The following is a 114700-nucleotide window of genomic DNA, read 5'->3' as shown; positions in this document are numbered from 1 at the left end:
TTGAAGCGCTGGAATTCCTCGAAGGGCGACAGATAAGGATTTTTGTAATTGAGGTGGAGGACGAAGCCGACAGCCACCTGGTTGTCCTCCAGATGATAGAGGAACGAACCGCCGCCGGTCTTCATGTCGAGCGGCCAGCCGAAGGAATGCTGCACCAGACCGGGCCGATGGTTCTCCGGCTTGACCTGCCAGAGTTCCTTGAGGCCGATGCCGTATTTGCCCGGCTCGCGGCCATCGGAGAGTTTGTATCTGGCGATCAACTGCTTGGCGAGCGAACCGCGCGCGCCCTCGCCGATCAGCACGTACTTGCCCATCAGCGCCATGCCCGGCGCGAAGCCCGGACCATGCGTGCCGTCCTTCTCGACGCCCATGTCTCCGGTAACGACGCCGGTGACGGCACCTTCTTCATTGTAGAGCAGGCCGGTCGCGGCAAAGCCCGGATAGATCTCGACGCCAAGCGTTTCGGCCTTGCCGGCCAGCCAACGGCAGACGTTCCCCAGCGAGACGATATAGTTGCCGTGGTTGTTCATCAGCGGCGGCATGAGAATGTTGGGCAGGCGGAACGAGCCGGCGGGGCCGAGCACAAGGAAATGGTCCGCCGTGACCGGCGTCTTGAAGGGATGACCATCCTCCTCGCGCCAGCCGGGCAACAGCCGGTCGATGCCGATCGGATCGACGACGGCACCCGATAGGATATGGGCGCCGACCTCGCCGCCCTTTTCCAGCACGACGACCGAGAGCTCGGGATTGACCTGCTTGAGGCGGATGGCCGCGGCAAGGCCGGCCGGTCCGGCACCGACGATGACCACGTCGAATTCCATGCTTTCGCGTTCGATATCGCTCATCAACCCCTCCGCACTGGCTTGCCGCCGTTGGCGTATCTTGCTGGCTCCTGCGCTGCATAGCGCATCAATTGGCGACAGGAAACCGGCGCATACGTGACAATGCGGATTTGGCCAAAAAGTCGCGCATTCCGCGGCAGGCAAGCCGCTTCCGCGCGGCGCGACCCGCCAAACTTGCGTTTTTTATTGTTCGACGGCTTGCTTATCGGCCATACTTCCCGCCATGCGCATTCCCGGGCCAGGCGGCTTCTCTTCGACGCGCTTTCCATCAACGCCCGGCCGGGCCTGCCGGGCGATTACTTTGGCCCTTCTGGCTTTGGCGCCGGGTCATGCCTTCGCCGATGAAGTGAAGGTCTGGTCGACAGGCGCGTACTCATTCTCCGACGAGCTTGGTGGTTTCCGCATCACCGGGGCCTCCGGCATCGGAACCAAGGACGATCCGCTTGTCATCACCGAAGAACTGCATTCGGCGACACCCGTGACGCTGACCATCCGCACCACAAAGCCGATCCAGACATTCGGCAAGGCGGGTGAGTTCGCCAACGGCATCATGTATATGCGCATAGACGTGCTCAACAACAGCGGCCAGGGCTGGATTGAATTCCAGTTCGAGCTGCAGGAAATGCTGGACCAGCCAAGCGTGTTCGGAGACGGGCTTTCGTTCGACCAGCGCAACAAGACACCTGACAATATCTGGTCGAGCAATTTCGCCGATTTCGATCGCGAGTTCGAACCCTATGATCGGCTGCTGTTCAAAAACGGCAAGGTCGATCCGCTGAAGACCGCCCGCTTCGAATTCCTGATGACCGACTACACGCCGCGTTGGACCTTCTATCTCGTGCAGGATCCACGCATACCCACCGGCTAGACCGCGACGTCTCCTTGGCAGCGCGATTGGCTGCCGCCACAGCCTTCCCGAGGTTGCAAATTGGCGCCGCCCGGACGATGGTGCGGCCATGACTGCCGCCTCTCCCAACCATCCGGTCGATTTCGCCGATCTGCTCGCCTTCTATGCCAGCGCGGGTGTTGACGAGGCTTTGGAGGATGCGCCGGTAAACCGGTTCACGGAGGCCGCGCCGAAGCCGGCGGAGCGCATGCCGACGGCGACGCCACGCGAAAGCAGCGCACCAGCGCAGCCGCCCGTGGCTCCGCCGCGGCTCGATGGGCGCGCCGTGCCGGATGCTCCGGCCCCGCGCCCGTCGACCTCGGCCGTGCCCGACGAGGCGCAGGCGGTGCTGGCACGCCAACTGGCGACCGCGGCGGTATCCCTGGACGAGCTGCGCCAGCACATGGCCGCTTTCGAGGGCTGCAATCTCAAGGCCACCGCCAAGAACCTGGTATTCGCCGACGGCAACCCGCAAGCCGCTGTCATGCTGGTCGGTGAAGCCCCCGGCCGTGACGAGGACATTGAAGGATTGCCCTTCGTCGGCCGCTCGGGCCGCCTGCTCGACCGCATGCTGGCCGCGATCGGCCTCGACCGCGGCTCGGTCTACATAGCCAATGTCATTCCCTGGCGGCCGCCTGGCAACCGCACGCCGACGCCGCACGAGACCGAGATCTGCCGGCCGTTCATCGAGCGTCAGATCGAGCTGGTCAATCCCAAGGTGCTGATCAATCTCGGCGGTCCGTCGGCCAAGACCTTGCTCAACACCTCGGAAGGTATCCTGCGGCTGCGCGGCACCTGGCGCGTCCACACCACGGCGTCCGGCATTGCCATTCCGGCCATGCCGACATTGCACCCGGCCTATCTCTTGCGGACGCCCGCACACAAGAAGCTCGCGTGGCGGGATTTTCTGGAGGTAAAGGCGAAGCTGCGGGCGCTCTCCTAGCGATGACCTCGCAGGTAATTGAAATGCTTTGGCCCGCGGCTTAACCATTCTCCCATGACAACGCCTCAAACCTCCGCCGGCAGTCTCATCCGCGAATGGCGCACGCGCCGCCGCATGAGCCAGCTCGACCTCGCCATGGAAGCCGAAATTTCGCAACGGCATCTCTCTTTCGTCGAAAGCGGTCGCGCCGCACCCTCGCGCGACATGGTGCTGCATCTGGCCGAGCAGCTTGCGATCCCACTGCGGCAACGCAATCAATTGCTGCTGGCCGCGGGCTTCGCGCCGAGCTTCAGCGAACGGCCGCTCACCGATAGGACGCTGGCACCCGCGATGGCGGCGGTCGAGATGGTGCTCAAGGGGCATGAGCCGTTTCCGGCATTGGCGGTGGACCGGCATTGGAACCTGGTTAAGGCCAACGCGGCGATCGGGCCATTCCTGGCCGATGTTTCCGAGCCCTCATTGCTCCAGCCACCCGTCAATGTGCTGCGGCTCAGCCTGCACCCGGGTGGTGTCGCGCCGCGTATCGTGAATCTCCAGGAATGGCGCATCCACCTCCTCGAACGGCTGAAGCATCAGAACGATGCCGCCGGCGACCCGGAGCTGATCGCATTGGAGCAAGAGCTTCGCGGCTACCCCTCCGGCCTGAAGAGCAGCCGGCCGGCGCCGGTCGAGCCGAATGCCATCGTGCACCCGCTCAGGCTTGCCCATGGCGACACGGTGCTTTCCTTCATCAGCACCATTACCGTGTTCGGCACACCACTGGATGTCACGCTTTCGGAACTGGCGATCGAGTCGTTCTTCCCGGCCGACGAACAGACAAGAGCGGTGCTGGTGCGGTTGGCGAAAGAGCGGACGGAACGGTCGTGATCATCCCTGCGGCAGGGCCGCCTTGCGGGTGCGGGTGCGTTCCAGACCCAGTTGCCGTTCGCGCCAGATGATGAAGATGCCGGCTGCCACCACGATCACACCACCGACCAGCGTGCCGGACGAGGTCACGTCGCCGAAAACGAAATAGCCGACGACGACGCCAAGGATCATCGAGGTGTATTCGAAAGGCGCCACGACCGAGGCCTCGGCATGGCGATAGGCCGCGGTCATCAGAATCTGGCCGAGGCCGCCACAAAAGCCGGCCATGATGAGCAGTGCTGCTTGCGCCGGCGTCAGCGATTGCCAGCCGAAGGGCAGCGTCAGCAGCGAGAGCACGCTCGCCGTCGACGAGAACCACAGCACGATGGTGGCCGTCTTCTCTGTCTGCACGAGATTGCGCACGAGCAACATGGCGACAGCCGAGATTGCCGCGGCCGCCAGCGCGGCCATGACGCCCAGGACCTCCTGGTCGTCGAGCCCTTGATCCGAATTGAGCAGCGTCAGTTCCGGCCAGGAAATGATGAGCACGCCGATGAGGCCGATCGCGACGGCACTCCAGCGATAAACACGGATCGTCTCGCCAAGGAACACCGAGGAGAACACCACGACCAGCAGCGGCTGTGCATAGTTCAGGGTGATCGCCTCCGGCAACGGCAACCTGGTGAGCGCGAAAAAGCCGAGCCCCATGGCACCGACGCCGACGACGCCACGCGCGACGTGATTGAAGGGACGTTTCGTGACGAACGCCGTGGCCAGATGTCCCTTCAATGCCAGGAAGGCAATGATCGGAAAGATGGCGAAGAAGGAACGGAAGAAGACGATCTGCCCGGCAGGCACGTCGCCCGCCGCTTTGATACAGGTTTGCATGCCGACAAAAACCGCCACGGAGACGATCTTCAGCACGATGCCCCTGAGCGTACCGTGGCCGCCGGTGGTTTCTGGTTGCGCCTCCGCCCCGGATGTCACTTTGGCAATGCGTCTCTGCCCGTCGCCGATGGCACGTTGCGGGTCTCGAAATGGCAGAACGGGAAATTATCGGGGCGCCGAACGAAAGCGCCCATCCCGAATTTCGGTGTGACGGCGGTCATGACTGCCCTCGCGATGATGAAAGGAAGGCCTGAATTAGGCTCTGCCGCAGTTTTGTCGAGGGTGTGTTTCGTGTAAAGAGCGCGGACTTTGAATTTTTTGGACCAGCCAAAACATGTCCGGTCCCCGGAAAAGACAGGAAAAGCCAGGGAATGCGCACCGACACAGGCCAGGTCTTCAAACTCGAGGACTATCGCCCCAGCGACTACCTCATTCCGGAAACCAAGCTTGACTTCCGTCTTTCGCCACAGGCCACCGTCGTCACCGCGATACTGACCGTGGAGCGCCGCGAGGGCATATCCACGTCGGCTCCGCTGGTGCTCGACGGCGATGGGTTGACGCTCAAGCGCGTCGAGATCGACGGCAAGACGGTGAGACCGGCTGATCTGCTGGCGAGCCCGGACCAACTGACCCTGCTCAAGCCGCCGGCGGCACGTCGTTTCCAACTGCTGATCGAAACCGAACTGGCGCCGGCCAGCAATGAGGCTCTTATGGGCCTTTACCGTTCGAACAACGTTTACTGCACGCAGTGCGAGGCGGAGGGCTTTCGCCGCATCACCTACTTCCTGGATCGCCCCGATATCCTGTCCGTCTACACGGTGCGGATCGAGGCGCGGCGCGACGAGGCGCCGCTGCTCCTGTCCAACGGCAATCCGGTCGAGAACGGCGATCTCGCCGATGGCTGGCACTACGCCAACTGGCACGACCCCTTCCCCAAGCCGTCCTACCTGTTCGCGCTGGTGGCCGGGAACCTTGGCCAGGTCGCCGACAGTTTCGTGACCATGTCCGGCCGCAAGGTCGAGCTCGGCATCTATGTCGAGCCCGGCAAGGAGGCGCTCGCCGGCTACGCGATGGACGCGCTGAAGCGGTCCATGCGATGGGACGAGGAGGCGTTTGGCCGCGAGTACGACCTCGACGTCTTCAACATCGTCGCCGTGTCGGACTTCAACATGGGCGCGATGGAGAACAAGGGCCTCAACATCTTCAACGACAAATACGTGCTGGCCGACCAGGAGACGGCGACGGACGCCGATTTCGCCAATATAGAGGCGATCATCGCGCATGAGTATTTCCACAATTGGACAGGCAATAGAATTACTTGCCGCGACTGGTTCCAGCTTTGCCTGAAGGAAGGGCTGACGGTCTTCCGCGATCATGAATTCTCCGCCGACCAGCGCTCGCGCGCGGTCAAGCGCATCGCCGAAGTGCGCACGCTGCGTTCCCACCAGTTTCCCGAGGACCAGGGACCGCTGGCGCACCCGGTGCGGCCGCGCCGCTACCGCGAGATCAACAATTTCTATACGGCGACGGTCTACGAAAAAGGCTCCGAAGTGGTGCGCATGATCCGCACCATTCTCGGGGCCGAGGTCTTTCGCGCCGGCATGGACCTCTATTTCGAACGCCACGACGGCGAAGCCGCGACCATCGAGGACTTCATCAAAGTGTTCGAGGAGGCGTCCAGCCGCGACCTTTCGCAATTCGCGCTCTGGTATCACCAGGCCGGCACGCCCAACCTGACGGTGAGTTCGACGCACAATCCGGCTGCACAGGAATTCACGCTCGAGATCGAGCAGTCAGTGCCGCCGACACCGTCGGAAAGCCGCAAGCGGCTGATGCATATCCCGCTCGCCTTCGGCCTGATCGGCGCCGGCGGCAAGCCGGTGGAGTATCACCGCGTCGAGGGTGCCGGCGTCGAGGGCGGTGTCATCCATATCCGCAAGCGCCGTCACATGGTGCGTTTTTCCGGCGTTGCCGAACGACCGGCGGTGTCGCTCAACCGCGGCTTTTCGGCGCCGGTGACGCTGTCGGTCGAGCAGAAGGCCGCCGACCAGTTCTTCCTCGCCCGCCATGACAGCGATGCCTTCTCGCGCTGGCAGGCCTTCAACACGCTGCTCACCGATGCGCTGATCGCTGCCTTCCGCCAGATCCTCGGCGGCAAACAGCCGGACTTCGCCCCACGGCTGACCGAGCTTGCCGGCATCATCGCCAGCGACGAGACACTCGAGCCGGCCTATCGGGCCCTTGCCCTGGCGCTGCCTGGCGACGCCGACATCGCGCGTGACATCGGCAAGAACATCGATCCCGACGCTATCCATACCGCCCGCCAGGCGCTTGCGCTGGCGATCGGCACGGCCAATGGCGAGGCATTTTCCGGCCTCTACGATAGCCTTGCCGACAAGAGCGCCTTCAGCCCCGACGCGGCGAGCGCGGGACGACGCGCCTTGCGCAACATTCTGCTGGATTATCTCTCGCTGCTGCCTGGTGGAGCGGCATTGGCGGCCGGGCATTTCCAGTCCGCGACCAACATGACCGACCGCGCGGCCGCATTGGCCGTGCTTGCGCATCGTCACCACGGATCGCCAGAGGCGAAAAAGGCGCTGGCGGCTTTCGAAAAGACATATGCATCCGACCCGCTGGTCATGGACAAATGGTTCCAGATCCAGGCCAGCGTGCCGGGGCCGCAGGCTGTCGAGACGGTTCGCGCCCTGACCGCTCATCCGGGGTTTTCGATGGGCAACCCAAACCGGGTGCGCTCGCTGATCGGCACATTCTCCAGCGCCAACCAGACCGGCTTCCATCGCCCCGACGGCGAAGGCTACCGTTTCTTAACCCAGACGGTGCTCGAGGTCGAAAAGCGCAACCCGCAAGTGGCAGCAAGGCTGGCGACGGCGCTCAGATCCTGGCGTTCGCTCGAACCGGGCCGGCAAGCCAGGGCCAGGGAAGCACTGGTTTCGATCGCCAATACCGAAAACCTGTCGGCGGACCTGCGCGATATTGTCGAGCGCACGCTGGCATAGGCGTCCCCTGCCTTGTCCCGTACGAGAGAAGGCCAAGCCGCCTCACCTCCAAAGTCCGTTATTTTAGTCGATTTTTAATCTTTTTTCGCCGGAGCACTGGACAAGGCGAATCACCTTTGATTCTTTAATGGCGATTCGGAAGTGCGGTGTTGCCGGATCACCAGCACATAGAAATGCGGCATACTGGAAATCGGGGAGTGCCATTTATGGCGAAGGCGGACGCGTGGGGCGCGCCCGGAGGGATGGCTTTTGCGCGTCGCGAGACGCGCAGCGACGGCCTTGCCGGGAATACGCGGCTCATCGCCGAACCAGCCTACAAGCGTCTTCTGGCGGCTGAACCGCTTTTGCGCCGGTCGATACCAGCCCTCATCGTCATCTTCCTCCTCGTCATCGCGGCGCTGCGCGTGCTCTCGCTCATGAACGAGCGCGACGACATCGAGCGCGATGCCAAGGCGATCCTGACGCTGGGCGCCGCGCAGCTCGCCAGCTCGCTCGCCACGACATCGGACGCGCTGCCGGGCGCCACCCAGGACCTGCTGGAGACCACCAGCCGCCAAGGCGCGATGGGCCGCAGCCATGTGCTCGTCATCACCGACAGTGCCTTCAGGATCACCGCGGTGACACCACGTTCCGTGCCCTGGCAAGGCCATTCGCTCGACGGCCTCGTCCAGGGCGGCCAACCCCTGTTCATGTTCGGCGATCGCGCCGGTGTCATGGAGGTCAACATCGGCGGTGAGGACTGGTATGCGGCAGTCAGCCTGTCCAAGGACAGGAAGGGAGCCGCCGCGGCGCTGGTGCCGCAGGAAGCGGTCTTCGACACGTGGCGCAAGACCGTCTCGCTCAACGTCACCCTGTTCGTGCTGACGGCCGGAGTGCTGATCATCATCCTCTATGCCTATTTCGGACAGGCGGCGCGCGCGCAGGCTGCCGACCGCATCTATCTCGAAGCGCATCAGCGTATCGACATGGCGCTGGTTCGCGGCCGCTGCGGCCTGTGGGACTGGGACATGGTGCGCGGCAAGATGTACTGGTCGCGCTCGATGTACGACATGCTCGGCTACGAACCCTGCGAGACGATGCTGTCGTTCGGCGAGGTCGACGAGATCATCCATCCCGAGGACGGCGACCTGTTCGAGCTCGCCAACAGGATCGTGGCGCGCGAGATCGATCACATCGACCAGGTGTTCCGGATGCGGCATGCCGATGGCCAGTGGGTGTGGATGCGCGCCCGGGCCCAAGTCATGGATCCGGAAGCGCCGGAGATCCAGCTGATCGGCATCGCGGTCGACGTCACCGAGCAACGACATCTGGCGCTGCGCTCCGAAGCGGCCGATCTTCGCCTCCGGACCGCGATCGAAAATATCAATGAATCCTTCGTGTTGTGGGATTCGGCTCAGAACCTGATCATGTGCAATTCCAAATACCAGCAGGACAACGGGCTCTCGGATCGCGACGTGATGCCAGGTGTGACGCGCGCATCCCTGGAAGAGCGGATGCTGGCCTTTGCTTCGGAGCGCCGGCTTGCCAACACAAATGGTCCGCAGGGCGGCGCCACGTTCGAGCGGCAGCTGTCCGACGGCCGCTGGCTGCAGGTCAACGAACTCAGGACCAGGGACGGCGGCATCGTCTCGGTCGGATCCGACATCACCCAGATCAAGCTGCATCAGGAAAAGCTGGTCGACAGCGAGCGCCGGCTGATGGCGACGATCCATGATCTCAGCCTCGCACGGCGGGCCGAAGAGGAACGGTCGCGCGAACTGGTCGACCTCAACCGCAAATACATGAAGGAAACCGAGCGCGCCGAAGCGGCGAACCGGGCCAAATCCGAATTCCTGGCCAACATGTCGCATGAACTGCGCACGCCGCTCAACGCCATCATCGGCTTCTCCGAACTGATGGAACAAAGGCTGTTCGGCCCGCTGGGGTCGGAGCGCTACGAGGAGTACGCCACCGACATCAACAGCAGCGGCAAATACCTGCTCGGCGTCATCAACGACATTCTCGATATGTCCAAGATCGAGGCCGGCCAGTTCTCGCTGGACCAGGAACAGATCGACCTCGGTCCGTTGATCAGCGAAACCGTGCGTGTCGTGTCGCTGCAGGCGGCGCAGAAGGCGATCACCGTGGAAACGCGTATCGCCGACGCGCTAACGCTGTTCGCCGATCGCCGGGCGATCAAGCAGATCGTCATCAACCTCCTGTCCAACGCGGTGAAATTCACCGGCCAGGGCGGCCACATATCGGTCAGGGCCCGCAACACCTCAGGCGCGCTGGTACTGACGATCGAGGACAATGGCTGCGGTATCCCGAAGGAAGCGCTTGGCAAGCTTGGGCGCCCCTTCGAGCAGGTGCAGAACCAGTTTTCCAAGAACCATGCCGGCTCCGGACTTGGCCTTGCCATTTCCCGCTCGCTGGCCGAGTTGCAAGGCGGCGCACTGAAGATCCGCTCCACCGAAGGCGTCGGCACGATCGTGTCGGTGCGCATTCCGGTGAAGAAGGCTCCGCCTGCGGTCAAGGCCGCGGCCTGAGCGGCAGGCTCCGGCTGACGGCCCGGAGCCTGCGTCAGCCAGCCTCACTGCATGCCGTTTTCGTCGTCGCCGCCTCCTTGACGATGACGGCCAAAGCGCCCGCTCTTCGGCAGCTCGCGGTTCTCGATCTTTCCGTCATTGTTCTTGTCGAGTATCGCGAAAAGCTTCTTTTCGCGGCCGCTGATGTCATCTGATGTCAGCGTGCCGTCGCCCTTGCTGTCGTAACGGGCGATGATGCGCCTTGCCATACGTTCGAAGCGCGCCTTCTCCAGTGCGTCGGCGAGTTGAGCGACAGTCAGTTTGCCGCCATTGTCAGCCACGAGCTTCTTGAGCCGCGCGTCCATGACATCGGAGAACTGGTCGAAGGTGATGGTGCCATCATTGTCCTTCATCGCCTTGTCGAGCCGCATCATGGTGCGCTCACGCATGTTTGCGCTGTCGATATTCTCGGCATAGGCGCCGCCGCCGACGGCTCCGGCCAGGGCGATGAACGCAATTGCGAGCTTGGTTGTCTTTCTCATGGTTTTCTCCTGTTGCATCGTCACCCCCGATGCGGCCGAACGCTCGTTGATCACGAAGCCCCGGCACGAAGCAAAAGGTCGAAATCCTTCCTGACCTTTTGCGACGTCTCCTTGAGGTGTGCCTCCAGCACACCGAAATCCGGCAGGTCGGTGACCGCCAGAAGCAGATCCGAAAGCCCCGGCGGAACGTCGTCACGTTCGAAGGGTCCGGTAAGGCACAGCCGCGTCATCTGGGTCAGCGCCAGATAGAGGGCGTAGGCATCGCCAAGGTCCTGCCTGATCCCGGCATTGGCGAAACGTGGCGTCAGGCGAGACAGGATCTCGGCCGTACCGGTGGCGCGCGGCCCGGCCTCGACCTGCGCGGTGATGACAGCCACCTGGGCGATGAATTCCAGATCGATCAGACCACCCGGGATCAGCTTGATGTCCCAGAGGTCGCGGGGCGCCTTTTCCTGCTCGATCATGGCACGCATGTCCGACGCCTCCGCCCTCACCTTCGCCGCATCGCGCGGCTGGCTGAGCAACGCGGCAACTTCCGCCTCGACCTCGCCGCACAGGCTGGGGTCACCAGCAATCGGCCGCGCCCGCGACAGGGCCATGTGCTCCCAGGTCCAAGCCTCCTGGCGCTGGTATTTCTTGAAGGCATCGATGTGGGTGGCGACCGGTCCCTTGTTGCCGGACGGCCGCAAACGCAGGTCGAGCTCGTAGAGCACCCCTTCCGCCGTCGGCGCCGATACAGCCGATATCAGCCGCTGCGTCATGCGGGTGTAGTAATGCGAAGGCGCCAGCGGCTTTTCACCGTCGGAGTCCTCGGCATCCGTATCGTGGTCGTAAAGCAGAATAAGATCGACATCCGATCCGGCGGTCAATTCGCGGCTGCCGAGCTTGCCCATTCCGAGCAGCGAAACCACGCCACCGGCAATCGTGCCGTGGCGCACCGCGAATTCTGCGGTCACCGCTTGCAACGCAGCCCCGATGGTCAGGTCCGCCAGATCGGAGAAGGCGCGGCCGGCGCGGGCCGGATCGATCGAACCCGCGAGCAGCCGCACACCGATCAGGAATTTCTGCTCGGAAGCAAATATGCGCAGCCGGTCGAGCACGTCCTCATAGGCCCTGTCGCCTTCGAGGAAGGCCGACAGCCGCGCCGAGAGATAGCCGCGGTCGGGAAGCTCGGTCAGCAATGCCGGGTCGAGCAGGCCGTCGAAGACATGCGGCCGGCGAGTGATGATCGCCGCCAGCCGGGGTGCTCCGCCCATGATCGTCGCCATCAGCCTGAGCAGTGCGGGGTTCGACTGCAACAACGAGAACAGCTGGATGCCGGCCGGCAGGCCAGCGAGGAATTCGTCGAAACGGACCAGCGCCTCATCGGCCCGGCGCGTTTGGCCAAAGGCCTTGAGCAGTGCCGGTGTCAGTTCCGTCAGCCGCTCGCGCGCCTCCGCCGACCGGGTGACGCGATAGCGCCCGAAATGCCAGCCGCGGATGACACGGCAGATATCGCTTGGCCTCTGAAAACCGAGGCCGTGCAAGGTCCGCAGCGTGTCCGGGTCGTCGACGTCACCGGTGAAGACCAGGTTGCCGATGCCGGCCGAAAGCTCGGGCGCGGTTTCGAACAGCGCGGCATAGTGGCGCTCGACCTGCTGCAGCGAGGCGCGGAACGCCCCGGCAAACACGACCGCGTCGGCAAAGCCCAGCATGCGGGCGATGCGCTCCAGCCCTTCATCGTCTTCCGGCAGCGTGTGCGTCTGCTCGTCGGCCACCATCTGTATGGCGTGTTCGACGCGACGCAGGAACCAGTACTGGCGCGCGAGCGCGTCACGCGCATCTGATGTGATCCAGCCCCGAGCCGCGAGCTGACCGAGCATCGGCACGGTTTCGCGGCCGCGCAGCTCCGGGAAGCGGCCGCCGGCGATGAGCTGCTGGGTCTGGACGAAGAACTCGATCTCGCGGATGCCGCCGCGCCCTAGCTTGACGTTGTGCCCTTTCACGGCGATCTCGCCATGACCCTTATGGGCATGGATCTGGCGCTTGATCGAATGGACGTCGGCAATAGCCGCATAGTCCATGTATTTGCGCCAGATATAGGGCTGGAGCTCCTTGAGAAAGGCATCGCCCGCCGCGAGATCGCCGGCGACCGGGCGCGCCTTGATCATCGCGGCACGCTCCCAGTTCTGGCCGCGCGCCTCGTAATAGCGTAGCGCGGCTTCAACGGGGATCGCGAGCGGCGTCGAGCCGGGATCCGGACGCAGCCGCAGATCGGTGCGGAAGACATAGCCGTGCTCGGTGCGATCCTGCAGGATGCGCACCAGCCGCCGCGTCAGGCGTGAAAACAGGTCGGTGGCGTCGAGTGGATCGACCACGGCGGGCGCTTCCGGATCGAAGAACACGACGAGGTCGATGTCGGAGGAGAAATTCAGCTCATGCGCGCCGAGCTTGCCCATGCCGAGCAGGATCCAGCCCGATTGATGCGACGGACTGTCGAGGTCGGGCAGTTTGAGCTTGCCCTGGCCATGCGCGTCACGCAGCAGGAAATCGACGGCCGCACGGGTGCAGGCGTCGGCGAGATCGCTCAACCGCCTTACAGTCAGCGAGGTTTCAGCCTCGCCCGAAAGATCGGCGAGTGCGATCAGGAAATGCGCCTCGGCCTTATGCCGGCGCAGTTCCATCATCAGGCCGGATTCCGAGACCATTTCCGCCAGCGGCGCCTGGTCGATCGCGGCGGTGATCGCCTTCAGGCGGGTCTCGACCGGCAGGTCGAAGAGGCCGTCCAGGATTTGCGGCCGGCGGCGCGCCGTATCGCGCAGGAACGGCGAAAGGTCGAAGACGGCGGCCAGGAAATCCTGCGCCGTCCCCTTGCCGGCCAGGAATTTGGCTGCCCGTGTCAGCCCTTCTTCGCGCGCTGCGTCCGCGATTTCGGACAGTTCCTGCCGTGCCCGGCTCTCGTCGAGCGGAACAAGGGGGGTTTCCAGGCTTAGCAACCAGTCTGTCTTGCTCCGCTTGGCAACGGCCGCCATTAGTGGTCCTCCCGCGCGGGGAAACTCATGACCACGGATAGTCCCGGATTGCCAGGCAACAGGTCAAGCCGGCCGTAATGGAATGTCATGACCGCCTTGGCGAGACTGAGGCCAAGGCCGGAACCAGGCTGCGAACGGCTCTTCTCCAGCCGCACGAACCGTTCGGTCGCCCGGGCGCGATCGGCTTCGTCGGGAATGCCCTGGCCGTTGTCGGCGACGGAAAGCCTGATCTCGCCATGCGTGCGTTCGAGCGCCACACGGACCGCCGGCTTGGATGTGGAATCGGTTGAGTACTTGATCGCATTGTCGACGATGTTGGAAAGCGCCTGGCCGATCAGTTCGCGGTTGCCGTCAATGACAAAAGCACCGTTCACCTCGGCGTCCAGCGCAACGCCAGCCTCCTCGGCCACGGGCTCGTAGAGTTCGACCACATCACGCACGGCCGCCCCCAGATCGACGCGGTTGGTGTGCTCGGAAGAATACCCAGCCTCCAGCCGGGAGATCATCAGGATGGCGTTGAAGGTTTTTATCAGCTGGTCGGACTCGGCGATGGTGCCTTCCAGCGCCTGCCGATAGTCCGATGTTTTCTGCTTGCCGGAAAGCGTCGCTTCGGCCCGGTTGCGCAGCCGGGTCAGCGGCGTCTTCAGGTCATGCGCGATGTTGTCGGATACCTGCTTCAGGCCTTCGTTGAGCGTGGAGATCCTGGCCAGCATGACGTTGAGATTTTCCGATAGCCGGTCGAACTCGTCACCGGCGCCGGTCACCGGCAACCGGCCACTGAGATCACCGCCCATAATGCGCCGGCTTGCCTTGGAAACCCCGTCGATACGCTTCAATGCCGCGCGGCCAACAAAGAACCAGATCAGGATGCCGCCCACCCCCATCATGCCGAGCGCCAGCACCAGCGAACGGCGGATGACGGCACGGAACCGCTCCGGTTCGCCGAGATCGCGGCCGACCAGCATGATCATCTGGTTCGGCAGCCGCAGCACCAGGGCAATGGCGTTGTGACCCTTTTCGCCTTCGGCCTGCGGCGGCGCATTATCGCCAGTCGAAGGAGGCGTCGCCTGGTCCGACGTTCCGCTGCGCAGGCGATCAAGCTCACCCTCGCCGAAGCGCTTGTAGGAGAACGGCTCGGTCGTCCAGCCCTCGGTGTCGATCACCCCAGGTTCAAGACTCTGCACATTGCCTGTCAGGATCTGGCCGTTGGCATCGGCGATCAGATAGAGGTTGGCGCCGGGCTGGCGCGAGCGGGCCTCGACCACGCGGACCAATACCGGCAGACCTCCGCGCTGATAGGCGCGGGCAAGGCCGAGCACTTCGTCGTTGATGGTCTCCTGCGTCTGCGCCGTCAGCATGCGCGCCGAGAGCGAAGTCATATAGAGGACGAGCAGCACCGCGCAGAGTGCAAAGAGCAGGAGATACAGCGCCGAAAGCCGTGCGGCCGTCGTCTTCATGATGGCGGGCACGGAAAGCGCCATGCTGCCGCCTAGCCGCCCTTCAGCATGTAGCCGGCGCCACGAACCGTATGCAGGATGGGCTTGTCGAAACCCTTTTCGATCTTGCCGCGCAGCCGCGAGACGTGGACATCGATGACATTGGTCTGCGGATCGAAATGATAATCCCAGACATTTTCGAGCAGCATGGTGCGCGTCACCACCTGGCCGGCATGGCGCATAAGATATTCGAGCAAACGGAATTCGCGTGGCTGCAGCGTGATCTCGCGCGCCGCCCGGCGGACGGAATGCGACAGCCTGTCGAGTTCAAGGTCGCCAACCCGGTAGACGGTCTCGGCCTCCTTGGCGCTGGCGCGTCGATTCAGCACCTCGACGCGAGCCAGAAGTTCGGAAAAGGCATAGGGCTTGGTGAGATAGTCGTCGCCGCCGGCGCGCAGGCCAGTGACCCGGTCATCGACCTCGCCCAGTGCCGACAGGATCAGCACCGGCGTCGTGTTGCCCCTGGAGCGGAGAGCGGCAATGACCGACAGGCCGTCGCGGCGCGGCATCATCCGATCGATGACCATCACGTCATAATCACCCGCATCGGCAAGCGCGAAGCCGGTCTCGCCGTCACCCGCGACATGCGCGGTATGACCCGCTTCCGTGAAGGCTTTCTGCAGATAATCCGCAGCCTCGCGATCGTCTTCTATGACGAGAATCTTCATAGGGCCGTTATACGCGATTTCGCTGGAAGGTTGAGTAGCCGGCATCTGCATTTTAGCCTTTGCCAAAGCACATCGCGATCAAGAGGATCGAGAGCGCGCGCGATAAAATCTTTGTTCCGTGGCGTCGTTACGCCGGACATGCCGGTTCCCGGTCATGTCGTTACCCGCAACCACCGAACCAGTCGGCTTCGGGCATGGGGCGTGATGGGCCGTCATATGCGGGCGCGGCAGCGGGCGATGGGAAGCCCGCTGCCGCTGAAGAAGAGCGCGATGACTGACTAACGGGCTCTCCTTCTTGCTTTCCCATGCGGCGACTCGGGGGTGTTGAAACCGCCGCATTGGAAAAGTCGTCTCAGCCCTTGGCCACCGGCAGCGCGACGAAGCGGTTGTTGTCGTCGCGGGAGATCTGCATCAGCACCGACTTGCGTCCGGACTTGACCGCATCGGCCATGGCCTTGGTGACGTCTTCGGTGCCGTTGACCTCCGCCGAGTTGACCGCGGTGATGACGTCGCCCGGCTGGATGCCGCGATCGGCGGCGGCGCTGTCGGGGTCGACATCGGTCACCACCAGACCCTTGCCGTTTTCGGACTTGGTGACGGTGAGGCCGAGATCGGCCAGCGTGTCCGGTTTTGCCGGAGCGGCGGGTTGCTGCTGCTGGTCGCCCGACGCCTGCTTGTCGCTGGCGGGCAGCTTGCCGAGATCGACCTTGACAGTCTGGCCCTTGCCGTCACGCCACACGGTGACGTCAACCGACTTGCCCGGCGAATAGGCGCCGATCAGGCGGGCCAGTTCCTTCGGCGAGGCAACGTCCTTGCCATCGACCTGGGTGATGACATCACCTGCGGTAATGCCGGCCTTCTTGCCGGGGCCATCATCCTGGGCGCTCGAAACCAGGGCGCCATTGTTGGACTTCAGACCGAGCGATTCGGCGATGTCGGAGGTGACCGGCTGGATTTCGACACCGAGCCAGCCGCGCTGGACCGCGCCATTCTTCATCAGGTCTCCGACGACCTGCTTGGCGGTCGAGGCAGGAATGTCGAAGGCGATGCCGACGCTGCCGCCCGAGGGCGAGAAGATGGCGGTGTTGATGCCGACCACCTGGCCGTTGAGATTGAAGGTCGGGCCGCCCGAATTGCCGCGGTTGACCGAGGCATCGATCTGGAGGAAATCGTCATAGGGGCCGGCGCCGATATCGCGGCCGCGCGCCGAGACGATGCCGGCGGTAACGGTGCCGCCGAGGCCGAACGGGTTGCCGACAGCCACGACCCAGTCGCCGACGCGAACCTTGGAATCGTCGGCGAAGTCGACATAGGTGAACTTGCCGCCGCCGTCGACCTTGAGCACGGCGAGGTCGGTGCGCGGATCGGTGCCGACCAGCTTGGCGTCGAGTTCCTTGCCGTCATTGGTCACCACGGTGAAGGCGGTGCCTTCTTCGACGACGTGGTTGTTGGTGACGAGATAACCGTCTTCAGAAATGAAGAAGCCGGAGCCCTGCGCCACCGGGCGCGGCTGATCGTTGTTGCGGTCGCGGTGGCCGAAGCGGCGGTGACCTTCGTCGTTCTGACCACCCTGGTCCTGGTCACCAAAGCCGCGGAATTCCTTGAAGAAGCGGCGCAGCTGCGGATTGTTGGGAAGATTGTCGAAACCGCCCTGATCGTCGGAACCGTCATCGGCTGTCGGTTGCAGCTTGGCCTTGACCTTGACGCTGACCACGGCCGGCGAAACGCGCTCCACGACATCGGCGAAGCTCGGGACTTGCGGAGCCTCGACACGCACGGCGTCAGCCAGAACGGGGCTGGTTCCACTGGTCAGCGCGCCAAAGCCGATCGCGCCGGCGACAGCGACGGACGCGACGGCAGCGAGAAGACGCTTGCGGGTGAGGGAATATGAATTGGGGGCAATATTCATGGATCTCTTATCCTCTTTCAAACGGACGCGCCTTGATCGGCATCCTCAAGAAACGAGAATTTAGAGCGGCGCACATTACGACGCCATTTCCGGCACATGAAACTTTGGTAATGTTAGCGGGCGACTGGGCTGTCAGTCGCGGTGCAGGATCGCGTCCAATGTCGCCTGCTCGTCGGCTGACAGGGATTTCGTCGCCAGCGTCCGGCGCGAGCGCGCGCTTAGAGCGATAAATACGCCTCCCACCAGCAGCAACAGAACCGGCGTGCCCCACAGCAACGCGTTGCGCAGGTCGAAGCGCGGCTTCAGCAGCACGAACTCGCCGTAGCGGGAAACGACATAATCCATCACCTGCTGGTCGGTATCGCCGGCGACGAGGCGCTGGCGCACCAGGATACGCAGGTCGCGAGCAAGGTCGGCGTCGGATTCGTCGATCGACTGATTCTGGCAGACCATGCAGCGCAAGCCTTCCGACAGCGCCCGGGCCCGCGCCTCGAGGGCCGGATCGGCCAGCATCTCGTCGGGCTTCACCGCCAGCGCCGTGCCGGCAAGAAACAGCGCCAGCAGCAGGACAATCGATGTCAGTGAAAACCTCGCCCTCATGGCAGGCCCGCCGGCGCCACCGCCTGCTTGCGACGGCGCGATGGCGCGCCGACACGCAGGCGTCTGTCCATCAGCGACATAGCCGCACCCGCCATCATCACTAGGCCGCCGCCCCAGATCAGCGTCACCAGCGGCTTCCACCACAGACGCACCACGACCGAGCCGTCTTTGCCCTCGTCGCCGAGCGAAAGGTAGAGCTGGGAGAGGCCGATGGTCTTGATGCCGGACTCCGTCGTCGTCATCTGTCGCACGGGATAGAAACGCTTGGCGGAGTTGATTTCGCCGATTGGGCTGCCGCTGACGCCGATCAGCTCGAAACGGCCGCGATCCTCGCTGTAGTTCGGTCCCTGCGCGGGATAGAGCCCGACCAAACGCACCGTGCGGCCGGAGATTTCGACGATTTCACCGGCATGCATCGACAGTATCTTCTCCGTGCCGAAGCAGAGCGTGCCGACGATGCCGAGCACGGTCAGGCCGAGGCCAAGATGCGCGAAAGCGGTCCCGAAGACCGACCGCGGCAAACCAACCAGGCGCCTGACCATGATCGGCGCGGAGGCATTGCCTAACCCCGCCTTGACGGCGAGGTCGGTCAGCGCGCCAAGGATCAGCCAGACGGCAAGGCCGACGCCAAGCGCGGCAAGCACCGAAGCGCCGTCGATGAACAAGGCGGTGACCAGCGTTGCCAGAAGGGCGGCCGCAAACGCCACCATCAGACGCTGCGCGACGCCAAAGACATCGCCGCGCTTCCAGGCCAGCAGCGGCCCAAAGGGAACTATCACCAGCAGCGGCACCATGAGCGGGGCGAAGGTAAGATTGAAGAACGGCGCCCCGACCGAAATCTTGTCGGCCGAAAAAGCCTCGACCGCCAGCGGATAGAGCGTGCCGACCAGCACGGTGGCGGTCGCCGTGGTCAGGAACAGATTGTTGAGGACGAGAGCCCCTTCGCGCGAAATCGGATGGAACAGGCCGCCTGCCGTCAATTTCGAGGCGCGCAGCGCAAACAGTGCCAGCGAGCCACCGATGAACAACGTCAGGATGCACAGGATGAAGACGCCGCGCGTCGGATCGGTGGCAAAGGCGTGGACGGAAGTCAGGACGCCCGAACGCACCAGGAAGGTGCCAAGCAGCGACAGCGAGAAGGTCAAAATGGCAAGCAGCAGCGTCCAGATCTTCAACGCCGAGCGCTTTTCCATGACGATGGCCGAATGCAGCAGCGCGGTGCCCGCCAGCCACGGCATGAAGGAAGCGTTCTCGACCGGATCCCAGAACCAGAAACCGCCCCAGCCGAGTTCGTAATAGGCCCAGTACGATCCCATCGCGATGCCGCCGGTCAGGAACATCCAGGCGACCAGTGTCCACGGCCGCACCCAGCGCGCCCAGGAGGCATCGATGCGCCCCTCGATAAGGGCCGCGACCGAGAAGGAAAAGCAGATCGAGAACCCGACATAGCCGAGATAAAGCAGCGGCGGATGAATGGCGAGGCCAAGGTCCTGCAGGATCGGGTTGAGATCGCGGCCTTCGATGGGCGCCGGATTGAGCCGGATGAAAGGATTGGACGTCGCCAGGATGAACAGGAAAAAGGTAGCGCCAATTGCGCCCTGCACCGCAAGCACGTTGGCGCGCAGCGTCGCCGGCAGGTTGGAGCCGAAAGCGGCGACAAGCGCGCCGAAGAAGGTCAGGATCAGCACCCAGAGCAGCATCGAGCCCTCATGGTTGCCCCAGGTTCCGGTGATCTTGTAGATCAGCGGCTGCAGCGAATGCGAGTTCTCCCAGACGGTCGCCAGCGAGAAATCGGAGCTTGCATAAGCGCTCGCAAGTGCGGCGAAGGACAGCGCCGTCAGGGCAAAACCGGTCACCGCGACCGGACCGCCGACTGCCATCAGGCGCTGGTTGTTCAGCCGCGCGCCAAACAGCGGCACGACGGTCTGCACCAGCGAAAGCGCGAACGCCAGAACCAGGGCGAAATGTCCGGTTTCAACCATTCCCGCTACTCACGCTTGCTCTCCCGCCAGAGTTATTCACTCTTGCTCTCCTGCCAGACACCCTTGGCCTTCAACCCGTCGGCAACTTCCTTGGGCATGTAGCGCTCATCATGCTTGGCCAACACGCTGTCGGCGACAAAGACACCGTCGGTGCCGAAGGTGCCCTCGGTGATGACGCCCTGCTCTTCGCGGAAAAGATCGGGCAGGATGCCGGTATAGGTCACCTTGATCGATTTGTGGGTGTCGGTGACCGAAAAGGCAACGGTCGCGCCCTTGCCGCGCTGGATAGTGCCTTTTTCGACCAAACCGCCGAGCCTGATGCGCTGGCCGGGCTCCACACTGGCCGTGGTCAGGTCGGCCGGCATGTAGAAATAGGACGCTTTCTGGCCAAGCGCGTAGAAGGTCAGGCCGGTGGCGGCGGCGAGGAAAGCCAAGCCACCCACAATCACCGACAATCGTTTCTGCTTGCGCGTCATGTCAAGTTCTACTCCGTCGCCGTCAAGCCGAGCGAGGCGGCAAAGGCGGTGAATTTCCTGGCTTCGTCACTGTCGGCCCCAAAGACCGCAATGGCGCGGCCCAGCGCATCGCGTGCCTGATCGGTCTTGCCCAGCACGACATAGGAACGAACCAGCCGCATCCATCCTTCCGGGTCGCGCGGATTTTGACGAAGTTTGTCGTCGAGGCCGGCAACCATGGTGTTGATCATGGCTTCCCTGTCCTGCGGCGACATGGAGGATGCCGCGTCGACATCGGCGGCATCGGGGCCTTTCGCGGCTGCGCCGGAAGCGACTTCGGGGCCGCCGGATTTGGCCAATGCCTGTTCGACGGCGCCGCGCCATGGCGAATCCGGCGGCAGCGTACCAAGCATCGCCTGCCAGGCCGCGGCCGCTTCCTTGCCGCGGCCCTCCTGCGCCAACGCCATGGCCAGATAGAAGCTGGCTTTCGCATTGGCCGGGTCAAGCTTCAAGGCCGCCTCGAAGGCATCCTGGGCATCGGCCGAAACAATACCGCCCGCGGCACCGGCGATCGCCTCGCCGAGGCCGGCCCGGCGGACGGCGCTGTCGCCGTCGAGGCGTATGGCGTTGCGGTAGGCCGCCGCGGCGTCGGCAAAGCGCTGCATGCGCAGATAGACCGGCGCCAGCACGTCCCAGCCTCTGCCATCGGAAGGATTGGCTGCAAGATGGGCTTCGGCGCGCGCTACCAGCTCATCGACCGAACTGTCGGCGGGGTTCTTGGCCAGCCGGTCGCTGAGCGGCTGCGACGGCAAGTCAGGCGAGCCGATCTGGCTGTAGAGCCCCCAACTGACCAACGGCACCGCAAGCACGGCGACGGTCGCGACAAGTCGTACCGTGACCGATACCGACCTGCCGGACGTCTTGCCGGCCGGATCAGCATTGCCGAGACGAAGGATGCGGCGGGCGATCTCGGCGCGCGCCTCGGCCGCTTCAGCGGGCCCGATCAGGCCGCGTGCGGCGTCGCGGTCGAGTTCGGCCAATTGATCGCGATAGACTTCCAGATCGTGATCGCCGCTCGATGGCGCGCCCTTGGAGGCTCCGGCCAGCGGCAAAAGCACCGCCAGGCTGGCGCCCAGCGTGAGAATTGCGGCTATGACCCAGAACAGCATGGTTCTTCCAATAAAGGCAGAGCCCTGCCCTGCCAACACAGGCATCCTGCGACGCTTTGACGGCAGGCACGACGAATGTCCTTGATCGACATCAACTGGCCGGATCGCAACCGGACCCGGTTGGCTAGGTCAATGGCGTCCAACTGCCGTCGGCATTGCGGCAGGCCGTTCCGTGCGCCGTGACACTGGCGCTGCCTGTGAATACCGTCTGCGTGTACTGGCGGCAATCCTGCGAACCAACGCGGTAAGGCTGGGCTGGAACCACCTCGCCATGGCGCGACGCCTGATCGCCCTTCCACGCCACCTTCTGGCCGCTCGTCGTATATTCAAGCGCCTTGTATTCGGCCTCGAGCGCGCTGCGCTTTTCGGTATCGCTCAGGCCATTGCCGATCGACCCGCCAATGAGACCACCGCCCATGGCGGAAATGATCGATTTGGTGACGACCTTGCCGCTGGCCGGAGGCGTCGAAGCCGGTGTCGCCGCCACGGTCGGGCCCTTGCCGCTCAAGGTGGTGCAGCCCGATACGGCCAGCAAGGCGGAAACAAGCGCGACGCGAATCTTCATGCCAACAACCGGTATTCCTGAGTTGGAGCCTGCCATGGATGCGCGGGGAGCATCATCTGAGAAGTGGGCGTGGCCATAGTGTTGATATTTGCCGGAAATTTGGCCGCCGCCGGCCAGTCCGAGGTCAATCGATATGCCGCCATAGCATGGGCCGCCCGTCGGTGTCGATTGGCCTGGGGAAACGTCACTGAAGGCTCCGCAATCGCACCACTGCCTTTAATCCACCCATGCCGGACCGTTCCAGCACCAGCCCGCCTCCATATTCGTTGACGAGGTCGGCGACGATGGCGAGGCCCAGACCCGTTCCAGGCTTTGTCTCGTCCAGGCGGCGTCCACGCTTCATGGCTTCGCGCGCCTTGTCTTCGGGAATGCCAGGGCCGTCGTCGTCGATGCTGATCTCGAACAGGTTGTCACCGCTGCTGGCCAAGGGCGCAACCGTAACCGACACCGCGCTCTTTGCCCACTTCATCGCATTTTCGAGAAGGTTGCCAAGCAGTTCCTCAAGGTCCTCGCGTTCGCCGGCAAAGATGAGCTCGGCCGCGGGCAACGACAGCGACAGACTGGTCTGCGGGTTGAGCTTCTGTAAAACGCGCACCATGCGCTGCACCAGCGGTGCCACCGGCGTGCGGTAGACGACGCTGTCGCGCTGCGCCGCGACGCGGGCGCGCTGCAAATAGTGGTCGATCTGCTTTTGCATGGAGGCGGCCTGCTCGGCGATCAACTGTCCCTTGGCGCCACCAAGCGCCCGGCCCTCGTTGAGCAGAACGGCAAGCGGTGTCTTCAGCGAATGGGCGAGATTGCCGACCTGCGTCCGCGAGCGCTCGACAATGCGTTTGTTGTTTTCAATCAACGCGTTGGTTTCGTTGGCTAATGGTTCGATCTCGGCCGGAAAGCGGCCGTCGAGCCTCTGCGCGGTGCCCTCGCGCACCATGGCAAGTGCGTTCCGGACCCTGCGCAGCGGCTGCAGCCCGAGCAGGATGGCGATGGCGTTGATGGCGATCATGCCGATGCCGAACAGGCTGAGATAGGTCAGCAAGCGGCGCTGGAAGGTCCCTATTTCCTGCTCCAGTTCGGTCTTGTTGCCCATGACGCGGAAGCGCGCGGCGCGGTTCTTGGCATCGAGAACGAATTCGCTCTCGAACACGACCAGTTCCTCGCCATTAATGCCTTGCGCGGCATAGCTGCGCTGGAAATTGGCGTTGAAGGGAACATCCGCCACGTCGGGCGACGGGATGGTCCGGGTCATGGACGAAGAATGAAGATCGCCATGCACGCCTTCCGAGGCGGGCTCGACGGACCAGTACCAGCCCGAATTCGGTTCCGAGAAACGGAGATCGCCAAGATCGGGGGAACCGGTCAGCGCACCGCTGTCGGAAATGCCGATGGAGCCGATCAGGTTGAACAAATGCGCCGACAGCAAACTGTCGAAGCCTCGCTCGCTGGCCTGGCGGTAGAGCGTGGTGATCAGGGTGAAGATGACGACCAGGGTCAGGATCGCCCACACGGTGGAGAACGCGATGACGCGGAACGTCAGCGAACGCGGCCAAGCGCGCAGCGAAAGCCGTCTGCCCACGGTTGAGTTGGTAGCGAGCGGTTCCGCCTTACGCCTCCGGCTCACGCATGCGGTAGCCCATACCGCGCACGGTTTCGATCATGTCGATGCCCATCTTCTTGCGCAGCCGCCCGACAAAGACCTCGATTGTGTTGGAATCGCGATCGAAATCCTGGTCGTAGAGATGCTCGACCAGTTCGGTGCGCGAAACGACCTCGCCCATGTGGTGCATCAGATAGGCAAGCAGCCGGAATTCGTGCGAGGTCAATTTCAGCGGCACGCCGGCGACATCGGCCTTCGAAGCCTTGGTGTCGAGACGCAGCGGCCCACAGGTCAGTTCCGACGAGGCGTGGCCGGCGGCGCGGCGGATCAGGGCCCTGACCCGCGCCAGCACCTCCTCGATGTGGAACGGCTTGGTGACGTAATCGTCGGCACCGGCATCGATGCCGGACACCTTGTCGCTCCAGCGGTCACGCGCGGTCAGGATCAGCACCGGCATCTTGCGGCCGCCGCGACGCCAACGCTCGACCACGCTGATGCCGTCCATCTGCGGCAGGCCGATGTCGAGGACGACGGCATCGTAAGGCTCGGTGTCGCCGAGGAAATGGCCTTCCTCGCCGTCGAAGGCACGGTCGACGACATAGCCGGCATCGACCAGCGCATCCGAAATCTGCCGGTTGAGATCCTTGTCATCCTCGACAACGAGTACGCGCATGCGGGGACCAATGCCTGTTGAGGTTTCAGATATAGGCCGATTCCGCCGGCCTGGGAAACGGAGCCCTGTAGGAAGGGAAGACTGCGTCAGTTCTGTGGAACGACGATTTCGGAGCGGCGCGGACGCTGCCCGTCTTTGCCGGGCACGAGCACGACGATGACGCAGACCGGCTGGCCGCCACGCGTCGACGCCGAGGCCTTGGCGAGTGTTCCGCCATTCTGCTCGGCGACCTGCTGACCGATCGCATAGCAGTCGGATGCGGCCAGGACGATCAGGCTGGGCTGGTCGGGCCCGATCACCGGTATCGCCATTGCCTGCGACGCAAACAGCCCGGCGGTACTAAGCGCCAGGGTCGCGGTTCGGAAATGGGAGCGAAACGTTTTCATGACCGGCGTTGTAACGCATCGGTGCTGAACGTGAAATGAACGGTGAACGGCCCTGAAACCATGCTCGCCACACCCCTGCAACGCGAGACAGACAATCTGGATTTCACCGCCCCACCAGTGAAACCCGCGAGAGCCCAGTTTAGACTCCGTTTCGATGATATTGAAAGCGCGTCAGGCGTTTTCCTGCGTCAGCGCACGGAATCGCAGCAGACCGTGATGGACAAGCAGTTCCTCATCATAACGCGCCTCGCTGAATTCCAGCGACAGCCGCGTCTGGCCACGCGGGCCGATCACCAGCACCGCGTCGGCAAGGCGTGCCTCGATGGCGGCCATGATGGCAAGCGTTTCGGCTTCACCATGGGCCTTCGACCAGACGTGCAGCGTGATCAGCTGGTCATCGTTGTTCTCGGCGCCGGTATTCCAGTCGAAGGCAGAGGTCTGGCCTGAAGTCACATAGGGAAAGGCGACGTTGTCGGTTGGCCGCTCGAGCAGTCCGGCGCCGCCCAGCAGCGCCGACAGCGAAGCATCGCTTTTCAACCTGAGGAACAAGGCCTGCTGCAAATCACCGGGCGCGGTCATCGTCCATTTCCTCAAGCCGTTGCGCGACTGGCAATGCTTTCCCAAAGCCTGTCCATGTCCGCATCCCTTCGCAGATATAGCGGTTCGCCACGCGAAGACGATGGCGATTCGTCATCGGAATGATGAACGCCCATGATCTCGAAAATACGACTTGCCGACAATCTCGTCAGCAGGCGCGGTAGAGCCGCGCAAATGAACCATGCGCGTGGTCACGTGGTCTTGCCATATATAGGCTGGTCCCTACGATGAAATGTTCCTTGCGGGCTTGGCCGGACAGAGGGCATGTTCCCGATTTTCGGGAGTTGACCATGCTCGATCCAGAACAAGCCAGGGCCGCGTCGCATCTGCTGGTCAGTCATTGGGACAACGGCACCCATCTCGACATGATACCTGAGGAGTTGCGGCCGACGACGCGGACCGAAGGCTATGCCATCCAGGCCTATGTCATGGATCGTTCGGCGGCCCCGCTTTTCGGCTGGAAGATCGCGGCAACCAGCCTTGCCGGTCAAAGGCATATCAATGTCGACGGCCCGATGGCCGGGCGCCTGCTGGCGGAGAAAGCGGTCGAGGTTGGCGGGACCGTCTCGCTGGCGACGAGCAAGATGCGGGTCGCCGAGGTCGAATTCGCTTTCCGTTTCGGCCGCCAGATCCCACCTCGCCCGGCACCTTATGAAATCGCTGAAGTGATGGATGCCGTGGCGACCTTGCACCCGGCGATCGAAATACCGGATTCACGCTATGACGATTTCTGCGCCGTCGGCGCGCCGCAGCTGATAGCGGACAATGCCTGCGCCAATCTCTTTGTCATCGGCCAACCCACGCAAGACGAATGGCGCGATGTGAATCTCGCGGAGTACCCGGTGACTGGTCTTGTTTCGGGCAAGTCGCGGCACGACGGAACCGGCGCGGCTGTCCTCGGTGATCCCCGTATTGCGCTCACATGGCTGGTCAATGAGCTGTCGGGTCTAGGTATAGCGCTTCAGCCGGGACAGGTGGTGATCACCGGCACTTGCTTGACGCCGATACGCGTCGAGGCCGGTGACGAAGTGATCGGCGATCTGGGCAGGTTTGGCAAAGTCTCGGTGCGGTTTGTCTAATGCTCGCCGCGCTGCCTGACCGCGAGGCTCCTCACCGCCAGAACCAGCACCGTGATGATGATCAAAATCACCGAAAGCGCCGCGATCGCCGGGTCGATGTTGTCGCGCAGGCCCATCCACATCAGGCGCGGCAGCGTGATGGCGTTGACCGAGGTGATGAACAGGGTGACGCCGATCTCTTCCCAGGAGAGCACGAAGGAGAGCAGTGCCGCGGTGACGATGCCGAACTTGATGTTAGGCATGATGATGCGCGTGGCGCGTTCCCACACGCTTGCGCCAAGGCCGCGCGCGGCAAGGTCGATGCGGCGGTCGATCTGGCTGAGCGAGACCAGGATCAGCACGGTCGCGAACGGCACCGTCATCACCGAATGCGCCATGGCAACGCCGAGCCAGGTGTCGTAGCCGAAGAAGGAACTGACGCCTGAGATTGAGGTGAGCAGGAAGTAGAGCGTGATCGCCGAAACCACCGGCGGCACAACCATCGGCAACAGCACAAAGCCGACCAGGGCTGCCGTAAGGCGCGGCTGGAACATCCACACACCAAGGCTGAAACAAAGCGCCAGTACAGTTGAAACGGCGCTGCTGACAATGCCGATGCGGATCGAAAGCAGAATCGACTGGAGCCAGCGCGGATCCTCAATCAACGACCGATAGTGGCGCAGCGACAATTCACCCGTCGGCATCGCCAGCATGCGGCTAGGCGTCAGCGATACCGGGATGACGGCGAGCAGCGGCATAAGCAGGAACAGCGCCACCAGGGCGGCGATAACCAGCGAGACAGGACCGGGGCGATAAGTCGGCATCAGATAAGCTGCTTCGGTCTGACATAACGGAACAAGAGCGCCATCAGCGCGCCGACGAACAGCACCAGCACGACGCTGATCGCAGCTCCCAACCCCCAGTCCGGGCTCTGGAATATCCTGAGATAGATCAGCTCGGCGATCATCACGCTGCGGCCGCCACCGAGAATCGCCGGCGTTACGAAGAAGCCGAGCGAGAAGACGAACACGATCATCGCGGAGCCGATAATACCGGAGCGCGTCATCGGCACGAACACCGTCCAGAAGGTGCGCATGCGGCTGGAGCCGAGGCCGCGCGCTGCCAGCAGCACACGGTCGTCCAGGCTGCGCATGGCCGAAGCCAGCGGAAAGACGGCGAACGGAATGAGGAAATGGGTCATACCGACAATGACGCCGAACTCGTTGCGCACCAAAGTCAGCGGTTCGGAGATGAAACCGATCGACTGCAGCCAGGTGTTGATCAGGCCGCGATTGGACAGCAGCGCCACCCAGCCGAAGGCTCGCGTCAGCACCGAGATCCAGAACGGCACCAGGATGCAGAATTCGGCGATGAGGCGCTGCGCCGGGCTGCCGCGCACCCAGACCACCGTGATGGCATAGGCGGCGGCGACTGACACAACTGTGACAATGGCGGCGATGCGCAGCGTGCGGATGAACACCGACTGCACCAGATCGTCGGTGAGCAACGCCTTGTATTGGCCAAGCCCGGGCGTCGGCAAGGTGAAGCTCCACTTCACCACGCCGAGAAACGGCCAGGCATAGGCAAGGCCGAGAAACAGGAGCAGCGGCGCCATCAACAGCACCGCGCCCATCCTGTCGGAGAGAACGCCTCTCATGTCAGTTCAGCATCGCCGCCGGTCAGGCGGAGATGATCTTGGTGTATTCGTCGAGTGCCGCACCGTAGTTCTTTGCGTACCAATCCATGTCGAGTGCGATCTGCTTCTTCATGTTCTCGGGATCGACGGGGTTGATGCGCTTCTTGTCGGCAGGGATCAGCGAATCGGCCGCCGGATTGGCCGGACCCTGGCCGAGCTTGTCGAACATCACGAGCTGCTTTTCCGGATCCTGTGCACTGGCGATGAACTTCATCGCAGCATCCTTGCCGCCGGGATTGTTCTTGAGCACGGCCAGCGCGCCGGGCGAGATCAGGCCCTGGTCCCAGATGAACTTGATCTTGCCGCCGGAATCCTGCTCGATCAGCGAGGCGCGCGTCGACCAGACGATCGCCATCGAGGCTTCGCCATTGAGCAGCACGCTCTGGCTCTCGGCGCCGCCGCCCCAATAGGCGACGACGTTTTCCTTGAAGGCTGATATCTTGTCGTGCGCCCGCTTCAAGTCGAGCGGATAGAGCGAAGCCGGCGCGATACCGTCGGCCAAAAGGGCCGCTTCCCAGCTCGACACACCCCATTTGTAGAGGGAACGCTTGCCCGGGAATTTCTTCACATCGAAGAAATCGGCCATGCCGGTCGGTGCATCCTTGCCGTATTTCTCGGAATCGTAGGCGATGACATAGGAGAAGAAATAGGTCGAGGCGGCATAGTCCCAGCCGAAGCCTGGCCGCATCTTCTTCTTGTCGACGATGTTGTAGTCGATCGGCTCGAGCATGCCTTGCGCGCCGAGCGTAATGGCCGAGAACGGGTCGACGTCGACCAGGTCCCAGGTCGGGGCGCCGCTTTTAAACTGCGCGGCGATCGCGCCTTCGGTCGGGCCCGAGCCGTCCATCTTGACGGTGATGCCGGTGTCCTTGGTGAAAGCCTGGCCATAGGCCGCGTCATAGGCCGTGATGGCGTCGCCGCCCCAGTTGACCAGCACCAGTTCCTTCGCAGCGGCGAATGCGCCGCTCGAACGCAGCAGCATCGGCGTGCCGGCGAGCACGAGCGCCGCTAGCTGCGTGAACTGGCGGCGCGAAATCTCGCCGCGTCTCGTCCTTTCAGACAGCGTTTCGATGGCCTGTTTTTTGGTGTCGTTCATGTTCATGTCAGTTCCCCTTTGTTTTTGTTGATTTTAACTACGGAAGCCGGTGCGGCGGATCAGGCCTCACTGGCGCTCATTGTCCTCCGTCCGGAAGGAGGAAACCCTTTTCCGCCGGCCATGTCAGCCAGACGGAATTGCCCTTGCTGAGAGCAGCCGCCGCGACCTCGTTGGGCACCGAGACGGTTACCTTGGCACCCTGGCGTGTGGTGAGGTCGAGCTTGGTTGCCGCCCCCAGATAGGTCGAGGCGATCGCAGTCGCGGCAATGCCGTTCTCTCCGGCGGCGGCCTCGCGCGCTATCGACATGTGTTCGGGCCGGATCGCCAGGATGGCGTTGGCACCGACAGTGGTTGGATTGCCGCGCAGGCTGACGGCGCGGTCCTCGCAAAGGCCGGTGGCGCCGTCATCGGCGCTGCGCACGCCTTTCAGCGGCAGCATGTTGATCTCGCCCAGGAATTCGGCGACGAAGCGATTGGCCGGCCGGTCGTAGACCTCGTCCGGCGCCCCGACCTGCAGCAGTTTGCCATGGTTGAAGATGGCGACGCGCGAGGACAGCGCCAAGGCCTCGCTCTGGTCGTGGGTGACGAAGACGAAGGTGGTGCCGGTCTCCTGGTGCAGGCGCTTCATCTCGGCCTGCATCTGGCCGCGCAGGCTCTTGTCCAGCGCTGAAAACGGTTCGTCGAGCAAAAGCACGCCCGGCTCGAACACCAGCGCGCGGGCAAGTGCGACGCGCTGCTGCTGGCCACCGGAAAGCTGCGACGGCAATTTCTTCTCGTGGCCGATCAGACCGACACGCTCGATCATCTCACCGACGCGCTTCTTGATCTCGGTGGCCGATTTCTTGCGGACCTTGAGCGGGAAGGCGATGTTTGCCTCGACGCTCATATGCGGGAACAATGCATAGCCCTGGAACACCATGCCGGCGGCACGCTGCTCGGCCGGGCGGTCGGTGATGTCGGCGCCGTCGCTGAAAAGCCTGCCCTCGGTCGGCTGCACGAAGCCGGCCAGGATCATCAGGAAGGTGGTCTTGCCGGAGCCGGAGGGGCCAAGCAGCGTCAGGAACTCGCCGCGGCCAATATCGAGCGTCAGGTTGTCCAGTGCACGGAACGAGCCGAAGCTCTTGCCGATCCCGATTGCCTTGATCTCTGCGGCCCGGCCGGGTTGCTGCATCCTGCCTCTATCCTTACCGTTGAGCCAAATCGTAGGCAGGGCCGAAGCTCACCGCAACCGAATAGTTTTCGCCTGATCGGCAAATTTCATTCATCTATGGCGGGCCGGCGCCACCCTGCCCCTCAATGAGGCTGAACGCGGTTCTCGGAGAGCGTCGACCTCAGCCATCCCGCGAACGCTTCCAGGACCGGGTGCGAGGCCTTGGCGTGTTCGGAGACCAGGAAATAGGAGCGCGGCGACTTGATCGCGATGTCGAACGGCCTGACCAGACGGCCTTCGCTCAGCGCGCGGCGGCTGGTCAGTTCGTCACCCATGGCAATCCCCTGGCCGGCGATCGCCGCGGAGAAGACGAGGTTCATGTCGGAAAAGAAGATACCCCCTTCGGTGTCCGGGTTTTCGACCTTGGACAGCGCCAGCCAACGTGCCCAATCCTCGGTGTCGTCGAGATGGAGCAGATTGGCGCGCAGCACGTCCGCCGGCCGGGAAAAGCCGCCGACCTTGTTGAGCAGCGTCGGGCTGCAAAGCGGCGTGAACGAGATTTCGCACAACAGTTCGGCCATGCGGTTCGGCCAGTTGCCGACGCCAAACGCGATGAAGGCGTCGGCATCGGCATTGCTGACATCGTCGAGCCGCCTGGGCGTCAGGATGCGCAGCGCCACATCAGGATACATCTGCCGGAACTCGCCGATATGGGTGCACAAGAACAGCGAGGCGAAGCCTGGCGTACAAGAGACGGCGAACGAGCCGCCAACGCCGGTGCCGGCATCGCGCGTCACCGCGTCACCCAGCACGGTCAGCGCCTTGCGCACGTCGCTGGCATAGCGCTGGCCACGCGGGGTGAGCGCCACGCCCTTGCCGATGCGTTCCAGCAGATCGAAGCCAAGGTCGCGTTCCAGCAGCCGCAGCTGATGGCTCACCGCGCTGCGGGTCAGGTGCAGTTCGTCGGCGGCGCGCCAGACGCTGCCGTGCCTGGCGAAACTGTCGAGGGCGCGTAGCGCCTGTGTGGATGGAATTCTCAAGAGGTGAACCGAATTTGCACGAACCGGGAAAACATATCACTTTTTGGCGAGCCGCTTCACTGCTTTCTTTTAGGCATGGACAAACCGGTGACGACATCGGCGCAAGAGACCGCGCTTGCCTGCCTCGACGGCATCCAGCCCCTGCTGTCGGCCTGGACACGCACCATCTTCGATTTCGGCGAGACAGCGTGGCGCGAGTACCAATCGGCCGCCTGGTATGTCGATCGGCTCAAGCGCGAGGGATTTTCGGTCGAGGAAGGCTCGGGCGGCATGCCGACCGCCTTCTGCGCCCACTGGACAAACGGCGCCGGACCGACCGTCGGCATGTATGCCGAATATGACGCAGTGCCCGGCAACTGCCAGGACGCGGTGACGGTGAAGCAGCCACGGCCTGGCCTTGGCGCCGAGGCCGGCGGCCATACCGATCCGCATTCGGGGCTCGGCATAGCAAGCCTCGGCGGGCTGCTCGCGACCAAGGCCGCCATGCAGCGCGACGGTATTCAAGGCACGCTGCGCTTCACCGGCGAACCGGCCGAAAAGGTGCGCGGCTCGAAGCCGATCCATGCCGCCAAAGGCTATTATGACGGCCTTGCCGGCATGATCTCCTTCCATCCCTTCTATATGCTGCCGCTCTGCAACACCGCGCGCTGGGACACGCATTGCGGTGCGGCCTACGCGATGATCTATCGCTTCGTCTGCGACGAACCCGAAAATTGGGTTCGCGCGGGCGACGGCGCACCGATCCCGCAGGCGCATTCGGCGGTCCGGGCACCGGGCGCCAACGATGCGCTGATGACCATGTTCATGGCCTCCAAGGCGTTGCGCGATTCCATGCTCCCGCACCAGGGCGGCTGGTCGATCAGCGAGGCGATCCTGACGGCTGGCCAGGCCACGGCCGACAATCTGCCGGCAGGCCTGGCCGAGATCCAGTACATGATCCGCGTGCCGACGCTTCGTATGGCCGAGCAGGTGACGGCGGTGCTCGACCGCAACGCCCAGGCCGCGGCCGCGATCAGCGGCTGCCGCTACGAACGGCACTGGGTGTCGAAGTCGCGGCCGGGGCTCGCCAACCACGCCATGGCCGGGATTGCCTACGAAGCCCAGTCAATTGTCGGACCACCTCGCTGGGACGAAGCCGCCAAGACGATCGCGCGGGAAATCCAGGTCAATGCCGGCGGCACCGCGACCGAAAACCCCTTTGTCGACGAACTGGAGCGGCTGATTTCGCCGCAAGAGGCCGAGGCGATCTTGCGCCGCGACTTGCCGCCGTCGCAGGTGAATTCGACTTCCGACGACTACACCGACATGAGCTGGCACGCGCCGACCGCGCGCTTCTATGTCGCCCGCCCAGCGCTCCGCTCGGCAAACGGCCACGCTTTTCCGGCATGGGTGATGAATGCGCTGGGCGGCATTCCCGCGACGATCGATCCGATGGTCATCTGCGCTGCCAAGACGGTCGCGCTGGCGGCGCTGCGCCTGCTCGAGGACAAAACCGCCCGCGAAGAGGCGATGAGCGAGTTCACCACCCGTACCGGCGGCGGCGTTGGCGGCTCCAACTGGATCGCCCCGCTCTGCGACTACGAGCCGCCGATCAATTTCCGCTGGCCGGAATATGTCACCACGCCGCGCGGGCGCGACTGGTGGATACCAAACAATGCGCGACCGACCAATTCTTGAGAACAAGCCACGAGGAGAACCGCATGACCGTTCATGACCGCATCATCGCCGAGCCGTTTTCGCTGCAGCGCCGCAATCCCTCCGGCGGCACCAAGCCGCTGACCGTCTGGGGTTTCGCCAACGAGACCGACGTCTTGACCGACGTGCTGCTCGGCTCGCCGAATTTCCTGCGTCACCTGTCGACCAGCTCGCTCTCGCGAAAACATCTGCGCGAGGCGCCCTGCAACGTCCAGATCGCGCAGGCGCAGCACAAGGATCTGGTCGCGGCTTACGAGCATTTCGGCGTTAACATCCATTGGCACGAGCCGACGCCGGAACTGCCGATGCAGGTCTATTCCCGTGATTCCAGCGTCATGACGCCCTATGGCGCGATCATCACCGCCATGGCCAATTGGTGGCGGCGCGGCGAGAACTACGCGGCCATCCGCACCTATGAAAAGCTCGGCATCCCGATCTACGACATGGTGACGGCAGGCACCTTCGAGGGCGGCGACTTCAACGTCATCGAGGACGGCGTGGTGCTGATCGGCTGCGGCGGCGCGCGCACGCAGGAGGAAGGCGCCCGCCAGGTGCAGGCCTGGTTCGAGAAGGAAGGCTGGGAGACGCGCATCGCATTCATCGACGAATATTACGTCCACATCGACCTGATGGTGGTGCCGATCGCCGAAAAGCTCACTGCCGTCTGCCTCGCCTGCACCGAGCCCGGCATCGTCGACTGGCTGAAGGGCAAGGGTCACGAGATCATCGACGTCCCCTTCCAGGACACGATGGCGCTGGGCTGCAACTTCATGTCGCTGGGCAAGGACCGGGTGATCGCGCCGACATCCAGCAAGACACTGATCGAGAAACTCAAGGCGCGCGGCTTCGAGGTGGCGGCCGTCGACATGAGCGAAATCTCCAAGACCGGCGGCGGAATCCATTGCATGGCGCAGGCGCTGAAGCGCGAAGCGGCCTGATAGCTCGGGGAAGCAAATCTCCCCTCGCTCGCCGGCCGCGGAATCCGGCGGGCGAGGAACCGGCCCGCCGGCTATCGACAAACCTTGCGGCTGTGTCCTCGCCGCCCTTGTGGGTGTCGGTAAAATGGATGAATAGTCCAACAGGTCGCCGCCCTGAGATTGCCCGCTTGCGGTTTTCAGGTCGCGCCAGAGCCGAGCCGGGTTTTTGAATGGTCAACCCTGAACCACGCAAGAGAAGAGGTCCGATCGCCTCCCGCCTTCTGGCGCTGGACGCGTGGCTCGATTCCTCTCTCTATGAGATCGGGTTCAAGGCGCGCCAGTTCTGGGAGGCCGCGACGATCTTCTCGCGGCGCTTCCGTCTCAAGGGCTGGCGCCGTGGCTTCATCGAACTTTTGAGCGAAGGCTTTACACTCGGCGCCGGCGGCATGGTGGTGATGCTGGCGCTGGCGATACCCGCTTTCCAGGACACCACCGGCGACTGGCGTGCCCAGGGCGACTTCGCCGTCACCTTCCTGGACCGGTACGGCAACGAGATCGGCCAGCGCGGCATCATCCAGCGCGATTCCGTGCCGGTCGACGAGATGCCGGACCACGTCATCAAGGCGGTGCTTGCCACCGAGGACCGCCGGTTTTTCGACCATTACGGCATCGACGTGCTCGGCCTGTCGCGCGCGATCTTCGAGAATGTGCGGGCAAACTCGGTCGTCCAGGGCGGCTCCAGCATCACCCAGCAGCTGGCCAAGAACCTGTTCCTGACCAACGAGCGCACGTTCGAGCGCAAGATCAAGGAAGCCTTCCTGTCGCTGTGGCTGGAGGCCAATCTGTCGAAGAAAGAAATCCTGCAGCTCTATCTCGACCGCGCCTATATGGGCGGCGGCACGTTCGGCATCGAGGCGGCGGCGGATTTCTATTTCGGCAAGAGCGTCAAGGACCTGAACCTTGCCGAGGCGGCGATGCTCGCCGGCCTGTTCAAGGCGCCGACCAAATACGCGCCGCACATCAACCTGCCGGCGGCGCGCGCTCGCGCCAATGTGGTGCTGTCCAACCTTGTCGATTCCGGTTTCATGACCGAAGGCCAGGTGCTGCAGGCAAGGCTGCATCCGGCCGATGTCGTCGATCGCGGCGAACAGAAAAGTCCCGACTATTTCCTCGACTGGGCCTTCGACGAGGTCAAGAAGATCGCCAAGCCCGGCCAGCACTCGCTGGTCGCTCACACCACCTTCGACGCCAACATCCAGAAAGCGGCGGAGGAATCCGTCGAGTTCCACCTGCGCCAGTTCGGCAAGGAATACAACGTCACCGAAGGTGCCGTGGTGGTCATCGAGACCAATGGTGCGGTGCGAGCGATCGTCGGCGGCCGTGACTACGGCGCCAGCCAGTTCAACCGCGCCACCAAAGCGCTGCGCCAGACCGGCTCGTCGTTCAAGCCCTATGTCTACGCCACGGCGATGGAACACGGCTTCACGCCGAACTCGATCATTTCTGGCGGGCCGATCAGCTGGGGCAACTGGTCACCGCATAATTACAGCGGCGAATCGGCGGGCAACATCACCCTGATCATGGCGATGGCCAAGTCGATCAACACCGTGCCGGTGCGGCTGGCCAAGGACCATCTCGGCATCGCGCCGATCAAGGCATTGGCGGAGTCGTTTGGCGTGGAATCGCCGCTCGAAGGGCACAAGACGATGGTCCTCGGCACCTCGGGCATGACCGTGATGGACCAGGCGACGGGCTACAGCGTCTTTGCCCAGAACGGCTTCGTCGGCTCCCGGCACGGCATCACCCAGCTCGTCACGCGTACCGGCGACGTGGTTTACGACTGGACCAAGGATGCGCCGCCGCCGCACCGCGTGCTGTCCGAGCAGGCCCTGAAATCCATGAACACCATGCTGACGGCCGTGCCGGTGATGGGCACGGCGCGGCGGGCGCAAATTCCCAACATCGTCGTCGCCGGCAAGACCGGCACGACGCAGTCCTACCGCGATGCCTGGTTCGTCGGCTTCACCGGCAACTACACGGCGGCCGTGTGGCTGGGCAATGACGATTTCACGCCGACCAAGAACATGACCGGCGGCTCGCTGCCGGCGATGGTGTGGCAGCGGCTGATGGTCTACGCGCACCAGAACATCGACCTGAAGCCGATCCCCGGCATCGACAAGCCCTTCGTCGACGAGGAGATCGCGGCCAAGGCCGCCGAGGCGCAGAAGAAGACCGAGGAGCAGGCAGCGGCCGATACCGCCGCCGAGCGGCCGCCGGTGCTGTCCAGCCGAACCACCCAGACGCTGAGGGACATGAGCCAGCTGTTCCAGACGGCGCCCAAACTCGACGCCCCCACTCCACCCGAAACGCTTTCGGCCCTGTGACATCCGCCCCGGCGCGAGCCGGGTCGGCAGGCAAATCCATCACGCCGGCTTGCCACAAGACCCCGCGCCGCGATATCCCCGAACTGCAATCCTTCGCGCACCCGGCCCTTCATGCTCAAGAATGCCTTCCTGATGCTGATTTCGCTTGCCATAGCCATTGGCGGGGGCGGCGCCAGCGTCTGGTATGCGCTGAAGATCCAGGACGGGGTCGGCGCAATCAGGATCGGCCAGTGGACCGCCTTCCCCGACATCGGCACACCGGCCGCGGACCCCTATTCGAAGGCGCGCGTGGCGCGCGAGGGGGTGCTGGCGCTCGGCCGCGCCGAAGGCCTGTCCTTCGTGGCGGAAAACGATGCCGCCGGCGACCAGCTCAAGCGGGAATGCGCCTACAGGATCGAGGGTGGATTTCCGACAGCCCGGTTCTGGACGCTTTATGCCGCCGATCGATCGCTCGGCGTCGTCGAGACCGGCAAATCGCGGCTTGCGGCACTTCAGTCCTACGAGGTGCTGCGCCAACCGGACAATTCCGTGATCATCTCCGTTGGCCATCACCCGATGCCGGGCAACTGGCTTCTGACCGACGGTTCCGGGAAGATGTATTTCGTCCTGACCTTCTACGACACGCCGATCGCCAGCAGCACCGGCCTGTCGGATGTTTCGCTGCCCAGGATCGTGAGGGCGGGCTGCGATGCGTAGTTTGCGTGCCGCACTGCGCAGACTTCTGCATGCCGTCCTGCTCGGCCTCGTCGGCGCCGGCATTGTCCACATTATCGTCCTGCTTCTGGTGCCGGAATTTTCGGAACGTGACGCCTGGTCGCGTCTTTCCATGGCATCCGATCTCTACAGGATGAACCGGCTCGATGCCGAAGCCGGCGGCGCGCCGGTGGTGAAATCGGTCGACCCGCTGTTCTATGCCACGGCCTGCCGCTTCGATCTCGAGGAAGGAATGGTCCGGATCAAGGCGCCGGGAGACGTCCCGTTCTGGTCGGTGTCGGTCTATGACCGCAGCGGTCACAACATCTATTCCTTCAACGACCACACGGCGACGGACGGCAAGCTGGATGCGGTCGTGCTGACGCCGGCGCAGATGATCGACGTGCGCAAGGACCTGCCCGAAGATCTCCAGGGAGCGATTTTCGTCGAAGCGCCCATCGACGAAGGCATCTTCGTCATCCGCAGCTTCGTGCCGGACGAGAGCTGGAAGCCGATCGTGTCGCGCTTTCTCGATCAGAGTTCCTGCGAGCTGCAGGATTTCTAGGGCTTCAGCAAGCTCAGTGGTGCGGCACGGGCGTCCGTGGCGATCCCGGCTTGTCTGGCCCCGCGGGCCGCGCTTCGCCGGTGCTGGACCGCTCATAACGGATGCCGGGAAATATGATTACGGCCGCCGGTATTTCGGTGGTTTGCTTTGCTCGATTGGTCGGTGCCGCACGCGGCACGAAAGACAGTACCATGCCCATGGTTCGCGCATTCCTCTCGGTTTCCCCGGAGCACAACGCAACGCCTCCAAATATCATTAAGGCCGGCAGAGGGTTAACGGAGCGCTAACGGATCGCCGCTAACTTGATCTTTGTTCCCAGGTCAGAGAGTTCTGACCGAGGCAAACGCGAAACCGACATAGTTCCGGTGGCGCGATGTCGAGTGTGTATCTGTTGTCAGGCGTATCCTTCGTGTCATCCTCGGACTTCAGGCAAATCGCGATAAGGACGGAATCGGGAAAAGCCGAAAGGCTGTTCCGCGCCGCCGTGTCGGCGTTCTGCTCGCTGACCCGACCGTCACGCCGCGAGATCGGCCAACTCGAAGACCTGACGCTGCCGCTGTTCGACAACGTATCCGTCGAATCGCGGCGCTACGTGGCAGCCGCCCTTTCCGAATGCGAATATGCACCCGCGGCCCTGGTGCGGCGCCTTTGCGAGGAACCGGTCGACATTGCCGCTCCGCTGCTCATCCGCTCACGCGCGGTCAGCGATATCGACCTGATCGCGCTGATTGGCCGGCACGGGCTGCCGCATGCGCGCGCCATCGCGCGGCGCAAGGACCTGAACCCGACCATCGCCGATCTGATCAGAGCGCTGGAAAGACCGACCCTGGTGCGGATGCGGGATCCGGAAGCAGCCCCGGCGCAAAGCCCTGCCGTGACGACGCAAGCGACGGCGGACAGCGCGGAAACTCAGCAGACGCCCGGCGTTGCCGCCGAAAACGCGCGGCGCAGGCTGCGCTCCATGATGCACACCGGCGACGAAGCCTTGGCGGCGAAGGTCGATGCGTTCCCAGGTGCGGATACCTACGTCAAACTGCGCGAGACGGCATTGACGGGAAACGCCGCTTTCTTCCAGACCGCGCTTGCCGATGCCCTCGACATTGATTTCTCGATCGCGCAATCGCTGACCGCCAACCAGAATTATGCGCCGCTGCTTGCGGCGCTGCGTTCGCTCGATTTCAGCGAAGACCGGGCATTCCTGATCACGGTTGCCGTCTATCCCAGCCTGTTCCCGCATCCGCAGGCCATCCGCACCTATCTCGACCTTTACCGCCTGCTGCAGCGCGATACGGCCCTGGACAAAGTGCGGGGATGGAAAGCCAAAACCCCGTCGAAGGCGGCTCGCGACGCTTCGCTGACAAACGGCGACAGCCGCAAGGCCTCCAACAGCGACGAAGCCGACGCCCCCGGCCTCAGGGCGTCTTCACGGAAATAAGCTCCTCGACGGGAACATTCCCGGCCTCGATCTCGACCACCCAAATGTCGGGATCGAATTTTTTCTCGCGCTCAAGTCTCGCATCCAGCACGGACGCATCATCGCCGGCGGCGAGAAGGCTGAAAAAACGGTCTTCGGGCTTGGCCGAATCGTAGCTTGTCTGCGGCGCCGGCCCGTAGAGAGCCGTTTCACCCATCCTGCCCCGCGCCAGGATGAACACAGCCCCTGCCTCGGACGCACCGCGATTGACCACGGCGGCAAACCCGCCAGCGCCGAAAACCCGGCGCAACAGGGCCGAAACCCACAGATCAGCGGTTACACGCATCGAAGACTCCCGACAACATGCGGGCTCTCTATCGAAATTTCCGATGCAGGGCGAGCCGTCGTTTCGGCTGTCAGTTGGTCAGGCCGATCTCGCGCATCTTGACGTAGACGATCTCGTCGGGTTCGCCGGTCTGCGGCAACCCGAACAGCGACTGGAACTCCTTGATCGCCGCCTTCGTGCGTGCACCGACGACGCCATCCAGTTGCATGTCGTCATTGCCGAAGGCCTTGAGCCCAGCCTGAATCTTGACGATGCGGGGATCAGGCCCCTGCAAAACGGCACTCGTCTGCGCCTCATTCGTCTGCAAGGACACGGGAACAGCGGCCGGCGCCATGTCGGGACGAGGCTGCGGCTTGGGCACGGCGGCCGTCTTCGGCGTTGCACCCAGCTGATCCAGCAGCAGCGCATCGATCTCGCCCGAGGCGTTCAGCCCGACCTTCTGCTGATAGGCCTGTATGGCCTTGCGCGTGTTGGGGCCGGAAATGCCGTCGACGGTGCCGGAATAGAAATCGAGGTCCTTCAATATGCCTTGCACCTGCTCGACCACCGGATCGCCCTTGATCGGGGCGGGCGCGGCATTGGGCCGCACGATGTTGATTGTCGTCTCCGGCTCGTCGGCGGCGGCGTGCGGAAAGCCCTGGAAATGACGCGTGGCGAAAAACGCCCCGGCGTGCGGGAAAGGCTGATACCACAGCGCGTTGGCCGAGACGTAGAACAGCGTCACCAGGAATGCGGTCGATCCTCCCACCAGGACGGGATTGCGCGAAATCATGCCGCCAACGGCGATGGCGCCGTCCTGCAAGGCGTTGCTGCGGCGTTTGACCGCCTTAGCCTGTTTTGCGGAGCGACCCATTTCCGTCCCCTTTCGCCCTCGTCACCGGCATCGTCAGCACTCCGGTCGAGTTGGCGGGGCGTCCCTTCGGCCCGCTGACCGGCAGGCTGATGGTCACCGTGGTGCCCTCGCCCGGCATGCTTTCGATCGACATGGTGCCTTCATGCAAGGCCACCAGCCCCTTCACCAGGGAAAGGCCAAGACCCGTTCCCTCGAAACGGCGGGTATAGTCGTTCTGGATCTGCATGAAGGGTTTGCCGAGATTGGCGAAATCCTCCTCGGCAATGCCGATGCCGGTGTCCCTGACCCAGAAATGCAGACGTGAGCCGATCCGCTTGGCGCCGACGACGACATCGCCGCCGTCGGGCGTGAACTTGATCGCGTTGGAAACGAGGTTGATGAGCATCTGCTGTACGGCGCGGCGATCGGCATTGATATCGCCTGCGTCTGGGGCGATCTGCGTCTGCAGGTCAATGTTCTTGGCCTGGGCCTGCAGCCGCATCATCGACTGGCACATGTCCACGGCTTCCATGAACCGGAACGGCTCCGGCTCGGTGGCGTAGACGCCCGATTCGATCCTCGAGACGTCGAGTATGGACGTCACGACTGCCAGCAGATGCTGGCCCGAATCCCGCACGAGCCCGACATATTCCTTCTGGCGCGGATCCTTGAAGGCGCCGAACATCTCGTGCAGCAGCATGTCGGAGAAGCCGATGATGGCATTCAAGGGTGTGCGCAGTTCATGGCTCACCACTGCGAGGAAGCGGCCCTTGGCCACTTCGGCGGCGGCCGCCGTCTCATTGGCTTGCGCCAGTTCTTCGCGCAACCGCGCGGTCTCTTCATTCTTGCGCAGGACAAGCGTGAAAACGTCGCTTTGTTGCTCGCCGCGCACCAGTTCGAGCGCGAATGGCTGGTAGTTGTCGGCCACCAAACCATTTCCGTTGTGGGCGCCGTTGCCACTCTGGGGCAGCCTGATGCGCAATTCGAGGCGGCGCGACAGTGCGCCGTCACGCATGTCGGCCAGGGCGCTGAGATAGGAGACACGGTCCGACAGGTGGACGCGGTCGAAGAGGCCCGTTCCGGACAACAATTCAGGTGGCAATTTCAGAAGCGTACGCGCCTTGGCGGACGCCTCCACGACTTCGCCGTGGCGGGTGACCCGAAAGACCACCGCGTCGATGATGTCTTCCAATCCGTCACCTGCATCGAGCGTAGCGGCCGCGCCGGCGGTGCCGCGAAAAGCCGATATGCGCGGGAGGAGGGTCAGCGCCCACGCCAATGGCACCAGCCAGTGCCAGGCGGCGATGTGCGCGTCCGCGAATGGAAGGAAGGTGGCCGACAGGGACTGAAGGGCGATGGCGATGACGGCCGAGGCGCCCCCCCACACAGCAGCACGCCGCGAGGCGCCGATCCACCAAGCTTCGAATGGCAGCGCCAAGGCAAGCATGGCGACAGGTGAACTCAATCCGCCGGCGGCACCGATGAGACCGCCAAGGGCAATCGCCGCCATCGCCAGGGCGATCGGCCCGGCGGCGGCCATCTTGCCGGTCGCTGCTACCAGCAGGGCGACGAACCAGCACAGACCGAAGGCCGCGAAAATGGCGACCGTGGTCACGGCAGCCCCCATGCCCGACGTAACCAGCGTGACCGCGGCACCCGCTGCAAAGAACGGCGCGGCCAGCATCACGCCGATGAAACGGCGCTGGCGCTCGCGGTCGCTGCGCCCGAGAACGCTGGGATGAACCATGCGTTCACAACCGGCCGCCATTGCGCCAGGCAATTCAGCGTATCTGGCCTCGATCGGCATCAACTCAACGCACTCGCACTCGTCGTGAACAGCTCTGCTTTTGCAGATTGTCTTGGGTGGCTTTGAAACTCGCATCCAGCGTTTAAGGAATGGATAAGGCAGGGCCGACCAAGGCCGGCCCTGCGGCAAATATCGGGATGACGGCCGCCGAAAGCCCGGGCAAATGCAGCCATAGTAAACGGAGGGTTATTCGCGAACGCCCGTCATCAGCGGCCCAGAGGCACGAACGGGATCGCGTCCATTTGCGAAAAATCCGGTAGAAACAATCAGATAGATGGTTATCGGATGGTAACGGGAATCGTCCCGATATGAAACAAATCGACAACAAAACGCTTCGTCTCGAATTTGCCTAAAATTTGAGGAAAATTCTCGGCGATCATGCAAGCCGTCCTTTGTGCCCGTGTGCCAACATCCTGCCCATAAAAGAGGTCGTGCCATATGATGCATGATCCGGTCACGACGAGAGGCAAGGCATGTTCTTCCTGATAAGAATGGCTTTCTGGTTTTCACTGGTGCTGCTGGCGCTGCCGCTGGGTGTCGGGTCCGATGAAACGGGCCAGCAAAGCGTCGGGCCGATCCAGGCCCTGTTCGCGGCGCGAGACGCCGTCGGCGACATCGCCGGGATCTGCGAACGCAAGCCCGATGTCTGCGAAACCGGCAAATCGGCGATGCACACCATCACCGCACGCGCCAAGGAGACCGCCAAGATCGCGGCCGCCATGCTGGACGACAAGTCCGCCGGCCCCGACATCTCGACAATGACGGGCAGCGTGCCGGAAGAAATCGTCCTGCCCCAAACGGTCAACCTGCCGATAAAGAATTAGGCCGTCTCGACGGCGCACCGCGGACCGTCTGCCCTCTCGATGTCCGCGGTGTTCTTGTTTTTCCGTGACGCGGCGCCATCGCGTGACTATATCCGGGTCATGACGACCACGATCCAGACGATCCGCGACGACTTCTCGTTCCTCGAGGAATGGGAGGACCGCTATCGTTACGTCATCGAGCTTGGCGAAGCGCTGCCTCCCTTTCCCGATGCCGAGCGCAACGCCGCCAACAAGGTGCCGGGTTGCGTCAGCCAGGTCTGGCTGACCACCGAACGGGGTCCGGGCGCCGATCCCGTCATCAGCTTCACGGGCGATTCGGACGCTCATATCGTGCGCGGACTGGTCGCGATCATGCTGGCGCTGTTTTCCGGAAAGCCGGCCAGCGAAATCCAGAAAACCGACGCTGAAGCGACGCTGAAGGCACTCGGCCTCGACGAGCACCTGTCACCTCAGCGCGCCAACGGCCTTCGCTCGATGGTCAAGCGCATCAAACGCGATGCCGAGATGGCGCTCGCGCAGACCGCCTGACAGGCTTCTGCCTCGATCTTCCTTGTTTTGACGCAATTCCCTAGGGAAAGCGCTACGCGCTTTTCCCGGGAAAACCGGTTCACACTTTTCCTGGAATTGCTCTCGCCCGCAAAATCAAACGGCGCCCGAAGGCGCCGTTTGAATTTCAGTTCTAATCCGGCAAGCCGCGACTACCGCGCCTTGCGCTTGCGGCCAAGGCCCATCTTCTTGGCAAGCTGCGAGCGGGCCGCCGCGTAGTTCGGGGCAACCATCGGATAGCTTGGGTCCAGGTTCCACTTTTCGCGATACTGATCGGGCGTCAGATCGTAGTGGGTCATCAGGTGACGCTTGAGCGACTTGAACTTCTTGCCGTCTTCAAGACAGACAATGTAGTCGTCATGAACCGAGCGTTTCGGGTTGACAGCCGGCTTCTGCTTGTCGGCAGGCGGCTGTTCGACGGTTCCGCCCACACGCCCGAGAGCGGCGTGGACATCGGATATCAGGTTCGGCAGTTCGCCGACCGGCACGGGATTGTTGCTGACATAGGCAGCCACCACATCGGCGGTGAGCTCGATCAGCGCATCATTGTTTCTGGAAGGTGTTTCGACAATATCCATGGTCTTCAGGCCCCAACAAGAGTTACGTCGATCTGTGCCCCTTTTTACAAACAGGGCATTGCACGAATTTTGCGCAGATAGAGCTGCGCCGATTCGCGTCACAGGGACATCAATGCGGCCACACGTCAAGTAAGTCAATTCGCTCTCTGCATTATATTTACGAATGTTGGTCAACTATTGCGCGATCAGCTTCAATCTTTCGTGCACCATGTAATTTTTCGATATTTCGGTCGCCAAACGGACAAAGGCTGACGTTGGGTCAGCTAATCGTTACATTCGCGATAACTCACAAAACAAGTTTCAATGCTCCGGTTTGCTTGGCGACCACACCGACAAGCTTGGTTGTTCACACCTGTCCACGAAACCATAGGTTGCCAAACCATTCCGCGATCAAACAGGCCATTCCCCGGTCAAAACGGCGCGATGTATCCGCCATAGGCCCAGCCGGTGACGAAGACGCCGTTCTTGGCGGGGTCATGCCAGATTTCGCACCAGCGATAGCGAACCGTCTGCCGCTGTTTCCATGCCGGTTGATTGGCGACGTCGAGCAGGTTTATGCCGCCGGTGCACCGTCCGGTCATCTGCAGGACGGCCCCGTTCGGGTAGGCGGCCTGCTTCTGGGATGTTCCCGACGGATATTTGCGCACATTGAGCGTGTCGCCGAACGGCACATCGGCCACTTGCCAAGCCGCGAATACGGTCGCATGAGACTGGCCGGCAAAGACCAGAGTTAGCGAAGCAACGGCGAAGGCCGCAGCAGTACGAGACCGAATAGTCATCTTCCCTCCTCCCGGCCACCTCATGGGCCCACACCACCTCTACCCAACTGCTCTTGAACCCGCCCTGATCGGTGTGTTCAGTCGTCATTCAAGATATTTCCAGAGCGAGACGCAATGACCAGGACTTCCCGATTTCCAATCGTCAGCGCCCCTTCCCCCGAGAAGAGGCCAGTCTCGGACACGCATCACGGCATCACGCGAACCGACGAATATGCCTGGCTGCGGGCGGATAACTGGCAGGAGATGTTCAGGGATCCCTCCTTGCTCGATCCTGGGATCCGCGCCGAACTCGAAGCCGAAAATGCCTACCAGTCGAAGCTGATGGCCGACACGTCAGATTTGCAAAAGCAGCTCTTCAAGGAAATGAAGGGCCGCATCAAGGAAGACGATTCATCCGTTCCCATGAAGGACGGGCCTTACGCCTATGGCTCTTCCTTCAAGCTCGGCGGCGAGCAGCCGCGCTATTTCCGCATGCCGCGCGACGGCGGGCCCGAGCAGATCCTGCTCGACGGTGACGCCGAGGCCGAGGGCAAGGCCTATTTCCGGCTTGGTGGCGTCGATCATTCGGCCGATCATCGCAAGCTCCTGTGGGCCTTCGACGACAAGGGTTCCGAATTCTACACGCTGCGTGCGCGCGACCTGGCCGATGGCAAGGAACTGGCGGACCAGATTCCCGCCACCGGTGGTTCGGGCGTCTGGGACGCGGGCAATGACGGGTTCTTCTACACGCGTCTCGATCCAAACCACCGGCCGTCCAAGGTTCTGTTCCACGCGCTTGGACAGAACCCCGAAAGAGACCGCCTGATCTACGAGGAAACCGACCCCGGCTTCTTCATGGACGTCGACGGAACCCGCAACAATCAATGGATCATGATCGGCATCAACGATCACGAGACTTCGGAATACCGTCTGTTGAGCGCCAGCGATCCGTTTGCCGAACCCAAGCTGGTTTCGGCGCGCGAGACCGGCCTTCAATATGAACTTGAGGAAGGCGGCGGCATATTCTTCATCCTGACCAATGCGGATGGTGCAAAGGACTTCAAGATCATGACGGCGCCGGCGAGCGATCCGGTCCGCGCCAACTGGCAGGAAATGGTGCCGCATGAACCGGGCCGGCTGATCCTGTCGGTGATCGGCTTCAAGGACCACATGGTCCGGCTCGAGCGCAAGGAAGGCCTGCCGCGTATCGTCGTGCGTGACCGTGCCAGCGGCGAAGAGCATCTGATTTTCTTCGATGAGGAAGCCTTCTCGCTCGGCCTTTCGGGGGCCCTGGAATACGACACCGAGATGATGCGCTTTTCCTACTCGTCGATGACGACGCCGTCGCAGATGTTCGACTACAACATGCGCACCCGTGAGCGTGTGCTGCTCAAGACCCAGGAAGTGCCGTCCGGCCATGACCCGCATCAATACGTCACGAGGCGGCTGATGGCGCCCGCGGCCGATGGCGAACTGGTGCCGATCTCGCTTCTGCATCACCGCGACACGCCGCTGGACGGCTCCGCGCCTTGCCTGCTCTACGGTTATGGTTCCTACGGCATTGCCGTTCCGGCCGCCTTCAATACCAACTGGTTCTCGCTGGTCGACCGAGGCCTCGTCTTTGCCATTGCCCATGTCCGCGGCGGCAAGGACAAGGGCTATGGCTGGTACGATGACGGCAAGCGGGCGCACAAGATGAACACCTTCACCGATTTCATCGCGTGCGCCCGCCATCTCGTGGCCGAGCGTTATACCGCGCATGACCGCATCGTCGCGCAGGGCGGCTCGGCCGGCGGCATGCTGATGGGCGCCATCGCCAACATGGCGCCGGATTGCTTCGGCGGCATCGTGGCCGAGGTTCCGTTCGTCGATGTGCTTACCACCATGCTCGACGCGACGCTGCCGCTGACCCCGCCGGAATGGCCGGAATGGGGCAATCCGATTGCGTCGGCCGACGATTACCGGACGATCGCCGCCTATTCGCCCTACGACAATGTCGCAGCACTCGACTACCCGCCGATCCTGGCGCTCGCCGGTCTTACCGATCCGCGCGTCACCTATTGGGAGCCGGCCAAGTGGGTGGCGCGGCTGCGTGACCGCAAGAGGGGCGCCAATCCGGTGCTGTTCAAAATCAACATGGATTCCGGCCATGCCGGTGCCTCCGGCCGGTTTTCGCGCCTGGAGGAGATCGCCTATACTTATGCCTTCACGCTGAAGGTAACGGACAAGGCATAGCTTACGGAGGAACGCCGCGATGATCGATCTGTCCACATTGATAGCCTATATCGCAGTTGTGTTCGGCTTTGTCTTCATTCCAGGTCCGGCCACACTGTTGACGATCGCGCGCGCAACGAGTTCGGGAACCAGGGTCGGGATCGCCACCGGCGCCGGGATCGCGGCCGGCGATGTGTTTCATACCGTGATGGCGATGGTCGGCATCTCGGCGATCATCGCCACATCGGCGACGCTGTTCAGCATCGTAAAGTATATCGGCGCGGCCTACCTCGTTTACCTCGGCATTCGCGCCATCATCGAGAAAGCGCCGACCGATCCGACCGCCGGCGCGCTCGCGATCTCTGCCGGAAGGGCGTTTCGACAGGCCGTCCTGACCGAGGTGCTCAATCCCAAGACAGCGCTTTTCTTCCTCGCTTTCCTGCCTCAGTTCGTGCGGCCCGAAAACGGATCGGCGATGGTTCAGTTAGCCGTATTGGGGGTCGTCTTCGTCATGCTGGGGCTTTTCAGCACGGTCGTGTTTGCCGTGAGCGCAGGGCGGCTCGGCGGTTTCCTGCGCCAAAATCCGACAGTGCTGAAATGGCAGGGCAAGGTTGTCGGCGGCATCTATTGCGCCCTGGGTGTCCGCCTGGCCTTGCAACAGCGCTGAAGCCAGGCGACCCACGTCCGCCGGCAGGCATGATGATCATGATTTTTTGAATTCCGTCAGGCTGATTTCCGCTCGCAATTGCGACGGTCGCGCGCTACCCAAGCACGATTTTCCCGGGCACGAAGCCCACATTCGCACAAGGGTCCATTATGCTGCTCGTCGACGTCTATCTCGACAAATCGCCGATCCAGGGCATCGGTGTGTTTGCCAAGAACCACATTGCCAAGGGCACGCTGGTCTGGAAGCTCGACCCCCGGTTCGACCGGATCATCGACGTCGAGACCTATGAGGGCGAGACCGGGGCGGTAAAGAACTATCTCGACCGCTATTCTTACCCCGACCGGCGCGATCCGGCCTATATCGTCTTCGAAGCCGACGACGCCCGTTACATGAACCATGACGACGAGCCGAATTGCGATGTCTCGTCGCCCGAGGAAACCTACGCCTTGCGCGACATCGCGCCGGGCGAAGAGATGACCTGCAACTACAATCATTTCTTCGAAACGGGCTTTGATTTCCTCGGCGATCGCCACCTGCAGTCCGAAGATTAGGCAGTGCACTCGTAAGAGCCACAGCCGGATGAAGCGAGCACTACAATCCCGGTGATCTCGCCGCCCAAGCCTTGGTGGCCTGACAGCTTTCCATTGCTCGGGCGTAGGCAGGGCGTGCCGTCGTGCGAGCGATATAGTCCCGCTCGACAGACCCGGGGACATAGTTGCCAGTTCGCAGGCCGAACAGGAGGGCGTAGCTCACCGAGATATCGGCAGCAGTGAACCGCTCGCCGGCGAGATAGGGACAATCCGCGAGGCGGCGGATAACCAACCCCAGCCGGCTCTCGAAGGTCTCAAATGCCCAGCGGGTAACCCGGGCATCTCGTTCGGCTTCGGGCGCCAGTTCGCGACCGACTAAGACGGCGTTCATCGGCCCGGCGAGCCCGGCCTCGCCTAAGTGAAGAAATTGCAGATAGGAGGCGAAAGCGGGATCGTGCGGGGCGACGGCAAGCGAACCTGAGCCGTGGCGGGCGAGCAGGTACTCAAGAATCGCGATCGATTCGACCATGATCGTCTCGCCGTCCTGCAGTGCGGGAATGAAGCCGGCGGGGTTGATCGCGAGAAAGCCGCGATCATTCTCGATTGCGAGCAGATCGACCGGGCGCAGCCGATAAGCCAATCCTAATTCCTCGAGCAGCCAAACAACACGGAAACCACGACCTTCGCCATAGACGGTGAGCATAGTTAAGTGTCCCTGGATTGGGCTGGATGTACTACCTCGCAGAGGTAAGCCAGTCGCGCAACGGACTATCAATGGCCCATAATGCACTCAGGGCTTGGCGCATATTCGTCATCCTACAGATGCGGGCCCTCCCCACTTTATGGATTCCCGACCTATTTCGTGCTTTTCTTGCGAGCCGGATAGCCGTTGGGGTGCGGCGGTATCGCCTTGAGATAGGCGGCAATCGCCGCGCGGTCGTCCGCCGTCAGCTCGGCCATGTTGCACTGCACATCGACCATGGCGCCGCCGACGGAATCGAAATCCGGCGTGAACCCGGTTTCCAGGTAGTTTGCGATGTCGGATGCGGACCAGCTGCCGATACCCCCCTCGCCCGAAGTGACGTTCGGCACGACGCCCGAGCCCTCGGCGGCCACGGCACCGGCCAGCCATTGACCCTTCCTGATGCCGCCAGCCAAGTCCCGCGGCGTATGGCATTCGCCGCAATGACCCGGCCCTTCGACCAGGTAGCGGCCTGCCATCACGAGTTCCGGCGTGCCATCATGCAGGGGAATGACAGGCTGGTCGCTGAGATAGAGGCGCTTCCACAGGCCAATGCCTCGCCGGATGTTGAACGGGAATGCCAGCGAATTGCCCGGCGCCTTGCCGGCGACGGCGGGAAGCGTCTTCAGGAAAGCATAGAGGTCGGCGACATCAGACGGCTTCATGCGTGCGTAGGAGGCGTAGGGAAAGGCTGGATAGAAATGCTCACCCGTCGGCGAAACACCCTTCAGCATGGCATTGGCGAGATCCCCGACCGACCATGCGCCGATGCCATCATTGGGATCTTGCGAAATATTGGGAGGCACGAAGGTGCCGAACGGCGTCTTGAGTTCAAGCCCGCCCACGAGTTGAAGGCGCGCATCGCCCCGCGACCCAGGCTTCGCGTGGCATGAGGTGCAGCCGCCGGCATAGAAAATGCGCTTGCCCCGGGCAACATCGCCTGGGCCGAGTTGCGCCAGGCCCGCCCCATCGAGCCTGACGGGTGCCGACAGCAGCCACCCGGCGGCCGCGCCGGCGACGCCCAGAACGAGAGCCGCGCCGACGAGCTTCTTCAGCCATGCCATATCAGGCGATCAGCCCTTCTTGACCCTGTAGCCCTGGTGGCAGGTGCCACAGTCCGAGCCGATGGTGCCGATCTGCGTCTTCAGCGCGTCGACGTCGGCCGGAGCAGCCGCGACCGAGGCCTTGACGTCGGCAAGATACTTATCCTCGGCCGTTTTGAAGCCGGCCATGTCTTCCCAGATCTTTGGCGCCGCCGTGGTGTCGCCGGTATCGCTGCCCTTCGGGAACAAGGCCTCTACGTCGAATTTCTCGGCATTTGCCTGCAATGCCTGCAACTGCGTCAGCACCGCGGCGGCATCAAAGGGTTCCTCGCCCTTGACCACTTTCGACAGGCCGCCGACGATCTTTCCGCGTTCCTTCATCAGAGCCTGCCGGCCGAGGACGGGATCGGCAAAGGCCGCCGACGCGGCGAGTGCGAGCATAGAGATGGCGATGACAAGCTTTCTCATTCATTTGGCTCCGTGATGAAGGCATTTCAGGACAGGACGTTAACGGGTGTGGGAGGAGGAATATTCCCTTCTCTCCGCATGAATTTGGACGACTCTGGCTGCGGTGGGGCTTCGACTTAAAAGAAAAGGCCCGGGGGTGCCGGGCCTTTTCGGAAGATCGATCAGGCATTTGCCTTTTCGTAGAGCTCTAGCACGTGATCCCAATTGATCAGGCTGTCGACGAAGGCCTCGAGGTATTTCGGCCGGGCGTTGCGGTAGTCGATGTAGTAGGAGTGTTCCCAGACGTCGACACCGAGGATCGGCGATGCGCCATGAACCAGCGGGTTTTCGCCGTTCGGCGTCTTCGAGATCGCCAGCTTGCCGTCCTTGACCGAAACCCAGGCCCATCCCGAACCGAACTGCGTCGTGCCAGCGGCGATGAAATCAGCCTTGAATTTGTCGTAGCCGCCGAGATCGCTGTCGAACGCCTTCTGCAGCGCGCCAGGCAGCTTGTTGCCGCCGCCGCGCTTCTTCATCCATTTCCAGAAATGGATGTGGTTGTAGTGCTGGGCGGCATTGTTGAAGAGACCGGCGTTCTTGCCGAACGACTGCTTGACCGCCTCTTCGACCGAAAGATCGCCGAGGCCGGCTTCGGCGGCGAGCTTGTTGCCGTTGTCGACATAGGCCTTGTGATGCTTGTCGTGGTGATACTCCAGCGTCTCTTTCGACATATAGGGCTGCAGGGCCTCATAGTCGTAGGGCAGAGCGGGCAATTCGAAAGCCATGGGTAGTACTCCCTCGTGGAAAATCCGGTGTGGATACCGGAGTAAGATAGGTCGGGATTGAGCTGGAGCAACTCCGGAAATGAAGCGCCGGTTCCCTTTCTAAGCGGGTTCCCGAAAACTGTCACACGCTTTTCCTGCGGCCAACCGAGCAGCGACAAAAAGGGCCGGACCTCAGCCAGCTGACGTCGAATGCGCCCAATCCCAATAGAGTTCGCGTGCCTTCTTGGCCACCGGGCCGGGTTGCAGGTCGCGGTCCTCGACGCGGGTGACCGGCACCACCTTGGAGTGGTTGCCGGTCGAGAAGATTTCGTCGGCTTCGAGGAAATCCCGCACCGACAGCGTCTTTTCGGTCGTCCTGAACCCATAATCGCCGAGCAGCGTCATCGTGCGCGAGCGGGTGATGCCGGACAGGAAGGTTCCGTTGGGCGCCGGCGTCAGCACATGGCCGTCCTTGACCAGGAAGATATTCGAGCTTCCGGTCTCCGCGACATTGCCCAGCATATCGAGCACAAGCGCATTGTCGAAGCCGCGCGCCTTGGCCTCGAGGATGGCGCGGCCGTTGTTGGGATAGAGGCAGCCGGCCTTGGCGTTGGTCGGCATGGTTTCGATGGTCGGGCGCCGGAACGGCGATACGGTCACGGAAAAGCCGGTCGGCGAGATCATCGGCGATTCATAGAGGCAGAGGCAGAAACGGGTCGAGGCGGGATCGGCCGGGACGCCCATGTAGCCGCCATGCTCGGCCCAGTACATCGGCCTGATGTAGACCGCCGTCTTGCCGTCGAATTTCTTCAATCCGTCCCAGGTCAGCCCGACGATCTGCTCGGGCGTCATGTTTGGCGCGAGGCCGAGCGCGATCGCCGAGGCATTGACGCGTGTGGCATGAAGTTCGAGATCGGGCGCCACGCCCTCGAACCAGCGAGCCCCGTCAAACACGCTGGTGCCGAGCCACATGGCGTGGCTGCGCGGCCCCAGAATGGCGACATTGCCTTCGTACCAATCGCCATCGACGAAAGTCCATGTCGCGGATTGCGCCGCCGCCGCCAGTGTCATCGCGTTTTCCTGTTCCGGTCGATCTTGTGTGACAACATTGGATGATGCTTTGGCCGCTGCCGTCAACCAGCATCGGGGAGTTTTGTTGAGGCCAGCGACGGGTGCGATGCAATCAAGGCTTGCACCTTGTCCCGCCTCGCCTCAAAACTGTTGCCATGCAATACGCCGCCTATGTTTTCGACGCCTATGGCACGCTGTTCGACGTGCATGCGGCCGTGCGCCGCCATGCGGACGCGATCGGCCCCGACGGCCAGCTCCTGTCCGAAATCTGGCGCGCCAAGCAGCTTGAATACTCCTGGGTGCGCACGTTGATGGGCGCCTACGCCGACTTCTGGCAGTTGACGGAACAGGCGCTGGACTTCGCCTTGCGCAAGGTCCCTTCGGCCGATCCTAGTCTCAAGGCAAAGCTGCTGGAGGCCTATTGGTGGCTGGACTGCTATCCCGAAGTGCCGGCCGTGCTGAAGGCGCTCAAGGCCTCGGGCGCCAGGCTGGCGATCCTCTCCAATGGCTCGCCCGAAATGCTGGAGGCGGCGGTCAAGTCCGCGGCACTCGACCAGGTCCTGGACAACATCTATTCGGTCGATGCGGTGCGTCGCTTCAAGACCGATCCGGCGGTCTACGACATGGTCGCCACGGATTGGCGGCTCTATCCCGGCGCGATCTCCTTTCAGTCTTCCAATCGCTGGGACATTGCGGGCGCCACCAAATTCGGCTTCCGCACGGTTTGGATCAACCGCTCCAACCAGCCGGAGGAATACCGGGACTTGCCGCCGGCCCTGATCCTGCCGTCGCTGGAGGCCCTCGTATCCGGTGGCTAGCGGACCTGTGGCCCCAACGCCACAGTGGCGGCGCAGTCACAGCTTCGCCTTTGTTTGTCCACGTTCGGGCCAGAATCGGAACCGCCTATCGCCTCAGGTGTTGTCAGGCACCCGCAGCGGACGTCGGCGTGTTGACGCTTTGTTGCGATTTGAGTCTTAAAGAAGGCAGCCATGTCCATAACCGAAATCGAATCCTATCGCCTGAGCCGTCGCGGCTTCCTCAACGCCGCAGCCCTAGGCGCCGCCTCGATCGCGGTTTCGGCATGCGCCACCACCGGCCCCGGGCCGGCCGAGCCGCCGCCACCAACCTATGTCGAGCCTCCGCTTGCCGACTATGCGTCGATGTACGCGGCGGTCAGCGATGGCGGCTTCGATCTGCCGGCCATCCCGGTCGACAGGATCGATCCGCAGTTCCTGCGCCAGATCGTGCCCGACCCGACCGGCCAGAAGCCGGGAACCATCGTCGTCGATACGACAGGCCATTTCCTCTATCTGGTTCGCCCGGGCGGCCAGGCCATCCGTTATGGCGTCGGTCTCGGCCGCGCCGGCTTCGAGTGGTCGGGCGACGCCGTCGTCCAATGGAAGCAGAAATGGCCGAAATGGACGCCGCCGGATGAGATGGTCGCCCGCCAGCCGGAATTGAAGCAGTATAGCGCCGACAATGGCGGAATGCCCGGCGGCTTGAAGAACCCGCTCGGCGCGCGCGCGCTCTATCTCTTCCAGGGCAATGTGGACACGCTCTATCGCCTGCACGGCTCGCCGGAATGGCGCTCGATCGGCAAATCGGTGTCGTCGGGCTGCGTGCGCCTGATGAACCAGGACATCATCGACCTTTACGATCGCGTGCCCTCCAAGACGCCGGTCATCGTGACCAGCGACGCCCGCCAGCCGATGGTGGCGTCGGCCAACCACAAGGCCATCCCGATCGACGCCGGCGTGCCGGATGGATCGGTCCTGCTCGGCCCGGTCAAAGCGGTGACGGACGCGATTTTCTGAGCTCACAGGACGGCGGCAACGCCGCTGCCCGATTCTACCGCCCCCGCGACAGGCTGCCCAATATTCCGCGCACGATCGCACGGCCGACCGAAGAGCCGACCGAGCGCACGACCGACTTGATCGCCGCCTCCGCCACCGTCTGGCGGTTGGACGGGCGCGGCGCAGGCGCGCGCCTGCCGCCGGACTGCGGCGCGGGATCGTCATTGCCGAAGCCTGGAATGGTCCAGCGCGAACCGCCGGTGCCTGCCTGCTGCGCCTGCGCCTCGGCGTCCTGCGCCTCCTTGGCCTTCTTCTGCAGCATCTCGAAAGCCGACTCGCGGTCGATGACCTGGTCGTACTGGCCGGTGACCGGGCTTTCCCCGATCAGCTTCTGCCGCTCGGCGGGGGTGATGGGTCCAAGCCGCGATGACGGCGGACGGATCAGCGTGCGCTGGACCATGGACGGAACGCCCTTGGCCTCCAGCGTCGAAACCAGCGCCTCGCCGGTGGCGAGCTGGGTGATGGCGGTGGCGCAGTCGAAGTCCGGATTGGGACGGAAAGTTTCGGCCGCCGTCCTCACCGCCTGCTGCTCCCGCGGCGTGTAGGCGCGCATCGCGTGCTGCACGCGGTTGCCGAGCTGGGCCAGGACCTTTTCGGGGATATCCAAAGGGTTCTGCGTGACGAAATAGACGCCGACGCCCTTGGAGCGGATCAGGCGGACCACTTGCTCGACCCGGTCGATCAGCACCTTCGGCGCCTCGTCGAATAAGAGGTGCGCCTCGTCGAAGAAGAACACCAGCTTCGGCTTGTCGGGGTCGCCGACTTCGGGCAGTTCCTCGAACAGCTCCGACATCAGCCAAAGCAGGAATGTCGCGTAGAGGCGCGGATTCATCATCAGCTTGTCGGCGGCGAGCACGCTGATGGCACCGCGACCATCACGCGTGGTGCGCATGATGTCGGCAATCCGCAAAGCCGGCTCGCCGAAGAAGTTCGCCGCGCCCTGCTGCTCCAGCACCAGCAGCGTGCGCTGAATGGCCCCTACCGATGGCTTGGTGACGTTGCCGTAACGGGCGCTGATCTCTTCGGCGCGTTCGGCGATGTTGGCGAGCAGCGCCTGCAGGTCTTTCATGTCGAGCAGCAGCAGCTCTTCCTCATCGGCGATGCGGAAGGCGATGTTCATGATGCCTTCCTGAGCGTCGGTCAGGTTCATCAGCCGCGACAGGAGCAGCGGTCCCATTTCCGAAATGGTCGCGCGGATGGGGTGGCCCTGCTGGCCGAACAGGTCCCAGAAGATGACCGGAAATTCCTGAAAGTCGTAAGGGTCAAGCTTGACCTGTTCTGCCCGCTTGACAAGGAAATCCTGGGCGGTGCCCAGCATGGCGATGCCGGAAAGGTCGCCCTTGATGTCGGCGCAGAATACCGGCACGCCGGCATTCGAAAAACCTTCGGCCAGGATCTGCAAGCTGACAGTCTTGCCGGTACCGGTGGCGCCGGTCACCAGGCCGTGGCGGTTGCCGTATTGCAGCAGCAGATTTTCGGCGCGCTGATAGCTGTCGTCGGGCTTGCGGCTGGCGCCGATGAAAATACTGGTATCGTCAGCCATATGTCGGGTCTCCGCAAACTGATGTGTCTAAGGCCAGCCGTTGTCCGAAGGTATAGTGAGGCCGTTGCATAGCGACAATGACAATTGTCCAAAGCGAGGCCAATCATCCAATCAGGGCTATCGTCCAATCAGGGCCAATCGTCCAAACCGGACCAATCGCCAGGAGCGGATTTTGGAACTTGCGAATTTCGATGGTGTTTGGCAATCGTCCATGGTCGGTCTACGCAAGCCAACCTATATCAGGTGGATCGAATATCAGGTGGTGGGATTCGGGCCTTGGATACGCATTGCGATAACCGACCGGAGACCGTAGACTGGGCTGACCGGGCTGGTGCGGCCACATAGAACGAGGACGATGAATGGGCGCCGGAGCCTTGACCAGGAATGTTGAGCCAACGGATGCGCAGCGTCAGCGATGGCTGGCCTTGGCGGAAAAAGCGTTGGCCGGCGCATCCTTTGAGGAAAAGCTGGTCTCGCACACCGACGACAACATCCGCGTCGAGCCACTCTATGATCGCGCGACCGGAACGGAACCGATCGTGCGCGCCAATCCTCAATTGCCCTGGATCGTCAGCCAGCGCGTCGACGACCCCGATGTCGATCGCGCCAAGACCCAGGTCCTGGAAGATATCGCGCAGGGCGGGACGGGACTGTCGCTCGTCTTCGAGGGTGCTCCGAACGCGTTCGGCTACGGCCTGCCGAGGACGGCGCAGGCACTGGAGACGGTACTGGAGGGCGTGCCCCTCAACCGGGTCCAGATCCGCATCGATACCCACCCGTGGAGCCTCCCCATGGCCGACTGGCTGGTGGCGTTCCTGAGCAAGCGCCGCTCCGATCCGGCAAAGCTCAACCTTTCCTTCGGCATCGATCCGGCGGCTATCGTCGCCGGCACCGGACGACTGCGCATGTCGATCGAGGCGCTGCAGGAATCGATGCCGCAATCGCTGGCGCATTTCTTCTCGATGGGCGTCCCCGGTGTGCTTCTGGAGGCGGACGGTCGCGTCTTTCACAATGCCGGCGCCACGGAAGCGCAGGAACTCGGCATCATGCTGGCTTCGGCGGTTTCGTATCTGAGGATGTTCGAGAAGGCGCGGCAGCCGCTCGTCTATGCCGCGCCTCATATCGGGTTCGCGCTCAGCGTCGACCAGGACCAGTTCCTGTCTATGGCCAAAGTGCGGGCCCTGCGCAGGCTGTGGGCACGGGTGCAGGAGGCCTGCTCGATCCCCAATTCCACGGCCAATATCCATGCCGAGACATCATTTCGCATGATGACGGCATTGGACCCCGAAAACAACATCCTGCGCACGACGGTCGGCTGCTTCGCCGCGGCGGCGGGAGGCGCCGATTCGATCTCAATCCTGCCGCATACGATCGCGCACGGCCTGCCGGCGGCTTTTGCCCGCCGCGTCGCGCGTAATGCGCAACTGATCGTGGCCAATGAAAGCCATGTCGATCATGTTGCCGATCCCGCCCATGGCTCCGGCGCGGTCGAAGCGCTGACGTCAGATCTTTGCGAAGCAGCGTGGGCGGAATTGCAGGCGATCGAGGCAGAGGGTGGCGTGCTGTCCAGCCTTCGGGACGGACATATCCAGCAGCGCGTCCGCACTGCCGCCGCCCAGCGCGGGATTGCCTTCAAGTCAGGCGAGCGGGCCATTGTCGGCGCCACGCTTCATCCCTTGAAAAGCGAGCGTCCGGTCGAGACGCTGGACGCAGAGCGGCGACCTGCCTTCACCGAGGGTGTCGTGCTGTGCGAGGCACTGTCGCCGGTTCGCATCGAGCAATCCATCGGGGCCGCTTCTTGATTCCGGATTTCAGTCAGATCGGCTGGGTGCCGCCGCGCCGCGCGCCGGTCGAGGTCAAGGGACAGCGGACGACGCCGGAAGGTCTTGTCGTCAAGCAGTTGTACAGTCAGGGCGACCTCAAGGAATTGCCGCATCTCGATACCTATCCGGGCCTGGCGCCGTTCGTGCGCGGCCCCTACCCGACCATGTATGTCCAGCAGCCTTGGACGATCCGGCAATATGCAGGCTTTTCGACCGCCGAAGAGTCCAATGCCTTTTACCGGCGCAACCTTGCCGCCGGCCAGAAAGGTCTTTCGGTTGCTTTCGATCTGGCCACGCATCGCGGCTATGATTCAGACCATCCGCGCGTCTCCGGCGATGTCGGCATGGCGGGTGTGGCAATCGATTCCATCCTCGACATGCGGCAGTTGTTCGACGGCATTCCGCTCGGCGACATGACCGTGTCGATGACTATGAACGGCGCGGTGCTGCCGATCATGGCGCTCTACATCGTGGCGGCCGAAGAACAAGGCGTCGCGCAGAAGGATCTGGCGGGGACCATTCAGAACGACATTCTGAAGGAGTTCATGGTCCGCAACACCTACATCTATCCGCCGAAGCCCTCGATGCGGATCGTCTCGGACATCTTCTCCTACACCTCGAAGAACATGCCGAAGTTCAATTCGATATCGATCTCCGGCTATCACATGCAGGAGGCCGGCGCGACCGCCGACCTGGAGCTCGCCTATACGATCGCCGACGGCATCGAATACGCCCGCGCCGGCGTCGCGGCGGGGCTCGACATCGACCGTTTCGCGCCGCGCCTGTCCTTCTTCTGGGCGATCGGCATGAACTTCTTCATGGAAGTGGCCAAGCTCAGGGCCGCCCGCCTGTTGTGGGCGACCCTGATGAAAAAGAATTTCGCGCCGAAGGACGAACGGTCGCTGTCCCTGCGCACCCATTGCCAGACCTCCGGCTGGTCGCTGACGGCGCAGGATCCCTACAACAACATCATCCGCACCATGATCGAAGCGATGGCCGCGACCCAAGGGCATACCCAGTCGCTGCACACCAATTCCTTCGATGAAGCAATGGCGCTGCCGACCGATCATTCGGCGCGCATCGCCCGCAACACGCAACTCATCCTGCAGAAAGAATCCGGCACCACGCGGATCATCGATCCGTGGGGCGGTTCGGCCTATCTCGAGCGGCTGACACATGACCTGGCGGCGCGTGCGCTCGCCCATATCGAGGAGGTCGAGGCTCTCGGCGGCATGGCCGCGGCGATCGAAAAGGGCATACCCAAGCTGCGCATCGAGGAAGCCGCGGCGCGTACGCAGGCGCGCATCGATTCCGGCGAGCAGATGCTGGTCGGCGTCAATGCGCATCGCCCCGGGACCGATATTGAGGTCGACGTGCTGAAGATCGATAATGCCGAGGTCAGGGCCCGGCAACTCTCGAAGCTGCAACGGCTGAAAGGCACGCGTGACGTCGCGGCAGTCGAAAACGCGCTCGATGCGCTGACCCGTGCCGCCCAAGGCGAGGACAACCTGCTGGAGTTCGCCATCCGCGCCGCGCGCGCCAATGCCACTGTCGGCGAAATCTCGTTCGCCTTGGAAAGGGCTTATGGCCGCCATGTGGCCACGGTGCAGACCATTTCCGGTGTCTACCGCAAGGCGCTTGGCGATAATCCGGTGGTCGACCGGCTGCAGGACAAGCTTGATGCCTTCGAAAAGAATAACGGCGGCAAGCCGCGCATTCTCGTGGCGAAGATGGGACAGGACGGCCACGACCGCGGGCAGAAGGTGATCGCCACGGCCTTCGCCGATCTCGGCTTCGACGTTACCGTCGGCGCCATGTTCCAGACGCCGGAAGAGATCGCCAGGCTGGCGATCCAGCATGACGTCCACATCATCGGCGCCTCATCGCTGGCAGCGGGTCACCTGACGCTGATCCCCGAATTGCGCGACACGCTGAAGAAGCTCGGCCGCGGCGACATGCTGATCGTGGCCGGCGGCGTCATCCCGCCGCAGGACTATGACGCGGTGCTGCGAGCAGGTGCTGCGGAAATCTTCCCGCCGGGCACGGTTATTCCGGAAGCGGCGGAGCGGCTGCTGGGTCGGCTGCTGGCGGCAGGAGCGTTATAATTTCTGTTGCAACATACAGCGCGCTGCGTTATAATCAGCGTTGCAACAGGACGTTTCATCATGAACACCACAATTCGCAAGATCGGTAATTCGGAGGGTGTGATCCTGCCGAAGGACCTGCTCGATCGTCTGAATTTGAAGACCGGTGATCAGCTCCAGATCGTCGAAACGGACAAGGGAATTGCCCTTGAGCCGGTGGATGACAGTTTCGAGCGGCAGATGGAAGCCGCTCGTAAGGTCATGGACAAATACAAGGTCGCGCTTCAGAAGCTCGCGGAATGAGCTGGGAATTCCTGACCCGGCGCGCAGTCGAAGCCATGCATGCCGAGCAATTGCGCAGGCACGGCGGAGCACAAGGTCTGAGAGATGAAAATGCTCTTGAATCGGCGCTCGCCCGGGCCGAGAACAAGGCCAACTACGGAGATCCTTCGGTCGAGGATCTTGCCGCCGCCTATGTCTTCGGCATTGCCAAGAACCATGCCTTTGTCGACGGCAACAAACGGACAGCGATCGTCGCCGCCGGCGCATTTTTGATCGTGAACGGCCATGTCCTGACGGCCGACAACGGCACGCTTTACGAATTCGTCATGGCCGTCGCTGCCGGTGAGATCGACGAAGCGGGTGCCGCCGCATTCTTCCGCGACCATGTCGTCAAGCTTGAAGACTAACTCTCCGAGAGCTTGACGATCTCCCACTCCTTGCCGTTGACGTTGGCGACGTCGCCGACCTTCTTGCCAAACAAGGCGACCGCCATCGGCGAGACATGCGAGATGCTGCCCTTGGCTGGATTGGCTTCGTCCTCGCCGACGATCTTCCAGTGCACCTTCGTGCCGTCGTCACTTTCCAGCGTGACACCCATGCCGAAGCGGATAACATCGCTGCCGGGCTCCGGCACGGAAAGCTCGGCACTCTCGCGCCGCGCGGTCCAGTAGCGCAGGTCACGCGACACGACCGCAATGCGCTCGCGGTCGGCTTTCCGCTCCGCTTTCGCCATGATATCGCGCAGATCGGCCAGATTGTCCTCGATCTGCGCCAGGCCGCGTTCCGTCACCAGGTTACGGTGCGTGCTGATCGGCCGCTCGCCAACGCCGGCGATGGCGTTCTCGCTGTCTTCTTCGCGGGTAAAAGCTCTGCTCATTCCCTGAACTTAGGCGCCGAGTGGCTGCTCGGCAAGCCGTTGCCGCTGAGAGAACAGGCGCGTCGAACGCGGCGGTTGTGGGCCGGCGCTGGCCGAGCCGGTGACAGTTGACCTCACCCAGACTGGCAGCAGCAGCTATGCGCACCTGACCGCCGAGCGCAACCGCGTCAGCTGATGCTGCTCTCAATTCAAGGCCGGCGTCGGCCTCAGCGCCCCGACCTTGGCGCCGATCCGGCTTTCGATAGGCGCGTTCGCCAGTTCGAGCAGCTTCGCCGCCAAGGGTTCGTCCGCCCGCAGCAGCCTGGCGACGACCGCGGCTGCGATCGCGTCGCCGGCGCGCCCGGCACCGTCATCGCATTTGACCGCGATACCGAGGCCGAGTTGCGGAATTGCGGCACAGTGGACGCCCTCGGCTCCCCCCTTCGCAAAAATCCGCCCGGGAGCGGCTTCCATCAGCAATAGGTCCGTACGGCCGGTGCCCGCGACGAAGAACGGCTCCGCCATGCAGGCGGAGAGCAGGCGCTTTGCGGCCTTCGCCCGCGCTGGACCAAAGCCGTGGGCCGTGGCCATGCGGGCAAAGCCGAGCGCGAAACTCCTGAGCGGTACCGCATAGGTCGGGATCGAGCAGCCGTCGATCGCGCGTTCGTCGGGGCCGTGGACAGCGCCAGTGACTGCCTGCATGGCGTCGCGCACCATTTCCTGCGAGGCGTGATCCGGCCTCACATAGCCGCGATGGGCGATGCCTGAATGGACGCAGGTGCAAAGGAAGCCGGAATGCTTGCCGGAACAATTGTTATGCAGCGCATTTGGCGAACCGCCGGCACGCGCGAGCGCAATCTCCGCGTCATGGTTCGAAGGCCAGTGGGTCCCGCATTCGAGCGCCGACCCGTCCAGCCCGGCCCTGGCCAGCATGGACCGCGCCAATTCGACATGCGCCGGCTCGCCGGAATGGGAGGCACAGGCCAGCGCCAGTTCGCGGTCGCCGAAGCCATAGGCATCGGCGGCACCCGTTTCGACAAGCGGCAGCGCCTGGATCGCCTTGACGGCGGAACGCGGAAAGACCGGCTTCGACGTGTCGCCGATCTCCAGGACCGGCTTGCCATCGGCATCGAAGACAGCGACCGCGCCCCGATGGACGCTCTCGACAATGGCGCCGCGCAGAACCTCGATCAGAACCGGATTTGTCATGTCACCTCCCGCAAAATCAAAGTGTTACAGCGTCGTTTGCGCGCCCCAAACGGCGCGCGGCGCTGTAATGCGGGCGGTCTATCTGATCCGGTCGAGAATGGAAACGTAATTGGCGACGGCCGCACCACCCATGTTGAAGATGCCGCCGAGTTTCGCGCCCGGCACCTGGATGCCGCCGGCTTCGCCGACAAGCTGCATGGCGGTCAAGACATGCATGGAGACGCCGGTCGCGCCGATCGGATGGCCCTTGGCCTTCAGGCCGCCTGAGGGATTGACCGGCAGGCGGCCGTCTTTTGCCGTTGTGCCATCCAGCGCCAATTTGGCGCCCTCACCCGGCTTGGCCAGCCCCATCGCCTCATATTCGATCAGTTCGGCGATGGTGAAGCAGTCATGCGTTTCGACGAAGGAGAGATCGTCGAGTGTCACGCCGGCGTTCTTCAGTGCACCGGTCCAGGCCTGTTCGCAACCTTCGAACGTCAGGATGTCGCGCTTCGACATCGGCAGGAAATCCTGCACATGCTCGTTGGCACGGAAGGCGACGGCGCGGCGCATCTTCAGCGCCGTCGCCGTGTCGGCAAGGATAAGGGCTGCGGCGCCGTCGGAGACCAGCGAGCAATCCGTGCGCTTCAGCGGACCGGCGACAAAGGGATTTTTTTCGCTCTCCTGCCGGCAGAAGTCATAGCCGAAATCCTTGCGCATCTGGGCATACGGATTGTCGACGCCGTTCTTGTGGTTCTTGGCGGCGATCATGGCGAGCGCATCCGACTGATCGCCATAGCGCTGGAAATAGGCCTGCGCGATCTTGCCGAAGACGCCCGCAAAGCCGGCTGGCGTGTCGCCGTCCTCGGGCAGATAGGACGCCTTGAGCAGGTTCTTGCCGATCTCGGGCCCGGGCGTGGTCGTCATCTGCTCGGCGCCGACTACCAGAACGACCCGGGCGGCGTTTGCGTCGATGGCGCGGATGCCTTGCCTGACCGCTGCCGAGCCGGTAGCGCAAGCATTCTCGACCCGTGTCGCTGGCTTGAAGCGCAGCCGGTCATCGGCCTGAAGCACCAGGCTTGCCGTAAAATCCTGCGCCGAAAAGCCGGCGTTGAAATGGCCAAGCACGATCTCATCGACCTCGTCCGGACCGATGCCGGCATGATCGAGCGCTTCCGTCGCGACCTTGACGATCAGATTTTCGAGCGTCTCGCCCTCAAGCTTGCCGAAACGCGAATGCGCCCAGCCAACGATGCATGCGGTCATGGCGGTCTCCATCCTTGGCGCCAGCCTAGTCCATGGCTTCGCCGTCTATTGTTCAAATATAAACATTCTTCCCCGAACCGTGAAGGGCCGCAACGCAACAATCGCTTGGTGCAGGTCGCGTCAGCGGCGATTTTTTTATTGATTGACGCGTCAATAAAAAATAATCTCCGTACAAAATCGGGAACGACATGCCAAAAGTCGGAATGGAGCCATTGCGCCGTAAGGCGCTCATCGACGCGACGATCTCGGCGATCGGTCAGCGCGGCTCGCTTGACGTGACCATGTCGGAGATTGCCGGCCGCGCCGGTGTGTCATCGGCTCTTGCCCATCACTATTTCGGCGCCAAGGATGAGCTGCTGTTCGCGACGATGCGGCACATCCTGGCTGAACTGACCACCGACATGCGCCGCGCGCTCCAATCCACCACTTCCCCGCGCGAGCGCGTCTCGGCCGTGGTCGCCGTCAATTTTTCCGACATCCAGTTCCAGGCGGAGACCATCGCCGCATGGCTCGCCTTCTATGTCGAGGCGCAGCAATCGTCCTCGCTTCGCCGGCTGCTCAGAATCTACGCCCGGCGGCTGCATTCGAACCTGATGAGCGGATTGACCGGTATCCTGCCCAGGACCGAAGCCGACCGCGCCGCGGAAGCGACGGCTGCGATGATCGACGGGCTCTACATCAGGCGCGCGCTGAAGGACGGCGTGCCCGACGCCGCGACCGCGATCGCGCTGGTCGAAGATTATCTCGAAACCAAACTTGGCGGACGGCACAAACAGTGACAGCGAAGCGACCTAATTTCCTGATCGTCATGGTCGACCAGCTCAACGGGACCTTTTTCCCGGATGGGCCGGCGGAATTCCTGCACACGCCGCATCTGAAGGCGCTGGCCGCTCGTTCGGCGCGCTTTGCCAACAACTACACCGCCTCGCCGCTCTGCGCGCCGGGCCGTGCGTCGTTCATGAGCGGCCAGTTGCCGTCGCGCACCGGGGTCTATGACAATGCGGCCGAGTTCGCCTCGTCGATCCCGACCTTCGCCCATCATCTGCGTGCCGCCGGCTACTACACCTGCCTGTCGGGCAAGATGCATTTCGTCGGACCGGATCAGTTGCACGGTTTCGAGGAGCGGCTGACCACCGACATCTATCCGGCGGATTTCGGCTGGACGCCGGACTACCGCAAACCCGGCGAGCGCATCGAGTGGTGGTATCACAATCTGGGTTCGGTGACCGGCGCCGGCGTTGCGGAAACCACCAACCAGATGGAGTATGACGACGAGGTCGTGTTCCTCGCGTCGCAGAAGCTCTATCAGCTTTCACGCGAACAGGACGATGCGGGCCATCGGCCATGGTGCCTCACCGTCTCGCTGTCGCACCCGCACGATCCCTATGTCGCGCGCAAGCAGTATTGGGATCTCTATGAGCATTGCCAGGCGCTGGACCCGGAAACCGGGTACATCGCGCATGACGACCAGGATACGCATTCCCAGCGGCTGTACCACGCCAGCGACTATCCCTCTTTCGAGATCACGCCCGAGCAGGTGCGTCGTTCGCGGCGCGGCTATTTCGCCAACATCTCCTATGTCGACGACAAGGTCGGCGAGCTCCTGGACGTTCTTACGCGAACGCGCATGCTCGACGACACGATCATCCTGTTCTGTTCGGATCACGGCGACATGCTCGGCGAGCGAGGCCTGTGGTTCAAGATGAGCTTCTTCGAAGGCTCGGCGCGGGTGCCGTTGATGATTGCCGGCAAGGGCATTCGTGCCGGCCTGATCGAGGCGCCGGTCTCCAATCTCGACGTGGCACCAACGCTTTGTGACCTCGCCGGCATCGATATCGGGGCGATCGCGCCGTGGACCGATGGCCAGTCGGTGCTGCCGCTCACCAAGGGCGGGCAGCGCACGGCACCGGTATTGATCGAGTATGCCGCGGAAGGCTCCTATGCGCCGTTGGTGGCAATCCGCGACGGCAGATACAAATTCGTTCATTGCGAACTCGATCCGCCGCAATTGTTCGATCTCGAAACCGATCCGCTCGAGCGGGACAATCTGGCCGACGACCCGGCCAATGCGGGTCTTGTGGCGGCATTCATGGAAAAGGTGCGGGCGCGTTGGGACATGGCCGGCTTCGACGCCGCCGTGCGCGAGAGCCAGGCACGCCGCTGGGTCGTCTATCCGGCGCTGCGCAACGGCGCCTATTACCCCTGGGATTTCCAGCCGCTGCAGAAGGCGTCCGAGCGGTACATGCGCAATCACATGAACCTCGACAATCTCGAAGAGAGCAAAAGGTATCCGCGAGGCGAATGATGGCAGACCTTCTCGTCCCCTCCCTCGACCATCTCAGACAGGCTTATGCCGTCACCTCCCAGGCGACACAGGTCACGCCACTGCTGGAATCGACGGCGCTGGCCAGGGAAACCGGCGCGGCCAGGATCTTCATCAAGCCGGAATCGCTGCAATGGGCCGGATCCTTCAAGGTTCGCGGCGCCTATTGGCGGCTGAAGCGGCTTTCGCCCGATGAGGCGAAGAAGGGCGTCGTCGCCTATTCCTCCGGCAATTTCGCGCAAGGGCTGGCCGCGGCCGGCCAGGCGCTCGGCATTCCGGTCACCATTGTCATGCCGATCGATGCGCCGGCTGCCAAGCGGGACGCCACCGCAGGCTATGGCGCGCGCGTCGTGCTGACCGATCATGGCGATCGGGCTCGCGAGGAAGTAGCGGCCGCAAAGGCGCGCGAGATCGCGGAGACCGAAGATCTGGCCCTGCTGCATCCTTTCGACGATCCGGAGATCGTCGCCGGCCAGGCGGGTGCCGGCCTTGAAGCGCTCGAGCAGTTGTCGGCCAAGGACGCCAGCGCCGACCTGTTGTTCTGCTCGGTCGGCGGCGGTGGGCTGATCGGCGGCGTTTCGCTCGCCTTCCACTATCTGTCGCCGGCGACCGGGATCATCGGCGTCGAGCCCGAAGGGTTCAACGGCATGGGTTCCTCGCTGGCGCATGGCAGCATCGAGACGATGCCGATCGGACCAAAGTCGATCTGCGACGGGCTGATGTCGCGCCGGCCAGGCGACGCGCCGTTCGCCGCGGTCAAGACCGCGGGTGTCCGCGGCATCACCGTCGACGACCAGTCGGTGCGGCGTGCCATGCGGATCGCCTTCGAGCGGATGAAGCTGGTGCTGGAACCGTCGGGGGCGGCGTCGCTGGCGGCACTGCTCGGTGGCAAGGTGGATGTGGCGGGAAAGACCGTCGTTGTAATGGCAACCGGCGGCAACGTTTCGCTCGCCGATTTCATGGCGCATATGAACCATGCTTGAAGCGGATTTCGTCATCATCGGCTCCGGCTCCGCCGGCTCGGCCATGGCCTATCGCCTGTCTGAAGACGGCAAGCATTCGGTCATCGTCATCGAATTCGGCGGCACCGATCTCGGACCTCTGATCCAGATGCCGTCGGCGCTGTCGATCCCGCTCAACATGAGCCTCTACGACTGGGGGTTCGCCAGTGAGCCGGAGCCGCATCTGGGCGGCCGCGTGCTGGCGACGCCGCGCGGCAAGGTGATCGGCGGCTCGTCCTCGATCAACGGCATGGTCTATGTGCGCGGCCACGCCCGTGACTTCGACCATTGGGCAGAACAGGGCGCCGCCGGCTGGGGTTTTGCTGACGTGCTCCCCTATTTCAAGCGCATGGAGGATTCGGACGGTGGCGAGGATGGCTGGCGCGGGCACGGTGGGCCGCTGCATGTGCAGCGCGGCTCGCGGCGCAATCCGCTCTATGGCGCCTTCGTCGAAGCGGGCCGGCAGGCGGGGTTTGAACTGACCGACGACTACAATGGCGCCAAGCAGGAAGGCTTCGGCCCGATGGAGCAGACCATTCTGGGCGGTCGCCGCTGGTCGGCGGCATCAGCCTACCTGAAGCCGGCGCTCAGGCGCAAAAACGTGAGTCTGGTCAAGGGTTTCGCGCGCCGGGTGATCATCGAGAATCAACGCGCCATCGGCGTCGAGATCGAAGCTCACAAACAGATCCAGGTCGTTAAGGCGCGACGTGAAGTGATCGTCGCGGCATCGTCGATCAATTCTCCAAAGATCCTGATGCTGTCCGGCATCGGCCCGGCCGGGCATTTGCGCGAAAACGGCATTGCCGTCGTGGCCGACCGGCCCGGCGTCGGCGGCAACCTGCAGGACCATCTGGAGCTCTATATCCAGCAGGAATCGACCAGACCGATCACGCTGAATTCAGTGCTGAACCCGTTCTCCAAGGCGATGATCGGGGCGCAATGGCTGTTCTTCAAGTCGGGCCTGGGCGCCACCAATCATTTCGAGGCCGCCGCCTTCGTGCGCTCACAGGCTGGCGTCGACTATCCCGACATACAGTACCACTTCATCCCGGCGGCGGTTCGATACGACGGCAAGGCGGCGGCGAAGTCGCACGGCTTCCAGGCGCATGTCGGGCCGATGCGCTCGAAGTCGCGCGGCTCGGTGACGCTGCGCTCGCCGGACCCAAAAGCGAAGCCGGTCATCCGCTTCAACTACATGTCGCATCCGGACGACTGGGCGGAGTTCCGCCACTGCATCCGCCTGACCCGCGAAATCTTCGGCCAGTCGGCTTTCGATGCCTATCGCGGACAGGAACTCTCACCGGGCAGCCATGTCCAGTCGGATGACGATCTCGACCTGTTCATTCGCGACCACGCCGAAAGCGCCTATCACCCCTGCGGCACCTGCCGAATGGGCCGCGTCGATGATCAATCAAGCGTCGTCGATCCGGAATGCCGGGTCATCGGCGTCGACGGATTGCGGGTCGCCGACTCCTCGATCTTCCCGCGCGTCACCAACGGCAACCTCAACGCGCCATCGATCATGACCGGCGAGAAGGCGTCCGATCACATCCTTGGCCGTACGCCGCTAGCGCCGTCCAACCAGGAACCATGGATCAATCCGCGCTGGCAGGCATCTGACAGATAGGCCATGATCCGCCGATAGAGTGAGCCGCCCGACAGCCGCCCGCCCAATAGCCGACGCGTAGGGCCGAAATGATTTGGAGACCTCCCATGCGCGCCCAGCCCACGGCTTCGCACTATGTCAACGGACGCTATATCGAGGACGACCGCGGCGCGCCGCTGCCGGTGATCTATCCCGCGACAGGCGAGACCATCGCCATGCTGCGTTCGGCGACGCCGAACGTGCTGGAACTCGCCATCGAGGCCGCACGCGCCGCACAGCCTGCCTGGGCGCGGCTTAAGCCGGTCGAGCGTGGCCGCATTCTGCGCCGTGCCGCCGACATTTTGCGCGCCCGCAACGCCGATCTTGCCCGCATCGAGACGCTCGACACGGGGAAGGCGATCCAGGAGACGCTGGTGGCGGACGCCCCTTCGGCAGCCGATTGCCTCGAATATTTCGCCGGCGCGGTCGCCGTCTTCAACGGCGAAGCGGTCGACCTCGGCGGACCCTTCGCCTACACGCGCCGCGAGGCGCTTGGCGTGTGCGTCGGCATCGGCGCATGGAACTATCCGATCCAGATCGCCGGCTGGAAATCGGCGCCGGCGCTCGCCATGGGCAACGCCATGGTATTCAAGCCATCGGAAAACACGCCGCTTTCGGCGCTGGCGCTGGCCGAGATCTACTCGGAGGCCGGGCTGCCCGACGGGCTGTTCAACGTCGTGCAAGGCTATGGCGATGTCGGCGCCGGGCTTGTCGGCCATGATGTCGTCGCCAAGGTCTCGGTGACGGGCTCGGTGCCGACCGGGCGCAAGGTGCTGTCGCTGGCCGGCTCGAAGATGAAGCACGCGACGATGGAACTCGGCGGCAAGTCGCCGCTGATCGTCTTCGACGATGCCGATCTCGAAAATGCCATTGGCGGCGCCATGCTCGGCAACTTCTATTCGACCGGCCAGATCTGTTCCAACGGCACGCGCGTCTTCGTCCAGAGCGGCATTCACGACCGCTTTGTCGAGCGGCTGGTCGAACGGACCAAGAAAATCCGCATCGGCGATCCGCTCGATCCAGAAACGCAGATGGGGCCACTGGTCAACAAGGCGCAGCAAGACAAGGTCGTCGGCTATGTCGATGCCGGCAAGCAGGATGGGGCGACGCTGGCCTGTGGCGGCAACGTGCCGTCGCTGCAGGGCTTCCAGGGCGGCTTCTTCGTCGAGCCGACGGTGTTCACCGGCGTCACCGACACGATGCGGATCGCCCGCGAGGAGATTTTCGGCCCGGTCATGAGCGTGCTGAAATTCAACAGTGAGGACGAGGTGATCGACCGCGCCAACGACACCGAGTTCGGTCTTGCCGCGGGCGTTTTCACACGCGACCTGCCGCGCGCCCACCGTGTCATCGCCGAGTTGCAGGCCGGTACCTGCTGGATCAACGCCTACAATCTGACGCCGGTCGAAATCCCCTTCGGCGGCGTCAAGCAGTCCGGCATCGGCCGCGAGAACTCGCTGGCGGCGCTGGCGCTCTATTCGCAGTTGAAGTCGATCTATGTCGAGACGGGGGATGTCGCCAGTCCGTACTGATCCTGTCTACTTGTCCACCGTGCGATCCAGATACTGGGTCAGCGCACAGACCAGGTGATAGAAAATACTCGCCGGCACGTCCGATGCCAGCGAGCGGCCGCGCTCGTCGATGCGGTCGATCCACAGACCGAGCGGGGCCGGGTCGATGTGCCAGCGGAACAGCCGGCCGACGCGCGCCTCGATCTCCGGCTTCAGATCAGGGCCGCCCGAGCCATCCAGCGCGATCGCCGCCTTGAGCGCCTCGGCCTGCGGCCAGCTGCGCGATATCAGGTCGAGCGGCAGGCCCTGCCGCGAGACTGCCCCATAGGCAAGGCCGGTGGCACGGTTGAGGCCGTTGGCGATCGCCGAGGCATAGAGTTTTCGGGCAAAGACGCTCAGTTCGGCCTGGCCGCTGCGACCGGCGAAATCGACCAGCAGCGATGCCCATTCGAAGTGGTGGCCGGGTTCGGTCCAGGTTCCCTTCTCTCCGGAGACCGGTTTCCATTCGGCATCGAAATACTCGCCGAGCGTCCAGCTCTCAGGGTCGAAGAAATGGCTGCGGAAGAGGTCGATGATGCGCGCCGCACGACGCAGATGCGTGCGCTCGCCGGTCGCCTGGTGCCAGGCCAGGAAAGCTTCGAGCAGATGCATGTGCGGGTTGGAGCGCCGCTCGCCCGTCGCGTCCGATGTCTCGAGGAAGCCGGTCATGCGGCTGTCCTCCAGATGCGCATCGAGGAAGGCGAAGGTCTCTTCGCCGAGCCGCAAGGCATCGGGATTGCCCGACATATGCGCGTGCGCCAATGCCAGCAGGATGCAGGAATGATCGTAGGCATCCTCGACCGGGTCGGCGACGGAGCCATCGACATTCAGCGTGCGCACCCAACCGCCCCGTTCGGTGCGGCCCTGCCCCGCCATGAAGTCGATGCCATGCGCGATCAGCCGGTCGGCCGGGCCGGTCCAGCCGTGCTCCTTGGCAACCGCGAAAGCATAGATCTGCCTGGCCTGGGTGCGCATGCGCTTGGGTTTGATGAGCGGCTTGGCGTCGAAACCCAGCGCCTCGTGGAAGCCGCCATGGTGCTCGTCGACGCCTGATGTCGACCACAACGGCAAGGTCTCCTGGAACAGCCAGTGATGCACCCGTCGCCGCCAGGCGCCGCTTTGGATGACGCGGTCATGCGCGGGCGTAAATCTGGTTTCCAGCCGTCCCGATTTTTCGAGTTGCTCGACGATCTTCTTGACGTGCTGGCTGTGACTGACCGGGGCAACGAAAGTGGCATCGGCGGTCGAGACGATGGCAACGTCCTTCATGCCGATCGCCGACAGCAGGCGGCCATCGCTGCGGATATAGGAATTCTCGCAATCGATGGCCACGACATCACCGACGACGACATTGCCCCGGCCGTCGGCGGGACCGACATCGAGGAGCGATTGCCAGGAGCCGAGATCGTTCCAGCGGAAACCGGCCGGCACCATGGCTATGTCTTTTGCCCGCTCCATGATGGCATAGTCGATCGAGTTCGAAGGGATCGCCGCGTAAAGCTCCAGCGGCATATAAAGGCCGGACAGGTCCGCTGTGGCCGCCTTGTAGGCCGCTTCGGTGGCGTGCCAGATATCGGGCTGGAATGCCTCGAACGCGTCGCGCATGACACCGGCCCGAAACAGGAAGATGCCGGTGTTCCAGTAGAAATTTCCCGCCTTGAGATAGTCGTTGGCCGTCGCAAGGTCGGGCTTCTCGACGAAGCGCGAAACGTCGAATACCCCGCCCTTCTCGGCCGATACCTCGATATAGCCATAACCGGTTTCCGGCTGGGTCGGCTTGATGCCGAACACCACCAGGCGGCCGGCGCGCGCCGCCTGCGATCCCGCTTCGATGCTTTGCCAGAATTGGCCTGCCGTCGATATTTCATGGTCCGAGGGCACCACCAGCACCAGGCTGTCGCCGAATTCCGACAAGGTGCGCAGGGTCGCCAGTGCGACGGCGGCGGCAGTGTTGCGTCCCGCGGGCTCGAACAGGGGGCCGCCACCGGCAAGATCGAGACCGGCCAAGTCGGCACGGACACGGTCGGCATGACGCTCCGAAGCAATCAGGAAGATCGGCGTCTCGCCAGCCGCTCTCGCCGTCAGGCGGCGCAAGGTCTTGGCCAGCATGGAACCATCGCCCGACAGATCGTGGAACTGCTTGGGATTGTCCTCACGTGACAACGGCCATAGCCGAGAACCGACGCCGCCGCTCATGACAAAACTGACGATCCGCTCGGTCATTCAGGTCTCGCGCTCGGGAATTGGAGGTCGATTGAGTAGCACAGACGCCTTTTAAGCGGTATCTGCCCGATTGGAAATCCGCCCGGCCGCCAGTTCGATAAAGGCCTTTACCAAGGGCGAAAGGTGGCGGCTGCTCGGATAGAGGACGTGCAGTCCGCCGGCCGGTGTCGTGTAATCCTCGAGAACGCGCTGCAGGCGCCCGTGATCGATCAGCCCTTCGGCCATCGCCTGGGGTAATTGGGCGATGCCGAAGCCCGCGAGCGCGGCCGCAACCACCGCCTGCATTTCATTGGCGGCGAAGCGCCCCGCGACCACGACCGTCTCCTGGCCTTGTGGTCCATCCAGCACCCAATGAGCGGCTGAGGCCGATGGGCCCGCGATGACGCATCGATGGCGCGCTAGATCCGCCGGACTTTCCGGCGTTCCGTATCGTGTTAGATAGTCGGGGCTGGCGCAGAGCAGCCTGCGCGTCGCGCCGAGCTTGCGGGCGATCAGCGTCGAATCCTGAAGGGTGCCTGTGCGGAAGGCAAGGTCGATACCGTCCTCGACCAAGTTGAGCTTGTCATCGGTGAGTCGAAGCTCGACGTTGGTCTTCGGATACAGCGCCAGAAAGTCGACCACGGCGCGGATGAGGAAGTAGCTGCCAAAACCTACCGGGGCTGAAATGCGGATGGTGCCCGACGGTTCTGCCCTCGCCTCCGCGAGACGCAGATTCGCTTCCTCTATAGTCCGCAGTCCCTGGCTGCTCTGCTCATAATAGGAGCGCCCGGCATCCGTCAGGTTGAGGCTGCGTGTCGTGCGTTGCAGCAGGCGCACGCCGACCTCGCGTTCTAGCGCGGCGACACGGCGGCTGACCGTCGTCTTGGGTATGGCGAGCAGGCGCGCGGCGGCGGTGAAGCTGCCGGCTTCGACGACGCGAGCAAACACGACGATATCATTGAGATCAATCATTGTGCTCACAAGTGGAACAAAGTTTTCCAATTATAGGCAATTATGCATCAATCGGACAGGGCCTAGTTTTGCTCCGGACAAACAAGCCAGACAGAGAAGAAGGAGCAGACGAAATGACCAGCAAACGAAGCGTTCTTGTGACCGGCGCCACGGGCCAGCAAGGTGGCGCGGTTGCGCGTGCGCTGTTGGCTAGAGGCCATCATGTCAAGGGACTGACGCGCAAACCGGACAGCGAGGGCGCGCGGCAACTGGCGTCGGCGGGCGCCGAGGTGGTGGCCGGCGATCTCGCTGACGCGGGCTCGGTCGTGAGCGCCGCAAAAGGCGTCGACACCATGTTCCTGATGGGCAACAGCTATGAAGCCGGCCTCGAGGCGGAGACCCGTCTGGGTATCCTTGCCGCCGACGCTGCGAAGGCCGCCGGCGTCGGACACCTGATCTATTCCTCCGTTGCCGACGCCGACAAGAAGACAGGCATCCCGCATTTCGAAAGCAAATATCTGGTCGAGCGGTATATCGAGCAGCTCGGCATTCCCTATTCGATCAGCGCGCCGGTGGCCTTCATGGAGAATGCCGTTGCGCCGTGGTCGATCGGTGCGCTCAACCAATGCATCCATGCCTTCGCGATGCCGCCCAAGCGGGTGCTTCAACTGGTCGCCCTGGCGGATATCGGCGCCTTCGTGGCCGCTCTGGCCGAACGGCGGGAGCGGGTGTTCGGCAAGCGCTTCGATTTCGCCGGCGACGAATTGTCGGGCGAAGAACAGGCCGCAATACTGTCCGGCGCCATCGGCCACCCGATCCGCTATCAGGAAATGCCGATCGCGGTTGCTCGTCAGCAAAGCGAGGACGCTGCGCTGATGTTCGAATGGTTCGACCGCGTCGGCTACGACGTCGATATCGCCGCCTTGCACAGGGAATTTCCGGAGGTGCGCTGGCACGGCTTTGCCGACTGGGCGCGCGCGTTCGATTGGAGCGTTCTGACGACCAAAGCGCCAGAACGCTGAACTAGAAGGTCTGGTTGTAGGCGCCGACTTCCGGACTGCGGCGCAGCACGGCGTCGACGGCATCGAACATCTGCCGGCGACGCTCGGACGAGACCGGGCTTTCGACGACCACGACCAGTTCCGGCTTGTTCGACGAGGCGCGCACCAGACCCCAGGTGCCGTCCTCGGCGACGACGCGCACGCCATTGACGGTGACGAGGTCCACGATCTTCTGGCCCGCGAAACTGGAGCCGTCCCGCTTCATCGCCTGGAAATCGGAGACCACCCGTTCGACGACGTCGTACTTCACCTCGTCCGCGCAGTGCGGAGACATGGTGGGCGTGCCGAAGGTCAGCGGCAGCGCCCGGTAGAGATCGGCCATCGAACCGGCCGGGTTACGGTCCAGCATCTGGCAGATGGCGATTGCCGTGACCAACCCGTCGTCATAGCCGCGCCCGATCGGCGGGTTGAAGAAGAAGTGGCCTGACTTTTCGAAGCCGGCGACCGCGCCGAGTTCGGCAACGCGGCGCTTGATGTAGGAATGGCCGGTCTTCCAGTAGTCGGTAACGGCGCCATTGGCGTGCAGCACCGTGTCGGTGTTGAACAATCCGGTCGACTTGACGTCGACGACAAAGGTCGAACCCGGATATTGGCTGGAAATGTCACGCGCCAGCATGACGCCGACCTTGTCGGCAAATATCTCGTTGCCTTCATTGTCGACGACACCGCAGCGATCACCGTCGCCATCGAAACCCAGCCCGACATCGGCCCCTGTCTCCAGCACCTTGTCCCTGATGGCATGCAGCATCTGCATGTCCTCCGGATTGGGATTGTAGCGCGGAAAAGTGTGATCGAGTTCGACATCGAGCGGGACCACCTCGCAGCCTATGCGCTGCAAGGCTTCCGGGGCAAAGACGCCGGCAGTGCCGTTGCCGCAGGCGGCGACCACTTTGAGCTTTCGTGTGATGCGCTTGTCCCCGGTCAGGTCGTCGAGATAGGTGGCGCGAAAATCGCGGACAAAATCATAGGAGCCGCCGCCTGTAAGGTCGAAATCGCCGGCCAGCACGATCGCCTTCAGCGCGCTCATCTCCTCGGGCCCGAAGGTCAGCGGCCGCGCCGCTCCCATCTTGACGCCGGTCCAGCCATTTTCGTTGTGCGAGGCGGTGACCATGGCCACCGACTGCGTCTCCAGTGCGAACTGCGCGAAATAGGCCATCGGCGACAGCGCCAGGCCGATGTCCTTCACCCGTGCGCCGGCCGCCATCAGCCCCGAAACCAACGCCAGCTTGATGCCAAGCGAATAGGAACGGAAATCATGTCCGGTGACGATATCAGGTCCGGCGCCGAGACGCCGGATCAGTGTGCCGACCCCCATGCCAAGCGCCTGGACGCCGATCAGATTGAGTTCCGGCGGCACCGTCGAACCGGGATGGCCGAACCACCAGCGCGCATCATATTCCCGAAAACCGGATGCCTTGATCAGCGCCGCGGTTTCGAATTCGAAGCTGTTGGGCCAGGCCTCGGCAACGATTTTTGGGGGCAAGACAGCAGAGCTCCAGGCGGCAAAAACACGATCTATCGAGGCAGCGGCTTAGCACACAAGGCTTTAAGCCGCGTTTATCCCGGATGGAAGTCCGGGCTTTACGGCACTACCCGACGAAAGCGGACGAAATGCGACAGAAGGGCTGCCATTGCCGCTTGCAGGAACGAAGTGTGGCGGCTATAAGCCCGCGGTCTGGTCACGGAGTGTAGCGCAGCCTGGTAGCGCACCTCGTTCGGGACGAGGGGGTCGCAGGTTCAAATCCTGCCACTCCGACCAGTCAAAACAATGGGTTAGGAATACGGTATTTGCGCTACCCCACAGATATCCCCACAGAAACAGATGCAAATTTGGGTGAGTCGAGCCGGCTGGCGAACGCGCACGCCCGTTTGATATTCCATCGATGCAAAATTCGACTACAGGGGAATGCTGAGATCATGGCCTTGTACGAGGCAATGTGGTGAAGCGGAATTCGACCACTCCAAGTCCAGACACTGCCGCGCGATCGAGTGGGCGCTCGAGAAAGCCCACCCGGACGCAATTGGACCCATGAGGTGCCCACCGCGACCTGATGCGATCAAGCATCCGGCTGTTGCCAATGAGGGTAAGTGACGTAAGCCGTCACAGCACCATTCTCGTGGGAACGGATCGTCACCTTATCGCCCTTCTGCATGGCGACGATCTCCCCTGGGCCTGCCGTCACCGATCCGTGGTCGTCGGAGACACTGATCTTTCCTTCGAGGATCACCATCGTGTCGTGCACGGTGATAGTCTCCTTCAGGGTCTGGGTTGGCCCGTAGCGTCCGAAGCCGATCGTCACTGGCCCGCCCTGACGCTGGTCTAGGACGTTGCCGGCGAAGATGTCGCCATCCTGCCCCGGCGAGCGTTCCAGCAGCGCGTCGGCAAGGGCGAACTTGTGAATGGTCATGGACTGTCTCCTTTATAACTGGCTGTGGGAACGTGGAGTGGTGTGAATAGCCATTACCGCTGGCGTTCGCATGGGATCGTTCCGCGTCGGCGACGTCGCCAGAGTTGTTGATGTCGCCGCTGGATCTAGTTCTGACGGGTTTGCGCGTAACATGAGTCCATAGCGCCAGTCGTACTGACTGGAGCGAACGCCGCTATTTCCGCGGACGCATCCGGGATGCCATTCCGTCGACGATCAACAGAAGCCCTTCTTCAAAGGCGACCTGGGGGTCGACCGGTCGAACGTCACCATCCGATACCTGAGCATCAGCCTGTTCCTCAACCACACTGCCCACACTTCACCCCGTGGATCCAGTCGTCGCCCTCGGGAGCGGCATCAGCGGCGGTATGAACTTCAGACGCATGCACAGCACTCAACCGCTCCTCAAGCCACGGTCCGGCATATTAGTTCCGGAACATTTTAGCTAAATTGAATGTTAAAGTGATTACAATGATCAAGCTATCGGATCTTGGCTCATTTGAACCTCACCTCAACGGCAAGATCGCCGACCATGAAAGCGAGTATTTCTACCGCTGCCCCCTGTGCGGCCAGATGGTGGATGAACGGGACGCGCGGCAAGTGGTCTGGCATTCTTTCTGGGAGCACAACCGGCTGATAGTTGATGGTGATGCACCTCACTTGCCCTAGCCGGTGCAGGCTGGCGCGCGGAATGTGGCTGGCCCGACCCCAGGCCGATCGAGGGCCTCGTACAGCGCGCTGGAGCGTGGACGCGCATCCCCCCGGTCGGTGTGATAATGGCATATGTGGGGAAAGCTGGGCATTCCCGTCACCGTGCCGCTGCGTCAGGCTGGCCCAGAACAGCTGCGCTTCTCGGCAGGGCTAGTACCGCATGTCGCCTGCTGGTGCCGAGGACTTAAGGACTGTCCTCAGCTGCTTAACTAGGGAACGGCTGGCTCGAATCATAACCCTCCGATCTCAGCTGACGACGTGGCCTTCTACATCCCTTAGCTCGCCAGACCGGGCCAGTTCAAACGCGCGTTCTAGGGTCGTTGTGTTCGGTTCCATACGTCTAAAAATCTAGGTTTCCATGCAGTTTGGGTGCTGAGCGGCAGTTCGGCAGAACATAACGCAGCCTCATTCCACCAACTCGGGATCAGGCGTTATTCCAGAAGGCCAGCGTCATGATGGACGATGGCATCGAGCACCGTTTCATAAACGCTGCCGGTCTCTTCCTCCATCTCGATGCTGCTGATCCCGATCGCCTTCGCGTCCGCAAAAAGCTTCTGGATTGCCTCGGCAACCGAAAGTACGTCTGGACTGGCAAGCCCTGACAGATTGCTGCCTAGCCACTTATGCAGAAAATTGAGACCGCGCGTGCTCATGCCTCAACAAGCCGCAAGCGCATATTAGGTTCCGCTGGAATACAAGGGCGCCGGCAAGCAAACGGAACCAAGATCATTAGGCAGCTTCATCCACGTCAGCCCCTCTAAGGAACCAGCAGCGCCGACAACGAAATTGCCTGCTACCGCCAATCGGCTGACCCTTTAGTTCGTTCGGATGCTTTGTGCGAGTTGCCTTAAAGAGCGCATAAAACCCTTAGCCGGCGAGACGACGCGCGCCCCGCCAATTTCGCCGGTTAGGCTCGGCGTCCTTCAGGCAACTCTTTTTTCAGGGCGCCGAGCCGACGAGACTCTGCTTTCCTTTGCCGGGCAACTATCGTCCATTGATCGACCTCACCCTTGTGTCTTCACCTGCGAATGACAGAGGCACAGATGGGGGATCGACTCCTTATCGAGCAAGCTGCTCGAGAAGGACAGCCAGCCCGTTTCCGTCTTCGATCTCGACGCGGTACGTGAGGCGTTCATGAAGTCGGTCCGCGACAACAGCGTCTCGCCTGCCTAATGAGGCGAGCATGCCCGATGGTTCATTCAACAACTTGCGGACCACAAACTTTCGGAAATGGCGGTTAGCCAGATAACCGGAGCGCCAGACGATAGCCAGCCATAGGCTCGGACCGGTTCCCTTCGTATCAAACCGACGTTGAATCCTTTGAAGCCCCGCTTTAAATAGAGGTACTTAAAATCCTAGCTATTGGGAGGTAGCTATGATCGAAAGCGGTACAGACATCGCGCGGGCGGTGGTTGACGCCAGTTTCCTGTCTCAGCACCACTCTAGGGCCTACATTTCCTCGCTTCGGGGTGACATAGCCCAAACCCGACGTGCAATCGCAGCGTCGCACGAGCTTCTAAAGCGGTTTCGTCAGCGCAAAATTGACGAAGCGCTCAAAGACGTTGAGCAGCACCGCGTGTCCGCGTTCGATGCCGACATTCTCCGCAAGGTCTTTAAGGACTTGGTCTTGGAAATGAAGACACCGGAGTGTGAATGGCGTGCACTCGCTCAAAGCCTCGCCTACGAGTTTACCGGGTGCGAGCGCGTTGACGCGGCCTTGGTGGATTGGATCATTAGGAGGTAACGGACGGAACAATCGCCACGTCGCCATGTTCGGGGCACATCGTTTTGTGGTGTGATTCGTCCTATGGGTAAGAAGGCCAAGCACAAAGCAAAGAAGGTGATTGAAATCCCGATGGAAGGCGAGCTTGAAACGGAAGCTGCCTACTATGCTCGCAAGTGCGGTATCACACCGGACGAAGCCGCCAAGATCATTCGGCAAGCCCTCGCGCCAAAGCGCACCATCGTCCCTAGCGGACGTTAAGGCCGGCGATTGTACACCCACGGGATCATAGGATCCCGTGGGTGACACGCCGCACGGGGATTTTGTACGCAATCGGACATGCCATTGCGGACAGGTCCGCTTAGGAACATGCTTAACCGTCACCGGCTTGCCCTCCAGGCCGGCGTACGGCCCGGCCTGCGGAATCCTGTGTCACTCGAGGAGCAGGCCGGGCTGTTGTCCCTGTGTGCGTAGTGCCAGATGACTGACACTTTCCGTCCCGGTTTCGAGATAGCTATGATCCTCGTCATGGCCGTGGCGGCGATTGGGATCATCCTGGTTGTCATGGGCATTTTCTGAAGGAGCTACAGCTTCAGATCGAAGGAGCAATTGTCACACCTCCATGTTCGGGGCGATGGCGCTCTATCATTTCGATCTGGACGAGGGACGCGCTTCCAGATGGCGATCACCACAAGATGGTGATGGTGGTGCGTGACGAGGCCGGCGATTTGGTCTTTAGGGCGAGCATCGTTTTCAATGTCGAGGCGGAAGGTTCGCAGTTGTCTTCGCGATCCTTGCCAGACAGTCACGCCTGAACGACGTTAACCGGGGCGCCGGACGACCGCCACCATAGGCCGGAGCCATGGAACCGTGGGAGCCTGACGATTACTTCAATATTAGCGCGCGCCTCTATCGGCGACGGGCAGTGGCATATGTTGAACCGTGGTGGATGTGACCATGGCAGAACCAGGCAAAAGCACGACGAGCGCATTCAGGCAGAGAAGCAATTCCGGGTGCGGTTCCTTGCACATGACCCCAATACCGCGCCCCGAGGCATCTCTCGCGTCAGACGTGTGGTTTTTCTTACGGCGTGCCAATGGTGACATTCTTAGTTGAAAACGTTCGTCGGGCTTTCATCGTCGGCCGAGTTCGCTGCTTGGCGGAAGAAAACACTTGAAACGGCAAAGGCCGAAAGCAAGCTGCGAGCGTTCGTGCAATCCGGCGCTGCGACTCAGCCGAGCCTCGCGAACTCCGGATTCCGAAATGCGTGTCCGCTCGTCCAAGGATGCCGGGAGCGTGTTTCATCACGCCAGCATCAGTGGCAACCTGGCCTCAGGACAACGCTCCGGTTTAGGTAACGAGACAGATGTTTGGCCGCCGGCCTGATAGCAAAGATCATTGGACCATTAGTTTCGCGTTTCCCCTTTCGCTCGTGCCAAGGAATTCAGAAAGATGACCACGACCCACACAGGTAGATGGACGATGAAGGCAATCGTTATGACGGACCAGGTCCCTGGAACGGCCGGAATGAGGCTGGTGGAGCGGCCCGAGCCCCAGGCATCGATAACGACGTCGTCGTTCTTTCATGGGTCTTGATTCGTCCCGACGGAGCTGACGTGGCCTTCGACCTGGACCATCGCCTCGGCCGCGATCGGAAGCCTCGATTCCATGAGTTAGCCGGAGTGGTCACCTCACTCGGCTACGGCACAGCGGGACTGTCGCTGGGACCTGGGATCGAGCAGTTACGCAAATCCTCGGCCAGCAACTCCGCTTCATTTGGCAAGGTGTTCAAGGGCACGCATTTCTTTGATGTCATATTCGGCTCGGCCAACGGCATGATGCCCGTTGGCGATTGATGTCGGCTCCGTCATGCCGACCTCTCTCCTGGATGAAGCGACCAGGAAGGGAGTATCCGTGACGGTAAGCTCGCGGATTGCTTCCGTGTAGAACACGTCGTGAACATTTTCAGCGCAGCATGCTGGCGGCCAGAAAAACCGCGACCTCCGCCTCTGCGTTCTTGAGGGTCGGCGCCGCCTTGGCGTCGATGCCGATGCGCGGCGGCGACCTATTCGCGAAGATCGGGTGCGCTCTTCATGCCGGATAGTTCGGTCATCGGGCACAGCAGCCGCGGGCGCGCCGGGTCGGAGATGTCGAGCTTGTCCCAAGGGATGCGGTATAGACCATCGCGGCGGCGCAGCCGAAACAGATCGAGCACCGCCACGCCTATGGCCGACGCCGAAAGACGCTCGAAAGCAGCGTAGATGCCGACGTGGAATTCGGTAACGACGAAATCGTCGTCATCCCGTTCGGCGCAGATTTCCTCGATGTAGCCGATGCTCTTGCCTCGCTGCGAGAGCACGCGTCGCCCAGCCAGATGTTCGAGATTGACGATGGTCATCATCAAGCTCCCGGAATGCGTCCGATGATATGGTCGCGCAACCAGTCCTGCCAAGCGAAGATCGACGTCTGACGCACACCCACATCGAACTCGATGTCGGTGCCGATATCCTTCACCTTGTGCCAGGCGATCCGATGCGGTTTGCCATGGTGCTTGCCACCCAGCTTTGCCGCGAGTCGCGCCATCCATCGCCCGGGTCCCGCGCCGAGGCGACGTGCCAAAGTGATGGAGCCGAGCTCGATCGCAATGATCCTTGGCGGCTTGCCCTGCCGCAACTCCGCCACCAGCCCATCAATCTTGCCGATCTTGACCTGTTCGCGGTCGACCACCTGCTTGTCCAGGAGATCACGCAGCAATTTCATCATGTGCCTCCGAATATCTGCAGCGGGATCGTCACCACGGCCAGCACAAAGCCGAGCGCGATGATGAAGATGACCGCGGCGTTGGAGAGAGTGCCGTTGCGATGCTCGCCGACGTAGCGTTTGTCGTTCAGCAGAAACAGGAATGGAACCACGGTCAGCGGCAGGCTGGCCGCCGTCAGCGCCATGGAAAAGATGGTGAGCCTCAGCGGATCGAGACCAAGCATGATGGGGATGGCGGCAAGAAACAACGATACCGTGTACACCGCGCTGAACCCTGGGTTGTCGCGCGGCTTGCGGTCCTCGCCCCACGTCCAGCCGAAGCCTTGCGCCACGAGGTAAGCCTGCTGCAGCCCGACTTCGAGCGTAGCGCCGAAGCAGGCAATGGCGAGAGAGGCTACGAACAGGACGAAACCCCAGAAGCCGAATACCGGGATCAGCATCAACGGCAATTGGTGATAATCGTCCACCTGGTCGATGCCGTGCGTCGCCAGCACGAGGGCGGCCACGATCAGCACGCCAACCGAAATGGTGCCGCCGAAAGACATCCCCAGTCCCGCTATGGCCCGATTGGCACCGAGATAGCTCTTGTCCCACTGGTCCTCGATGGCCCCGGAGGAATAGAACATGAACAGGTACGGCGATATCGAGGCGCCGAGAATGCTGACCGCCATGAACCAGTAACTGGCGGTATCGTGGGCTGGCAGCGAAGGCACGGCGCCAGCAGCGACCGCTGTCAAATCGGGTTTCAGCATCACGGCCGCGACGACGAAACACAAGGTCACCAGACCGAGCATCGACACGCCTTTCTCGATGAGGCCGAACGTGCCTTTCCAGAGCAGCAGCCACGCCAGAAAAGCCACCGGCAACGCCCACCACTGGAAGCCTATGCCGGTCGCAAGTTCGAGTGCGATGGCAACGCCGCCGATCTCGGCGGAGAGCACCATGAGACTGAGCAAGAAGGTGGCAAGCAACGGCCACACAAAGACGTTGAAGCCAAATCGCTCGCGAATGCCATCGCAGATCGTGTGATGGCTCACCGCCGCGAACCTGCCGGCCATTTCCACCAGAAAGATGATGCAGATGGTGCCGAGCACCACGGCCCAGATCAGTTGGAAACCGAAAGTCGCGCCCGCCTGCGCCGCCGTCGCCATCGATCCGACTTCGAGGAAGCCGCCAACGCTGGTAACGACGCCGAGCGATATTTCCACGAGCTTCTTCATGGCTTCGGCGCGAAATAGTTTGCATAGGCGGCGGCCAGCGAGCGCGAGGCCAGTTGAAGATCCTGTTTTGCTTTTTGGACCCCCGCTCGATTGCCTGCCTGCAATCCCGCCTCGGCGTGAGCCACCGCGACCGACAGATCCTTGACCGCTGCCGCCAATGCAGCCCGCTCCGCGGGTTCGGCCGTTTCGGCCGATTGGATTTGCGCCTCGGCATCGGCCAGTGTCTTGCCGATCGATTGCAGCGTGCCGGCGGTATATGCGAACGGCGCCGCCCCGCTTGTCCAGGCATCGAGCACCATCGATACGGTCTGTGCGGCGGCGGCCGCGGTTTGGGATTGCTGCTCGATCCTATCGGAAGACGAGCATCCCGCCGAAACACCCAAAAGCAACAGGGCGCACAGATAATCCAGCCTGAGATGACGGCCACTGAAGGTCAAAGCCGGCGTTTGGTGCGCCACAAGAATAGTCTCCCAGCCATCGAAGCAAATCGTGATCGGCATGAATTGATCTAGTGTGCCCCGCATGCCCGTCAATCAACGCCGATCGCACGGGTGCCGATCGCAAGATATGGGCCGTGACAGGGAACCGTCGGCCAGGACCGAAACCAACTCAAGCGGAACAAAGGATCGCTTCTGGGATTTGAAATACGAGGGGCGGCGAGCCGACCTCAACCCGTCCTGATCACCGCATCAACGTGGATAGACTGCTGGCACGGAGGATTCGGCAATGCCTCGTCTCATAGTCTGGATAGCGATTGTGGCGGTCGTGATCATCGCGGCCTGGTTCTGGTTCAGCGGCCACAAAGCGCAAAACGGGAGCCAACCCGCGCCCCACGCGATAGACCAGAACGGCTAGTTCAATCCTGCTCGGCCGCGCCTGGAGGGTTCTCGATCCTGTATTCATGGATAATGCCGAGTACCTGATTTCTCACTGTCTCGCGCGTTTCGGGCTGAATGAAAGGAATCGGCCGGTCGACCGTTTCAACGACCGCCCGCGGCAGATCCGCAACCGCATCGGTGAGCTCGCTGATCGCCACACTAGGATTAAGGATCGCCATCTATTGTCAAGAGAATATGATGTCTCGTCGAGCGATGATACCATGGCCTCGCGTATCGACATGGCGGTGGATCAGGAGATTACCTCCCTTTTGGCCGCCATGGAGCAGGAACAGGTCCCAGACCGCCTGACCAAGCTGGCGATGGAGCTACAAAATGCGCTGATCGAGAAACGCCGGCGCGAAGTGAAGAATTGATTATCTGCGGCTGTCGACCTCGATATCGAGTCGACCATGTGACAGGTGATTTCGTCCCTCTATCAATGTCTGCAGCGAACTCTCCCCAAGGAACTCCAGGACGTTGGCACGGGCACGGTTCAGCCGGCTTTTGACCGTCCCTACCGCGCAGCCGCATATCTCGGCCGTTTCCTCATAGCTTACTCCCAGAACGCCGATCAGCATCAGAACCTCGCGTTGGTGTTCAGGTAGCCTTTGAATGGCGCCGTGAACTTCCTTGCTCTGAACGCTCCATTCCTGGGTGGCTTCCGAAATCGGTCTGGAAGATGCACAGTCGAGCAGGCCAGGCGCTTCCCGGGCAGCGATCTTGACCCGGGTATAGTAAGTGTTGCGCATGATGGTGAAGAGCCAAGACTTCATGCGCGTCCCGGGCTCGAACTTGTCGATGTTGGCGAGCCCCTTGGTCAGCGTCTCCTGCACCAGATCGTCGGCATCGTCGGGGACGCGGCAGAAGGTACGCGCGAAAGCCCGCAGGGCAGGTATCAGGTCAACGATGGAAACTTCATTGGTTTCCTGATCGGCCAATGGTCCAGATCCCGGAAGAAGGTGTGTGAACGCAGTCCCAGCTAAATGCATGGAAATTGGGTTCGTTCCCCGCGATGAGATAACTCTTCGGAGATTCTGCACAGGCGGCGATATCTGTGATCGACAGAGCGTGCGCCGCGCGCCCATTCTTCTGCGGGAAGGCCGTGCGCCGGCAGTTGACGCCCTGAGTGCTTCAACCATCCAGCATCGACCGAGGACCTGCCGTGACCAAATCCGCCCGTCGCTCAGCACGCCAATCGGCAAAAGGACGAGATCAAACATCGCACACGGAAATGGCGGTGAATCTGTACCGGATCGTCGGAGAAGAAGGGCCCGCTTTCACCACAGCGCACGGACCCCTGTCTCCGATGATCAAAACACGTTGCGGAGCGGTGAACGACGCACGATGACCTGCCGCCGTGGCCGGCGCTCAGCCGATGGCGGTGATTTCGTCTGACGCGTTCCTTTCGGCGGAGCCGAAATTGCAGGCAAGCGCTCGGCTCCGTTATGGGGAAGGGCTCCGCGCCGTTCTGGAGAGGCTTGTGTTGGCGCCGCGCGATTGAGACAGCGGGACAACGAACTTGCAGGGAACCGGACCGCCAATGTCGAGCTTGTTCGGCCCGAAGCATCCATCCGTTTCGTCAGCGGTTTGCACTGCCGCCGATCACCATTCGCATGCCGAGGCCAATGATGAAACAGCCAGCAAGCCGCTGCTGCCAAAGCTTAGCGCGAGGGTGCCGCATGATCCATGCGCCGATCGCGCCGGATGCCAGGGCGTAGGTCCCCAAGACCAGCACGCCCGTTGTCTTCTGCGTCGCGCCGAGCAGCACCAGTTGTAGCGTGACGGAGCCCCTGTGCGGATCGACAAATTGCGGCAGAAACGCAACCATGAACATCAAAGGCCAGGGATTGCTCAGATTGGCGATCATTCCTTCGCGGGCGGCGGCAAGCGGCCGCAGGACCTTGATGTCACCGGCGGCAATTGTTGCGGAGGACGAAAGCAGCAGCCGGATACCGAGCCAGACGATATAGGCCGCACCAGCCCATCGAAGCAGGTTGAACGCTAGGGAAGAGGCGTGGATAAGCGAGGACAGGCCAAATGCAACCAGGGGAAGCTGGATCAGTCCTGCGCCCAACGTCATCCCGGCCACGGTGAACAGAGCAACGCCGCGCCCTTGTCCGATGCCGCGGGCCATCACAAGCATGCTGTCGGGGCCAGGCGGCACCTGCATGACAATGACGGTTCCGACGAAAGCTAGCCACAATGAAGGGTCGATTGGCATCTGCGTTCGCGCTTCCCAGGATGTCAAACCGGCCAGCGTTCATCAGGTTCCCGTGGCAACCGAAATGTCGCTATGCGACGAACTTAGGGACCTGGACACGAGCCATCGAGTGGAACGCTGCTGCGCCGCCCCGACAACGCACCACGTCGAGGACGTTCGAGTAGATTGAATGGTTTTTTCTGAGGGTTCGCTTCGGAACCGTGTCACGATTCCTTGTGGCGAAGGAACCAACTCGGAGTTCACCGGTTCGGCGTCATCCACCGGAATCATCGCGCCATGCCAAATGCAGCTGAAATTCTCGTCGACACACTCATCGCCTGGGACGTGGAGGTGGTGTTCGGCTTGCCGGGAGACGGCATAAACGGCGTCATGGAGGCGCTACGCACCCGGCGGGACAAGATAGCCTTCGTACAGGTCCGGCACGAAGAGTCGGCTGCCTTCATGGCGTGCGCCTACGCCAAATGGACAGGAAAGCTAGGTGTCTGCCTGGCAACGTCCGGCCCCGGCGGGACGCATCTTCTGACCGGCCTTTATGACGCCAAGCTCGATCAAGCTCCGGTGCTTGCGATCACGGGCATGCAGTTCCACGATCTGATCGAGACGTTCACGCAGCAGGATGTCGATCTGACGCGCGTGTTCAACGATGTCTCCGTCTACAACGCCCATGTCAGCGATGCCGCGCATATGGAAAACGTTGCCAGCCTCGCCTGCCGAACCGCGCTTGCGCGTAAGGGCGTCGCCCATCTTTCGATTGCCAGTGACGTGCAGGAGCAAGAGGGCGATCCCTCAAAGCGCAGCAAACGCAACCGCCCGGCGCACACGCCGCAGCAAATGTTCGCCGGCCACACCATGCCGCTGGACGCCGAGCTTGACGAAGCAGCCGCCATTCTGAACGGCGCCTCGCGAGTGACGATCCTGGCCGGACGCGGCGCCATCGGCGCGGCCGCGGAACTCGAACATACCGCGCGTCTGCTGCAGGCACCTGTCGCGAAGGCCTTGCTGGGCAAGGCGGTGCTGCCCGACGACCATCCTCACACGACCGGCGGGATAGGCATCCTCGGAACCCTGGCTTCACAAGAAGCGATGGAGACATGCGACGCCGTGCTGATCGTCGGTTCCACTTTCCCGTACATCGAATACTACCCCAAGCCCGGGCAGGCCCGTGGCGTCCAGATCGACTGCGATGCGCAGCGCATTGGCCTGCGCTTTCCGGTCGAGGCCGGTCTTGTCGGGGACGCCGCCGAGACATTGCGCGCCCTCAATCAACGTCTGACCCAAAAGCCTTCCGGTGAATTCCTGCAACACTCCCAGGAAACTATGAGGAGATGGCGCCAGATGATGAGGCAATCCGAAGACGCGCGGGCGCATCCGCTGAAGCCGCAAACGATTGCCCGGGCGTTCGGCCAAAGACTGGCCGACGACACGGTGCTGGCCACCGACTCCGGTCAGAACACGGAGCTTGCCGCCCGCCATGTTGATCTTCGAAGCGGCCAGGCGTTCGGCGTATCCGGGTCGCTTGCATCCATGGCTTGCGGCCTTACCTATGCCATCGCCGCCGGCATTGCATTTCCCGGTCGACCGATCGCCGCTATTGTCGGAGACGGAGGTTTTGCCATGCAGCTTGGCGAATTCTCGACGGCGGTGCGCTACAAGATTCCGTTGAAGATTCTGGTCATCAAGAACAATATGCTCAATCAGATCGCCTGGGAGCAGATGATGTTTCTGGGTAACCCGCAATTCGGTTGCGAACTGCAGCCGATCGATTTTGCCAAGGCGGCGGAAGCGATGGGCGCAAGCGGTTTCCATATCGAGCGGGCCGATCAAATCGAGACCGTTCTTGACAAGGCCTTCGCAACCGAAGGTCCGGTCGTGATCGAAGCGCTGGTCGATGCCTATGAGCCGCTGATGCCGCCCAGGATGTCGTCCGATTATTCCAAGAATTTCCGCCAGGCCTTGCCACAAACGCCAGGGCACGAACGCATTGAAGAAAATATCGGCCGGGAGCCGGCGAAGTCGATGATGGATGCCTAGGGAATTCCAGCGAAAGTGCGAAGGGGCTTTGCGGCCGGAATTACGCAAACAAAGGGATAGAGCATTGGATGCGAACCTGTTTTCGCCGGAAATACTCTGGAGCCGCGAAATGCAGCCAGGAGAGCAATGCCCCAGAGGCGGAGAATGAGCTTCGACGCACTCTTCTCGACTTCTATCTGCTATGGCAGCGGCGCCCCGCAAGCCGGTTGGACGCTGGCGTTTCCGATTACATTTCCGCTCGCGGCGGTGGTGTCGCTGTACATTGCGGGCGCCAGCCGGCTCTGGCGCAGGAGCGGACGGGGACGTCCTTTGCGGTCGCGGCAGGCCTTGCTGTTTTTCGCCGGCTGGGCCGCACTGGCGGTCGCGCTTGTAAGCCCGATCCATGCGTTGGGCGAACATGTGTTTGCCGCTCACATGGTCGAGCACGAACTGCTGATGGCCATCGCGGCACCGCTGCTGGTCGCTTCCCGCCCGATGGCGGCGATGATGTGGGCGCTGCCCGCGCGGCTGCGCCAGACGGTCGGTACGGCTGGGCACACAAACACATTTCAGGTGATCTGGACTGTCATGAGCCGCCCTGTGGTCGCGACTTTCCTGCACGGGACCGCGATATGGGTATGGCATGTTCCCGCGCTGTTTGAGGCTGCCCTCCAGCAGGGTTTGCTGCACTATGCCCAGCACGCGAGTTTCCTCGGCACCGGGCTCTTGTTCTGGTGGGTGCAGTTGCCCCGCCCTGGCCGCGAGCAAGACTGTGGGGGTGCGGTCATGCATCTCTTCTTCACCTCGCTGCACACCGGCTTGCTCGGGGCATTGTTCGTCGTCTCGCCCAGGCTGTGGTACCCGGAAAATACCATCGGTTCGAAATTGTGGGGTCTCAGCCCAATCGAGGATCAGCAATTGGCGGGCCTGTTGATGTGGATCCCTGCCGGCGTGATCTATGGCGGAGCCGCACTGCTGCTGGCCGCGTTTTGGATTGAAACAAGCGGGCGGCGGCAGGCTTCGCACCTGCCCATCATCTAGAGGCGCGCTTCCGCGGTATGCTGAAGAACGGCCGCCCCTCGCCTTCCAGTTCGCGCCTTTCTCTGGTGCAGCGGTGTTGCCAAGCATCCTTTTGCAACCAGCCGCGTTGTGGCCTCGGCAACGATGGTGGATCCTTCATGGCAAGGTGCGTCAGTCCGGTGGCCCGCCTTCGCAAGCGGAAACGACCGCTGATGCCGCTCACCAACACATGGCCAAAACAGTGGGCCAGCACAGCGCCAATGTTGGTTCTGGCTGGATGCGGCGACTGGCAGTCCGCGCTCCATCCACATGGTGCGAATGCCGGAAGGATATTTGACCTGATCTGGTCCTTCAGCGCGGTTGCGGCTGGCACATGGCTGCTTGTCATGCTGGCCTTGGCGGCAGCGCTTCTGCGTCGCCGCCTGACCGAGACAACGCATTTGCCACTTGAGATCGACTCCCGTCAGGAACGCCGGTTTACGCGCCTTGTCGCAAGCGCCATCGCTTTGACCGTTCTGGTGCTCGTCATACTGACGACAATGAGCTTTTTCGCGGGCAAATCCATTGCTTCGCTGAGCGGAACGGAAACGCTTACCGTCCGGATCACCGGGCACCAATGGTGGTGGGAGGTCCGTTACCTCAAGCATGAACCGTCGCAAGGGATTGTGACGGCAAACGAAATCCATATCCCGGTTGGAGAGCCGGTCAAGGTCGAGCTCGATTCGCTCGATGTCATTCATAGCTTCTGGGTGCCAAGCCTTGCCGGCAAAAGGGATCTCATCCCGGGCCGGCCGAGCGAGCTCACGCTTATCGCGGATAAACCCGGAACCTATCGCGGCCAATGCGCCGAGTTCTGCGGCTATCAGCACGCCCACATGGCCATCACCGTCGTCGCGGAAAGCCGCGAAGCGTTCGATGCGTGGCGATCCAGACAGGACGCCGCGGCACCCGCGCCCGCCAGCGACGAAGAACGCCGCGGCCAGCGGGCTTTTCTTTCCACCGGCTGTGCACTCTGCCACACGATAAGAGGCACACCGGCCAGCGGAACGCTTGGACCTGATCTTACCCATCTCGCAAGCCGCCGCGCACTGGCTGCGGACACCTTGGCCATGACCCCAGGGGCGCTTGCTGCCTGGATAGCCGATCCGCAGTCCATGAAGCCCGGCGCCAAGATGCCGCGCATTGCCCTCAGCGCCGATGATCTCAACGCCGTCGTCACCTATCTTGGAAGCCTTGAATGAGCGGCGTTGCGGGAACGTCAGCCGAGCATGAACAGGAGGTGCTGAAAGGCGTGCGGGACACCGGCCTCGATGAGGCGAGGCTGCGCGCCTTTCTGGCGCATGCCTGGCGAACGCCGAAGGGCCTCTACGGCTGGCTGGTCACTGTCGATCACAAGCTGATCGGCCGGCGCTATATCGTCACGGCTTTCCTGTTCCTCATCGTTGCAGGTCTGTCCGCGCTGGCGATGCGGTTCCAGCTTGCCCAGCCCGAAGCCGGCTACATCGGTCCCGATCTCTACAACCAGCTGTTCACCATGCATGGCACGACCATGATGTTTCTGTTCGCCGTGCCGGTGATGGAGGCGTTCGCCATCTACCTGGTGCCGCTGATGATCGGCACCCGAAATGTCGCCTTCCCGCGCCTCAATGCCTTCAGCTACTGGGTCTATCTTTTTGGCGGGCTGATGATCTGGATCGCCTTTGCCTTCGAAACTGGCGCCGACGCCGGCTGGTTCTCCTATGTTCCGCTCGCCGGACCTGAATACGGCATCGGCAAGCGCCCCGATTTCTGGGCGCAGATGGTAACTTATACGGAAGTGTCCGCACTCGCGGTCGCGGTCGAGATCATTGCGACAGTGTTCAAACAACGCGCGCCGGGCATGTCGCTCGACCGCATCCCGCTCTATGTCTGGTCGGTCCTCGTCACCGCTTTCGTCATACTGTTCGCCATGCCCGCGGTGATGGTATCAAGCACGATGCTGATCCTCGACCGGTTGGTCGGCACGAAATTTTTCGACCCGGCCGCAGGGGGCGATGCACTGCTGTGGCAGCATCTGTTCTGGTTCTTCGGCCATCCCGAGGTCTACATCATCTTCATTCCGGCGGCCGGCTTTGTCTCCGCGATCCTGCCGACCTTCGCCCGGCGCCCGGTCTTCGGCTATCTCGGGATCGTGCTGTCGCTGGTCGCGATCGGCTTCCTCTCCTTTGGCCTGTGGGTGCACCACATGTTCGCCACCGGTCTGCCTCAGCTCGGCGAGAGCTTCTTCACCGCTTCCTCGATGATGATCGCCATTCCGAGCGGCATTCAGATCTTCTGCTGGATTGCGACGATCTGGGGCGGCCGGCCGAGCTTCGCCACGCCCATGCTTTTCGTGCTCGGCTTCATCTTCACCTTCGTGATCGGCGGACTGACCGGGGTCATGGTCGCCTCGGTACCGCTCGACCTGCAGGTGCACGACACCTATTTCGTGGTTGCCCATTTCCATTACGTGCTGGTCGGCGGCGCCGTCTTTCCCCTGCTCGGCGCCGTCTATTACTGGTTTCCCAAGATCACCGGCCGCATGCTGTCTGAAAGGCTCGGCCGCTGGAATTTCTGGCTGGTCTTTCTCGGCTTCAATCTCACCTTCTTCCCCATGCATATTCTGGGTCTGCAAGGCATGCCGCGCCGTGTTTACACCTATCCGCCGGCGAGCGGCTGGGGCGAGATGAACCTCTTCATCAGCCTCTCGTCGCTGGTGGTGTTCGCCGGTTTTGCGCTTTTTTTCCTGAACATCCTGCTCAGCCTTCGCAACGGCCGCATTGCCGGAGACAATCCCTGGCAGGCGAGCACGCTCGAATGGGCGACGACTTCGCCGCCGCCCTCCTACGATTTTTCGCGGCTGCCGGTGGTAAACCATCGCGAACCGCTCTGGGCCGAGCCCGACATGCTCCCCGTCGTCGAAGGCCTGCGCGTCGATTCCCGCGAGGTGCTCGCCGGCACGGTCGCCGACGCGGTGCCGCAACTGAGGGTGCCATCGGCCGGCAATTCGATTTGGCCGCTGCTCTCGGCCATCGCGGTTGGCGGTGCATTTCTCGGCTCGATATTCACGCCATGGGCGATGGTCTGGGGTGCAATGCCGGTCTCGATTGGCTTCATCTGTTGGTTCTGGCCGAAAGGCGAACCGGAGGACGAGGAATGAGGCATCGCCCTGTCGCCGATGTCAGCCATTTGCCCACATATGATTTCGGGGCGGCGAGCCCGATGTGGTGGGGAACCCTTGCGTTCATCGCCCTTGAGGCGACGGGTTTTGCCCTGGCGATCGGCACCTATTTCTATCTGGCGGTGCTGGCCCCGCATTGGCCAACCGGAGCGCCGGCGCCAGATCTGCTGCCAGGCACGGTAGTATTGGTCATTCTGCTCGCGAGCATCGTGCCCAACCATCTGGTCGAACTTTGGGCGCGCCGTCAGGACCTCGCAAAGGTTCGTCTTGGCGTGGTCGTCATGTCGATCATCGGAATTCTTCCGCTGATCGTTCGTATCTGGGAATTTCCGGCGCTGCGGATTTCCTGGGATCAGAACGCCTACGGCTCGATCGTCTGGTTCCTGCTCGGGCTGCACACAACGCATCTTCTTACCGATGTCGGGGACACGATCGTCCTTGCGGTTCTCATGTTCACGCAAAAAGGCAAGGCCGGCCGACGCTTCAGCGACGTCTCGGACAATGCCTTCTATTGGGACTTCGTGGTCGTCTCATGGGTCGTGCTCTATCTTGTCATCTACTGGGTTCCGAGGATGTGAGATGCAGGCGATCCGCACCGGCGTTTCCTGGGCAGGCCTGGTCAGTGGACCAGCCGCGTGGGCAATAACGCTGCAGCTCGACTATTCAACCGCGTCCTGGCAATGCCACGCCAGTTTTTGGCCCACTGCCTTGTTCTCGTTGATAGGTGCCGCCGCCGCAACGGCAGGCGCGCTGCTGTCGTGGCGCGCGATTCATGACCGAGGCCATGGCACGAGCCCGCCCCTTAAGGCGCGCACTCGCATGTTTCTGGCCAGGACTTCGGTCGGCATTGGAGCGCTGTTCACGCTCGTGATGCTGACACAAATGTTGGCAGGGCTGACCTTCAGCGGGTGCGAACTGTGATGACAACGCCGGGAAGCCGGCGACTGGCCGTATGCCGCCGCGGGCGTGCGCTTTGGCCTGCCGCGGCCGCTCCAGTCCCGGCCATCATCTCTCGGGCAGTCGCGATCGCCGTGGCATCGTTGGCGCTTTGTACCCACCTGCCGGCGAGCGAAATCCAGAAGGGTGAATATCTTACCAGGGCGGCCGACTGCATCGGCTGCCACACATCCAATCCCAGCCGCCCGTTCGCCGGAGGCTATCGCGTCCCGACACCGTTTGGCGATGTCTATTCCACCAACATCACACCGGATCTCGAGACGGGCATCGGACGCTATTCCGCGGACGAGTTCGTGCGAGCCGTCCAGCAAGGCGTCAGGCGTGACGGGGCCGACCTTTATCCCGCCATGCCCTATGACAGCTTCGCCGCGATGAGCCGCGAGGACGTGCTCGCGATCCGGTCCTATCTGCTGGCGCAGTCGCCGATCTCCCAGCCGCGCCCGGCAAACATCCTGCCCTTTCCGTTCAACCAGCGATGGACACTGGCGCTATGGAAGCTCGCGAACTTGCACAGCGGCAGTTTCATGCCAGATCGGAGCCGAACCGCCGCATGGAACAGAGGGGCCTATCTCGTCGAAGTGCTCGGTCACTGCGGTGCCTGTCACACGCCGCGAAATACGACATTCGGCATGGATGACAATCGCAAGCTTGCTGGCGGCAGCGCCGGCATCTGGCAAGCCTTCAACATCACCAGTGACAAGATCGCAGGCGTGGGCGGCTGGAGCGATGAAGAGCTGTTCCGGTTTCTCAAGACCGGCGCCATGCCCGGAAAGGCATATGCAAGCGGCCCGATGGCGGAAACGGTCATGAACAGCTTGCAACACCTGTCGGACGACGACATCCATGCCATGGTCGCTTATCTCAGGGATGTGCCCGCACGACCCGGGGACGAGAGGCAGCCGCGTTTTTCATGGGGCAATGTGCCCACGATCGCGGACAATGCTGGAACCAAGGCGCAAGGTAGCGGAACCGCGGCCGGCGGCGATCTCTATCGATCGCTCTGTTCGGGGTGCCACGGGGCGAATGGAGAGGGATCAGCGGACGGCACCCCATCGCTGACCCACAACACCTCCCCCGGTGCGGCCGTGCCTGACAATGTCGTCATGACGATCCTTGAAGGCGTCAAGGCTGGTGACGTCGCGGGCCGCAAATCAATGGCGGCCTTCGCCGGCTGGTTGGACGACGCCCAGGTAGCGATACTCGCAAATTATGTGACCGCGCAATTCGGTAATCCGGAAGCGAGCGTTACGGCGGCCGACGTGCGCCAGATGCGGGCCGGCACGTCGACAGAGCAGACAGTCATGCTTCTGGCGGGACAGGCGCTGGCGGCCAGCGGCGCCGGTTTGCTACTCGGCCTGCTGCTTCTGCTGGCAAAACGCCTGCGGCCAAGAATGCGCTCAACGCGTCTCATGTTCGGGCATAGAGATAGGCGGTGATGTCGCGCGCCTCCTGGGGCGACAGATTTGTGTTGGGCATGGCCGTTCTGGGATCGACATCGCGCGCCCTGCTGATCCAACGCATCATCGCGTCTGGGGATGTTCGCGACGCCCCGACATATTCTCTCTCGGCGATGCCTCGCAGGGACGGACCGACGGTGCCACGGGCACCAGGCACCCCGGGAATTTCGTGGCATCCGCCACAGCCATTGCGGATGATGGCCGGCACGGCACGTTCAGGATCCCCACCGACCGCTTGCAGAATGGCGGTTTCTCGCTGGCTGTTGCTGCGGATCAGGCCGATGGCGCAGATCGCTAAAACAATGACGACAAGCACCGATATGCCTTCCACCCGCCGAAGGGCGGATGTCACTTGCTTGGAAACAGCTTCTCGACGCATCTGCTCCATTCCATCACGCGGTTTCTCCCTCGCTTTTGAAGGTCGCATAACCAAACGTAATCCAACCAAGCATGTTCCTGGAAGCAGACGGCAAGCCCGCTTGCGAGTTGTCGCAGCTTCTGGTTTCCGGGAACCAAACTCACAAGTCCTCCCGTATTGTTTCGCATGGTTCAGGGGACGTTGCATGTCGGAAGAGACTGAGGTCGAACTACCGCGGCGTTGGCAATAACCAGGTGCCGGTTGGTCGATGGGTGCTCGGAAGCTAATCGATTCTGAGACGAAGGCGCACTGGCACGACATACTCTGAAGGCCATGCGCGAGCACCGGACCGAGGAGGCTATCATGGGCAATCCCAGCAATGTCGAACTCGAGTCCTGGTCGAAAAGATGGACGCAAAGCTCCGATTCCGGCAAGTCGCCTGCGCGGCACACTTATCCGTTCGTTTTGTGCTTTGCTTGTTCGAGCGGTCACTGTCCGAGATCAGCTTTTCGACGCACCGGCCGAGGCATTGCGGCTGCACGCCGAGCTCGGGAACTCGGTGGTCGATATCGTCGCCGATGCCGGACATATGATTTACCGGACGGCCCCACAGGTGGTTCTTGCATGATCGACAAGATCGCCGCTCGTCGATCGGCCGCGACGCGAAGCTGAGCGGCCGACAAGCCGCCGCCTGCCGGAACTGGCCGACGGACACTGCCGTGCAACTGGCCTCGGTGCGGAACCTTCCGACCCGCGCTGCAACAGGCCGGCACGGAACCAAATAGCATGGTGAGCGTTTGGGGCGATCAATGAGGACTGCCCCCATGGCCGAGGACGATGACGAGCGCCGCCGCCAGCTCCAAACGGCAAAGGAACGGCATGTAGACTGGCTTGTGCGGAAAACCGGCATTACAAATACCCAGGGCCATGAGCTAATTGATTTGCTCGGCGTCGGCAGTCTGTCATCGCTGGTGCGCGAAGCGGTCTTGCTGGCGAAAAAGTAGCAGCGTTGCGGCGAAGCTATCGGCCCGGTTGAAGGCAAAACCACCGGCGCCTGGCCTTCGCGGGCCTGATGATCGACGGAAAGCGCAAGTGGCGGCCGGATGCCAAGGATGGTCGCGAGTCGGCGTTAAACATGCGTCTTGCTCCAGTCCCCAGCGATCGTCGGATCATCCTCGCCCTCGGCGCAACGCTGACGAGGCCAGGCAACGCCGGTCAACAATAGGCAAAGGTGCCCCTATGAAAAATGAAAGGCGTCAGGAGGAATGGAGGTAAGACCGGCAAGGCGAGGCTGGGCCAAACATCACCACAGCACGTTCGCTCTGGCGGACACTCTCGACCGGCCGACTTTGATTTCGACTACCACGTTCCACCAAAGACGAACGCCCGCCGGCAAGCCGACGGGCGAATTTGGGCGGGCAACGGCAGCGGCGCTGGCGGGTCAGTCGCGAACGAACAGAGCCTCGTCTTCATCGCGCTGGTTGCCGCCAAGTGCCGCGGCAACGCCGGCGATAAAAGCACCCACGATCATCGAGAGGGCGCCGACCAGCGCGAAAGTGGCGCTTGCCTTCCGGGCCGTGTCTGCGGCGGCCTTCGCCTTGTTCTTGGCGTCTTCTATTCCTGCGAGAACCGTGTCGACGCGCTTTGCGGCATCGGCCTCCGAAAGCCCGGTGCGGGATGCGACCAGTTTCGCAAGATAAGTCTTGTCGTCGGCCGATACCGCGCCCCTGGAAGCGCTCGCAACAAGGATGCGGGTCGCCTGAGCGGTCGCGCTGGCATCGTTCTGGCCAGCAGGAGCGGCGGTTCCGCTATTGGCTGGCCGGAACAGCGCATCGACGAAGTAGCCTAAGCTGTTATTGTCGCTCGCGCCGCCCGCGGCATTCGTGGCGGCGGAAGTAGCGCCCGCAGCCATGCCCGAGGCGACGTTGGACGTGGCCTGCACACCCGCCCCGATCGTTGCCGATAAAGCCGAGCCGAAGACTCCCGCAACCAGCAGCGTTGCTAAGGCCCAGGCAAGGAAGCCGTGCGCGGTATCGCGAAAGTAGACTTCATCATCGTGAACGCCGACCCATTTCGTGCGCAGGCGGCCGGTAAGATAACCGCCTAACCCGGCCGAGAGCCATTGCACGACGACCAGCCATACGGCGGCCGAAACCGCGAAAGTGGTGACCGACGCACTTGCGCCGGTCCAGGGTGAAACCATCGTCAGTCCCAGTCCCGAGCCAATTAGCATCAGGATTATCGTCAGCGTCGACGCAGCAAAAGCACCCGCAATGATCGGTGCCCAGCTTACGGCGGATGACGACGACTCCCTTGCGCCGGAAACTTCAATGTCAGCAACTGCGGGGTTCATCTGGAGCTCCTAGCGCGCGAACAGCATGAGCAGAATGATGATCGGAATTGGAACTCCGAGCAGCCAAAGCAATATACCGCGACCCATGGCGACCTCCTGTATTGTCGAGACGAATACCAATTCCCGGAATTGGTTTTCGTTCCAAAGGTCTAGTCACCCAGATCAACGACAGAATGGAGATTTGTTTAGCCGATCCGGCGCCTCGCATTGCCCGCCCGCGCCCAGGAGCGCGGCCGACAAAATCCAATAGGCCGCGTCCTAAAGACGGTGCCGAAGTGAGGCCAACTTAACGACGGGACATTGGTTCCACCTTGAAGGAGATGGGACTCGAATCCAAGGAATGGGTGGCAACTCAGCCTTCCGCCACCAGACCTGCGAGACCAGCAGCGTCATCGGGCTGCCGACGACAGCCGGATTCGGTGAATTGCCCTATTTTCCCGTTTTACTGCTGGCCCTTTTGGCGATGCGGCTGGCACGACGCTATGGACGCCGTCCTGCAATTGCGTTTGCCGCCTCTAGGAAGGTCGCCGCCGAGAGGTCTTCTGGTGCCTTCCGGGCCAAAAGCCGCGCTCTGCATGATAGACCAAATTTAATGACGCGGCGGCAAGGGCCCGCCGAAGTGATCACCGTCCCAGCCCGTCCCCGTTGCCTCTGGGTTGTCGAATATGAAGATCACGAAATATTTCGACGGGAACGTCGCTTAAGTCTGTCGGTTGTGGTTGTTCGGAGAAGTCGAAACGCCTTCCTCGAATTTCGCTAACTTTGAACAATGGGCGAACGCCGTTCTGTTTGGAACAGCAAGCCAACCGAAGGAGAGACATTGATGGTGAAGAACAGTTCGTCCGGCGCTGCGAACGGCTTGGAAAGCCTGTTCGTGGATGGCCTGAAAGACATCTACTACGCGGAAAAGAAAATTCTAAAGACGCTGCCGAAGATGGCCAAAGCGGCGCAATCGGAAGAGGTGAGCGCAGCCTTCGAAAAGCATCGCACCGAGACGGAAGGTCAGATCGACCGGCTCGAGCAAGTTTTTGAAATGCTAGGCAAGCAGGCCCGGGGCAAGACGTGTCCCGCGATCGACGGCATCATCGAAGAGGGTTCGGAAATCCTCGAGGAATACAAGAACGAGCCGGCACTCGACGCCGGCCTCGTGGCGGCCGCCCAGTCGGTCGAGCACTATGAAATAGCGCGCTACGGCACGCTGATTGCGTGGGCGGAGCAACTGGGCCTGAAAGATGCCCTGCCCTTGCTGCGCCAGACTCTCAAGGAAGAATCCGCCACCGATGAGACCCTAACTAAGCTCGGCGAAAGCGGTGCGAACGAGCGGGCCTTGCAGGCGGCCGCCTGAGGCGCACTGTTGCTCGACCAAGGCACTGCCGCGGCCTCGGCGCGGCTTTGAGAAGACATCATTTCGTGGGCAGCAGGAACCCGCTCCAGAACGCTACACGGAGCGGGTCCCTATTCCCAGCCAAAGCGCGGCTCAGGCAAGCGCTGCTGCGGCCAATGGAATTGCTGAAGGGGTGTTGCCTGCCGCGGCGGGAACGCAAGTAAGTCTTCCAGATAGCACCACCGCCGAATGGAGGAACTCCTCGGCACGAACAGAGTTGCCGACTCTTTGACCGCGCTGTCCTATTCTGGGGAGCGCGGTCAAACCACCCCTGACTGCGCAGGCGGCTCCGGCAAACCCAGCCCCCGCCCACTGTCGGGGCCGCTGTGCTCATCGGCTTCGCTGATCTAGCCGTTGCTCGGGGCGAGCCGTTGTCCCTGGGCGGTTGCCGGCCTCCTGGCCTGTCCCGCCGCACCGTCTCTCCAGCGCCACCTGCAACCGTACCACGGCCAGCAATAGGCTCACCGATATACCTTAGAAGGGCTCGTTCTCGTCCATGGTCTACAACAAACATAATCCAGATTGTTCCGCTGTGGCAGCAATCCCGGGCGTTTGCTCGAGGATCCGGAGCCAGAGGCCGCCTGATCGCTTATGACAGCGGAGGTGACCAGATGGCTCGAAAAGTACGCGTATGGTGAAGGTACGCGCGGAGTCAGACCGTGTGTCGAAAGAACTGCTGGATGGGGAGCGGGCTCAGCGCGCGGCAAAGAAGGCTCGTTTGAAGGCACAACGGGAAGCTCAACAGAATAAAAAGGAACAGAAAAAAAGCTCTTCATCTTGAAGGGAGGGATCGATCACCCCGGGGCCACTCTTTTTCCCATCGGAAGTTTGTCCTTTTCGGCAATGTCGCTGGGAAAGGTCAGGGGCTGCTCAAGCGAGCTGCCAAAAGATTTAAACGGCGTCGCAACATCCCGCTCCCGCCTCGCTATTCACGGCAGCGGCGGGCGTCCCTAGGACTAGTCAAGGGACTTGCCCGGGGCGGGGTGACCCACGCTTTGGCTAGGTTGCAATTTCTGTGCCGTGCGGTTTGTGCTGCGGTGAAACAGCAGCAGACGAAAAAAACCTCCACGTGGCGCCACGCCACGTGCCGCCTTATCCGCGTGGCTACATCGGAGGAAGGAATCGACCACTGTTTGATTAACCTGCGCCTCCCGATAGTGTTCCGGGCGCGAAAAAGCCGCCGGCCGGAGCTAGCGGGCAGTCACGTTGTGAAAACCGCAGGAGTGGCGGCCGCCTCCCGAACCTTGGCGTCTGACACATGTTCCAGCAGATGGCCGAGGACGCATGCAGCAACGCGCTCGACCTGATCCGCATACTCCGACACCCGTCAGCCTGTTTGTGTCTGCGGCGAATAGCAGCTGACGGGGACTTAGATCCGGTCGTTGGGGACTACACACCTAGGACTTTTGCTCTGAAGGAAGAGAAAGCTGTTCCTGTACGGACTGCTCCGTCCTGTCGGCCGCGGACTTGACGATTTCACCAATCTGGTCGGCCACCGTGCCGGCCTGGGTGTCTTGCCGTCCAGCTTCCTGGTTGATCGTCTCGTAGGCGTCTGCGGCAACCTGCTTGGCCTGATCGAGGCCTTGCTCGAGCATGGTCTCCGAGGTGTTGCGAAGCTTCTCGCGATATCCGCCCAGTTGCTCATCCTCCACTGCGGTATGGGGCAGCATGGCGCCTATCGCGGCGCCGATAGCGAGACCGACCTCCGCAACGGCCAAGGGCTGATCGTTCAATAGCTCCTGTGCCGAGCGCCTGGCTTTCGCTGATTGCACGCTTCATCGACAAGGAACCGGAGTTTCTCTTTGTGCCGGCTGATCAGGTGATCCCTGTTGCCCGGGAAATAGGCGCGACGCCGTATGACGTTCGAATTCACGCATGTCGGTGACGGCTGCATTTTTGACACCTTCGTCTCAAAACATGGCCTCGAGCGAGACCCGGCCATCGTGACCGTTGCCGCGATCGTGCGCGGTGCCGACACCGACCGGCACGATCTGACGCCACAGTCTCGGGCCTGCTCGCGATCTCTAGGGGTCTGCGGGATGTGACACCCGATGACCACGAAGTGCTGAAGCAGGGCTTCGTCATCTATGACGCGCTCTACGCCTGGGCCTCACGCCGCAAGTCGGAGACCCACAGTTGGCCACCAGCCTTGAAGCCAGCGCCGCATGACCAATTTGGATAGTGGGGCGGATCGCAAGGAGGTGTCCCATGCATGCAAAACTCATCTTCGGTGCGATGGCGATGGCGATGTCAGCGCTGCTCCAGCCAGCCGCCGCAGCTCCCGATTGGAAAACGGTTGCAAAAACATTCGGCAAATCCGGAACCGAGATGCCCGATGGCGTCTACAGGGTCGGCCTGCCGCGAACCGATTTGAAAGTATCGCTCGATGGAGTAGCCCTTAAGCCTGGCTTTGCCCTTGGCGGCTGGGTCGCGTTCGGACCGATGGGAAACCAAGCAATGGTCATGGGAGATATCGTCCTGACACAGGACGAAGTGAACCCGGTCATGGAGAAGCTCGAAGAAGGTGGGATCGAGATCACCGCGTTGCACAACCACCTGCTGAGCTCGGAGCCGATGACGCTTTACATGCATGTCTTCGGCGAGGGCGACCCGGTCGCGCTCGCCACGGCGCTTCATGCCGGGTTGGCGCTGAGCAAGACGCCGATGGACAATGCAACGCCCGCTGCCGCACAGCCGCAGATCGCGTTTGACACCACCTCCGTCGACCAGGCCATCGGTCGCAAGGGCAAGGCAAACGGCGGTATCTACCAATTCACTATCCCACGGGCCGAAACGATCACCGACGGCGGCATGACGATCTCTGCGTCCATGGGCAGCGCCATAGGCATAAACTTCCAGCCAACCGGAGGCGACAAGGCTGCGATCACGGGGGATTTCGTGTTGATCGCCTCGGAGGTCAAACCCGTGCTGCGTGCTCTGCGCGAGAACGGCATTGAGGTCACGGCTTTGCACAGCCACATGCTCAATGAACAGCCGCGGCTCTTCTTCATGCATTTTTGGGCCAACGATGATGCCGTCAAGCTGGCGCGCGGCCTCAAGGCGGCTCTCGACAAGATGAACCTTGCAGGTAGTTAGCCTGGACTCACGCGGGGATGTGATCAAAGCAGAGGCCGCACAATCGGCGGCCTCCCACCAGCCTTCTCTACCGGACACCGAAGCAACCGACCTTCCGATCCTGCAATCCGCTGAAGATAAGGCAGCAAAGGCGCTGCTGGAAATAGCAAAGGACAAGGTGCCGGACGGCACTTTTGGAGAAGTCGCCTTGCATGTTCATGCAAATTGCCCTTGCCATCATGATGTCGACCGAACTAAACCTCGGATCGCTGGCCCATTGAGGACGGTTCCGTCTGGCGAGAACTGCGAGCCGTGACAGGGGCAATCCCAGCACTGCTCGGTGGAATTCCAGTGCACGATGCAGCCCAGATGGGTGCAACTCGCAGAATGCCTGTGCACCTTTCCGTCGCGGTCGCGGCACACGGCGAGCTTGCTCAAGCCGTCCTGAAGGACCCGCCCCTCACCAGGCTTGAGATCGTCGGCCGACTTGATCTCACCGGGCAGCAAGTAGCCGGCAAGGTTCTTCACCGTCGTAAAGTTCTCATTGACGTAATGCGCGAACGCGGCGGGCGGTGTCCGGTCCGGGGCGTACACGGCTTCCCAGCTGTTCGATCCGTCCACGATCAAGTCGCGGATCAGCAGTCCGGCCAATGCGCCATGGGTCATGCCTTGGCCGGAGTCGCCGGTGGCAACGAAAACGTTACCGGTGCCGGGGCTTCGGCCGATAAAGCCGCAATAGTCGATCGTTTCGAGAACCTGACCAGACCATCTCGCTCTTTCTCTACCAAGATCGGGGAGCAATGCCCTGGTCCAGGCTTCGAGTGCAGCGAAGCGCGCGTCGCCGTCATCCGTTTCGCCTGATTTGTGATCGCGACCGCCGGCGATCAGATAGTCAGTCGTGCCGGGGCCAGGATTGAGGCGGATATAGTAGTATGGATCATCCATGTCCCAGTAGAGCGCATCCGGGAGAATCCCCTTGGCGATATCGAAAGCCATCGCGTACGTGCGGTAGGGGGCCATCTTGCTGTGGATCTTGACCCAGGTATTGATTGGTGAATTCGTGGCAAACACCGCGTTGGACGCCGTGATCGTAGCGCCGCCTTCACATTTCAGGCGAACGTGGTCCCCCTCCTCAATTTCCACGACGGCGCTGTCTGCGAACGCCTTGCCGCCTCGCTTTTCGAAATCAGCCAGCAGCGCGCGAAGGTATTTCAGCGGGTGAAAGGTGGCCTGGCCCGGATAGCGCAGGATGGGCGCCGTTTCATGACCCCTCAGCGGCACACCCTTGCCACGCTCGACAGCAGCTCCAACTTGTACCGCGGCTGCGTACTCCCTGTCGCATTCATCGGCGGCCTCCTTCTCGTCCATCCAGACGGCCGGGAAAAGGAACCCGTCCAGCCGCCGGAGGTCGCAGTCCACCTCCAGATTAGCGACGTGCTGTTCGATGCGGTCGACGGCGGCTTGCTGACTTTCCTGATATCCACGCGCGAGGGCCTCCCCGCGCATATCGACCAGCTCCCGCAAGCCGTCGTCGCAGATGGGCGCCAAATGGGCCGTCGTTCGGGATGTCATGCCGCCGAGCAAGGGCCCTCGATCGACGAGGATCACCTCACGTCCTGCTAGGGCCAGTTCATAGGCGACGGAAACTCCGGCGATGCCGGCGCCAATGACCACCACATCGCAATGCTCGTCCTGCTCGAGGCGGGGAGCGCCAGGGAAGTTGGTGTCAAGCGTCCATAAGGACTTGGTCGCCTCACTGCTGACGTTCATCGGGTTCTCGTCCAGACCACAAGATACATCTCTAGCGCTACGTGCTCTTGAGCTTTCCGTTCATCCCGTTCGGGTAAAACCCGCCCTTGCTCACACCGGACCGATCGGTCAGATAAACGATGCGCAGCACCTCTTGCGGCGTCCTTGTGAAGGCAATCCCATCTGGCGTCGAAGGAACGAAGTTGGCTTTGCCGTCCACATAGATGCCTTGGTCCTTATCCTCAGGTCCATCGAGCTTGTCCCGCGCGTCGGAAATCGCGTTAGCAGCCCTCCAGGCCTTCTCACCCATGCGATAGAGCGACGACCGCGCCATTCCCATGTGGTAGGCCTCGACGGCAAGAATACCAGCTGCAGCAGCCAGGAATTCCTTCTTCTTTAGCACCGTCGCCGCGCCGGCATAGGCGGTCACTCCCACGTCCTCAAACAGCATCCCGCCGAGCACGAAATTCATTTGGTTGGCAAAGGGATCGAAGTCGGCACCTAGGCTCGCCGCCTTCGCGACCGCAGCAAAGCCGCCATCGAAATCGATCGCCGGCCGGTCCACCGCTTCCGACCCAAGTGTCTTCCGATAGAACCTGACATGAGCAAGTTCATTTTCCGCGACTTCCCGCATAAATTCAGCGAGCGCGGGCGTTTCAAAGGAAACTTGTTTGCCGCCGACGACCTCGCCGGGTTTGGATCCAGCGTCGGAGCTGTCGATGCCTTTTCCTGTGGTGCCCCGGAGGTAGTATTCGGCCTCCATGTATTCGAGGTTGAGTGCGAAGCGGAAAATGTCTTCGTCCTTTACGTCATCCTGTGCATGAGCGGGCATACCCGGCACAATGCCGGCGGCTGAAGCGAGCGTCGCTCCCAGACCAAATTTCAGTGCGCGGCGTCGAGAAACGTGAAGCGAAGGCGTGGCACGTGGCATAGCTTCCTCCCTGAGGTCCGCTATCCCACATTCGGCGCCTCAAAAGAGCGGGCCATCACGCCAACTTCGCTCAAGCCCGAATGTTCCTCAACGAAGGAAGATAGATCGGGGGAAGCGCTACAAGCGCACTCAAAACGGTACGAAGACGTGCTTCAGGCTTACTGAGAGTCTGCGGAGTCAAACTCGGCGGAATTTGCGGCTCCTCCACCCATGGTAGCGCCATACGCCAAGGTCCGGCGCAGGATCGAATTGCAGTCCTTTGCCTATGAGGGCCGATCGGTAGACACCCGCCAGATCGCTCGCGAACTGGGCGTGAAATATGTACTGGAGGGTAGCGCCCGACGGGTGGCGGACCGCGTGCGGATCAATGCCCAGCTCATCGATGCACCCGCCGGAGGGCACATCTGGGCGGATCGCTTCGACCGGGACTTTGCCGACATCTTCGCGGCACAAGACGAAGTCGTCGGAAAGATTGTGGAGGAGCTCGCCGGAAAGTTGGCCGCCGCTAACCTGAAGGAGCGTTATCGGCCAACGAACCGGGGGCCTATGATCTCTATCTACGGCGGCGGGCTGAATGGGCACACTCCACGGAGGCGAGCGTTGCGGCCATTCCCTTGTTCGAGCGGGCCATTGCGCTCGATCCTAAATACGCGGATGCCTATCGTTGGTTGGCGATCAGTCAGTGCGAGGCCTGGGTCCTTAGGAACCATCCGATGTACCCCCTTCGTCAGCAGTCTATGGCTTCGGCAAGAAAGGCGGTTGAACTCGATCCCGAAAATTCTGGCACGCATTGGGTGCTCGCGTTCATACTCCTCCTCGAGCGCCAATGGGATGAGTCTGCCAAGGAGTATGAGATTTCGCTCCGGCTCAATCCGAACGACGCCGATGCTTGGGCAAACTTCGGGGATCTGAAGACCTATGAAGGTCTCGGAGTTGAGGCCATCGCCTGCATCGAGAAGGCATTGCGCCTGAATCCTCGCCCGCCCAGCTGGTATTTCTGGTTACTCGGAGAGGCCCAGTCAGCCGCCGGTAACTATGAGGAAGCAGTGAAGACGCTGAGGAATGACGCAACATATCGAACCGAATCCAGGGCTAATTTGGCGTCGATCCTAGCGGTGCTCGGCAGGTTAGAGGAAGCGCGTGAAGAGGCCACGCTATATCTGGCAACAAACCCCCATTTCAAGATTAGCCATTGGGTCGAATCCCAGCCTTATCGCGACCTGGCCTTGCGAGACATGTACCTCGAAGGCCTTCGCAAGGCTGGCTTTCCGGAATGACTTTTTACTCGACGGAGCTTGTTGCCCTTCTGCCATAAGGCTACGGGGACCGATAGTGGTCGCTTTCGTCTCGGAAGCAGATATTCGTGCATGATAACAATGCGTTGCTGGCAGCGGATCTTGTTCCTCACGTAGTCGATCGTGACGTTGCCGGTCGCTGGTGTTGCGCGCTAGGGCGCGTCATCAACTTCACCAGAAGTGACGGCGAAAACCAGCGGGCGTCATCGGCCCGCGATCCGTTTATGCTTCAGGCGAGCCGCCTGACGGCTCGGGCAGGAAGCAGGGTCAGTTTGCGGTGCACCTGACCGCCGAGCTCGCAGGCCTCCTGAGAGGAGGTCAGTTCCGGAGAGCCCGCCGCCAGAGCGCACGACTAACTCCGACTTCCGCCGAGAAGTAACGCAGCGCGATAGCGACCCTCGGTGCCGATTCACTCGCGCTTACTCTTTAGAGCGAGGCAGCCAGCGAGGCAGCAAGCAAGGCGGCATCCTTCCCACCGGCCTTCTCGGCCAGCAAGTTCGCCGACAACTGTTGCGCCAAGCCGGTTAAGCGAAGTCTATCCAGGACCGCTCTTTGGCCCGCTTTGAGGTCTGGTTGCCCGCGAGGTAGACTGCTCGCATGACCTTCAGGCTTATCTTGCTTGGCACCTCGGCCAGCGTGCCCTCGGCCGAGCGCAATCACCCGGCGCTGCTCGTTGAGGCCGGCAGTCAGCGGGTGCTGGTTGATTGCGGGGAAGGCACCCAGCGTCAGCTTCTGCGCAGCGGCGCCGGATTCAGGCGACTTGATCGCCTGCTCCTCACGCACGCGCATTTCGACCATGTGCTCGGGATTCCAGGCTTGTTCTCGACGCTTCGGCTTCGGCAGAGCGAGGACCTTGTGACCGTTTATGGCAGCGCCGACACCCTCGACGTCGTCGCCCGCATGCTCGCTGGCCTTTGGGGTGAGGGACGCGCGCCGATCCCGCTGCAACTCGTGCCCCTTGTCCCCGGACGCGTGTTCGAGGTGGATGAGTTCACGGTCGACTGCTTTCAAGTTCGCCATCGCGACACCGACAGCTACGGCTTCGTCTTCGAGACGCCGGCGCGTCGTCACCTCCGTTCGGACCGCTTGTTAGGTCTGGGCGTGCCAGACGGTCCGATCCGGAAGGACTTGGCCGAAGGCCGCTCAATTTCTCTCCCCGACGGCAGAACGATTGCTCCCGAAGCCGTCCTCGGACCGCCCGAAGCCGGCAAGAAACTGGTCATTGTCGGCGACGTCGAAACCACCGATGGATTGGCCGACCAGGTGAGCGGCGCCGATCTGCTGGTCATCGAAGCCACATTCCTGGAACGAGATGCAGCGATGGCGCGCGACTACGGACATCTGACAGCTGCGGAGGCAGCTTCGCTGGCAGCGGCCAGTGAGGTAAAGCAGCTCGTTCTTACCCACATCTCCGGCCGCTATCGCGACGAAGAAATTCTCGCGGAAGCCGTTCCAACGTTTACGAACAGCGTTGTCGCTACGGATTTCACGACCCTCACCGTCTAATGATAGAGTTATGACGTTCAGAATTGGCATCATCTCGGATACGCATGGCTTGCTGAGGCCGGAGGCGGTGCGTTGCCTGGCCGGGGTCGACCACATCATTCATGGGGGAGACATCGGCCTGCCCGAGATCATCACCGCGCTTCGCGGTATCGCACCGGTTACCGCAATCAGAGGTAACGTGGACACCGGTGGGTGGGCAGTGGAATACACAGAAACCAAGCTCGTACACCTCGCCGGGCGAGCAATCTACGTGCTTCATGATCTCAAGACGCTGCAGATCGATCCGGTTCTCCAGGGCATCGATTTGATCGTGTCCGGTCACTCGCATGTGCCGAGGATGGAGACAGTGGATGGCGTGCTTTATTTGAATCCGGGCAGCGCTGGCCCACGACGGTTTAAGCTGCCTGTCACCCTTGCGACGGTCGACATTACTCGGGACCGCATACAGCCCTCGATGCGGAGCTTGGTAAGCGGCTGAACCAATTCAGCAAACGCCTAACATACGTCCGAGCCTATAGATGGCCAGGCGCGCCGCAACGCGGAGAGAAGCATTTTTCGACGACTGATTAGCGGGAGTTCTCGCCGCGGGCGCTGTCGGACTGCCCCGTCATTTCTGGCGAAACGCTGAGTGGAACGACACAACCAGCGGGCCTAAAATGTAGTCGAGTGCCGTGCGTTGCTCGGTAACGATCATGACTGACGCCGGCATGCCCGGATAAAGCGTGATCTGTGGGGCCGCGGCCAATTCCACCGGATCGACCGCTACGTCGGCGAGGTAATAGGGAAAGCCGGTCTTGGTATCGGTAATGCGATCCGCCGAAATACGGGTGACGCGCCCATGAATTATGGGTATCGAACGCTGCTTGTATGATGTGAAGCGAACTTCGGCGGCCATGTCGGGACGCAGGTTCGATATATCCTCGACGCGAACTTGTGCCTGTACGATCAGTGAATTCTCGGTCGGCACGATGTCGAGGATGGTCTGGCCCGGCGCCACGATCGCACCGATCGAAAAGACGCTGAGATCCATCACTTGGCCATCATAGGGCGCGCGCACTTCGGCCCGGTCCATGGCAGCCCGGGCGGCAAACATCTTGGGTACGAGGTCGGAAAGATTCGATTGCGTATCGATCAGCATGGCCGACAGCTTGGTCCGACGCTCATTGGTCAATTGGGCGATCTGGCTCTCGAGTTCGGCTTTGCTCTGTTGGCTGCCGCCGATCGCGCCGAGGTTATCGTCGATCAAGCCCTGCAAATCCGAGGCGGACCTTTCCAGTTCCAGGATGCGTGGGCGCGTCGTCAATCCGGCCTTGAGCAGCTTCGACAGGCTGGCCTTCTCCTCGATCGTCGAGTTGAGCTGAGCCTGGTAGGACTCGACCCGAGACTGCTTGCCACGTATCTGCTCCTCGAGCTCAGCAATGCGACGCTGGAGTATCTGTTTGGCGCCGGCCATCGAGGCACGCTGGGTTTCCAGATCGGCGAGTTGATTGGCCATCGCATCCTTGAGGTAGTCCTCGTGCTCTTTGAGAATGTCCTCGGGGAAGGCAACAGCCTCGCTGCCGTCCAGTTCGGCCCTGATCCTGGCATCGGTTGCGCGCAACAGCGCATATTGCTGGGCATAGAGATTGAATTCGGACCGAATCCTGGTGTCGTCCAGTTTCAGCATTATGTCGCCCTTCCTGACGACATCGCCATCCTTGACGCGGATCTCCTTCACCGTACCGCCGTCGAAATGCTGTACGCTCTTTCGATTGCCTTCCACCTTGACGATGGCGTCGGCGAGCACGGCGCCGTTCAGAGGGGCAAAAGCTGCCCAGCCGCCGAAAATTCCGAAAAAGGCCATTATGATCAGCAGGCCGATATAGGCCGGCACCCGGATGGAATCCGGAGCCAGGATGCCGGCCTCGCCGGGCAGGCTATGGTAAGTGAGGGCGCTGTCGCTCATCGATCTCTCCGACCATAGCTCATTGGGTCGCCACCGCGATTGGAGCCCCGCGCTGGTTGAGCAGCGCCACAATCTCGTTTCTCATCCCGAAGGCGTCGACGGCGCCATCGCGCAACAGCAGGATCTTGTCGACATTCGCCAAGGTCGAGGGCCGGTGCGAGACGATGATCACTGTGCTGCCGCGGCGCTTCAGCTCAATCGCGCAGTCACTCAGCGCGCGGTCGCCATCAGCGTCTAGATTGGAGCTCGGCTCATCGAGAATGATCAGTTTCGGCGTGCCGAACACCGCCCGGGCAAGAGCGATCCGTTGCCGGTATCCTCCCGACAGCACTGCGCCGCCTTCGCCGATCTGAGTCTCGTAACCCTGCGGCAGGCGAATGATCATCTCGTGCACGCCGGCGAGCCGCGCGGCATCGATCACCTCCTGGTCGACATTGGTCTTGAAGCGGCCGATGTTGGCCGCGATCGTATCGGAGAAGAGTTCGATATCCTGCGGCAGGTAGCCAATGTGATCACCGAGTGCGTCGTGCCCCCATTGCGACAGGTCGGCACCATCCAGCCTGACTGTGCCGCGGCTGGGTTGCATGACGCCGGCAAGGTGGCGCGCCAGGGTAGACTTGCCGGCGCCGGAAGGGCCAACGATTCCGAGCGCCTCGCCAGCCTCCAACCGAAACGACACGTCGCGCAGAAGCACTTTCTGCTGGCTCTGAATTGCAAAGCTTACCTGCTCGACGGAGATCGTGCCGCTGGGCTTGGGCAGGTTGAACGCTCTTTCCCTCCGCGCGCCCCCGTCGACCAGCTTCTCGACCCTTGCAAACGCTGCCCGAGCCAGGATCAGGCTGCGCCAGAGGCCGACGATCTGCTCGACAGGCTGCAACCCCCTGCCCAGCAGGAGACTCGCCGCGAACATGGTGCCGCCGGTAATCTGCCTTTCGATGACCAGATACGCGCCGAGGCCGAGGATCAGCGATTGCATGGTGAGCCGCAGGAAGCGGATCAGGCCCGACATCAGGGCGGCACGGTCGCTTGCCTCCGCCTGGCGCCGCAGTGCCAGGTTGCGGTCGCGGCCCCAGCGGCGGATGAGGCCGTCGATCATCCCCATGGCGCGAACGACTTCCGAGTTCCTGAGGCTCATTTCGGTGAAGTTATAGTTGTTCGTCGCCAGCTCGTTGGCCTGCTTTAGCGGCGAGCGCACGAGATACTCGTTGAGCACGGCCATGCCTATCAAGAGCAACGAGCAGCCCAATGCGAAGAAGCCGAGCCACGGATGCAGCAGGAAGATGATGCCGATATAGATGGGCGACCATGGCAGGTCGAACAGGGCGTGGATGCCGCTGCCGGTGATGACCTGCCTGAACGTATCGAAGTCGCGGATTGGCTGGCTCGGCGAGGAGCCGGGGGACGGAGTTTCGACGGACGCGGCGAGGATCTTTGCCGAAAGCAGCCGGTCGAGCCGCGCGCTGGCGCGTGTCAGGATGGCGGCGCGCACAAGGTCGAGGCCGGCAAGAGCCAGGAAAGCGGCAAGCAACACCAGGGTGAGCATCACCAGCGTGGTCTCGCTGCCGCTGGTGACCACCCGGTCGTAGATCTGCAGCATGTAGAGCGGGGATGCGAGATAAAGCAGGTTGATCGCCAGGCTGAACGCCGCCGCAAACAGGAAATAGCGGCGGCAGGCGCGAAGCGCTTCCCTCACCACCTTGGATTTGCTGTCGAGACCCAAAATACCCAGCGGAGAACCGCCCCCCTGTCCAAAATGCATGCCCGGACCCGATACTACTCCCGATCCTTCCGCGGGCCACCCGATGTGCACGTAAAGCTTCCATAAACCTTAATTCGTAAGCTAAACGCTCGACCGGCGCAGAAACCGCGCGAGCCGCGCGTGATTGCGGGCTCGCTCTCTTTCCGTCACACGAACTCGCTCGTTCCCACGGCTACGCCCGTCAGCGTGAACTCCGGATTGTAGGTGACGACGGTATGGCCTTCGCCATCATCGGCAAGCCTGAAGCCGTTTGCATCATAGGTGCCGAGCAAATGCAGCGTGGCATTGTGGGCGCCATCGGAGACCGTCAACGTGCCGCCGCTGCCGTCCTGGCTGGCCTGATAGGCAACCGTCGTGCCGGTGCCGAACAAGACGTCGTTGAGGTCCAGCTTGTCGTCGTTGGTGATGCCGCCGATCCGTCCGCTGTAGTCAAAGGAGTCATCGAGTTCCAGCGTGCCGGCCGCGTTCTGCGCGAAGGTGACATCCGTCGACGACGCTGCGCCGAATTCCAGCTTCGACAGGTTGCCGATCGTGGCATCGCCGTCGCCGGTGACTTCGCCGTGGATGACGATGTTGCCGCCATTGGCCGAAAGCATGCCGGAATTCGCGATCCCGCCGCCGACGATCAGGCTGCCCGAACCGGTTGCTTCAAGCGTGCCGGAGTTGATGACGACGCTGCCGCCGGTGTCGATGACCAGGGCGTTGGTGCCCGAAGCGATGATGGTGCCCCTGTTGTCGAGGCCGAGCATACCGTCGCCCAGCTGGCCGGCGCCCGAGATCGTGTTGTCTATATTGATCAGCGAGACGTCCGGACCGGTGCCGGAGATGACGTTGAAGGCACTGTCGGACAGGTCAATGTGTCCGCCGCCTTGCAGGGTCGCCCCATGCTGGATGACCTGCAGCAGCGTATCGCCGCCGACCGACTCGAGCGAGATGAGGCCGCTGTTGTTGATTATGCCGCTCAGCGGCAGCAGAGCGCCGTCGCCGATTGTCATGGTGCCTGAATTGTTGACCACCGGTGTCTGGTCGAAGACGAAATTGCTTCCAGTCAGCGCGCTCGAGTGGACGCCGTCCAACGTGATCGACTGTCCATCGCCGAGCGCTATCACCGCATTGCCGTGGGCGTCATCGGCGATATGCGTCTGGAGGTCGGCGAAATCCGTCAATCCGTTATAGCCGATGAGATCGATCTGGTCGGCGGCTGCATCGAAATTGTGCACCGTGTCGGCGCCGATCGGTTGCGAGAAGACGAAGAGATCGTTGCCGTGGGAGCCGGTCAGCACGTCGTCACCTGACCAGGCAAGGATCGGCGAGCCCGGGGCATAAGCCTCGACATTGTCGGCGATCGACGCACTGCCCAAGGTGCCGTCGGCGTTGGTCCAGGTCATCTGGACGTCGAGCACGGCGGCGCCGGTGAATTCGGGCGGCGTGGTGACGGTCAGGCTGTGCAAGTCGTTGGTCTGTGTCGTCCAGCTTCCGTCGGTATTATGGGTCGCGCCGTCGATGGTCCAGCCCGAAGGCACGTCCTTCACCGTGACGGTGATGAGGGCACCTTCATGTGAGGGGTCGGTGAGGGCAAGGTTGATGGGCTCGCCGGAGGTGCCGGCGGGAGCGGAAAACTTGGAATTGCTCTGATTTCCACCGTTTGTGTTGAAGATTACAGGGTCCGACGCAGTTCCGACATTATTAGCGTTGTCCACAACTTTCGCAGTTATCTGATGCGTATCGTTATTGATCAGGGCAAACGGAGCTGTGCCATCGGTGAATTCGTGGACGTAGTTTCCATTTACCGCAGCTTGCATTTCCGCAGCAGTGAACGTGTATAGCACCGTTGGCGAACCACCATTGACGCTATCAAGAATTTGGACGCTTTGAATGCCGCTTACATCAGTTGCGTGCACAGTGAACGTCGATTGCTGGTGACTCTGCGACAACAGATGACTTACCGAGACGGTGGGAGGTGTTGTATCACCACCCGTCACATTGATCGTCGCTGTAGCTGTACTGGTATCCGCGCCTCCATTGACCGTACCGTCTCCATCAACCAACGTGTAGGTCACCGTCTTGGCGATGGTGGGGCTGGTCGCGTTGGAATAGAGGATGTGATCTACAAGCGCCTGCACCGCTGCGGGTGTGGCACTGGCGTTCAACGTGACGACGAGATTCGACCCATTCGAGCCACCTGCAAACGTTCCGATTAACGTGCCCTGGTAGGTGACACTGCTGCCACTGGTGCCGATCTGGCCCGCGCCGTTGCCCTGGTTCTGGATCGTCAGTTGGTCCGCCGCCGCGCCGTTTGTGGTAAATGCGACGGTCAGCGAGCCGCCGCCGAAATCGGCCGAGTCGATATCCGTTACCGTTCCCGAAGGCGCGATCGCTGTTCCTGCCGATCCGGCCGTGTAGTTGATACTTGTGGAAGTTCCTGAGGTTCCGCTGTTCAGATCCAGTGCTGGTGCGTCGTTGGTTCCGAGGATGTCGATGTGCACCGAGGTGTGAGTGCCGTCGGCGCTGACAACGTCAAAGTCTTCGACGTAATGCTGACCGGCGACGAACTCGTCATGCGCCGAGGACGCGGCATAAGTCCAGGCACCGGCCGCGTTGATTGCGAAGGTGCCATAGGTCCCAGCGGTGCCGCCTTGGGCGACGAAAGTTGCCGGGCTGTCGACGTCCGAGATTGTCAGCGAACCACTAGTGCTGATCGCCGCCGTCGTATTGCCCTCGGTCCGGTTGACCGAGGCGGAGGAGAGCGCCGCTGAGTCATTGGCGCCGTTGATGGTGACGGTAAGCACGGCGGTGTCGGTCAGGCTGCCGTCGCTGACGGTGTAGTTGAAGGTGTCCGTGGTCGAGCCGCCCGTATTGAGCGCCTGCACCGTCGCGTCGTTCTCGTTGACCACATAGGTGTAGCTGCCGTTGCTGTTGAGCGTCAGCGTGCCATGCGCGCCGACGAGGCCGAGGCCGACGGAACCCGCAGTGCCGGCGCCTTCGACGCCACCGGTGCGGATGCCGCTCACCGTCAGGCTTGCGCTGTCGATATCGCTGTCGTTGGTCAGCACGTTGCCGGTGCCGTTGTTGCCGCCGGAGCCGTTGAGGGTGCCGCCCTTCTCGGTGGCCGCGACAGCACCGAGGCTGGCGCTGGTGTCGTTCACACCAACCGGCGCGTCATTGGCGCCGTTGATGGTGACGGTAAGCACGGCGGTGTCGGTCAGGCTGCCGTCGCTGACGGTGTAGTTGAAGGTGTCCGTGGTCGAGCCGCCCGTATTGAGCGCCTGCACCGTCGCGTCGTTCTCGTTGACCACATAGGTGTAGCTGCCGTTGCTGTTGAGCGTCAGCGTGCCATGCGCGCCGACGAGGCCGAGGCCGACGGAACCCGCAGTGCCGGCGCCTTCGACGCCACCGGTGCGGATGCCGCTCACCGTCAGGCTTGCGCTGTCGACATCGCTGTCGTTGGTCAGCACGTTGCCGGTGCCGTTATTGCCGCCGGAGCCGTTGAGGGTGCCGCCCTTCTCGGTGGCCGCGACAGCACCGAGGCTGGCGCTGGTGTCGTTCACACCAACTGGCGCGTCGTTGGTGCCGGTGATGGTGATCGCCACCACCTGGGCGACGAGGCCGCCATGGCCGTCGTCGACCTGGACGGTGAAGCTGTCGGCGAGATGCTCGCCAACGGCGAGCGCGTCGACCGCGC

The 114700-nt window shown here is 62.3% G+C and carries 101 protein-coding genes, 1 tRNA gene and 2 pseudogenes (1 of these 104 cut by a window edge); 50 read left to right on the top strand and 54 right to left on the bottom strand.

What is annotated here, in order from left to right; all coding sequences use genetic code 11:
* Window positions 1–845, bottom strand: partial view of an electron transfer flavoprotein-ubiquinone oxidoreductase gene (locus O7A70_RS28470; protein ID WP_337143323.1) — the 5' portion only. Its footprint begins 835 nt before the window's first position; only the first 845 of its 1680 coding nucleotides appear in the window; its start codon is at window positions 843–845; its stop codon lies off the left edge, out of view.
* A 220-nt stretch (window positions 846–1065) separates the two neighbouring features.
* On the opposite strand from O7A70_RS28470, the gene O7A70_RS28465 reads away from it, so the two are divergent.
* The 3 genes from O7A70_RS28465 to O7A70_RS28455 all read left to right on the top strand — a co-directional run bounded on the left by O7A70_RS28465 (window position 1066) and on the right by O7A70_RS28455 (window position 3538).
* A complete protein-coding gene (locus O7A70_RS28465) occupies window positions 1066–1710 on the top strand; it encodes a hypothetical protein (protein ID WP_337143322.1) in 645 nt (214 codons plus the stop codon).
* Between the two features lie 88 nt (window positions 1711–1798).
* Window positions 1799–2671, top strand: coding sequence for a uracil-DNA glycosylase (locus O7A70_RS28460; protein WP_337143321.1), 873 nt, complete (start codon window positions 1799–1801; stop codon window positions 2669–2671).
* 54 nt (window positions 2672–2725) lie between these two features.
* The gene (locus O7A70_RS28455; RefSeq protein ID WP_027143919.1) at window positions 2726–3538 is read left to right on the top strand and encodes a helix-turn-helix domain-containing protein; all 813 of its coding nucleotides are present in this window, start codon (window positions 2726–2728) and stop codon (window positions 3536–3538) included.
* Here O7A70_RS28455 and O7A70_RS28450 read toward each other — a convergent pair whose 3' ends face one another.
* Entirely contained in the window at window positions 3539–4504 is a 966-nt protein-coding gene (locus O7A70_RS28450) for a DMT family transporter (RefSeq protein WP_140883314.1), read from the bottom strand.
* A gap of 272 nt (window positions 4505–4776) precedes the next feature.
* On the opposite strand from O7A70_RS28450, the gene pepN reads away from it, so the two are divergent.
* Window positions 4777–7422 carry an aminopeptidase N gene (gene pepN / locus O7A70_RS28445; protein WP_337143320.1) on the top strand — a complete coding sequence of 882 codons (2646 nt, stop codon included), beginning with the start codon at window positions 4777–4779 and terminating at the stop codon, window positions 7420–7422.
* 206 nt (window positions 7423–7628) lie between these two features.
* A complete protein-coding gene (locus tag O7A70_RS28440) occupies window positions 7629–9950 on the top strand; it encodes a PAS domain-containing sensor histidine kinase (RefSeq protein ID WP_337143319.1) in 2322 nt (773 codons plus the stop codon).
* Between the two features lie 44 nt (window positions 9951–9994).
* On the opposite strand, the gene O7A70_RS28435 is transcribed toward O7A70_RS28440, so the two are convergent.
* From O7A70_RS28435 to O7A70_RS28370, 14 genes are all read right to left on the bottom strand, one after another.
* Window positions 9995–10471: a hypothetical protein gene (locus tag O7A70_RS28435; protein WP_337143318.1), complete on the bottom strand. Its 477-nt coding sequence runs from the start codon at window positions 10469–10471 to the stop codon at window positions 9995–9997.
* Between the two features lie 50 nt (window positions 10472–10521).
* Window positions 10522–13482 carry a bifunctional [glutamine synthetase] adenylyltransferase/[glutamine synthetase]-adenylyl-L-tyrosine phosphorylase gene (locus O7A70_RS28430; RefSeq protein WP_337143317.1) on the bottom strand — a complete coding sequence of 987 codons (2961 nt, stop codon included), beginning with the start codon at window positions 13480–13482 and terminating at the stop codon, window positions 10522–10524.
* On the bottom strand, window positions 13482–14963 hold the full coding sequence (locus tag O7A70_RS28425; RefSeq protein ID WP_337143316.1) for a sensor histidine kinase: 1482 nt from the start codon (window positions 14961–14963) through the stop codon (window positions 13482–13484). Before O7A70_RS28425 ends, O7A70_RS28430 begins: the two co-directional genes overlap by 1 nt.
* An 8-nt stretch (window positions 14964–14971) precedes the next feature.
* Entirely contained in the window at window positions 14972–15646 is a 675-nt protein-coding gene (locus tag O7A70_RS28420; protein ID WP_023771592.1) for a response regulator transcription factor, read from the bottom strand.
* A gap of 352 nt (window positions 15647–15998) precedes the next feature.
* Window positions 15999–17555 (bottom strand): Do family serine endopeptidase, encoded by a 1557-nt coding sequence (locus O7A70_RS28415; RefSeq protein WP_140506059.1) that lies wholly within the window; start codon window positions 17553–17555, stop codon window positions 15999–16001.
* Window positions 17556–17687: 132 nt separating this feature from the next.
* Window positions 17688–18155, bottom strand: a complete 468-nt coding sequence (locus O7A70_RS28410; protein ID WP_337143315.1) for a cytochrome c-type biogenesis protein — start codon at window positions 18153–18155, stop codon at window positions 17688–17690.
* Entirely contained in the window at window positions 18152–20137 is a 1986-nt protein-coding gene (locus O7A70_RS28405; protein WP_337143314.1) for a heme lyase CcmF/NrfE family subunit, read from the bottom strand. Before O7A70_RS28405 ends, O7A70_RS28410 begins: the two co-directional genes overlap by 4 nt.
* Window positions 20138–20169: 32 nt before the next feature.
* Window positions 20170–20613, bottom strand: coding sequence for a cytochrome c maturation protein CcmE (ccmE, locus tag O7A70_RS28400; RefSeq protein WP_337143313.1), 444 nt, complete (start codon window positions 20611–20613; stop codon window positions 20170–20172).
* An 8-nt stretch (window positions 20614–20621) separates the two neighbouring features.
* Entirely contained in the window at window positions 20622–21761 is a 1140-nt protein-coding gene (gene ccmI / locus O7A70_RS28395) for a c-type cytochrome biogenesis protein CcmI (protein ID WP_337143312.1), read from the bottom strand.
* Between the two features lie 124 nt (window positions 21762–21885).
* On the bottom strand, window positions 21886–22326 hold the full coding sequence (locus O7A70_RS28390) for a hypothetical protein (protein ID WP_337143311.1): 441 nt from the start codon (window positions 22324–22326) through the stop codon (window positions 21886–21888).
* A 184-nt stretch (window positions 22327–22510) separates the two neighbouring features.
* The gene (locus O7A70_RS28385; protein ID WP_051442678.1) at window positions 22511–23899 is read right to left on the bottom strand and encodes an ATP-binding protein; all 1389 of its coding nucleotides are present in this window, start codon (window positions 23897–23899) and stop codon (window positions 22511–22513) included.
* A 28-nt stretch (window positions 23900–23927) separates the two neighbouring features.
* Window positions 23928–24593: a response regulator transcription factor gene (locus O7A70_RS28380; RefSeq protein WP_027143933.1), complete on the bottom strand. Its 666-nt coding sequence runs from the start codon at window positions 24591–24593 to the stop codon at window positions 23928–23930.
* A gap of 86 nt (window positions 24594–24679) precedes the next feature.
* Window positions 24680–24979 carry a hypothetical protein gene (locus tag O7A70_RS28375; RefSeq protein WP_337143310.1) on the bottom strand — a complete coding sequence of 100 codons (300 nt, stop codon included), beginning with the start codon at window positions 24977–24979 and terminating at the stop codon, window positions 24680–24682.
* Window positions 24980–25150: 171 nt separating this feature from the next.
* Window positions 25151–25558, bottom strand: coding sequence for a DUF3168 domain-containing protein (locus O7A70_RS28370; protein ID WP_337143309.1), 408 nt, complete (start codon window positions 25556–25558; stop codon window positions 25151–25153).
* 308 nt (window positions 25559–25866) lie between these two features.
* On the opposite strand from O7A70_RS28370, the gene O7A70_RS28365 reads away from it, so the two are divergent.
* Window positions 25867–26655: a 2-keto-4-pentenoate hydratase gene (locus tag O7A70_RS28365; protein ID WP_337143308.1), complete on the top strand. Its 789-nt coding sequence runs from the start codon at window positions 25867–25869 to the stop codon at window positions 26653–26655.
* Here O7A70_RS28365 and O7A70_RS28360 read toward each other — a convergent pair.
* From O7A70_RS28360 to O7A70_RS28340, 5 genes are all read right to left on the bottom strand, one after another.
* Window positions 26652–27458, bottom strand: coding sequence for an ABC transporter permease (locus tag O7A70_RS28360; RefSeq protein WP_337143307.1), 807 nt, complete (start codon window positions 27456–27458; stop codon window positions 26652–26654). The two genes, O7A70_RS28365 and O7A70_RS28360, sit on opposite strands and share 4 nt — an antisense overlap.
* Window positions 27458–28291 (bottom strand): ABC transporter permease, encoded by an 834-nt coding sequence (locus O7A70_RS28355; RefSeq protein ID WP_337143306.1) that lies wholly within the window; start codon window positions 28289–28291, stop codon window positions 27458–27460. Before O7A70_RS28355 ends, O7A70_RS28360 begins: the two co-directional genes overlap by 1 nt.
* Window positions 28292–28313: 22 nt before the next feature.
* Window positions 28314–29426: an ABC transporter substrate-binding protein gene (locus O7A70_RS28350; RefSeq protein ID WP_337107831.1), complete on the bottom strand. Its 1113-nt coding sequence runs from the start codon at window positions 29424–29426 to the stop codon at window positions 28314–28316.
* Between the two features lie 76 nt (window positions 29427–29502).
* Window positions 29503–30597, bottom strand: a complete 1095-nt coding sequence (locus tag O7A70_RS28345; protein ID WP_337143305.1) for an ABC transporter ATP-binding protein — start codon at window positions 30595–30597, stop codon at window positions 29503–29505.
* 122 nt (window positions 30598–30719) lie between these two features.
* On the bottom strand, window positions 30720–31616 hold the full coding sequence (locus O7A70_RS28340; protein WP_337143304.1) for a LysR substrate-binding domain-containing protein: 897 nt from the start codon (window positions 31614–31616) through the stop codon (window positions 30720–30722).
* A gap of 75 nt (window positions 31617–31691) precedes the next feature.
* On the opposite strand from O7A70_RS28340, the gene O7A70_RS28335 reads away from it, so the two are divergent.
* From O7A70_RS28335 to O7A70_RS28310, 6 genes are all read left to right on the top strand, one after another.
* Window positions 31692–33293, top strand: coding sequence for an amidohydrolase (locus tag O7A70_RS28335; RefSeq protein WP_337143303.1), 1602 nt, complete (start codon window positions 31692–31694; stop codon window positions 33291–33293).
* 23 nt (window positions 33294–33316) lie between these two features.
* Complete coding sequence (locus O7A70_RS28330) at window positions 33317–34249, top strand: dimethylarginine dimethylaminohydrolase family protein (RefSeq protein ID WP_027143943.1); 933 nt, start codon at window positions 33317–33319, stop codon at window positions 34247–34249.
* A gap of 209 nt (window positions 34250–34458) precedes the next feature.
* Window positions 34459–36612: a transglycosylase domain-containing protein gene (locus O7A70_RS28325; RefSeq protein WP_337143302.1), complete on the top strand. Its 2154-nt coding sequence runs from the start codon at window positions 34459–34461 to the stop codon at window positions 36610–36612.
* A 111-nt stretch (window positions 36613–36723) separates the two neighbouring features.
* Window positions 36724–37308, top strand: a complete 585-nt coding sequence (locus O7A70_RS28320; protein WP_337143301.1) for a DUF1214 domain-containing protein — start codon at window positions 36724–36726, stop codon at window positions 37306–37308.
* Window positions 37301–37870, top strand: a complete 570-nt coding sequence (locus O7A70_RS28315) for a DUF1254 domain-containing protein (protein WP_337143300.1) — start codon at window positions 37301–37303, stop codon at window positions 37868–37870. The genes O7A70_RS28320 and O7A70_RS28315 overlap by 8 nt, the downstream gene beginning before the upstream one ends.
* A gap of 409 nt (window positions 37871–38279) precedes the next feature.
* The gene (locus tag O7A70_RS28310; protein WP_337143342.1) at window positions 38280–39305 is read left to right on the top strand and encodes a hypothetical protein; all 1026 of its coding nucleotides are present in this window, start codon (window positions 38280–38282) and stop codon (window positions 39303–39305) included.
* On the opposite strand, the gene O7A70_RS28305 is transcribed toward O7A70_RS28310, so the two are convergent.
* The 3 genes from O7A70_RS28305 to O7A70_RS28295 all read right to left on the bottom strand — a co-directional run bounded on the left by O7A70_RS28305 (window position 39283) and on the right by O7A70_RS28295 (window position 42209).
* Window positions 39283–39630 carry a DUF1491 family protein gene (locus tag O7A70_RS28305; RefSeq protein ID WP_337143299.1) on the bottom strand — a complete coding sequence of 116 codons (348 nt, stop codon included), beginning with the start codon at window positions 39628–39630 and terminating at the stop codon, window positions 39283–39285. The two genes, O7A70_RS28310 and O7A70_RS28305, sit on opposite strands and share 23 nt — an antisense overlap.
* Before the next feature lie 70 nt (window positions 39631–39700).
* Window positions 39701–40483, bottom strand: a complete 783-nt coding sequence (locus O7A70_RS28300) for a peptidoglycan-binding domain-containing protein (RefSeq protein WP_337143298.1) — start codon at window positions 40481–40483, stop codon at window positions 39701–39703.
* The gene (locus O7A70_RS28295; protein WP_337143297.1) at window positions 40458–42209 is read right to left on the bottom strand and encodes a PAS domain-containing sensor histidine kinase; all 1752 of its coding nucleotides are present in this window, start codon (window positions 42207–42209) and stop codon (window positions 40458–40460) included. The genes O7A70_RS28300 and O7A70_RS28295 overlap by 26 nt, the downstream gene beginning before the upstream one ends.
* Before the next feature lie 533 nt (window positions 42210–42742).
* Here O7A70_RS28295 and O7A70_RS28290 point away from each other — a divergent pair.
* Complete coding sequence (locus O7A70_RS28290) at window positions 42743–43093, top strand: DUF5330 domain-containing protein (RefSeq protein WP_337143296.1); 351 nt, start codon at window positions 42743–42745, stop codon at window positions 43091–43093.
* Between the two features lie 99 nt (window positions 43094–43192).
* Window positions 43193–43621 (top strand): SufE family protein, encoded by a 429-nt coding sequence (locus O7A70_RS28285; protein WP_337143341.1) that lies wholly within the window; start codon window positions 43193–43195, stop codon window positions 43619–43621.
* Between the two features lie 170 nt (window positions 43622–43791).
* On the opposite strand, the gene O7A70_RS28280 is transcribed toward O7A70_RS28285, so the two are convergent.
* Entirely contained in the window at window positions 43792–44217 is a 426-nt protein-coding gene (locus O7A70_RS28280) for a MucR family transcriptional regulator (RefSeq protein ID WP_027143963.1), read from the bottom strand.
* Between the two features lie 410 nt (window positions 44218–44627).
* Complete coding sequence (locus O7A70_RS28275; protein ID WP_337143295.1) at window positions 44628–44996, bottom strand: SH3 domain-containing protein; 369 nt, start codon at window positions 44994–44996, stop codon at window positions 44628–44630.
* A gap of 114 nt (window positions 44997–45110) precedes the next feature.
* Here O7A70_RS28275 and O7A70_RS28270 point away from each other — a divergent pair, with 114 nt between their 5' ends.
* From O7A70_RS28270 to O7A70_RS28260, 3 genes are all read left to right on the top strand, one after another.
* Complete coding sequence (locus O7A70_RS28270) at window positions 45111–47210, top strand: S9 family peptidase (RefSeq protein WP_337143294.1); 2100 nt, start codon at window positions 45111–45113, stop codon at window positions 47208–47210.
* Window positions 47211–47229: 19 nt separating this feature from the next.
* Window positions 47230–47856 carry a LysE family translocator gene (locus tag O7A70_RS28265; RefSeq protein ID WP_337143293.1) on the top strand — a complete coding sequence of 209 codons (627 nt, stop codon included), beginning with the start codon at window positions 47230–47232 and terminating at the stop codon, window positions 47854–47856.
* 149 nt (window positions 47857–48005) lie between these two features.
* Window positions 48006–48407 (top strand): SET domain-containing protein, encoded by a 402-nt coding sequence (locus O7A70_RS28260; protein ID WP_337143292.1) that lies wholly within the window; start codon window positions 48006–48008, stop codon window positions 48405–48407.
* Window positions 48408–48447: 40 nt separating this feature from the next.
* Here the strand turns inward: O7A70_RS28260 and O7A70_RS28255 are convergent, their stop codons facing one another.
* The 5 genes from O7A70_RS28255 to O7A70_RS28235 all read right to left on the bottom strand — a co-directional run bounded on the left by O7A70_RS28255 (window position 48448) and on the right by O7A70_RS28235 (window position 52453).
* Entirely contained in the window at window positions 48448–49089 is a 642-nt protein-coding gene (locus O7A70_RS28255) for a glutathione S-transferase family protein (RefSeq protein ID WP_337143291.1), read from the bottom strand.
* Between the two features lie 152 nt (window positions 49090–49241).
* Window positions 49242–50192 carry a cytochrome c gene (locus O7A70_RS28250; RefSeq protein ID WP_337143290.1) on the bottom strand — a complete coding sequence of 317 codons (951 nt, stop codon included), beginning with the start codon at window positions 50190–50192 and terminating at the stop codon, window positions 49242–49244.
* 9 nt (window positions 50193–50201) lie between these two features.
* Complete coding sequence (locus O7A70_RS28245) at window positions 50202–50639, bottom strand: c-type cytochrome (RefSeq protein WP_337143289.1); 438 nt, start codon at window positions 50637–50639, stop codon at window positions 50202–50204.
* 161 nt (window positions 50640–50800) lie between these two features.
* The gene (locus O7A70_RS28240; RefSeq protein WP_337143288.1) at window positions 50801–51403 is read right to left on the bottom strand and encodes a superoxide dismutase; all 603 of its coding nucleotides are present in this window, start codon (window positions 51401–51403) and stop codon (window positions 50801–50803) included.
* Window positions 51404–51574: 171 nt separating this feature from the next.
* Entirely contained in the window at window positions 51575–52453 is an 879-nt protein-coding gene (locus O7A70_RS28235; protein ID WP_337143287.1) for a branched-chain amino acid aminotransferase, read from the bottom strand.
* Between the two features lie 155 nt (window positions 52454–52608).
* Between O7A70_RS28235 and O7A70_RS28230 the strand changes: the two genes are divergently transcribed.
* Together O7A70_RS28230 and O7A70_RS28225 are read left to right on the top strand one after the other, a co-directional pair.
* The gene (locus O7A70_RS28230) at window positions 52609–53271 is read left to right on the top strand and encodes a haloacid dehalogenase type II (protein ID WP_337143286.1); all 663 of its coding nucleotides are present in this window, start codon (window positions 52609–52611) and stop codon (window positions 53269–53271) included.
* A gap of 171 nt (window positions 53272–53442) precedes the next feature.
* Window positions 53443–54267: a L,D-transpeptidase gene (locus O7A70_RS28225; RefSeq protein WP_027143974.1), complete on the top strand. Its 825-nt coding sequence runs from the start codon at window positions 53443–53445 to the stop codon at window positions 54265–54267.
* 34 nt (window positions 54268–54301) lie between these two features.
* On the opposite strand, the gene O7A70_RS28220 is transcribed toward O7A70_RS28225, so the two are convergent.
* On the bottom strand, window positions 54302–55849 hold the full coding sequence (locus O7A70_RS28220; protein ID WP_337143285.1) for a helicase HerA-like C-terminal domain-containing protein: 1548 nt from the start codon (window positions 55847–55849) through the stop codon (window positions 54302–54304).
* A 359-nt stretch (window positions 55850–56208) separates the two neighbouring features.
* Between O7A70_RS28220 and O7A70_RS28215 the strand changes: the two genes are divergently transcribed.
* Genes O7A70_RS28215 through O7A70_RS28200 form a run of 4 tightly spaced genes read left to right on the top strand, consistent with a single transcriptional unit; the run spans window position 56209 to window position 60445 of the window.
* Entirely contained in the window at window positions 56209–57651 is a 1443-nt protein-coding gene (locus O7A70_RS28215; protein ID WP_337143284.1) for a methylmalonyl-CoA mutase subunit beta, read from the top strand.
* Entirely contained in the window at window positions 57648–59777 is a 2130-nt protein-coding gene (gene scpA, locus O7A70_RS28210; RefSeq protein ID WP_337143283.1) for a methylmalonyl-CoA mutase, read from the top strand. The genes O7A70_RS28215 and scpA overlap by 4 nt, the downstream gene beginning before the upstream one ends.
* A gap of 60 nt (window positions 59778–59837) precedes the next feature.
* On the top strand, window positions 59838–60059 hold the full coding sequence (locus tag O7A70_RS28205) for an AbrB/MazE/SpoVT family DNA-binding domain-containing protein (RefSeq protein ID WP_337143282.1): 222 nt from the start codon (window positions 59838–59840) through the stop codon (window positions 60057–60059).
* A complete protein-coding gene (locus O7A70_RS28200; protein ID WP_337143281.1) occupies window positions 60056–60445 on the top strand; it encodes a type II toxin-antitoxin system death-on-curing family toxin in 390 nt (129 codons plus the stop codon). The genes O7A70_RS28205 and O7A70_RS28200 overlap by 4 nt, the downstream gene beginning before the upstream one ends.
* Here the strand turns inward: O7A70_RS28200 and greA are convergent.
* From greA to O7A70_RS28185, 3 genes are all read right to left on the bottom strand, one after another.
* Window positions 60442–60915, bottom strand: coding sequence for a transcription elongation factor GreA (greA, locus tag O7A70_RS28195; protein ID WP_337143280.1), 474 nt, complete (start codon window positions 60913–60915; stop codon window positions 60442–60444). The genes O7A70_RS28200 and greA overlap by 4 nt on opposite strands.
* Before the next feature lie 183 nt (window positions 60916–61098).
* Complete coding sequence (locus O7A70_RS28190) at window positions 61099–62103, bottom strand: asparaginase (protein ID WP_337143279.1); 1005 nt, start codon at window positions 62101–62103, stop codon at window positions 61099–61101.
* A gap of 78 nt (window positions 62104–62181) precedes the next feature.
* A complete protein-coding gene (locus tag O7A70_RS28185; RefSeq protein WP_337143278.1) occupies window positions 62182–63348 on the bottom strand; it encodes an acetyl-CoA acetyltransferase in 1167 nt (388 codons plus the stop codon).
* A 188-nt stretch (window positions 63349–63536) separates the two neighbouring features.
* Here O7A70_RS28185 and betI point away from each other — a divergent pair, with 188 nt between their 5' ends.
* From betI to betB, 5 genes are all read left to right on the top strand, one after another.
* A complete protein-coding gene (betI, locus tag O7A70_RS28180; RefSeq protein WP_027143984.1) occupies window positions 63537–64127 on the top strand; it encodes a choline-binding transcriptional repressor BetI in 591 nt (196 codons plus the stop codon).
* Window positions 64124–65653: a choline-sulfatase gene (gene betC / locus O7A70_RS28175; RefSeq protein WP_337143277.1), complete on the top strand. Its 1530-nt coding sequence runs from the start codon at window positions 64124–64126 to the stop codon at window positions 65651–65653. The genes betI and betC overlap by 4 nt, the downstream gene beginning before the upstream one ends.
* Window positions 65650–66654, top strand: coding sequence for a threonine/serine dehydratase (locus O7A70_RS28170; protein ID WP_337143276.1), 1005 nt, complete (start codon window positions 65650–65652; stop codon window positions 66652–66654). Before betC ends, O7A70_RS28170 begins: the two co-directional genes overlap by 4 nt.
* The gene (betA, locus tag O7A70_RS28165) at window positions 66647–68299 is read left to right on the top strand and encodes a choline dehydrogenase (protein WP_337143275.1); all 1653 of its coding nucleotides are present in this window, start codon (window positions 66647–66649) and stop codon (window positions 68297–68299) included. The genes O7A70_RS28170 and betA overlap by 8 nt, the downstream gene beginning before the upstream one ends.
* 86 nt (window positions 68300–68385) lie before the next feature.
* On the top strand, window positions 68386–69849 hold the full coding sequence (betB, locus tag O7A70_RS28160) for a betaine-aldehyde dehydrogenase (protein ID WP_337143274.1): 1464 nt from the start codon (window positions 68386–68388) through the stop codon (window positions 69847–69849).
* Window positions 69850–69855: 6 nt separating this feature from the next.
* Here the strand turns inward: betB and O7A70_RS28155 are convergent, their stop codons facing one another.
* Window positions 69856–72090, bottom strand: coding sequence for a mannose-1-phosphate guanylyltransferase/mannose-6-phosphate isomerase (locus O7A70_RS28155; RefSeq protein WP_337143273.1), 2235 nt, complete (start codon window positions 72088–72090; stop codon window positions 69856–69858).
* A gap of 51 nt (window positions 72091–72141) precedes the next feature.
* On the bottom strand, window positions 72142–73041 hold the full coding sequence (locus tag O7A70_RS28150; RefSeq protein WP_337143272.1) for a LysR family transcriptional regulator: 900 nt from the start codon (window positions 73039–73041) through the stop codon (window positions 72142–72144).
* A 113-nt stretch (window positions 73042–73154) separates the two neighbouring features.
* Between O7A70_RS28150 and O7A70_RS28145 the strand changes: the two genes are divergently transcribed.
* Window positions 73155–74042: an NmrA/HSCARG family protein gene (locus tag O7A70_RS28145; RefSeq protein ID WP_337143271.1), complete on the top strand. Its 888-nt coding sequence runs from the start codon at window positions 73155–73157 to the stop codon at window positions 74040–74042.
* A 1-nt stretch (window position 74043) separates the two neighbouring features.
* Here the strand turns inward: O7A70_RS28145 and O7A70_RS28140 are convergent, their stop codons facing one another.
* Complete coding sequence (locus O7A70_RS28140; RefSeq protein WP_337143270.1) at window positions 74044–75564, bottom strand: phosphomannomutase/phosphoglucomutase; 1521 nt, start codon at window positions 75562–75564, stop codon at window positions 74044–74046.
* A gap of 199 nt (window positions 75565–75763) precedes the next feature.
* Between O7A70_RS28140 and O7A70_RS28135 the strand changes: the two genes are divergently transcribed.
* Window positions 75764–75840, top strand: a tRNA-Pro gene (locus tag O7A70_RS28135).
* A 298-nt stretch (window positions 75841–76138) separates the two neighbouring features.
* Here O7A70_RS28135 and O7A70_RS28130 read toward each other — a convergent pair.
* Window positions 76139–76489 carry an ethanolamine utilization protein gene (locus O7A70_RS28130; protein ID WP_337143269.1) on the bottom strand — a complete coding sequence of 117 codons (351 nt, stop codon included), beginning with the start codon at window positions 76487–76489 and terminating at the stop codon, window positions 76139–76141.
* A gap of 489 nt (window positions 76490–76978) precedes the next feature.
* Between O7A70_RS28130 and O7A70_RS28125 the strand changes: the two genes are divergently transcribed.
* Window positions 76979–77176: a hypothetical protein gene (locus tag O7A70_RS28125; protein ID WP_337143268.1), complete on the top strand. Its 198-nt coding sequence runs from the start codon at window positions 76979–76981 to the stop codon at window positions 77174–77176.
* Between the two features lie 473 nt (window positions 77177–77649).
* On the opposite strand, the gene O7A70_RS28120 is transcribed toward O7A70_RS28125, so the two are convergent.
* Entirely contained in the window at window positions 77650–77871 is a 222-nt protein-coding gene (locus O7A70_RS28120) for a DUF768 domain-containing protein (protein ID WP_337143267.1), read from the bottom strand.
* 722 nt (window positions 77872–78593) lie between these two features.
* Here O7A70_RS28120 and O7A70_RS28115 point away from each other — a divergent pair.
* The 4 genes and pseudogenes from O7A70_RS28115 to O7A70_RS28105 form a co-directional block, all read left to right on the top strand.
* The gene (locus O7A70_RS28115; RefSeq protein WP_337143266.1) at window positions 78594–78962 is read left to right on the top strand and encodes a hypothetical protein; all 369 of its coding nucleotides are present in this window, start codon (window positions 78594–78596) and stop codon (window positions 78960–78962) included.
* Between the two features lie 63 nt (window positions 78963–79025).
* A complete protein-coding gene (locus tag O7A70_RS28110) occupies window positions 79026–79202 on the top strand; it encodes a hypothetical protein (protein ID WP_337143265.1) in 177 nt (58 codons plus the stop codon).
* A gap of 314 nt (window positions 79203–79516) precedes the next feature.
* Window positions 79517–79756: a DUF6894 family protein gene (locus tag O7A70_RS34260; protein WP_442920965.1), complete on the top strand. Its 240-nt coding sequence runs from the start codon at window positions 79517–79519 to the stop codon at window positions 79754–79756.
* A 667-nt stretch (window positions 79757–80423) separates the two neighbouring features.
* Window positions 80424–80668 (top strand): annotated as a pseudogene (locus tag O7A70_RS28105) (NADP-dependent oxidoreductase); the annotation flags it as partial.
* Window positions 80669–81006: 338 nt separating this feature from the next.
* Here O7A70_RS28105 and O7A70_RS28100 read toward each other — a convergent pair.
* The 4 genes from O7A70_RS28100 to O7A70_RS28085 are packed head-to-tail and all read right to left on the bottom strand — an operon-like array spanning window position 81007 to window position 83421.
* The gene (locus O7A70_RS28100; protein ID WP_337143264.1) at window positions 81007–81339 is read right to left on the bottom strand and encodes a hypothetical protein; all 333 of its coding nucleotides are present in this window, start codon (window positions 81337–81339) and stop codon (window positions 81007–81009) included.
* A gap of 2 nt (window positions 81340–81341) precedes the next feature.
* On the bottom strand, window positions 81342–81701 hold the full coding sequence (locus O7A70_RS28095; protein ID WP_337143263.1) for a hypothetical protein: 360 nt from the start codon (window positions 81699–81701) through the stop codon (window positions 81342–81344).
* On the bottom strand, window positions 81701–82921 hold the full coding sequence (locus O7A70_RS28090; protein ID WP_337143262.1) for an NRAMP family divalent metal transporter: 1221 nt from the start codon (window positions 82919–82921) through the stop codon (window positions 81701–81703). The genes O7A70_RS28095 and O7A70_RS28090 overlap by 1 nt, the downstream gene beginning before the upstream one ends.
* Complete coding sequence (locus O7A70_RS28085; RefSeq protein WP_337143261.1) at window positions 82918–83421, bottom strand: hypothetical protein; 504 nt, start codon at window positions 83419–83421, stop codon at window positions 82918–82920. The genes O7A70_RS28090 and O7A70_RS28085 overlap by 4 nt, the downstream gene beginning before the upstream one ends.
* Before the next feature lie 401 nt (window positions 83422–83822).
* On the opposite strand from O7A70_RS28085, the gene O7A70_RS28080 reads away from it, so the two are divergent.
* A complete protein-coding gene (locus O7A70_RS28080; protein WP_337143260.1) occupies window positions 83823–84173 on the top strand; it encodes a hypothetical protein in 351 nt (116 codons plus the stop codon).
* Here O7A70_RS28080 and O7A70_RS28075 read toward each other — a convergent pair whose 3' ends face one another.
* Window positions 84174–84737 (bottom strand): sigma-70 family RNA polymerase sigma factor, encoded by a 564-nt coding sequence (locus O7A70_RS28075; RefSeq protein WP_337143259.1) that lies wholly within the window; start codon window positions 84735–84737, stop codon window positions 84174–84176. It abuts the gene before it with no gap.
* A gap of 641 nt (window positions 84738–85378) precedes the next feature.
* The gene (locus O7A70_RS28070) at window positions 85379–86020 is read right to left on the bottom strand and encodes a LysE family translocator (RefSeq protein WP_337143258.1); all 642 of its coding nucleotides are present in this window, start codon (window positions 86018–86020) and stop codon (window positions 85379–85381) included.
* Between the two features lie 276 nt (window positions 86021–86296).
* Here O7A70_RS28070 and O7A70_RS28065 point away from each other — a divergent pair, with 276 nt between their 5' ends.
* The 7 genes from O7A70_RS28065 (at window position 86297) to O7A70_RS28035 (ending at window position 94642) form a co-directional block, all read left to right on the top strand.
* A complete protein-coding gene (locus O7A70_RS28065) occupies window positions 86297–88051 on the top strand; it encodes a thiamine pyrophosphate-dependent enzyme (protein WP_337143257.1) in 1755 nt (584 codons plus the stop codon).
* Between the two features lie 144 nt (window positions 88052–88195).
* Window positions 88196–89071 carry a cytochrome c oxidase assembly protein gene (locus tag O7A70_RS28060; protein WP_337143256.1) on the top strand — a complete coding sequence of 292 codons (876 nt, stop codon included), beginning with the start codon at window positions 88196–88198 and terminating at the stop codon, window positions 89069–89071.
* 17 nt (window positions 89072–89088) lie between these two features.
* Window positions 89089–90291 (top strand): cytochrome c oxidase subunit II, encoded by a 1203-nt coding sequence (gene coxB, locus O7A70_RS28055; protein WP_337143255.1) that lies wholly within the window; start codon window positions 89089–89091, stop codon window positions 90289–90291.
* On the top strand, window positions 90288–92228 hold the full coding sequence (gene ctaD, locus O7A70_RS28050) for a cytochrome c oxidase subunit I (RefSeq protein ID WP_337143254.1): 1941 nt from the start codon (window positions 90288–90290) through the stop codon (window positions 92226–92228). The genes coxB and ctaD overlap by 4 nt, the downstream gene beginning before the upstream one ends.
* Window positions 92225–92827 (top strand): cytochrome c oxidase subunit 3, encoded by a 603-nt coding sequence (locus O7A70_RS28045; RefSeq protein WP_337143253.1) that lies wholly within the window; start codon window positions 92225–92227, stop codon window positions 92825–92827. Before ctaD ends, O7A70_RS28045 begins: the two co-directional genes overlap by 4 nt.
* Before the next feature lies 1 nt (window position 92828).
* Window positions 92829–93170, top strand: coding sequence for a hypothetical protein (locus tag O7A70_RS28040; protein WP_337143252.1), 342 nt, complete (start codon window positions 92829–92831; stop codon window positions 93168–93170).
* A gap of 383 nt (window positions 93171–93553) precedes the next feature.
* On the top strand, window positions 93554–94642 hold the full coding sequence (locus O7A70_RS28035; protein WP_337143251.1) for a c-type cytochrome: 1089 nt from the start codon (window positions 93554–93556) through the stop codon (window positions 94640–94642).
* Here the strand turns inward: O7A70_RS28035 and O7A70_RS28030 are convergent.
* Complete coding sequence (locus O7A70_RS28030; RefSeq protein WP_337143250.1) at window positions 94614–95051, bottom strand: c-type cytochrome; 438 nt, start codon at window positions 95049–95051, stop codon at window positions 94614–94616. The two genes, O7A70_RS28035 and O7A70_RS28030, sit on opposite strands and share 29 nt — an antisense overlap.
* A gap of 794 nt (window positions 95052–95845) precedes the next feature.
* Here O7A70_RS28030 and O7A70_RS28025 point away from each other — a divergent pair.
* Window positions 95846–96025 (top strand): hypothetical protein, encoded by a 180-nt coding sequence (locus tag O7A70_RS28025; RefSeq protein ID WP_337143249.1) that lies wholly within the window; start codon window positions 95846–95848, stop codon window positions 96023–96025.
* A gap of 437 nt (window positions 96026–96462) precedes the next feature.
* Here O7A70_RS28025 and O7A70_RS28020 read toward each other — a convergent pair whose 3' ends face one another.
* The gene (locus O7A70_RS28020) at window positions 96463–97374 is read right to left on the bottom strand and encodes a hypothetical protein (protein WP_337143248.1); all 912 of its coding nucleotides are present in this window, start codon (window positions 97372–97374) and stop codon (window positions 96463–96465) included.
* Between the two features lie 823 nt (window positions 97375–98197).
* Here O7A70_RS28020 and O7A70_RS28015 point away from each other — a divergent pair.
* Window positions 98198–98719, top strand: coding sequence for a YciE/YciF ferroxidase family protein (locus tag O7A70_RS28015; RefSeq protein ID WP_337143247.1), 522 nt, complete (start codon window positions 98198–98200; stop codon window positions 98717–98719).
* 1436 nt (window positions 98720–100155) lie between these two features.
* Here the strand turns inward: O7A70_RS28015 and O7A70_RS28010 are convergent.
* Window positions 100156–100491, bottom strand: a complete 336-nt coding sequence (locus O7A70_RS28010; protein WP_337143246.1) for a hypothetical protein — start codon at window positions 100489–100491, stop codon at window positions 100156–100158.
* 8 nt (window positions 100492–100499) lie between these two features.
* On the opposite strand from O7A70_RS28010, the pseudogene O7A70_RS28005 reads away from it, so the two are divergent.
* Together O7A70_RS28005 and O7A70_RS27995 are read left to right on the top strand one after the other, a co-directional pair.
* Window positions 100500–100940: pseudogene (locus O7A70_RS28005) on the top strand (chromate resistance protein ChrB domain-containing protein).
* A gap of 53 nt (window positions 100941–100993) precedes the next feature.
* The gene (locus O7A70_RS27995; RefSeq protein WP_337143244.1) at window positions 100994–101854 is read left to right on the top strand and encodes a DUF1259 domain-containing protein; all 861 of its coding nucleotides are present in this window, start codon (window positions 100994–100996) and stop codon (window positions 101852–101854) included.
* Between the two features lie 216 nt (window positions 101855–102070).
* Here the strand turns inward: O7A70_RS27995 and O7A70_RS27990 are convergent, their stop codons facing one another.
* Window positions 102071–103603 carry an FAD-dependent oxidoreductase gene (locus tag O7A70_RS27990; protein ID WP_337143243.1) on the bottom strand — a complete coding sequence of 511 codons (1533 nt, stop codon included), beginning with the start codon at window positions 103601–103603 and terminating at the stop codon, window positions 102071–102073.
* 37 nt (window positions 103604–103640) lie between these two features.
* Entirely contained in the window at window positions 103641–104513 is an 873-nt protein-coding gene (locus O7A70_RS27985; RefSeq protein WP_337143242.1) for a ferritin-like domain-containing protein, read from the bottom strand.
* A 614-nt stretch (window positions 104514–105127) separates the two neighbouring features.
* Between O7A70_RS27985 and O7A70_RS27980 the strand changes: the two genes are divergently transcribed.
* From O7A70_RS27980 to O7A70_RS27970, 3 genes are all read left to right on the top strand, one after another.
* Window positions 105128–105790, top strand: a complete 663-nt coding sequence (locus O7A70_RS27980; RefSeq protein WP_337143241.1) for a tetratricopeptide repeat protein — start codon at window positions 105128–105130, stop codon at window positions 105788–105790.
* Window positions 105791–106405: 615 nt separating this feature from the next.
* Entirely contained in the window at window positions 106406–107314 is a 909-nt protein-coding gene (locus tag O7A70_RS27975) for an MBL fold metallo-hydrolase (RefSeq protein WP_337143240.1), read from the top strand.
* Window positions 107315–107324: 10 nt separating this feature from the next.
* Window positions 107325–107792 carry a metallophosphoesterase family protein gene (locus O7A70_RS27970; RefSeq protein WP_337143239.1) on the top strand — a complete coding sequence of 156 codons (468 nt, stop codon included), beginning with the start codon at window positions 107325–107327 and terminating at the stop codon, window positions 107790–107792.
* A gap of 129 nt (window positions 107793–107921) precedes the next feature.
* Here the strand turns inward: O7A70_RS27970 and O7A70_RS27965 are convergent, their stop codons facing one another.
* The 3 genes from O7A70_RS27965 to O7A70_RS27955 all read right to left on the bottom strand — a co-directional run.
* Window positions 107922–109259 carry an HlyD family type I secretion periplasmic adaptor subunit gene (locus O7A70_RS27965; protein WP_337143238.1) on the bottom strand — a complete coding sequence of 446 codons (1338 nt, stop codon included), beginning with the start codon at window positions 109257–109259 and terminating at the stop codon, window positions 107922–107924.
* 19 nt (window positions 109260–109278) lie between these two features.
* The gene (locus tag O7A70_RS27960; protein WP_337143237.1) at window positions 109279–111018 is read right to left on the bottom strand and encodes a type I secretion system permease/ATPase; all 1740 of its coding nucleotides are present in this window, start codon (window positions 111016–111018) and stop codon (window positions 109279–109281) included.
* Window positions 111019–111164: 146 nt separating this feature from the next.
* Window positions 111165–114700: beta strand repeat-containing protein (locus tag O7A70_RS27955; RefSeq protein WP_337143236.1), on the bottom strand; the 3536-nt coding region annotated here is incomplete at its 5' end.

The organism is Mesorhizobium sp. Cs1299R1N1 (assembly GCF_037179655.1).
GTDB classification, from domain to species: Bacteria; Pseudomonadota; Alphaproteobacteria; order Rhizobiales; family Rhizobiaceae; genus Mesorhizobium; species Mesorhizobium salmacidum.
This window is presented reverse-complemented; position numbering and strand designations above follow the sequence as displayed.

Excerpts from the sequence above, each read along its gene's own strand:
- O7A70_RS28465 (WP_337143322.1), top strand. The coding sequence starts at position 1,066 with ATGCGCATTCCCGGGCCAGGCGGCTTCTCTTCGACGCGCTTTCCATCA.
- O7A70_RS28460 (WP_337143321.1), top strand. The coding sequence starts at position 1,799 with ATGACTGCCGCCTCTCCCAACCATCCGGTCGATTTCGCCGATCTGCTC.
- O7A70_RS28455 (WP_027143919.1), top strand. The coding sequence starts at position 2,726 with ATGACAACGCCTCAAACCTCCGCCGGCAGTCTCATCCGCGAATGGCGC.
- pepN (WP_337143320.1), top strand. The coding sequence starts at position 4,777 with ATGCGCACCGACACAGGCCAGGTCTTCAAACTCGAGGACTATCGCCCC.
- O7A70_RS28440 (WP_337143319.1), top strand. The coding sequence starts at position 7,629 with ATGGCGAAGGCGGACGCGTGGGGCGCGCCCGGAGGGATGGCTTTTGCG.
- O7A70_RS28435 (WP_337143318.1), bottom strand. The coding sequence starts at position 10,471 with ATGAGAAAGACAACCAAGCTCGCAATTGCGTTCATCGCCCTGGCCGGA.
- O7A70_RS28430 (WP_337143317.1), bottom strand. The coding sequence starts at position 13,482 with ATGGCGGCCGTTGCCAAGCGGAGCAAGACAGACTGGTTGCTAAGCCTG.
- O7A70_RS28425 (WP_337143316.1), bottom strand. The coding sequence starts at position 14,963 with ATGGCGCTTTCCGTGCCCGCCATCATGAAGACGACGGCCGCACGGCTT.
- O7A70_RS28420 (WP_023771592.1), bottom strand. The coding sequence starts at position 15,646 with ATGAAGATTCTCGTCATAGAAGACGATCGCGAGGCTGCGGATTATCTG.
- O7A70_RS28415 (WP_140506059.1), bottom strand. The coding sequence starts at position 17,555 with ATGAATATTGCCCCCAATTCATATTCCCTCACCCGCAAGCGTCTTCTC.
- O7A70_RS28410 (WP_337143315.1), bottom strand. The coding sequence starts at position 18,155 with ATGAGGGCGAGGTTTTCACTGACATCGATTGTCCTGCTGCTGGCGCTG.
- O7A70_RS28405 (WP_337143314.1), bottom strand. The coding sequence starts at position 20,137 with ATGGTTGAAACCGGACATTTCGCCCTGGTTCTGGCGTTCGCGCTTTCG.
- ccmE (WP_337143313.1), bottom strand. The coding sequence starts at position 20,613 with ATGACGCGCAAGCAGAAACGATTGTCGGTGATTGTGGGTGGCTTGGCT.
- ccmI (WP_337143312.1), bottom strand. The coding sequence starts at position 21,761 with ATGCTGTTCTGGGTCATAGCCGCAATTCTCACGCTGGGCGCCAGCCTG.
- O7A70_RS28390 (WP_337143311.1), bottom strand. The coding sequence starts at position 22,326 with ATGAAGATTCGCGTCGCGCTTGTTTCCGCCTTGCTGGCCGTATCGGGC.
- O7A70_RS28380 (WP_027143933.1), bottom strand. The coding sequence starts at position 24,593 with ATGCGCGTACTCGTTGTCGAGGATGACAAGGATCTCAACCGGCAGATT.
- O7A70_RS28375 (WP_337143310.1), bottom strand. The coding sequence starts at position 24,979 with ATGAAAACGTTTCGCTCCCATTTCCGAACCGCGACCCTGGCGCTTAGT.
- O7A70_RS28370 (WP_337143309.1), bottom strand. The coding sequence starts at position 25,558 with ATGACCGCGCCCGGTGATTTGCAGCAGGCCTTGTTCCTCAGGTTGAAA.
- O7A70_RS28365 (WP_337143308.1), top strand. The coding sequence starts at position 25,867 with ATGCTCGATCCAGAACAAGCCAGGGCCGCGTCGCATCTGCTGGTCAGT.
- O7A70_RS28360 (WP_337143307.1), bottom strand. The coding sequence starts at position 27,458 with ATGCCGACTTATCGCCCCGGTCCTGTCTCGCTGGTTATCGCCGCCCTG.
- O7A70_RS28355 (WP_337143306.1), bottom strand. The coding sequence starts at position 28,291 with ATGAGAGGCGTTCTCTCCGACAGGATGGGCGCGGTGCTGTTGATGGCG.
- O7A70_RS28350 (WP_337107831.1), bottom strand. The coding sequence starts at position 29,426 with ATGAACGACACCAAAAAACAGGCCATCGAAACGCTGTCTGAAAGGACG.
- O7A70_RS28345 (WP_337143305.1), bottom strand. The coding sequence starts at position 30,597 with ATGCAGCAACCCGGCCGGGCCGCAGAGATCAAGGCAATCGGGATCGGC.
- O7A70_RS28335 (WP_337143303.1), top strand. The coding sequence starts at position 31,692 with ATGGACAAACCGGTGACGACATCGGCGCAAGAGACCGCGCTTGCCTGC.
- O7A70_RS28330 (WP_027143943.1), top strand. The coding sequence starts at position 33,317 with ATGACCGTTCATGACCGCATCATCGCCGAGCCGTTTTCGCTGCAGCGC.
- O7A70_RS28325 (WP_337143302.1), top strand. The coding sequence starts at position 34,459 with ATGGTCAACCCTGAACCACGCAAGAGAAGAGGTCCGATCGCCTCCCGC.
- O7A70_RS28320 (WP_337143301.1), top strand. The coding sequence starts at position 36,724 with ATGCTCAAGAATGCCTTCCTGATGCTGATTTCGCTTGCCATAGCCATT.
- O7A70_RS28315 (WP_337143300.1), top strand. The coding sequence starts at position 37,301 with ATGCGTAGTTTGCGTGCCGCACTGCGCAGACTTCTGCATGCCGTCCTG.
- O7A70_RS28305 (WP_337143299.1), bottom strand. The coding sequence starts at position 39,630 with ATGCGTGTAACCGCTGATCTGTGGGTTTCGGCCCTGTTGCGCCGGGTT.
- O7A70_RS28300 (WP_337143298.1), bottom strand. The coding sequence starts at position 40,483 with ATGGGTCGCTCCGCAAAACAGGCTAAGGCGGTCAAACGCCGCAGCAAC.
- O7A70_RS28295 (WP_337143297.1), bottom strand. The coding sequence starts at position 42,209 with ATGGTTCATCCCAGCGTTCTCGGGCGCAGCGACCGCGAGCGCCAGCGC.
- O7A70_RS28290 (WP_337143296.1), top strand. The coding sequence starts at position 42,743 with ATGTTCTTCCTGATAAGAATGGCTTTCTGGTTTTCACTGGTGCTGCTG.
- O7A70_RS28285 (WP_337143341.1), top strand. The coding sequence starts at position 43,193 with ATGACGACCACGATCCAGACGATCCGCGACGACTTCTCGTTCCTCGAG.
- O7A70_RS28280 (WP_027143963.1), bottom strand. The coding sequence starts at position 44,217 with ATGGATATTGTCGAAACACCTTCCAGAAACAATGATGCGCTGATCGAG.
- O7A70_RS28275 (WP_337143295.1), bottom strand. The coding sequence starts at position 44,996 with ATGACTATTCGGTCTCGTACTGCTGCGGCCTTCGCCGTTGCTTCGCTA.
- O7A70_RS28270 (WP_337143294.1), top strand. The coding sequence starts at position 45,111 with ATGACCAGGACTTCCCGATTTCCAATCGTCAGCGCCCCTTCCCCCGAG.
- O7A70_RS28265 (WP_337143293.1), top strand. The coding sequence starts at position 47,230 with ATGATCGATCTGTCCACATTGATAGCCTATATCGCAGTTGTGTTCGGC.
- O7A70_RS28260 (WP_337143292.1), top strand. The coding sequence starts at position 48,006 with ATGCTGCTCGTCGACGTCTATCTCGACAAATCGCCGATCCAGGGCATC.
- O7A70_RS28255 (WP_337143291.1), bottom strand. The coding sequence starts at position 49,089 with ATGCTCACCGTCTATGGCGAAGGTCGTGGTTTCCGTGTTGTTTGGCTG.
- O7A70_RS28250 (WP_337143290.1), bottom strand. The coding sequence starts at position 50,192 with ATGGCATGGCTGAAGAAGCTCGTCGGCGCGGCTCTCGTTCTGGGCGTC.
- O7A70_RS28245 (WP_337143289.1), bottom strand. The coding sequence starts at position 50,639 with ATGAGAAAGCTTGTCATCGCCATCTCTATGCTCGCACTCGCCGCGTCG.
- O7A70_RS28240 (WP_337143288.1), bottom strand. The coding sequence starts at position 51,403 with ATGGCTTTCGAATTGCCCGCTCTGCCCTACGACTATGAGGCCCTGCAG.
- O7A70_RS28235 (WP_337143287.1), bottom strand. The coding sequence starts at position 52,453 with ATGACACTGGCGGCGGCGGCGCAATCCGCGACATGGACTTTCGTCGAT.
- O7A70_RS28230 (WP_337143286.1), top strand. The coding sequence starts at position 52,609 with ATGCAATACGCCGCCTATGTTTTCGACGCCTATGGCACGCTGTTCGAC.
- O7A70_RS28225 (WP_027143974.1), top strand. The coding sequence starts at position 53,443 with ATGTCCATAACCGAAATCGAATCCTATCGCCTGAGCCGTCGCGGCTTC.
- O7A70_RS28220 (WP_337143285.1), bottom strand. The coding sequence starts at position 55,849 with ATGGCTGACGATACCAGTATTTTCATCGGCGCCAGCCGCAAGCCCGAC.
- O7A70_RS28215 (WP_337143284.1), top strand. The coding sequence starts at position 56,209 with ATGGGCGCCGGAGCCTTGACCAGGAATGTTGAGCCAACGGATGCGCAG.
- O7A70_RS28205 (WP_337143282.1), top strand. The coding sequence starts at position 59,838 with ATGAACACCACAATTCGCAAGATCGGTAATTCGGAGGGTGTGATCCTG.
- O7A70_RS28200 (WP_337143281.1), top strand. The coding sequence starts at position 60,056 with ATGAGCTGGGAATTCCTGACCCGGCGCGCAGTCGAAGCCATGCATGCC.
- greA (WP_337143280.1), bottom strand. The coding sequence starts at position 60,915 with ATGAGCAGAGCTTTTACCCGCGAAGAAGACAGCGAGAACGCCATCGCC.
- O7A70_RS28190 (WP_337143279.1), bottom strand. The coding sequence starts at position 62,103 with ATGACAAATCCGGTTCTGATCGAGGTTCTGCGCGGCGCCATTGTCGAG.
- O7A70_RS28185 (WP_337143278.1), bottom strand. The coding sequence starts at position 63,348 with ATGACCGCATGCATCGTTGGCTGGGCGCATTCGCGTTTCGGCAAGCTT.
- betI (WP_027143984.1), top strand. The coding sequence starts at position 63,537 with ATGCCAAAAGTCGGAATGGAGCCATTGCGCCGTAAGGCGCTCATCGAC.
- O7A70_RS28170 (WP_337143276.1), top strand. The coding sequence starts at position 65,650 with ATGATGGCAGACCTTCTCGTCCCCTCCCTCGACCATCTCAGACAGGCT.
- betA (WP_337143275.1), top strand. The coding sequence starts at position 66,647 with ATGCTTGAAGCGGATTTCGTCATCATCGGCTCCGGCTCCGCCGGCTCG.
- betB (WP_337143274.1), top strand. The coding sequence starts at position 68,386 with ATGCGCGCCCAGCCCACGGCTTCGCACTATGTCAACGGACGCTATATC.
- O7A70_RS28155 (WP_337143273.1), bottom strand. The coding sequence starts at position 72,090 with ATGACCGAGCGGATCGTCAGTTTTGTCATGAGCGGCGGCGTCGGTTCT.
- O7A70_RS28150 (WP_337143272.1), bottom strand. The coding sequence starts at position 73,041 with ATGATTGATCTCAATGATATCGTCGTGTTTGCTCGCGTCGTCGAAGCC.
- O7A70_RS28145 (WP_337143271.1), top strand. The coding sequence starts at position 73,155 with ATGACCAGCAAACGAAGCGTTCTTGTGACCGGCGCCACGGGCCAGCAA.
- O7A70_RS28130 (WP_337143269.1), bottom strand. The coding sequence starts at position 76,489 with ATGACCATTCACAAGTTCGCCCTTGCCGACGCGCTGCTGGAACGCTCG.
- O7A70_RS28125 (WP_337143268.1), top strand. The coding sequence starts at position 76,979 with ATGATCAAGCTATCGGATCTTGGCTCATTTGAACCTCACCTCAACGGC.
- O7A70_RS28120 (WP_337143267.1), bottom strand. The coding sequence starts at position 77,871 with ATGAGCACGCGCGGTCTCAATTTTCTGCATAAGTGGCTAGGCAGCAAT.
- O7A70_RS28115 (WP_337143266.1), top strand. The coding sequence starts at position 78,594 with ATGATCGAAAGCGGTACAGACATCGCGCGGGCGGTGGTTGACGCCAGT.
- O7A70_RS28110 (WP_337143265.1), top strand. The coding sequence starts at position 79,026 with ATGGGTAAGAAGGCCAAGCACAAAGCAAAGAAGGTGATTGAAATCCCG.
- O7A70_RS28100 (WP_337143264.1), bottom strand. The coding sequence starts at position 81,339 with ATGACCATCGTCAATCTCGAACATCTGGCTGGGCGACGCGTGCTCTCG.
- O7A70_RS28095 (WP_337143263.1), bottom strand. The coding sequence starts at position 81,701 with ATGAAATTGCTGCGTGATCTCCTGGACAAGCAGGTGGTCGACCGCGAA.
- O7A70_RS28090 (WP_337143262.1), bottom strand. The coding sequence starts at position 82,921 with ATGAAGAAGCTCGTGGAAATATCGCTCGGCGTCGTTACCAGCGTTGGC.
- O7A70_RS28085 (WP_337143261.1), bottom strand. The coding sequence starts at position 83,421 with ATGCCGATCACGATTTGCTTCGATGGCTGGGAGACTATTCTTGTGGCG.
- O7A70_RS28080 (WP_337143260.1), top strand. The coding sequence starts at position 83,823 with ATGGATAATGCCGAGTACCTGATTTCTCACTGTCTCGCGCGTTTCGGG.
- O7A70_RS28070 (WP_337143258.1), bottom strand. The coding sequence starts at position 86,020 with ATGCCAATCGACCCTTCATTGTGGCTAGCTTTCGTCGGAACCGTCATT.
- O7A70_RS28065 (WP_337143257.1), top strand. The coding sequence starts at position 86,297 with ATGCCAAATGCAGCTGAAATTCTCGTCGACACACTCATCGCCTGGGAC.
- O7A70_RS28060 (WP_337143256.1), top strand. The coding sequence starts at position 88,196 with ATGAGCTTCGACGCACTCTTCTCGACTTCTATCTGCTATGGCAGCGGC.
- coxB (WP_337143255.1), top strand. The coding sequence starts at position 89,089 with ATGCTGAAGAACGGCCGCCCCTCGCCTTCCAGTTCGCGCCTTTCTCTG.
- ctaD (WP_337143254.1), top strand. The coding sequence starts at position 90,288 with ATGAGCGGCGTTGCGGGAACGTCAGCCGAGCATGAACAGGAGGTGCTG.
- O7A70_RS28045 (WP_337143253.1), top strand. The coding sequence starts at position 92,225 with ATGAGGCATCGCCCTGTCGCCGATGTCAGCCATTTGCCCACATATGAT.
- O7A70_RS28040 (WP_337143252.1), top strand. The coding sequence starts at position 92,829 with ATGCAGGCGATCCGCACCGGCGTTTCCTGGGCAGGCCTGGTCAGTGGA.
- O7A70_RS28035 (WP_337143251.1), top strand. The coding sequence starts at position 93,554 with ATGCCCTATGACAGCTTCGCCGCGATGAGCCGCGAGGACGTGCTCGCG.
- O7A70_RS28030 (WP_337143250.1), bottom strand. The coding sequence starts at position 95,051 with ATGGAGCAGATGCGTCGAGAAGCTGTTTCCAAGCAAGTGACATCCGCC.
- O7A70_RS28025 (WP_337143249.1), top strand. The coding sequence starts at position 95,846 with ATGGCCGAGGACGATGACGAGCGCCGCCGCCAGCTCCAAACGGCAAAG.
- O7A70_RS28020 (WP_337143248.1), bottom strand. The coding sequence starts at position 97,374 with ATGAACCCCGCAGTTGCTGACATTGAAGTTTCCGGCGCAAGGGAGTCG.
- O7A70_RS28015 (WP_337143247.1), top strand. The coding sequence starts at position 98,198 with ATGGTGAAGAACAGTTCGTCCGGCGCTGCGAACGGCTTGGAAAGCCTG.
- O7A70_RS27995 (WP_337143244.1), top strand. The coding sequence starts at position 100,994 with ATGGCGATGGCGATGTCAGCGCTGCTCCAGCCAGCCGCCGCAGCTCCC.
- O7A70_RS27990 (WP_337143243.1), bottom strand. The coding sequence starts at position 103,603 with ATGAACGTCAGCAGTGAGGCGACCAAGTCCTTATGGACGCTTGACACC.
- O7A70_RS27985 (WP_337143242.1), bottom strand. The coding sequence starts at position 104,513 with ATGCCACGTGCCACGCCTTCGCTTCACGTTTCTCGACGCCGCGCACTG.
- O7A70_RS27975 (WP_337143240.1), top strand. The coding sequence starts at position 106,406 with ATGACCTTCAGGCTTATCTTGCTTGGCACCTCGGCCAGCGTGCCCTCG.
- O7A70_RS27970 (WP_337143239.1), top strand. The coding sequence starts at position 107,325 with ATGACGTTCAGAATTGGCATCATCTCGGATACGCATGGCTTGCTGAGG.
- O7A70_RS27965 (WP_337143238.1), bottom strand. The coding sequence starts at position 109,259 with ATGAGCGACAGCGCCCTCACTTACCATAGCCTGCCCGGCGAGGCCGGC.
- O7A70_RS27960 (WP_337143237.1), bottom strand. The coding sequence starts at position 111,018 with ATGCATTTTGGACAGGGGGGCGGTTCTCCGCTGGGTATTTTGGGTCTC.